We start from the raw sequence: 103,503 nt of genomic DNA, 5'->3' as shown, positions 1-103,503 counted from the left end.
GACCTTCCGTGTGTTCGGTCCGGACGAAACCGCGTCGAACCGCTTACAGGCCGTCTACGAGGCGAGCAAGAAGACCTGGATGGCGGACTTGCTGCCCGAGGATGCCGACGGCGGCGAGCTGGCGCGCGACGGCCGCGTGATGGAGATGCTCTCGGAACACACGCTGATCGGATGGCTCGAAGGCTATCTTCTCACCGGCCGGCATGGGTTCTTCCATACCTATGAGGCGTTCGCGCACGTCATCGACTCGATGTTCAACCAGCACGCCAAGTGGCTCGACATCTCGAAGAACCACGTGCAGTGGCGCGCGCCGGTGGCGTCGGAGAACCTGCTGCTGTCGTCGACGGTCTGGCGGCAGGATCACAACGGCTTCTCGCACCAGGATCCGGGGTTCATCGATCTGGTGACCAACAAGAGCGCCAGCGTTACCAGGGTGTATCTGCCGCCCGACGCCAACACGCTGCTGTCGATCGCCGACCACTGCCTGCGCTCGACGGACTACATCAACGTCATCGTCGTCGACAAACAGAAACACCTGCAGTTCACGACGATCGACGAGGCCATCGTCCACTGCGCGAAAGGCTTCGGCATCTGGGCGAAGGCCAGCAACGATGCCGGCGGCGAACCGGACGTCGTGATGGCGTCGTGCGGCGACGTCGCCACTCAGGAAGCGCTGGCCGCCACCGCCATCCTGCGCGCGCGCCTGCCCAATCTGAAGATCCGCTTCGTCAACGTCGTCGATCTGTTCAAGCTGCAGCCGGCGACCGAGCATCCGCACGGATCGACGGAACACGATTTCGACAGCGTGTTCACGGTCGACAAGCCGATCATCTTCAACTTCCACGGCTACCCGTGGCTGATCCACAAGCTCGCCTACCGGTTCAAGGGCCACGAGCACATGCACGTGCGCGGCTACAAGGAGAAGGGCAACATCAACACGCCGCTCGAGCTGACGTTGCTCAACGAAACCTCGCGCTTCCACCTGGTCATGGACGTCATCGATCGCGTGCCGTCACTCGGGGCGACCGCCGGCCATCTTCGCGAGGACATGAAGAACGCGATCATCGATCACGTGCGCTACGCGCACGAGTACGGCGCCGACCCCTCGGAGATCACCGACTGGCTGTGGCCGCTGTAGCGGAAAGGCAATTCGATGGCACCAACCGACGCGGTTTCGAACGACGACGTCCGGACGGGACATCGGCCCGGCGCGCTGCGTCAGGCGGTGGTCGATCACCTCCGCTACTCGCTGGGGCGGCGGCCCGCGGCGGCGACGCGAGACGAGTACTACCGGGCGCTGGCGCTCGCGGTGCGCGATCGCATGCAGGCTCACTGGGCGCACACGGCGGACCAGTACATCGGGCGCAAGGCGAAGTTCGCCTGCTATCTGTCGGCCGAATTCCTGCTCGGCCCGCACCTCGGCAACAACCTTCTGAACCTCGATCTCGAGCCGGCGGCGCGCACCGCGATGGCCGATCTCGGCCAGGACCTCGATGCGATCATCGCCTGCGAGGAGGAACCCGGGCTCGGCAACGGCGGGCTCGGGCGGCTGGCGGCGTGCTACCTCGACTCGCTGGCCACACTGGAGCGGCCGGCGATCGGCTACGGCCTTCGCTACGAATTCGGCATCTTCGATCAGGAAATCCGCGACGGCTGGCAGCACGAAATCACCGACAAGTGGCTGCGCCACGGCAATCCGTGGGAGATCGCCAAACCGGATGTGGCGTATTACGTGAACTGGGGCGGCCGCACCGAGTGGTACGAGGACGCCGACGGCGTCAGGCGGGTCCGCTGGGTGCCGGACCGGGTCGTGAAAGGGATGGCCTACGACACGCCAATCCAGGGATATCGCGTCGGCACCTGCAACACGCTGCGGTTGTGGAGTGCCGAGGCGGTTGAGTCGTTCGATTTCCAAGCCTTCAACGTCGGCGACTACTACACGGCCGTCGACCAGAAGCTGGTCTCCGAGACGATCACCAAGGTGCTGTATCCGAACGACGAGCCGGTGGCCGGCAAGCGGCTCCGGCTGTCGCAGCAGTACTTCTTCACCTCCTGTTCGCTCCAGGACATGCTGCGCCACCTGGACGTCAGCGGCGCGCCGGTCACCAGCTTCGCCGAGCGCTACGCCGTTCAGCTCAACGACACACATCCGTCGATCGCCGTCGCCGAACTGATGCGCCTGCTTGTCGACCAGCGCGGACTCGGCTGGGACGCCGCGTGGGACATCACCGTCGCGGCACTGGGCTACACCAACCACACCCTGCTGCCCGAAGCGCTCGAGACGTGGCCGCTGTCGATGTTCCGCGATCTGCTGCCGCGGCACCTCGAAATCATCCTCGAGATCAACCGGCGGTTCCTCGACCAGGTCCGTGCGCGATTTCCTGGCGATGAGCCGCGCGTGGCGCGGATGTCGCTCGTCGGCGAGGACGGTCAGCAATCGATCCGCATGGCGCACCTGGCCACGGTCGGCAGCCACGCGATCAACGGCGTCGCCGCGCTGCATTCGGATCTGGTCATGTCGAGTCTGCTGCGGGACTTCTACGAACTCTGGCCAGAGCGCTTCAGCAACAAGACCAACGGGGTGACACCGCGCCGCTTCGTCGCGCTCGCCAACCCCGGGCTGCGCGACCTGCTCGATCGGACCATCGGCAACGGCTGGCCGACCGATCTGGCATCGCTTCGGCGCCTCGAACCGCACGTCGACGACGCCGCCTTCCGGCGCGAATGGCGGGCGATCAAACACGCGAACAAGCGGCGCCTCGCCGCATACGTCAAGGACGTCACCGGCATCGTGCTCGATCCCGACTGGATGTTCGACATCCAGGTCAAGCGCTTTCACGAGTACAAACGCCAGCACTTGAGCGTGCTGCACATCGTCACGCTCTATCGGCGGCTGAAGAGCGATCCACGGCTGACGATTCCGCCCCGGGCGTTCGTGTTCGGCGGCAAGGCGGCGCCGGGCTACCGCATGGCGAAACTGATCATCAAGCTGATCAACGCCGTCGGCGACACGGTAAACGGCGATCCGGAGGTGAACTCACGGATCAGGGTGGCGTTCGTGCCCAACTTCAACGTCCAGAACGCCCATCTCATCTACCCGGCCGCCGATCTCTCGGAGCAGATCTCCCTGGCCGGGAAGGAAGCCTCCGGAACCGGCAACATGAAGTTCATGCTCAACGGCGCGGTGACGATCGGCACGCTCGACGGCGCCAACGTCGAGATCCGCGCCGAAGTCGGGCCGGAGAATTTCTTCCTGTTCGGCCTGACCGCGCCGCAGGTCGACGCCGTCAAGCGCGGCGGCTACCGTCCCGCCGAGCACATCGAGCGGAACGACGAACTGCGCGCGACGCTCGACCTGATCGCGAGCGGACACTTCTCGAACGGCGACGCCGCGGTCTTCGCGCCGCTCGTCGACAATCTGCGCCACGCCGATCCGTTCCTGGTGCTCGCCGACTACGCCGCCTATATCGAGTGCCAGCAACAGGTGAGCGCCGCCTGGGAGAACGTCGACCGCTGGACGCGCATGTCGATCCTGAACACGGCGCGGGGCGGCAAGTTCTCGTCGGATCGCGCGATCCGCGAGTACTGCGATGACATCTGGCATGTCTCACCGGTGAGCGCGACCGTGGAACAGACCCCGGTCGTTCTGCCTGGACGCGGTCTCAGTGCGTCAGACCGTAAATGATCGCGTTGACGCCCAGCTTGTAGGCCTCGTTGGTGTCGTCGATCGGACGGAAGCCGAGACCCGACCACTCCCAGAACTGCGAGATGTCAGTGTTGTAGCAGATGAACATCTGCAGCCGTTTGTGCGGATCGTTGCCTTCGAAGAGGCCGCGAAAGATCGGCCGGCCGGCGTTGTACGCCTGCGGGAAGATCTCGAGCGATCGGATGGTGAAGAACTCGTTGAAGATCGGATGCGACACGTCGAGGTCGACGAACTGCGCGTCGGGAATGACCCGCCGCATGTTGTCGGCGAACTGCGCCCAGCCGCGCCCGCCGCGCCATTCGGCCGTCTTGAAGTCGTCGACGATGACGAAGCCCCCCTTGTCGAGGAACGCACGCAGATTGCGCGCTTCGGCCTCGGTCATCTGCCACCAGCTCACCTCGATGATGTAGAGGACGGGGAACTCGAAGATCCGGGGATCTTCGAGTGACAGCGTCGTCGTCTCCTGATGCGCGTCGATGTTGGTGACCGACGCCAGAATCTGCAGCAGATGCTGCTCGGCCGACGGATAGCCGTGGGACCAGGCTGGCTGGCCACGATACCAGTAGCCGCCGGGCAGCGTCTGGTAGGTCAGCCGGACGAAGGCGAAGCGCCCGTCATAGGGGATCTCGGCGGCGGGCGGCGGCGCGCCGGCGCGCGTGTCGAACTGGCCGAACCCGCCGCGCTGCCCGAACGCCAGGGTGGCGGCGAACAGCGCGAGCACGGTCGCCGACGCGATGTGCCATTTCGTAGGAAGAACGGCCCCCTCCCGGACTCACTGGCCCATGCGCACGACGGCCTTGCAGTCGACGGTCGCCGTGAAGCCGATGCCGTCTTTCGTCTTCCCCTCGATCGTCACCTTGGCGGTGGCGCCAGCGTCGGTGACCTTGACCGTGCCCTCCCCCTCCTGCTTTTTTTCGGTCGGGCGCGTCTCGATCGTGTAGGAGACGTTCTGCTGCAGGATAGAGCCGAAGCGCAGCTGCACGAAGAACTGCCTGGTGCCGGCGGCCGCCGCCTTGGCATCGGGCACGATCAGCGAGAGCGCGCCAATCTCCTTGGCGCCTGCCTTGGCGTTGCTGAAGGCATTGCCCCACGAGCCGGGGCCGTTGGCGCCGGTGCTGCAGCCGCCTTTCGTCTCCGTCGCATCGTAGCTGCCGGCCAGCGGACCGCCGCCGACAACGACGTGCACGCTCTCGGTGACGGCCTGCGCGCCTGCGGCGGCGGCCGCGGCGACGAATATCGCCGCTCCCATGGCCAGAATCGTTCGCTTCGCGTTCATCGTCTCTCCCAATCCGAACATGCTATTGATCGCCGCCGGCCAGGCCGGCGCGCCCGCCGGCGCCAGCCGGACCCGAGGGAATGACATAGTCGCGCGGCGGCTCGGCGTCGAGCAGGTACTTGACGAAATAGTCCCACCGGCGGCGCATCACGTAGTTGCCGGGCGTGTAGCCGTGGCCGGAGTTCGGAATGAGCAGCATGTCGAACTCCTTGTTGGCCTTGATCAGCGCGTCGGCAACCAGCAGCGTGTTGTACGGCGGCACGTTATTGTCCATCGTCCCGTGGATCAGGAGCAGATGGCCCTTGAGGCCGGCGGCCTGCGTCTGCGTGGCCTCGATCTCGTAATTGTCGGTGCCGTCGGCGTTCTTCACGAGCGGGCCCTGATAACGCTCGCCCCAGTCGTCTTCGTACTGGCGCTGATCGTGATTGCCGGATTCGGAGATGCCGACCTTGAAGAAGTCGTCGTAGGGAGCGCGCAGCAGCGCGTCGGCGGTGATGAAGCCGCCGCCCGAGTGCCCCCACATCGCCGCCTTGTCGATGTCGATCCACGGATACTTCTTCGCCAGCTCCTTCATGCCGGCGATCTGATCGGGAATCGTGTTGTCGCGGCCCATCGCGCCGTAGTAGGAGTCGGTGTAGGCCTTCGAGCGGTTTGGCGTACCGGTGCCGTCGATGCTGACGACGACGAAGCCGAGCTCGGCGAGGGCCTGCTTGTCGCCGCGCGCGACCGTGAAGGCGCGCGATCCGACGCTGCCCGACTGTGGCCCGGGATAGGCGTTGTTGATGATCGGATACTTCTTCGACGGATCGAGGTTGGTCGGCCGGAAGAGCATCCCGTAGATGTCGGTCTTGCCGTCGGCCGCCTTCATCTTGATCTGCATGGGCGGCTTCCAGCCGGTCGCGAGGAGCTTCGAGATGTCGGCCTTCTCGAGCGGCATGACGAGCGCGCCGGACTTGCCGTCGCGGAGCGTCGTCTCCGGCGCGACGTCGGGCTGCGAGAAGGTGTCGATCACGTACTTGCCGTCGGGCGAGATCTGCACCGAGTGGGTGCCGTTGTCGGGCGTCAGCGACACGCTGTTCCGGCCGTCGAGGCCGACGCGGTAGAGGTGCGTGAAGTACGGATCCTGGTCCTTCTCACGTCCGTCGGCCTCGTACCACAGGGTTCGCGTGTCGTGATCGATGCGGTTGACGCGCGTGATCGGGCCGAGGCCGCTGGTGATCTGGTTCTTGACCTTGCCGCTGTCCAGATCGTAGAGGTACATGTTGGCGGTGCCATCGCGCTGCGAGTACCACACGACTTCCTTCGAGTCCCACAGGATCTGCCACTGCACGCGCGTCTGCACGTGCGTCTTTTCGGTCTCGGTGAACAGCGTGCGGACCTCGCCGGACGTGGCATCGACGAGCTTGGCAGTGGAATTCTTGTGGAAGCGATCGGTCGAGACGTAGCCGAGCCGCGAACCGTCCGGACTCCACAGGTATTCGCCCATGTCGATGTTGTCTTCCGACATCGCGCGGTGGAAGTCGGGGCCGTCCAGGAGCCGCGTCACCTTGCCGGTGCCGACGTCGATGACGACACGGCTGATCATCGCCACGTCGGGGTCGCCGGGCAGTGGATACTTCCACGCGCGCAGCACCGGGTGGCCGCCGTTGACCGGGGTTTCGACCAGGTACATGTCGCCGACCTTGCGCTCGTCCTGCTGCTGCGTGGCGATGCGCTTGCCGTCGGGCGACCACGAGAGCGACGGCGCCGCGGTCGTCGCCCAGCCGGCGTTGCTGGTCGCGTAGCCGAAGTCCTTCGCCCCGTCGGTGGTCAACTGGCGTTCCTGTCCGGTGGCGACATCCTTAACCCACAGGTTCCAGTCGCAGATGAAGATCGCCTTGCTGCCGTCGGGCGACAGCGAGGGGGGCGGCGCGCCGGTGAGGCCAGTGACGTTAGGGCCGCACGTGCGTGACAGTGTCACGCCGCCTCGGCCGCCGCGGCCGCCCCGCCCCTCGCCGCCAGCACCGCGGCCGCCGCGCCCGAAGGCCGGCGCCGGGCCCTGGCCGCCCGGCGGCGGCGTTTGGACGACTTCGCGGCTTTTCTTCACCGGGTCGATGACGACGTTTTCGCTGCCCGTCGGGGTGGTGCGCGCGTACCAGAAACGGCCATCCGGCAGCCACGTCGCACTGACCGTGTCGCCGAAGACCAGCCCCGTCAGGCTGGGCGCGAGCATCTTGACGGCACGATCGTAATCGGCGGTCGTCAGCGCGCGGCGGTTTTGCGCGCCGACCATACCCGTCGCGAGCGCGACGAGGCCAAGAACGAGGACGAGCGAACGTTTCATGCAGGTGTCCTATCGAAGAAGAAAAGGAATTGAGGATTTCGTCCCACATCGTATTGCAAATGACAGTCACCGGGCGGATCGGCGCTCGGTGACCGCCGCGAGCCGCCCGTAGCGGCCGCTACCGTGCCGCCGTGATTCCCGCTTGCTCACCGAAAGGGGCCGAGCAGATTGCCGCGTGTCCAGTCGACGGCAATCTCCCGCTCGATCACGGCGTCCGCGGGCAGGCGATCGCGCAAATTGGCGCTGACCGCCACGCGCCCCAGCTCCAGGGTGTTCCGGATCCAGCCGTAGGTGACCTCGGCCGGATCGATCCTGCCGGCCGTCCCGGCGACCCATTCGACGCACTCGCGGTCCTCCGCGAAATGGGTCGGCACGCGAATCTTCGAGGGAATCCCCGAGCTGAGCGCGTTGACCCGGGTCGGCGTCCAATCGATGGCCTGGACGAGCCGATCGGTGGTGACGTCGGCCATGCCGATCCCGAGCGCATTGCCCCAACTGTCGGGATGCAGATCGCGGGCGAAGATGCGCGTCACCGCCGGCAGGTCCGGATAGGCGTTGTACTCGCACGCCGGACCGCGGTTGACGACCTTGGCGTCCATGCCGGTGCCGCTGATGTTCTTGCCGATCTGGTCCACGATCAGCACGTCGAGGTCGCATGGCAGGGTCGGCATCCAGGACTTCGCGAGGGCCAGGTGCTGCTCGTCGCGCTGCTCGAGGTACTCGGCCGGGACGGCGTCGATCGTCGCCGTGTTGTGGTGCGCGTCCTCGACGATCGCGAGGCCGCCGATGATTTTCCCCGATTGCAGCACACGGCGTCCGACGGTGCGGATCACATGCTCGAGGCCGAGGCGCTGCGAGTGGGCGTGATACTTCTGCGCGCCGGCGAACTTGCCGATGCCGATCGACGCCATCTTCATCAGGCCGCTTTCGACGCCGCCGCTGAACGTCGTGTGCCATTTCACGCGCGCCACGATCATCACGGCATCGGCTCCGTGAGCGGCGGCATCCATGAACACTTCGATGCCTTCGCCGGTGCGCCCGAGCGACACCACGTCGGCGCGGCTGACGATCGGACACCCGGCCGACGCTTCCGTGACACCGAGATGGGCGAGCACATCCGCCTGCCCTTCGGCCGTCGCGGCACCGTGGCTGCCCATCGCGGGGAACACGAACGGCTGCATGCCGCGATCGCGCCAGTAGGCGACGACGGCGCCGACAATCGTCGCGATATTGGCCACGCCGCGGCTGCCGACGCCGATCGCGATCCGCGCGCCCGGGCCGACGCGCCGGGCCGGATCGTCGCGCTCGAGCGCTTGCCGCGTCGCAGCCGCGACATCGCCGATGCGCATGTCCGGAAAGCGACGCCGGATCAGAAGGAAGCGATCGGGGAGCATGGTCAATACAGCTTCTGCAACTCGATGCCGGTGTAGTACTTCTTCAGGATTTCCTGGTAGCCGGCGCCGTCGAGGGCCATGCCGTAAGCGCCCACCTGGCACATCCCCACGCCGTGTCCCCAGCCGCGTCCGTAGAACGTCATGCCGAGCAGCGCGCCGCGCGCGTTGCGTTCGATGTCGAACGAGAAGAGGCTGTCGCGGAGCCCCAGCAGCGTGCGGATCCGCAGCGCCGGCAGCGTCCGCCGTCCCCGCGCGCCGACGACCTCGGTGCTGACGGCGCGGTCCGACGCGCCGCGCTCGGTCACCCGCACGTCGGTCAGGTCGCCGATGGCCAGCGTCCGGAACGCCGCGTTGAGCTCGGCGGCGGTCTTCCGCACCTGCCACATCGCCAGACGGGAATAGCGATCCTCGGCGGGGTTGGCGAAGTTGATGCGAAACACCAGCATGGCGATCGTGCCCTCCTCGGCGCGGAGATCGACGAGTTCGCCGCCGATCCATGCGCCCCCGGCGAGCGGCAGCCGATCGTCGCCGACGCGCTGATAAATGAGGGCGTCAGCCTGCAGCGTGAACTCTTTCGGCTGTCCGTTGACGAGCAGGCGCATCTTCGTCCCGTCCCATGCGACGAGCACCCCTTGCTGCCATTCGAACGCGTTCTTGCGGTCGATCAAGCGGAACAGCAGCTCCTCGGTAGGCGCCGTCCCGCTGGCCGGCAGGATCCCCTGGTCCTCGAGAAACGTCAGGTCGGAAGCGGTGATCACCGACGGATAGAACGTCTGCCGGATGAAGGTGGCCAGGGCGGCCGGACTGGCCGGGGTCGGCGGCTCGCCGCGGTCGGGCAGGCCCATGAAGCGGGCGGCTTCGGCAAAGGTCGTTACGTGTGCCGCGGCGAGCACGCCCCGCTTCCAGTCGGGAATCGACCGTGAGGTGGCAAACGGCAGCGGCCTTGGATGCTGATACTCGCAGTTCACCGACACGAGGTAGGGGACCTTCTCGTGAAAGATGTTCTCGGCGTCTTCGGTCCGTCCGCCGCAGGTGGAACTGTACAAGGCGTTGATCGGCTTGCCGCCGTAGGTCGCGACGATACCACGCGTCTCCGACACCGCCTGCGCGGCCAGCGGATCTTCGGTGCGCGCGCCGAGATAGACCTGGCAGGCGTCGGAGGCGCAGACGTCGTAGCCTTCGTCCTTGGACTGCCCCAGATTGCGCGAGATGTAGGTCCGTGCCGCCACCGCCTGCGCCTTCAGCGCCTCGAGCTGCCCGAAGGTCACCGGGCTGAGCTCGTTGGGGACGACGCCGGCGAGATAGGTCTCGAGCGGCAGCTCGTTGACGACGGTCAGGGTACGGCGGCTGTTGGCGAAGACCTCGAGGACGCCGCGGTAGGCGCGGTCGCCGATCTCGAGGAGCGCATCCGTGGGGGCGATGCGGAGGTGGGACCCTGGCGCCAGCACCAATACGGTGTCGTCGTCGAGCGTCACCGTGAGGCGGTATTGCAGGTCAGACTTGCGGAGCGCGCTGCCGGCGGATGCCGCGTCGATCGCCAGGACGTTCGCGAAGGCTGCCGTCCGGCTGGTGTGTTGCTCGAGGGTGAACGGCGTCGCCGAGCGCACCGTCACCGTGGCCGCGTTCTGATCGAGGCCGATGCGAACGGTGGGCTCCGCCGCCGGCTGCGCTGCCGCCGCCAGCAGGAGGACGGCCGCAAGAAGACGTCCCCGCATGCGCCCCGTCAGGCGATCGTCGTGCCGCAGTCGTCGCAGAACGTCGGCGCCTCTTGGTATCCCTGGCCGGTCGAGAGGTCTTCGTCGTTCCCGATGAACTGGATCATGGACATGAGAGTGGTCGTCCCCTGGATTCGCCCTTCTGGCGAGGCGTCACATTGTACCCACTCCCGGACGGGGACGGCCTCCGGCCTGCCGGGGGATCTCTGGAATACCGGGCGCCGGGCGATCGCACGGCCGGACGGGTGTTCCGCCAACATGTTGACCCATCGATAGTAAGAACGGCGGCCGGGCGGCAGCGCCGGTCGGAACGGCGGGTGCTTTCGCGTGTCGGCATGGTGAGGCTCAACGTCATGCTGCGCGCCGCATCACCGCGCGACGCGTCGGAGCTTCTCGAGACGCTCAGATTTCTGATGGCGAGCACGCGCCTCGAGTCGGGCTGTCTCGACTGCGAAGCCTGGACCGAACGCGAGGCGACGGTGCGGTACAGCGAGAGCTGGGGCACGGAGGCGGACGCCCGGCGTCGCGTCCGGTCGACCGGCTTTACCTCCCTCCTCGGCGTGATGGAATGCGCGTCAGCCCCCCCAATGGTCCGGTTTGATTTCGTGGCACAGAGTCGCGGCCTCGATTACGTCGAGGAGATCCGCGGCGCGATCGGAGAACGGCAATGAAACGCGGCAAATACGAGAAGTCGCTCGAAAAGCTGCAAGTCGAGCTCAGCCTCCTGCAGCGATGGATCAAGGAAAAAGGACTCCGCGTCATCATCATCTTCGAGGGGCGCGACGGCGCAGGCAAGGGGGGCACGATCCGCGCGCTGACCGAGCGCGTCAGCCCGCGCGTCTTCCGCGTAGTCGCGCTGCCGGCGCCGTCCGACCGCGAGAAGTCGCAGATGTACATGCAGCGCTACATGGCGCACTTCCCGGCCAAAGGGGAAGTCGTCATCTTCGATCGCAGTTGGTACAACCGCGCCGGCGTCGAGTACGTGATGGGGTTCTGCACCCCCGAGCAGCACAAGCGCTTTCTCGAGGTCTGCCCCGAGGTCGAGAACTACATCATCGCGGGCGGCATCATCCTGCTGAAGATCTGGCTGGAGGTCAGCCCCGACGAACAACGGCGCCGTTTCGAAGCGCGGATCACCGACCCGGTCCGGCAGTGGAAGCTGAGCCCGATGGACCTGCCGTCGCTCGAGCGCTGGTACGACTATTCGCGCGCGCGCGACGTGATGCTGAAGAAAACCGACACCAAGATCGCGCCCTGGTACCTCGTGCGTTCGGACGACAAGAAAGCGGCGCGCCTGAACATCATCGCGCACATCCTGCGGATGATTCCGCACAAGAAGCTGGCGACGAAAGCGGTCCGGCTCCCCTCCCGTTCGAAAAAGGGGGCCTACAACGACAGCAAAACGATCGGGCGCCGGCGCTTCGTGAAGGAGCGGTACTAGGGTGCCGTCGATGCGGCAGGCCGTGGCGGCGCTCAGCATCGTGCTGACGCTCGCCAACGCACGTGGTCCGGCGGCGGCGGCGGCGCCGACCGCCGCCGAGCTCGACACGCTGCTCGCCCCGATCGCGCTCTACCCCGATCAGCTGCTCGGCGAGATGCTCGTGTCCGCGGAAAAGCCGACGATGGTCGGCGCGCTCGCCGAGTGGCTGCGGAGCCAGACGCTGCGCGGCAGCGAGCTGCAGGACGCGGTCGTCAAGGCGGGCTTCGACTACAGCTTCGCCACGCTCGTGCTGTTCCCCGACGTCCTCGAGTGGATGGCGGGCCGTCCGGACTGGACGAAGAAGGTGGGCGAGGCCTTCACGGCCGACCGATCGTCGGTGTTCGATAGCGTCCAGCGACTGCGGGCGAAGGCCAAGGGGGCCGGCACGTTGAAGGACACGCCGCAGCAACAGGTCGAGTCCAAGACGACGAGCGCGGGCCAGGAGGTGATCGTCATCGAGCCGGCCAACCCGCAGATCGTCTACGTCCCGCAATACAACCCGCAGGTGGTCTACACCCAGCCGAGCACCACGATCGTCGTCCAGGAGCATCATGACGACGCAGCGGCCGCGGCGGCGGGGGCGATGATCGGCTTCACGGCCGGCGTGGCGATCGGGGCTGCCTTCGACAACAACTATTACTACGGGCCGCACGGCTGGGGCGGCGGTTACATGTACAACGACGGGTGGGACGACTGGAACGACGCGCGCGACGACGCGCGCGACGACTGGCAGGACCACCGCGAGGACATGTACGAGAACCGCAGCGATCGTGCCGAAGACGCCCGCGAGAATCGCAGCGATCGCGCCGAGAACGCCGGCGATCAGCGGAGCGAGCGGACGCAGGGGACCCAGCAGCAGCGAACCGATCGCCAGGCCGGCAGCGAGCAGCGCGCGACGCGCCAGGAGAGCCGAAGCGGCGCCGCGGCGTCCCCGTCGGCCGCGTCGACCTCCTCGGAGTCGCGCGGCTTCAGCCAAGATGGCAGCACCGTCGATCGGAGCGGCACCCGCTCCGACGCCTTCTCCGGCTATTCCAGCGGCAAGTCGGAACGCGCCGCGAGCCAGCGAGGCGAGCGAAGCCGCAGCAGCTCGCGCAGCAGCGGATCGAGGCGCCGATGACCCATTCCTTTCGCCCGGCCATGGTCGGCGGCACGATCGTCCCGGTGCTCGTGCTGGCCCTGAGCGCGGCCGCCTGCCACCGGACGCCGGCGCACCGCAGCTTCTCCACGCCCGAAGACGGCGTGCGCACGCTCGTCGCCGCCGTCAAGGCCGGCAATCTCAACGAGCTGGTCGCGATTTTCGGCCCAGACGGACAGGCGCTGCTGGACACGTCGGATCCGGCGAACGCCCAGCACAACCGCGACGTCTTCACGGCCGCCGTCGGCGAGCGCTGGCATCTCGAGCCCGGCGCCGGCAACACGCGCGTGCTGGTCGTCGGCAACGAAAACTGGCCCTTCCCGGTCCCGCTCGTCCAGGACGCGGCCGGCTGGCGCTTCGACACCGCCGCCGGAAAAGAGGAGATCCTGTCGCGCCGCATCGGCCGCAACGAGCTGGCGGCGATTTTCGTCTCCCGCGCCTACGTGAAGGCGCAGCAGCTGTACGCGTCACGTCCGCACGACGGCCAGCCGGCCGGCCGCTACGCCACGCGGTTCAAGAGCGATCCGGGCACCCAGAACGGGCTGTACTGGCCGGTCGGCCTGGGGGAGAAGCGCAGTCCGCTTGGCGATCTCGTGGCGCAGGCCGCGGCCGACGGACGGCCGGTCGGCCAGGGAAAGGCCCCGACACCGTTTCACGGCTACTATTTCCGAATCCTGTCCGCGAACGGCGGCTTCGGCCTCCTCGCATGGCCGGCGCAGTACGACGCCACCGGCGTCATGACATTCGTCGTCAATCAGGACGGTGCGGTTCGCGAGAAGGATCTCGGGGCCGATACCGAGCGCCTCGCAGGAAGCATGACGGCCTACGGCCCGGACGACTCCTGGAAGCCGGCGATCGGATCGGGCGGCGCGTGACGACCTGGGGCAGGCGCGGCGAGATGGTCGGGATCGGCTGCGCGAGGCCAGCGGCCTCGTCAACAAAGGCACGCGCGGCGGCCATTGCCCTCGCGCAGGAGACGCAATCGTGAAAAAACTGATGCTCCCGCTCCTCTGCCTCGCGCTCGCCGCGGGGCTCGAGGCGGCCAAGCTCAAAGTGCAGGCCGAACCCGATCCAGCGTTTGATTTCGCCACCGTGCGCACCTGGGCATGGGACGCCGACGCCGGCGACGTGATGATGGCGCGCACGCCGCACGACGACCCCGCCGCGCTGAAGGCGTTCATCGACCCGCGCATCCGCCAGTACGTCGAGGCGGAGATGACCAAGAAGGGCAAGACGCTCGCCACGAGCGGCACGCCCGACGTCCAGCTGCACTACTACGTGCTCGTGACGGTCCAGTCCAACGGCCAGTACATGGGCCAGTTCCTGCCCTCGGTGCCCTACTGGGGCCTGCCGCCGTTCGACGCCGGCACCAGCGCCCTCGAAGTGGTCTCGAAGGGATCGCTGGTGCTCGACGCCCTGCTGCCCGGCGCGAAGGACAAGCGGCTGGTCGTCTGGCGCGGCATCGCGCAGAGCACCGTCGAGGACGTCGACAAGGTCCAGACCCGCGAAGACCGGCTCAAGAAAGCGGCGGTCGAGCTGATCAAACGCTTTCCCTTGAAGAAGAAGAACAAGTAAGGACGCCGTGCTCAAAACAACCGCCGCTCTGTTCTTCGCGCTGGCCTTCGCGAGCGCCGACCTCGAACTCCTCTCCACCTGGCGCGCCCCCGGGAGCGAGCCTCTGAACTTCGGCGGCCGCAAGGTGGCCGCCGTCGTCGTGCTCGACGACAACAACATCCGCGTCTCGGCCGAGGAAGCGCTCGCCCGTGAAATCAGCGCCCGCGGTCCGATCGGCGTGCCGGCCTACCGGATCCTGCCGAAGGAACTGCTCACCGACAAAGACAAGGCCAGCCAGTGGTTCACGCGGGCCGGCATCCAGGGACTGGTCATCATGAGGCTGGTGCACACCGACACCACCAAGGTCTACTCCTCGGCGGTGTGGGTAAGCGGCTACTACAACTACGCATGGGACTACTGGGGCAACGCGTGGGGCGCGGTGTACCCGATCGGCAAGGCCCGCGAGGAGCGGAGCTTCACGTTCGAGACACTTCTCTACGACCTGTCGAAGGGCACGCCGATCTGGGCGGGCGTCACGCGCGCCACAGATCCGAAGGACGTCCAGACCTATATGAAGGAACTGGCGATCGAGATCGGCAAGCAGCTCGAGAAGGAAGGGCTCGCGCGCAAGCGGCCGCGTTAGCGCCCGTACGGCGGCACGAGGCGGCGAGGCGCCGGCGACGATACAGGCGAGTCCGACGGGCGATGCCCCTCGGGCCAGATCAGTGCGGGCCGCCTGTGCTGCTCACCGCGTGCTTCTTCCGCTGTTGTTCCGTAGCGACGAGCTTGTAGGCCACGTAGTACTTGTAGATGTTGCTGACGTAGGTCACCGTCTCGCGCCCGATACGTTCGGACGCGATCCGTTCGACATTGCCGAACCAGATATTGGGATTCAACCCGCGTTTCTTCGCTTCCACGCGCAGCTGCCGCACGCGGCCGGGCCCGGCGTTGTAGGCCGCGAAGGTGAACAGCCCCTTGTTCAGATCGTCCATCGGTTCTTTCTCGAAGAACGTGCTTCGGATCGAACGCATGTACTTCACGCCGGCGTGGATGTTCGGATCGATCTGGTGCACGTCCCCGACCTTCTGCTCCTTGCCGGTCTCCGGCATCAGCTGCATGACGCCGATCGCGCCGACAGGGCTCTTGGCGTTCTGGTCCAGCCGCGATTCCTGATAGCCCTGCGCCGCCATCATCAGGAAATCGAATTTGTATTTGTCGCCGTAGCGCCGGAATATCTCGATCAGCGACAGGAATTTCTTGCGCTCTGCTTCCGACGTCGCGCCCTTCACGTACTTGGTGCTCTGCAGATAGCGCTTGTTCAGAATTGCGCCTATGGCGGAATCGAGCCCCTGCTTGGCGATGAAGCCATTGAGGTCGGCCGCCAGTTGCGGACTGTTCTTGCGGATCGCGACCGCGAGCATGCCGCCGGTATGGAGGGCGACGTCGTCGTGGACGGTGATGTCGGTGAAGACCTGCTTCCAGAAGCGCGCCAGGTAGTTGTCGACGACGATGGCCGGCAGCAGCCCGGCGTTCACCATTTCGAGCAGGTCGTCGTCGTCGAGGCTTTCCGATGCGACCTTGATGTCGACGGGCTTCTTCCCTTCCGCCGCAAACCGCTTGTTGAGAGCGACGAGGGTCTCGTAGTAGCTCGAGCTCTTGCGGACGAACACGTCCTTGCCCGACAGGTCGTCGACAGATGCGATCGGCGGCGCGTCCGGTCCGGTCACGACGATCTCGCTCACGTCGCGGCGCGTCGGCGCGCTGAAGTCGACGAGCTGCTGACGTGACGGCGTGACGGTCAACTGGGCGACGACCATGTCGACCTTGCCGTCCCGAAGAGCCTTGAGCAGGATGTCACGCGGCATCGGCAGCATGACGACGTGCACCTTGAGGTTGCCGGTCTTGAGACGCTTGTTCAACTGGTCTTCATACAGGTTCGCGTACTCGTAGGCCAGACCCCGCTGCGCCCCGTTGTCGATGAAGTAGAACGTGCGGTTGAACGTCACCCCGATCCGAATCAGCCGGCGCTTGAGCATGGCGTCGAAGTCGCCGGTGAACGGCTTGTCCGTGACCGCCCGAACCGATTCGGGCAGGACGGCTTCGTATTCGGGCGCGGAGTCCTCGGCGGGCGCCGTTTTCGACGTCTCTGTCGCTGCTGCCGACGGCGCGGCGGCGTCGGGCGCGGACGCGGGTGAGGGTGAGGGTGCGGGCACGGCCGCAGGCGCCGGGGCGGATGTCGTCGCCGTTTGCTGGGGGGTGGACTTCGAACAGGCGCTCACCGCGACAAGCAGCGCCAGAACCGTAATTTTCCGCGTCATCCGGACACCTTAGTCATCCCCTGTCGCTCGCGTCCACTAGTGGATCTGACAGGTGGAGTCGGGTGCGCCGTCCGGTATCTCGGGCGACCTCCGGCATTTCGTGCCCGGCCCGGACCGATTCCGCACCTGCATTGGGCCAGCGGGCCCCAGGCTCAGGCATGTAATTCGCAGCCCGTCCCGGCAGCACTCCCGTGATGCGCTGCGTAAGTCGCCGGCTGCTGGCCGGCGCGATCCTCCTCTGGACGCTCGCGTTGCCGGTGACGGCGCAGACGCTGCCCGGCGCCGCGCCCGCTCCCGCGCCAGACGCGGCGGCGCCGGTCGATCCGCTCGGACGAACGACCCCGCGCGGCACCGTCCTCGGCTTCCTCGCCTCGGCCCGCAAGGGAGACGAGGCGCTCGCCCGCCAGTACCTGGACACGCGCCTGCCCGACGCGGCCGCCGAAACGCTCGCGCACCAGTTGTTCGCGGTACTGGACGCGCGGCTGCCGCCGCGGCTGACCCTGCTCAACGACACGCCGGTTGGCTCGCGCGCCAATCCGCTGGCTCCGGAGGAGGAGGTCGTCGGCAGCGTCAGTGGACCCGAGGGGCCGCTCGACATCGTGCTCGAGCGCGTCACCCGGGCCAAGGCCGCACCGCTCTGGCTGTTCTCGGCGGCGACGCTCGACGCGATCCCGCAGGTGTACGACGACGTTCGCCAGCAGCGGGCCCGGATGGTCGTGCCACGCTTCCTCTTCAAGTGGCGCATCGCCAGCGTGCGGGTGTTCGAGTGGCTCGTCGTCCTGATCGCGCTCACCGGACTCTATCTCACGACGGTCGTACTGAATGTCGCCCTGAGCCGCATCGTGCCGCCGATTGGGCGGCGGCTGTTCCGGATGCCGGCGATCAGCGATCACGACGTACTGCCGATGCCGGCGCGCATCCTCATCATCACGATCCTCAGCCGGTGGGCCTTCGAGAACCTGCCGGTGTCGCTGCTCGTCCGGCAGCATCTCGCCAACCTCGCCTCGTTGCTGCTGATCGTCTCGATCGGGTGGTTGCTGATCCTGGTGAACGGCGGCATCGAGCGGCGGCTGATCGCCCGCATTCCGCGCGCCACGATGGGCGCGGCGGTCTCGCTGCTGCGGGTGGGACGGCGGGTCGCCGACGTGCTCGTGGTCTTTCTCGCCGTGATCGTCACGCTGCGCCGCTACGGCGTCAATCCGGCGCCCGTGCTCGCCGGCCTCGGCGTCGGCGGCCTGGCGATCGCGCTGGCGGCGCAGAAGACGCTCGAAAATGTGATCGCGGGTGCCTCGCTCATCTTCGATCAGGCGCTGCGGGTTGGCGACTACGTCAGGGTGGGGAGCTCCGAGGGGGCGGTCGAACACATCGGGCTGCGTTCGACGCGCATCCGGACGCCTGATCGCAGCGTCGTCAGCATCCCGAACGGACAGATCGCCAACATGAGCCTCGAGGTGCTCTCGGAGCGCGATCGCTTCTGGTTCCATCCGACGATCGGGCTGCGCTACGAGACGACGCCGGAGCAGCTCCGCGCCGTGCTCGAGGGGGTGCGCCGGCTGCTCGCCGTCGAGGCGTTCGTCGACGGCACCTCGATCCGGGTCCGTTTCCTGCGGATGGGGGCGTTCTCACTGGACGTCGAGGTGTTCGCCTACCTGTATGCGAGGGACTGGGCGCACTTCCTCGAGCTTCAGGAGGGCCTGCTGTTCCGTGTCATGGACGTCGTCAGCACCGCCGGGACGGCGGTCGCGTTCCCCTCCCAGACGATGTACGTGGTCGGAAACCCCAATGCCGAAAGCGCATAGCGGCGCGGCGCCGCCATCCATAGTTTCATGCTGACCCGCTTTTGCTCTGAGCCTGGAGAACAGCCGTGAAAACGCTCGCGATCGTGCTCGTGGCCGTCGCCCTTGCTGCCTGCGACAAGGCGCCGCCCCCGGCGCCGCCCCCTCCCCCTGAAGTAACGGTGGGGCGCGTCGTACAGCAGGACGTCCCGATTTATCAGGAACTGGTCGGCCAGACGACCGGCACGCAGGACGTCGAGATCCGGGCGCGCGTCGAAGGTTACCTGCAGCGTGTCGCCTTCCGTGAAGGGACGATCGTCAACAAGGGTGACCTGCTCTACGTGATCGACCCGGCGCCGTTCGAGGCGACGATCGCCGGAGCCAAGGCGGATCTGGCGACCGCGCAGGCGCGGCTGGACAAGACGAACAACGACGTCACGCGCTATACGCCGCTCGCCAAGATCCAGGCGGTCAGCCAGCAGGAGCTCGACAACGCCGTCGCCGCCCAGGCGGCAGCCACCGCCATGGTCGACGCCGGGAAGGCTTCCCTGCAAAAGGCGACGCTCGACTTGAGCTACACGAGAGTATTGGCGCCGGTGGGCGGGCTGATCGGGACGACGAAGGTCAAGGAAGGCGCGCTCGTCGGTCGCGGCGAGAACACGCTGCTGACGACGATCTCGACGATCGATCCGATCAAGTTCCGCGCCGGTGTCGCCGAGGCGGAGTACCTGCGCATCCGGCAGCAGCTGGAGAAAACGGCCGGCTCGTCCAACCTGAAGGAGGTGCCGGTGGAGCTGATGCTCGCCGACGGCACCACCTATAGCGAGACGGGCCACCCGGAATTCGCCGAGCGGAACGTCGATGCGGCGACCGGCACCCTGATGATCCAATTCACGTTCCCCAATCCCAGCGGGCTGCTGCGCACCGGCCAGTACGGCCGCGCCCGCTTCGTGCTCGAGAAGCGGACCGCCGCGATGCTGGTGCCGCAACGTGCCGTTCAGGAGGTGCAGGGACAGTACAGCGTCGCGACCGTCTCCGGCGACGACGCCGTCACCTTCCACAACGTCAAGGTCGGTCCCAAGACCGCGTCGTCGTGGGTGATCGAAGAAGGGGTCAAGCCCGGCGACCGCGTCATCGTCGAAGGACTGCAGCGGGTGAAGGACGGCAGCAAGGTGACGCCGCGTGAAGAGCCGAAGCCGGCGTCGGCGGCCGGGACCAAGTAACCATGGCCAAATTCTTCATCAATCGTCCGATCGTCGCCATGGTGCTGTCGATCATCATGGTGCTGCTCGGCGTGGTGGCGATGAAAAGCCTGCCGATCGCGCAGTATCCCGAGATCGTGCCGCCGATGGTGCAGGTGACGACGACGTTCGTCGGCGCCAGCGCGACCGACGTCGAGGCGGCGGTGGCAACGCCGCTCGAGCAGCAGATCAACGGCGTCGAGCAGATGATCTACATGAAGTCGACCAACGCCAACGACGGCACGTTGACGTTGAAGGTCTCGTTCGAGGTCGGCAGCAACCTCGACATGGACAACGTGCTGACGCAGAACCGGGTCAGCCAGGCGCAGCCGCAGATGCCGGCGTCGGTGAAGAACTACGGCGTCTCGGTCAAGAAGGCGCTGGCGTTTCCGCTGCTGGTCATCTCGATCAAATCGCCGAAGGGCACCTACGACAACCAGTTCCTCGCCAACTACACGACGATCAACATCAACGACACGCTGGCGCGCATCCAGGGCGTCGGCCAGATCAACCTGTTCGGCGGCAGCGACTACGCCATGCGCGTGTGGCTGCGTCCCGATCGCATCGCGCGCCTCGGCATCACCGTCCCCGACATCGTCAACGCGATCTCCGCGCAGAACCAGCTGAGCCCGGCCGGGCAGATCGGCGGTCCACCGGCGCGGCCAGGCACCGAGTTCACCTACACGGTTCGCACCCAGGGGCGCCTGCTCAACGAGGCAGAATTCGGCGAGATCATCATCCGCAGCAACCCCGACGGCTCGCAGGTGAAGCTGAAGGACGTCGCGCGTCTCGAGCTCGGCACGATGCTCTACAACGCCGTCGGCCGGCACGACAGCAAGCCCGCCGCCGTCATCGCGATCTTCCAGATTCCCGGCACCAACGCGATGCAGGTCGCCGACGGCATCAAGAAGGCAATGGAGCAGCTCAAGGAGCGCTTCCCGCGCGACATGGAATACGTGGTCTCGCTCGACACCACGCTGCCGGTGTCGGAGGGCATCAACGAGATCGTCCATACGCTCCTCGAAGCGGTCGTGCTCGTCATCATCGTCGTGTTCATCTTCCTGCAGAACTGGCGCGCCACGCTGATTCCGCTCCTCACCGTGCCGGTGTCGCTGGTCGGCGCGTTCATGTTCTTCCCGCTGCTGGGCTTCTCGATCAACGTCCTGTCGCTGCTCGGCCTCGTCCTCGCGATCGGCATCGTCGTCGACGACGCGATTGTCGTGGTCGAGGCGGTGATGCACCACATCGAGCACGGCCTGGCGCCCAAGGAGGCGGCCTACAAGGCGATGGAGGAAGTGACCGGACCGGTCATCGCCATCGCGCTCATCCTGGCGGCGGTGTTCGTGCCGGTCGGCTTCATGGGCGGGATCACCGGCAAGCTCTACCAGCAGTTCGCGATCACGATCGCGATTTCGGTGCTGCTGTCGGCGCTCAACGCGCTGACGTTGAGCCCGGCGCTGTCGGCGCTGCTGCTCAAGCCAGCCGGCGGCAAGTCGCTGCTGACGCCGTTCTACAACGGCTTCAACAAGGTGTTCGGGGCCAGCACCAACGGCTACATGGTCGTCGCCACCTACTTCGTGCGCAAGATGGGCCGCGGCATGGTGTTCGTGCTGCTAACCGTCGGCCTGACAGTCGTACTGGCGCGGCACATCCCCGGCGGGTTCGTGCCCGAGGAAGATCAGGGCTACCTCCTGGTCAACGCACTCCTGCCCGACGCGGCGTCGCTCGAGCGGACCGATGCGGTGATGCGGCAGGCGGAAGCCGTTCTCGAAAAGAACGAGGCGATCCAGGGGTTCAACACCATCACCGGCTATAGCCTGCTGACCGGCGCCTACTCGTCCAACATGGGTTTCTTTTTCGTGCAGTTGAAGCCGTGGCACGATCGCCACGAGGAAAAGGACCACTCCAATGGAGTCGTCGCGGCGCTGAATCGTGCGTTCGCCGAGCAGATTCCCGGCGCCCAGGTCGTGGCGTTCGGACCGCCGTCGATTCCGGGCCTAGGCACCGGCGCCGGCTTCACGATGGAACTGCAGGATCGCAGCGGCGGCTCACCCGACTATCTGTCGGAGCAGACGCAGCGGTTCATGGAGGCGGCGCGCAAGCACCCGGAGATCGGCCGCGTTTCGACGTTGTATCGCTCCAGCGTGCCGCAGATCTACGCCGACATCGACCGATCGAAAGTCGCCAAGCTGGGACTGTCGCTGAGCGACGTCAACACGACGCTCGGCGCGCTGCTCGGCAGCGCCTACATCAACGACTTCAACCGGTTCGGCCGCGTCTACAAGGTCTACGCGCAGGCCGAGCCGGAATTCCGCGTCGACCCCTCGCAGTTCCGGCTGTTCTCGGTGCGCAGCAACACCGGCGCCATGGTGCCGCTCGACACGCTGGTCACGACCAAGCCGATCGCCGGCCCCGAGTTCACCAACCGGTTCAACCTCTATCGCACCGCGGAACTGACCGGCGTGCCGGCCGAAGGATTCTCGTCGACGCAGGCGCTCGACGCGCTCGAGCAGACGGCGAAGGAAACGCTGCCGCCCGACATGAGCTACGACTGGGCCGACATGTCGTTCCAGGAACGGCGCGCCCCCGGCGTTGCCCTGACCTTCGCGCTCGCCGTGCTGCTGGTGTTCCTGATCCTCGCCGCCCAGTACGAGAGCTGGGGCCTGCCCTTCAGCGTCCTGCTCGGCACGCCGTTCGGCGCGCTCGGCGCCTTCTTCGGCCTGTGGGCGGCACGGCATTTCTCGACCAGCTACGTCAATAACGTGTTCGCGCAGATCGGCCTGATCATGCTGATTGGTCTCGCCGCCAAGAACGCGATCCTGATCGTCGAGTTCGCCAAGATGGAACACGAGAAGGGAGAGCCGCTGGCGCAGGCGGCGCTGACGGCGGCGCGGCTGCGTTTCCGGCCGATCCTGATGACCGCCTTCGCGTTCATCCTCGGCGTCGTGCCGCTGCTGACCGCGTCGGGCGCCGGCGCCGAAGCGCGCAAGGTCATGGGCATGGCCGTCTTTGCCGGAATGTTGATTGCGACGATCCTCGGTGTGCTGCTGGTGCCGATGCTGTTCGTCGCGGTGGAACGCATGGTCGGCAGTTCTGCCCCGCATCCCGCCAAGGCCGGGCCGCCCGCACCGGCGGTGGCCGGGCAGAGCGGCGGGGGGGCACATTGAGGGCTGCCGCGTGTCTCTCACTGGCGCTGCTGCTGGCCGGCTGCACGGTCGGTCCCGACTACAAGCGCCCGGTCATGGTGTCGCCGGCGCAGTACCGCTTCGACGGAGCCGCGCAGGCGGCGTCGCTCGCCGACGCGCCGTGGATGTCGGTGTTCTCCGACACCGTGCTCCAGGATCTGATCCACGAGGCGCTGACCAATAACCTCGACCTGCGTGTGGCGGCGGCCCGCGTCGAGGAGGCGCGGGCCCGCGCCGGCATCGCGCGCTCGTTCCGCTTCCCCACCGTCGACGCCGGCTTCGGGTTCGCGGCCAGCCAGGGCTCCCGCAACGCGCAGCCGCCGCAGGCCAACGAAGGAGAGGACCGCACCTTCAACAACTGGAACGTCGGGGTGCAGACCGCCTGGGACGCCGATCTGTTCGGCCGGCTGCGGCGACAGAACGAGGCGGCGACGGCGGTGTTCCTCTCGACCGAACAGGGGCGGCGCGCCGTCGTCGTGTCCCTGGTCGGCGACGTGGCGTCGGCGTATTTCCGGCTGCGCGAGCTCGATCTGCAGCTCGAGATCGCCCGGCGCACGCTCGGCATCAACGACGACACCATCGTCTATTTCCGGAACCGCCTGCAGGGCGGCGTCTCCAACCGCCTCGAACTGGATCAGGTGCAGGCCAACCGCTCCGTGACGGCCGCGGCGATTCCCCAGATCGAGCGGGACATCGCGCTGACCGAGAACGCGCTGAGCGTGTTGCTCGGCAAGCCACCGGCGTCGATCGCCCGCGGCCGCACGCTCGCCGAACAGCAGACGCCGCCGACGGTGCCGGCGGGGTTGCCGGCGGCGCTGCTCGAACGCCGGCCCGACGTGGTCGCCGCCGAGGAGCTCCTGGTCGCGGCCAACGCCGACATCGGCGCGGCCAAGGCGCTCTTCTTCCCGTCGATCAGCCTGACCGGCTTCTTCGGCGGACTGAGCGGCGACTTCACCACGCTCCTGAGCGGCGGATCGATCGTCTGGTCGGCGGGATTCAGCCTGCTGCAGCCGGTCTACAACGCCGGCCGCAACAAGCACAATTACGAAGCGGCGCAGGCACAGTATCAGCAGGCGCTGGCGTCGTACCAGAAGGCGGCGCTGACGGCTTACCGCGAGGTGGCCGATGCGCTGATCGAGATCCAGAAGCTGCGCGAAATCCGCGTCCAGCAGGAAGAAGGCATCGCCGCGCTGGCGGATGCCGCCGACCTGTCGCGATCGCGCTATCAGTCCGGGCTGGCGTCCTACATCGAGATCCTGATCGCGGATCAGAACCTGTTCCAGCAGCAGTTGCTGCTGGCCGAGACGCGCGGCGCCGAGCTTCGCGCCGTCGCCGATCTCTACCGAGCCCTGGGCGGCGGCTGGACGCCGTAGATCGCGACCGCCGGTCGCCCCACTTGCGGGGTTGGCGACCGCCCAGAGGTCAGGGACGGATAGCGAGGGCCGAGGCGAGCGGGAACTGCAGGCGGGTTTCGGCGTCGAGCTTGAGGTGCTCTTCGCCGCCGGCCGCGACCGCCGCGCCGGCGACGCCGCCGACCAGGGCGCCAATTGCCGCGCCTTCACCACCGCCGGCGATGCCGCCAATGATGCCGCCAAGACCGGCGCCGCCGCCGACCTTGCGCGCGGTCTTCTTGCCTTCACCCTTGCCCTTGGTTTCGACATAGCCGCTCGACACGTCGTAGACGTTGCCGCCAAAGGTGATCGAGTGCAGCTTCAGGGAGATCTTGTCGCTGCCCTTCATCGACCCTGATTGCGTCACACCCACGGCCTGCACGGTGGCGCTGGCGCCGCGCGGAATCGCGATGGCGCCGCCGATCGACACCGGGTCATCGACCACGGCCTTGAAGGTCTGGCCGGCATAGGAGATGTCGACGTCGATCGCCTGCGTGAGCCTCACGTTGATGCGCGTGCCCTCCGGCACGACGACGCGCGGCGCCGGCGCCGGACGCGAGGCTCGTCCGGCTGCCGCGGGGGCTGGGGCGGCGGCCGGCGGCGGCGCCGGCTTGCGCGCCGAGAATTCGACCGCCAGGGTCTGCTCGATCGGCACCTCGGTGACGCGGCCGTCGTCGAGCAGCACGCGCACCGACTTGCTGTCGGCGCCGATGAACATCCCTTCGACAATCTTTCCGGAGCGCAGCCGGACCCGATCGGCCGACAGCGTCGCACCGGCCGCGAGCAGGAATAGCGCCGTCGTCGAGAGTGCGCGTCGAGTCATCCCCTCTCCTTCATTTCGACGCGATCGGCAGCGCCGCCGCGATCTGCAGGTCGGTGAGCAGGAGGAGCTGGTGCTCGACCTGGAGGAACCGGAGCGCGGCGCGCCCCTTCAGGACGGCGGCGACGCGGTCGTAGTACTTCGACTTGACCGCCTGACGCCGGTCTTCGAGATCGAGCGCCTTGCGGGCCAGCTTGTCGGCCGCGTCGTCGGTCAGCTGATCGGCGTTCTTCGCGTAGTCGGCGATGAGCGCCACGCGCTCGTCGCCGAGCTTGGCCATCTCCGCGTCGTACTCGCGGTAAATCGGCCAGAACGCCTTGTCTTCGGCCTCGGTGAACTCCATCATCTCGGTGATGATCGCCACCTTCTCGGCGCGGAGATCCGATCGCAGCAGCTCGGCGTAGGCGATCAGGTTCAGCGTCTTGTTCTGCGCGGCAGACGCCAATCCGGGCGGCGCGGCCTGCGCCGCCGACACGGCCGGCAGGCAGGTCACCGCCACGAGTACGAACGTGGAAAGATGGCGCGGCATATCAGCCCTTCTGCTTCGGCGGATAGTTCTTGAAGATCTTGTCGACGGCCTTCTTGATGCTCTTGTCACGCTTCTCGGGCTTGGCCTTGGTGTCGACTTCCTTCGTGCCCATGCCGCGCCAGACGATCTGGTTCTTCTTGGCGTCGGCCATGTCGATGACCATCGTGCCGTTCAGGATGTCGCGCACCTGCGTGGTGGTCGTGCCGCCTGCCCAGCCGCCGCCCCATCCCCAGCCGTACGCCCCATAGCCGCCGCCGTAGCCGGAGCTGAAGGTCGAGATGTCCTTCTGCTTGTCGAACGCGACATGGTAGACGACGAAGACGTCGGGATTGCTCGTCGCCTTGGTGAATCCCTTCGCCTTCATGGCGTCGTCGATCGCCGCGACGATGCGATCGTCGATCAGCTGCTGGCCGACCGGCGTGCCCTCTTTCATGGCGTACGTTTTGAACGCCGAGAAGTTCGCGTCCTTGGCGAAGTCGTAGGTCACGTCCTGGGCCATCGCGGCGGTGGCCATGAAGAGCGTCACGGCCAATCCGGCGAAAACTCGTCTCATCTGCATACGGTTCCTTTCGGGCGGGGAAGGGTCAAGAGCGCTGCGATACTGGCGACTCCAGAATCTGATTGGCTGTGCAACGCCCGCGCCGCGCGCCGGGTGGGGAAATTGGGCGGAAACAGGCAGGGATCGCGGCAGCAGGCCACCCGGTATTCCGGAGCGCCTCCGGCTCCACGGAGGGTCCTGATCTATGCTGACACGGCGCCTGATGGGAGATCGGTCAGATCAGGCCGGTTCCGCGGGGCCGGCGGATCCTCTCCGTCGGGGCGCCGGCCGGCACGGTCGCTGCTCTGCCGCATACAGGAAGGGTCTGTCCCCATGACACATGTTCACCGCCGGCAGCCGGCCGCCGCCACGTTTGCCGTCCTGACGCTGATTCTCAATCCTGCGATGCCGCTTCTCCAGGCGGCGCAGGCACCGGCCGCGAAGCCCGCAGCGCCGGCCGGCCAGACGCCTGCCGCAAAGCCGTCCACGACGCCAGCCGCGACGAGCGCGAAGCCGGCGACGACCACACAGGCAGGCAAGTCGACGGCCGCACCCGCCGCAGCCGGTGCCAAGCCCGCCGCGGCGCCGGCTGCACCAGTCGACGGCGGCTGGCCGCGCGCGGTCGCCATGCCGGGCGGCGCCAGCATGCTCATGTACCAGCCGCAGATCTCGTCGTGGGAGAAGCAGGCGCATGTGGTCGCCTTCAGCGCGGTCTCCTATCGCACCACGGCCAGCGAGAAGCCCGCGCTCGGCACGGTGAAGCTCGAAGCCGACACCAAGGTCGCGGTCAGCGATCGGCTCGTCAAGTTCGTCAATCTCAACATCACCGAGGCGAACTTCGGCAGCCTCGCCAAGGACAAGGTCCGCCAGATCACCGAGGAGATCGACAAGGGACTGCCGGACGACGAGCGCGTCATCGCGCTGGATCGCGTGCTCGCCAACATCGACAAGAGCACGATCATTCCGAAGAACGTCGAAGGGGTGAAGGCGGATCCGCCGCCGATCTTCTTCAGCAAGACGCCGGCGGTGATCGTCAACCTCGACGGCGACCCGATCATGAGCCCGATCAAGGAGAACGACCTCACCTTCGCGGTCAACACGAACTGGGATCTGTTCCAGCACGCGCCGAGCAAGGTCTACTACCTGCTCAACGAGGGCGGCTGGCTGAAAGCGACCGACCTGAAGGGCCCGTGGACTCCGGCCGGCAAACTCCCGGGGAGCTTCTCGAAACTTCCCGCCGACGAGAACTGGAAGGACGTGAAGGCGGCGCTCCCAGGCAAGACGGTGGCGGCGAACGCCGTGCCGAAAGTCCTCGTCACGATGAAACCCGGTGAGCTGCTCCTCCTTAGCGGCGAACCGAAGTACGACCCGGTCCAGGGCACCAGCCTCCTGTGGGTGAGCAACACCGACAGCGATGTGTTCCGCGCGGGCAAAACGGGGACGATCTACTACCTGGTGACCGGCCGCTGGTTCTCGGCGCCCGACTTCACCGGTCCGTGGACGTTCGCGACCCCCAACCTGCCGCCCGACTTCAAGAAGATTCCGCTCGAGCATCCGCGCTCGCGGGTGCTCGCCTCGGTGCCCGGCACCGATGAGGCCAACGAAGCGATCCTCGTGTCGCAGATTCCTCAGACGGCGCGGGTCAACAAGAAGGATGTGAAGGCGCCGGACGTCGCGTTCCAGGGCGGCCAGCCCGACTTCAAGCCAATCGAACAGACCACGGTCCAGCGCGCCGTCAACACCGACAAGGACGTGTTCCTGATTGGCGGCAAGTACTACATGTGCTACCAGGGCGTGTGGTTCGAGAGCGCGACGTCGGCGAGCGGCCCGTGGACCGTCGCTTCGACGGTGCCGCAGGAGATCTACAAGATTCCGGCGAGCTCGTCGGCGAATCACGTCACCTACGTCACCGTCGAAGACAATAACGACGAGTGGGTGACGTTCGCGGCCGCCGCCGGCTATACCGGCATGATGGTGGCGTGGGGTTGCATGGTGTGGGGCACCGGCTACTACTATCCGCCCTACTACGGCTTCTACGGCGGCTATCCGTACTACTACGGCGGCTTCTCCACCTACGGGTATTCGGCGTGGTACAACCCGCGCACCGGCGCCTACGGCCGGAGCGCAGCTGTGTATGGTCCGTACGGCGGTGCCGGCGTCGGCGCGCGCTACAACCCGCGTACCGGCACCTACGCCCGCGGCGCAGCGGCCTACGGTCCATACGGCGCGCGCGGCGTGGCGCAGGCGTACAACCCTCGTACCGGCACCTACGCGCAGACGCGCCAGGGATCGAACGTCTACGGCAGCTGGGGATCGACCTCCGTACAGCGCGGCGACGACTGGGCCAAGACGAACCGCTACACCAACAACCGAACCGGCAACACGACCCGCACGATTCAGTCGAGTGAAGGCAACGGCGTGGTCAGCAAGGGGGACAACGGCGGCCGCGTGGCCGCCGGCTCGGGCGGCAACGTCTACGCGGGCAAGGACGGCAACGTCTACCGCAAAGACAACGGCACCTGGCAGAAGTACGACAACGGCGGTTGGAACAACACGCCGAACCAGCCGTCGGGCGATCGGCCGACGTCCTCGTCGAGCCGCACCGGAACCGACCGGCCGACCACCGGCACCTCGTCGGTCGACCGCGGCACGATGGATCAGTTGAATCGCGATTCGCGGGCCCGCACCGAAGGGACGAGCCGCACCACCGACTATGGCAACTACCGCAGCGGCAGCGGGACCAGCGGTACCGGCAGCTATCGCGGCAGCGCCGGCGCGTCGCGGAGCGGAGGTGCGTCGCGCGGCGGCGGCCGGCGGCGCTGAAATGAGAGCGATCCGAGAATCAACACGCAGCTTCAAGGGACCAGGTAGTTAGACTGCGAAAGGCGTTCGCCTGGAGACGTGACGGCAGCGGAGTCGCACCCGCCGGTGGATCCGAGTCCGGCCAACTGGTGGATTCCATGCCGGCCGAATGGCGGAGGGAACAGGTGGTGACGCGCTGGCACAGGCCTGAGGCAATGTCTTTCCGAGGCGTTCTCGCACTCGCCGTCATCCTGATGGCCATGTCCGCGACGACGTCGGCAGAGCCACAGAACGGGACACCGCCAGCCGCCACCCAGAACGCGACGCAGGCGGCCGAGACAACGGCAGTCGCCGATCTGGAGTCGGATCAGCTCAAGCCTACCGCCGTGACGCTGGAAGGGGAGCCGCTCCTCTGGGTGACCGTCCCGATCGGTCCGTACTCGCCGCAGAACCGGGCCGACCGCATCGGCCAGCGGCTGCTCGAGGCCGTGCACGATCGCGCGCTTCGCGATCCCTCGGTCATGGTCGTCGAAGCCGAAGGGTCGTCGGAGATTCGGGCCGGGTCGCACCTGCTGATGCTCGTGACGCCGCGCGACGCAGCGTCGATCGGGGCGCCGCGCACCTCCCTGGCGCAGCAGTACGCCCGGATCCTCGAGACGGCGATCCGGAACGAGCGTCTCCGCTATGCTCCGGCGACGCTGATCAGGTCCGGCGTGTTCGGCCTCATCGCCACGCTGGCCTTCGCGCTCGTCGTCTGGGGGATCCAGCGACTCAGCGGCCGGCTGCGCGCGGCGCTCGCCAGCCGCCTCGCCTCCAAAGCCGATACGCTCGCGGTCATCCCGTCCGAGATGCTCTCGGCCAACCGGCTGTCGCAGGGCCTCGCGACCGCGGCCTTGATCGTCCGCCTCGGACTGTTCCTGCTGGCGCTCGATTTCTATCTCACCTACACGCTTGGCCTCTTTCCCTGGACGCGGGTCATCTCGTTCAAGCTGGTCGGCTACGCGTTTGCGCCGGTGCGCTGGGTGATGATCGCCGTCACGGGATACCTGCCCAAGCTGCTGTTCGTGCTGGTGATCACGGCGGCGATCCACGTCGGCATCCGCCTGGTGAACGCCTTCTTCCGGCAGATCGAGGACGGACGCGTCGCGTTCGACAACTTCCCGCCGGAATGGGCCAGCCCGACCAACAAGATCGCCCGCGTCCTGCTGATTGCCTTTGGCCTGGTGGTCTCCTTCCCCTACCTGCCGGCGTCGGATTCGCCGGCGTTCGCCGGCGTCTCGGTGTTCATCGGCGTGCTGGTCTCGCTGTCGTCGAGCTCAGCGCTCTCGAACATCATCGCCGGCCTGGTGCTGACCTACAGCGGCGCGTTCAAGCCGGGCGATCGGGTGAGAGTCGGCGACGCGGTCGGCGACGTGATCGGAACGTCGCTGCTGGCGACGCGGCTGCGGACGATCAAGCACGAGCACGTGACGATCCCGAACAGCATTGCCTTGAGCACGACGGTGACGAACTACTCGCGCGAAGCCAAGACGCACGGCCTGATCCTCCACACCAGCGTGACCATCGGCTACGATGCGCCGTGGCGGCGGATTCACGACCTGCTCACGCAGGCGGCGCTCGGGACGCCGGGCGTACTCGCCGACCCACGGCCGTTCGTCTGGCAGACGGCGCTCAACGATTTCTACGTCACCTACGAGATCAACGCCTACACGGCGGTGCCAAACGACATGGCCGATATCTACGCCGCGCTGCACTCGCGCATCCAGGACGCGTTCTACGCGGCGGGCGTCGAGATCATGTCGCCGCACTACACCTCGATCCGCGACGGCAGCACCATCGCCATCCCGGAAGCGCTGCGCTCGCCCGGCTACCAGGCGCCGCCGTTCCGCGTCGCGGATGCGACGCCGATCCCGCAGGGCCGACCGCCGCGCGGCGCGTGAGTTGCGGATGCCGACACCACGCTATCCGTCGCTCTATCAGATCAACACCCGCGTCTGGCTGACCGAGATCGCCGGGCGGCTGGGCCGGGCCGCGACGCTCGATGACGTGTCCGACGAAGAGCTCGATCGCCTGGCGCAAATCGGCTTCGACTGGGTGTGGCTCTTGAGCGCCTGGGACATCGGCACCGCCGGGCGGGCCGTCTCACGCAGCCGCGCCGATTGGCGCACCGAGTTCCAGGCGGCGCTTCCCGACCTGCGCGACGAGGACATCGCCGGGTCCGGCTTTGCCATCGCCGGCTACACAGCGGCCGCCGGGCTCGGTGGACCGGCGGCGCTGGCCCGGATGCGCGCGCGGCTGCGGGCGCGCGGTCTGCGGCTGATGCTCGATTTCGTCCCCAACCACACGGCGCTCGATCATCCCTGGGTCGAGGCGCATCCCGATTGGTACATCCAGGGGACGGACGCCGATCTCGGACGCGAACCGGACAACTACACCCGTCTGGGCGATCGCGTGTTCGCGTATGGCCGGGATCCGAGCTTCGCCGGCTGGCCCGATACGCTGCAGCTCGATTACAGCAATCCCGACACGCAGGACGCGATGCGCGGCACGCTCGCCGCGATCGCGGCGCAGTGCGACGGGGTGCGCTGCGACATGGCCATGCTGGTGCTGCCAGAGGTATTCGAGCGCACGTGGCGGCGGCGTCCGCAGCCCTTCTGGCAGCGCGCAGTATCCGAAGTGCGGACCCTCGTCCCAGGGTTCTGCTTCATGGCCGAGGCCTACTGGGATCTCGAATGGCGGATGCAGCAGGACGGCTTCGACTACGTCTACGACAAGCCGCTCTACGATCGGCTGCGCGACCGGCGCGCCGGTCCGCTCCGTCAACACCTGCACGCCGGGCTCGACTACCAGGACAAGCTGGCGCGCTTTCTCGAGAACCACGACGAGCCGCGCGCCGCGGCGGCGTTCCCCGACGACGTCCACCAGGCGGCCGCCGTCATCGCGTTCCTCTCGCCTGGCCTCCGCTTCTTCCATCAGGGGCAGTTCGAAGGCCGCCGCACCCGCATCTCACCGCACCTGGTCCGCGCGCCGCAGGAAACGCCCAACCAGAACCTGCGGCGCTTCTACGACCGCCTGCTGGCGGTGCTCCGCCGCGCCGACATTCGCGAGGGCGCGTGGCAGTTGCTCGAGTGCGCGCCGGCGTGGGACGGCAACGCGACCGCAGACGACTTCGTCGCCTGCGCCTGGCAGGGGGCTGACGGCAGCCGGCTGCTCATCGCCGTCAACTACGGGGACACCGCGGCGCAGTGCTACGTCCGCCTGCCGTGGACTGACCTGGGCCGCACGGTCCGCTTTGCCGACCTGACGAGCGACGCGCGGTATGAGCGCGCCGGCTCCGACCTCGCCGCACGCGGGCTGTATCTCGATCTCGGCCCTTGGGCGTATCACGTGTTCGAAACTGGGTCGGCGTAGCGTCGACGCGCGGTCGACCGCGACAAGGTGTCACGCGGTCAACTACTCGAGAAAGCGCACGCGGCCGGTCTCCAGCTCGTAGATCGCCCCCACCAGCTTCAAGCGTCCTTCGCGCAGCCGCGCCTGACCTTCCTCCGTTTCCAGCAGCTGGCGCATCGACCAGCGCACGTTCGCCTCGACCGCCGAGTCGAGCAGCGCCGCGGGCGGCTGCGACGGGTCGAGGCCGTCGAGGCCGGGCTGGATGCTGTCAAGCAGGCGCGAGATGCGCTCGGGATGACTCGCGCCATCGTGCCGCGCCGCCAGCGCCGCCGCCACCGCGCCGCAGCGCTGGTGGCCGAGGACGACGAACAGCGGCGTCTGCAGATGCACCCCTGCGTACTGGATCGTGCCCATGATCTCCGTCGAGACGACGTTCCCCGCGACGCGGATGATGAACAGCTCGCCGAAGCCCGCGTCGAAGACGAGCTCGGGAGGCACTCGCGAGTCGCTGCAGCCGAGAATCGTCGCGTAAGGATGCTGACCGCTCGCCAGGCCGGCGAGGATCTCCTTCTGCACCGTCGGGAACCGCGCGTCGCCACGCACGAAGCGCGCGTTGCCGTCCTGAAGGCGCGTCAGCGCCTCGTCTGCCGTGATGGCTGGCGCGGCGTGTCCGTCAGCAGCCATGGCTCACACCGTCCTCAGGCCCGCGTTGCGGAAGATGCCGATCGTCTTCTCGACGAGCGCCCGCGACGGCGGGTCGGCGTCGGCGAGCGCGTAGGGGATGTTGAGCTGCTTCCACTTGTACTTTCCCATCTGATGAAACGGCAGCACGTCGACACGTTGCACCGTGCCAAGTCCGGCGGCGAATCGAGCGAGGCTGGCGATGTCGGCCGGGTTGTCGGTCACCCCCTCCACGAGCACGAAGCGGATCCACATCGGCCGCTTGAGCGCTGCGAGACGCCGCGCGAATTCCAGGGTCGGCGCGTTGTCCATGCCGGTGAGGCGCGTGTGCAGCTCGGGATCCCATGCCTTGAGGTCGAGCAGGACGAGATCGATCGAATCGAGCTCGGCGTCACTGAGTTTGGCGCCGTAGAAGCCGTTGGTGTCGAGCGCGGTGTGGATGCCCATCGACTTCGCCGCTGCGAAGAGCTTCACCGCGAAGCGGTGCTGCATCAACGGCTCGCCGCCGCTCAGCGTGAAGCCGCCGCCCATGATCTTGAGCCCGTGCTGGTACTTGCGCAGCTCGTCGGTCGCCGTCTCGATGGTCACGGGGATGCCGTTGCTCATCGTCCAGGTGTCGGGGTTGTGGCAGTAGAGGCACCGGAACATGCAGCCGGCGGTCCAGGCCACGACCCGCACGCCAGGACCGTCGACCGTCGCGCCGGTCGTGAACGAATGGAGGAAGCCCATGTCGCCGGTGGCGAGCGCGCCGCGAACGTCGGTTTCGGGAACCTGGGTGCCGAGGTTGATCCGCAGTTCGAACGGGCTCCTCGCCTCGAGCGGCGGCGGCGAAATGGTCTGTGTGTCTGGCATCGCGAACTCCTGCATACGAACCTGACGGTTGGCGGCGTCAGGCGACGGCGTCGGCGCCGTGGAACGTGCGGTTGATCACGTCCATCTGTTGATCGCGGTTCAGACGGACGAAGTTGACGGCGTAGCCCGAGACGCGGATGGTCAGGCTCGGGTACTTCTCCGGATGGTCCATGGCATCGAGCAGCATCTCGCGATTGAGCACGTTCACGTTCATGTGGTAACCCGTACTGCCGAAGAAGGCGTCGAGGATCGCCGTGAGATTGGTCAGGCGATCGTCCTCGCTGCGGCCGAGCCCGCCAGGCACGACGCTCGTGGTCAGCGAAATGCCGTCCTGGGCGTCGCGGTACGGAATCTTGGCAACCGAGGCCGCCGAGGCGTGGACGCCGTGGCTGTCGCGGCCGTGCATCGGGTTGGCTCCCGGCGCGAAGGGCTCTCCCTTGCGCCGGCCGTCAGGCGTGTTCCCCGTCGCCTTCCCGTAGACCACGTTCGAGGTAATGGTGAGAATGGACTGCGTGTGCACCGCGTTACGGTAGGTCGGGTGCCGGCGCAGCTTGTTCATGAACGTCGACACGATCCAGGAGGCAATCCGATCGACGCGGTTGTCGTTGTTGCCGAAGAACGGGAACGAACCCTCGGTGGCGTAGTCGACGACCAGCCCCGTCTCGTCGCGGATCACCCTGACCCTGGCAAACTTGATCGCCGACAGGCTGTCGGCGACGACCGACAGGCCCGCCATACCGAAGGCCATCGTCCGAAGCGGCGCGTAGTCATGCAACGCCATCTCGAGGCGCTCGTAGGCGTACTTGTCGTGCATGTAGTGGATGACGTTCATCGCATTCACGTAGACGCCCGCCAGCCAGTCCATCGCCCGTTCGAAGCGCTCGATCACGTCGTCGAAATCCAGGTAGTCGCCGGCGACCGGCGCGGCGGCTGGCGCGATCTGCTCACCGTTCACCTCGTCGCGGCCGCCGTTGATCGCGTAGAGCAGGCACTTGGCGAGGTTGGCGCGCGCGCCGAAGAACTGCATCTGCTTGCCCATCAGCATCGGCGATACGCAGCAGGCAATCGCCCCGTCGTCGCCCCAGGCCCGGCGCATGATGTCGTCGCTCTCAAACTGGAGCGCGCTCGTGTCGATCGCCACCTTGGCGGAGAAACGCCGGAATCCTTCCGGCAGCCGCGGCGTGTACCAGATGGTCAGGTTCGGCTCCGGCGCGGGCCCGAGGTTGTAGAGCGTCTGCAGCACGCGGAAGCTGGTCTTCGTCACCAGCGTCCGCCCGTCGTCTCCCATGCCGCCGATCGACTCGGTGACCCAGGTCGGGTCGCCGGCGAAGAGCTCGTCGTACTCCGGAGTGCGCAGGAAGCGGACGATGCGCAGCTTGATCACGAAGTCGTCGACGATCTCCTGCGCCTGCGCCTCGGTCAGTACCCCCTCGGCCAGATCGCGCGCGAAGTAGACGTCGAGGAAGGTCGAGACGCGGCCGAGCGACATCGCCGCGCCGTTCTGTTCCTTGACCCCGCCGAGATAGGCGAAGTACAGCCACTGCACGGCCTCTTTCGCGGTCCCGGCCGGGCCGCTGATGTCGAACCCATAGGCGGCCGCCATCCGGATCAGCTCCTGCAGGGCGCGGATCTGCTCGGACAGCTCCTCGCGATCGCGAATGACGGCCTCGGTCGACGGTTCCGCGTCGAGCGCCGCTTTCTCCTCCTGCTTGCTGGCGATCAACCGGTTGACGCCGTAGAGCGCCACCCGGCGATAGTCGCCGATGATGCGGCCGCGCCCGTAGGCGTCCGGCAGACCCGTCAGGACGTGCGACCGCCGGCACTTGCGGATGTCGGCCGTATAGGCGTCGAAGACTCCCTCGTTGTGGGTCTTGCGGTACTTGGAAAAGGCTTCGACGACGTGCGGGTCGGGTTCGTAGCCGTAGGTCTTCAGCGCGCTGACCACCATGCGCAGCCCGCCGTTGGGCATGATCGCGCGCTTGAGCGGCGCCTCTGTCTGCAGGCCGACAATCGTTTCGTTCTCGCGATCGATATAGCCGGGAGCGTGCGCGGTAATCGAGCTCGGGATCTGTGACACGTCGAGCACGCCCTTGCGCCGCTCCTCGACGAAGAGGGCCTGCAGGGTCAGCCAGATCTTCTCGGTCCGCGGGGTAGGGCCGGCGAGAAAGGCGCCATCGCCGTGGTACGGCTCGTAGTTCTGCTGGATGAAATCGCGAACGTCGATCTCCTTCTGCCACATGCCACTCTGAAATCCTCGCCACTGGGACGGTGTCATTGACCTGTGCTCCTTGATGGTTACGCGGGTGCGTCGATCAGCCCGAGCACGGCGCCGGTGTGCCGGGCGATCATCAGCTCTTCGTTGGTTGGAATCACCCAGGCGGAGACACGGCAGCCGTCGGTTGAGATACGAGTCCGGCCGCCGGCGTTCGCCGCGGCGTCGAGCTCGACTCCGAGCCACGCAGACGCTTCGCAGATGCGCCTGCGAATTTCCGGCGAGTTCTCGCCGATGCCGGCGGTGAAGACCAGCGCGTCGAGCCCGCCGAGTGCGGCCGCGAGCGCGCCGATCTCCTTCGCTGCCCGGTAGACGAAGAAGTCGACGGCCAGCCGTGCGGCGGGCGCCTCGTTGCCGATCAGATCGCGCATGTCGTTGCTGATGCCCGAGATCGCGAGCAGCCCCGCCTTCTTGTAGAGCAGCGTCTCGACGTCCTTCGGCGTCATGCCGAGCGCCTGGAACAGGTAGAGGACCACCCCGGGATCCAGCGCTCCAGGCCGCGTCCCCATGCACAGCCCGTCGAGCGCGGTGAATCCCAGCGTGGAGTCGACGCTCCGGCGCTGTTTCATCGCGCACAGGCTGGCGCCGCTCCCGAGGTGGGCGACGATCACCCGACCGTCGGCAATCGCGGGTGCGATCGTCGGCAGCGCCGAGGCGATGTACTCGTACGAGAGGCCGTGAAAGCCGTAGCGCTGCACGCCCCGGTCGCGAATCTCGCGCGGCAGCGGCACGAGCTCGGCGACCGCGGCCTGGCCCCGGTGAAAGCTCGTGTCGAAGCACGCGACCTGCGGCACGCCCGGCAGCTGCTCCGCCGCGGCTTCGATCGCGTCGAGGTTGTAGGGCTGGTGCAGCGGCGCGAGCGGAACGAGCTCGCGCAGGTCGGCGAGCACCGCCGGGGTCACCACCGTCGGCCCGCGATAGCGCGCGCCGCCGTGGACGACGCGGTGGCCGACGCCGACCACCTTCGCGCCGGCGTAGCGGCCGCGCAGCCAGCCGCCCAGCAGGTCGAGCGCCGCGCGCCCGTCCGTCACGGACGCCTCCAGCGGATCGCCGGCGATGCGCTCTCCGGCCTCGTTCTTCGCGGTGAACTTCGGCGCACTGCCGATGCCGTCGATCTGGCCGCGCGCCTCGACCCGCCACACCTTCGGCTCGGAGCTGCGATAGACGCAGAACTTCAGGCTCGACGAGCCGGCGTTGAGGACCAGCGCATAGGCGTCCATCGGCGTCCCTAAACGGCCGCGACGCCGCCGTCGCGCCGCCTCGCGTGCGCGGCCAGCACTGCGACGGCGCAGCTCGCGATGCGGGAGCGAACGCTGTCAGCGCGGCTCGTCAGCACGATCGGCACGCGCGCGCCGAGCACGAGGCCGGCACTGTCGGCGTTGGCCAGGAAGGTGAGCAGCTTGGCGAGAATGTTGCCCGCCTCGAGATCCGGCGCCAGCAGGACGTCGGGGTCGCCGGCGACCTCGGACGTGATGCCCTTCGTCCGGGCCGCCTCGCGGCTGATCGCGTTGTCGAAGGCGAGCGGGCCGTCGAGCATACCCGACGTGATCTGCCCGCGCTCGGCCATCTTGCACAGCGCCGCGGCGTCGAGCGTGGCCGGCATCTTCGAGGTGACCGTCTCGACGGCCGCCAGGATCGCCACCTTGGGCCGCGACAGGCCGAGCGACCTGCACAGATCGATGGCGTTTTGGACGATGTCGGCCTTGTCTTCGAGCGTCGGCGCGATGTTGATCGCGGCGTCGGTCACCACCAGCACCTTGTGGTACGTCGGGACGTCCATGATGAACACGTGACTGAGCCGGCGTCCGGTGCGCAGCCCCGTCTCGCGCGCGATCACCGCGGCGAGCAGTTCGTCGGTATGCAGGCTGCCCTTCATCAGCAGATCCGCTTCGCCGGCGCGGATCAGGCCGACCGCCGTCGTCGCCGCGGCCTGGCTGTGGACCGCGTCGACGATGCGGGTCGCACCAAGGTCGATGCCCGCCGCCGCCGCGACGTCGCGGATCTTGGCCGCGGGACCGACGAGAATCGGGACGATCAGTCCCTGGGCGGCCGCGTCCATGGCGCCCGCGAGGGCGCTCGCTTCGCACGGATGGGCGACGGCGGTGGCGACGGGATCGAGCTTCGCGCACCGCAGGAGGAGCTGTTCGTACTTGCCCGTGCCGGTCTGTGTGGTCATGGAGTGGCCATTGCCTCGACGGGTATCGCCGTGCGGCCGGCTGGTCCCGTCTCCCTGAGAAAGAAGGTCAGCACGATTGCCAGCGCGACCCCGTAGAGCAGCGGCTGAAACGCTGACTGGTAGTGTTCGAGTGACATCTGATCGGCGCCGCCGCTCGCGGCGACGAGCAGACCGGCGAAGACCGGACCGAGCAGCGCGCTGAACGTGAAGTTGACGAAGTTGACGACGCCCGTCGAGGTGCCGCTGAACTCCGGCGGGTTCGCTTCTTTGATGACCGTGTAAGGCAGCATGGCCGCCCCTGAGGCAATGCCGGCGACCAGCCCGAGCACGTATGGCGGGAACACGCCGGGGGTTCCGTAGAGAATCCACGCGAGACATGCCAGCAGCACACCCGCGCCGCCGGCGATCACCGGCCTGCGGCGGCCGATGCGATCCGACAGGAATCCGAGGAATGGACAGCCGATGATCCACCCGCAGGGCACGGTGGCGGATCGCAGCACCGCGGTGCCGTACTCGACCCCATGCGCCTCCTGCAGGAACCGCACGCCCCAGACCATGTCGAAGATGGTGGTCGGAATGAAGATCAGCCCGGCGATGATGCCGCAGAGGATCGACTGCGGGTTGCGGAAGACCACGCCAAAGGCGGTCCACGGGCTGCCGTGCGTAACCCGCTCTTCGGCGGCGCGGGCCGGCAGCAGCAGATACAACAAGACCGCGATCGCGACGCCGGCGATCCCCATGGCGGCCCAGAAGGTGTTCCAGGGCATGCCGGACGCGATCATCGGACCGACGACGAACTGCCCTGCGGAGCCGCCCGCCATGCCGAACATCTGGGTCGCGCCAATCAGCGTGGCGGCGCGCGACGCCGGAAAGTTGGTGGTGGCGATGTAGGCGGCTCCGACGAGCGCGAACACGCCGCCGGCGCCCTGCAGGAGGCGCCCGGCATTGGCGAGCGCCGTGTTGCCCGAGGCGAAGAGCAGCGCGCCGATCCCGACCGCGGCGGCGCCGATGGGGACGACCCGACGCGGCCCCAGACGATCCATGGCGATGCCGGCGACCAGGCTGAACGGCGAATAGCCGTAGTAGAACAGGCCCGCCATCGACGCCACACCGGCGGCGGTCAGGCCGAACGCTGCCGACAACTGCGGCATCATGACGGCCGGGGCCGATCGCAGCGTGTACTGGTAGAAGTAGTACACCGCCATAACCAGCCAGCCGACCGTCGCGGCTTTACGCTCCCTTCTCACGCGCGCTCCCTCCGGCAAGAGAACGGGCCCCGTCAGCAGAGAACGGACAGAGCGTCAATCGGATCGTGCGGGCTGTGCATTGTCGGCCTCGGTGGAGGAATGCGCGGCTGTCAGGAGACCGCGACGTCTACGATCTGAGCAGGGCGCATGCCCGCCGCAAACTTCAAGGAGGATGACGGGAACCCTCGCGTATGAAAGAACTTGAGGGTGCAGGCACTCGGACGGAACCGCTGTCGATCTCCGGCCGCGAGTGGATCGGCGCGCGACGACTCCGGCATAGCGTAGGAAGCGGGCCTGGCGGGCGGCGCGCCGCGGTTGTGCCGCCGTCAACCCGATAGCAAACACTGACAGGGGGTCGTCCGATGACTGCCGGAGAAGCTCCGGGATATCGGAGCCTCGATCGCAATGGCCTCGCGGACGCGGGCGAGGATCGCTGCTGGATCAACGACTTAGCACGCCCTGACGAATCCCGCCGAACGGCACCCGGCGTGCTCCGCTCAGGGAGATGATTGTTCGGCGGTCGTGGTTGTGTGTGGTGTCTGTGCTCGTAGTCGTTCTCCTCTCTGCCAGTCCGGCAAGGGCGCAACAGACGTCGCCCGCCCCTGCGACCCCGGCACAGGCGCCGCCCACGCCTCCTGGCGCGACGCAGATCACCGTATCGTGCGTCTCGAAAGCCGGTGAACGGACGCAGTGCGCGGCCGATACGTCGTCGGGCGTCGTGCTCGTGCGATCGAGCGGCACTGCCGCCTGCCTCCTCGGCAAAACGTGGGGCTACGACCAGACGAGCATCTGGGTGTCGGACGGCTGCAGCGCCGACTTCGCCACGGCGAGCACGGTGGAAGCGGTGTCCACGAAAATCGGCGCCCCGCGCTACATCCCCAACGGCGGGTTCCTGCTCTTCGATGGCGAAAAAGGCCAGATGTATCTGCGCCTCTTCAGCTACGCCCGGTATCTGAATCAGCGCAACCTCGACGAAAGCTACGTCGACGCGTTCGGCAACTCGCACACGGTGCAACGCCGCCAGGACATCCAGCTGCAGAAATGGTTCTCGCCGTTCTCCGGATGGTTCCTGACCCCGAAGATGCGGTACTACCTGTACGTCTGGTCCGCCAACACGTCACAAGGGGATCCGGCGCAGGTCGTGGGCGCCGGCAACTTGACCTGGGCGTTCAACAGATACGTCAATGTCGGCGCCGGCATCACGTCGCTCCCGAGCGTGCGCAGCACGGAAGGACAGTTCCCGTACTGGCTTGGTGTCGACGACCGCCTGATTGGGGACGAGTTTTTCAGAGGCTCGTACACGTCCGGCGTCTGGCTGAAAGGCGAAGTCAAAACCAAGTTCAAGTACATGGCGATGTTCGCCAACAACCTGAGCACGCTCGGTGTCAGCGCCGCGCAACTCGACAACAAGTTCGACACCCAGTCGTTCATGCTGCAGTGGCTGCCGACGACCGGGGAGTTCGGCCCGTGGGCTGGGTACGGCGACTACGAAGGCCACGAGAAGCTCGCGACACGCGTGGGCATCCACTACACCCACAGCCTCGAGGACAAGCAGAGCCAGCCGGGCACTGACGGCATCGAGAACACGCAGATTCGCCTCAGCGACGGCAGCATCGTCTTTACACCAGATTTGTTCGGCCCCGGCGTCACGGTCAACGAAGTCGACTACCGGATGTCGAGCATCGATGCCGGCCTCAAGTACAAGGGGCTGGCGATCGAGGGCGAAGCCTACTGGCGCTGGCTTCGCAACTTCGAAGGGGTCAACACGGCGGGCATACCAGACGTCAACGACAGCGGTTATCAGATGCAGACGTCGGCGATGCCGATCCCGAAAATCCTCCAGACCTACTTCAGCTGGTCGCAGATTTTCGGCGGCGCCTACGGCGACGACTGGGAAGTGCGCGGCGGCGGCAACTGGTTTCCGATGAAGGAGCGCGGCATCCGCATCAACGGCGAGTGGATGTACGTCAACCGGTCGCCGGTCGGCTACACCGCGTACCCCTATCCGGTCGGGGCGAAAGGGCCGGTGTTCCACCTCAACTTCGAGATGAACTTCTGATTGGCGAGGCGCTCATGACACGCACGCTTGGCGCTCTCACGCTCGCGCTGCTGGCACTCACGCGCCAGGCGCCGGCCGACGCGCCCGACCAGTTCTACGACTCGCACTTCCACCTGACCAACTACATCCAGCAGGGGATCACGCCGCAGCAGTTCCTGCAGATCATGGGAACGCGGGTCGGCCGCTCGACGCTCTTCGGGATTCCGCTGCAGCAGCAGTGGTCCTACAACAACTCGGGGGAGTTCGCGCCGACTTACTACCTGCAGAGCGACGCGCCCCTCTATTACTACTCGTTCACCGACGCGTACATCGCCGCCGTCTACACAAAGCTGCCGGCCGCCGAGCGGACGCGCTTCGACCCGATGATCACCGGCTTCAACCCGGCCGACATGTACGCGGTCGATCACATCAAGCGGGTGCTGACGACGTTCCCAGGTGTGTTCAGCGGCATCGGCGAGTTCAGCATCCACAAGGAATTCGTGTCGTCGAAGGTCTCGGGCGAAACCGCCAGCCTGACCAATCCGGCGCTCGACCGCATCCTCGATTTCGCCGCCGAGTCGGGACTCGTCGTGATCCTGCACAGCGACATCGACATGCCGTTCTCGAAGGTCGATGCCGAGCCGGTCTACCTGACGCAGATGAAGTCGCTGCTCAAGCGGCACTCGCGGACGTCGATCATCTGGGCGCACACCGGCCTCGGACGCGTCGTGCACCCCGCGTCCGTATCGGCGGAATCGGCCGAGCGGCCGCCGAACCACATCGAGATCGTCCAAGCGATGCTCGCCGATCCGGCGCTCGCGCACGTGAATTTCGACATTTCGTGGGACGAGGTCGCCAAGTATGCCGTGTCGTCGCCCGAGACGGCGGCGCGCACCGCAGCGCTCCTCAACAAGTATCCGGACCGTTTCCTCTTCGGGACCGACACGGTGGCGCCGTCGGGTCCCGCGCCGTACTACGCGGTGTTCGACATGTGGGCGCCGGTCTTTCGTCAACTCACGCCCGACGCCAGCTTCAAGGTGCGCAAGGGCAATTACACACGGATCTTCGACGAGGGCCGTCGTCGCGTCCGCGATTGGGAGAAAGCACATGTCAGTTAGGATAGCGATTCGAGCGGTCGCGCGCGGCGCGCTGCTCGTGGCGTGCGTCGCCGTGCCGGTTACGGCGGCACGCGCGCAGGGGACAGGTCCGTCGCCGGAACCGGCCGCCGCCACACAATCGGCCCCGGACGCCAAGCCAAGCTTTGACATCTATGGCTTCGCCATGCTCGACATGGGCCACAACTTCACCCAGATCGATCCCGACTGGTACGACACCCTCCGCCTGACCAAGCTGCCGGCGGTGAAGGATGAATTCGGCAAGGACAACAGCACGTTTTCCGGCGTGCGCCAGAGCCGCCTCGGGTTCAAGTCGTCGACGCCGACCGAGCTCGGCGATCTCAAGACGACGTTCGAGTTCGAGCTGTTCGGCACCGGGGTCGACTCCGGGCAGACGACGTTCCGCCTGCGCCACGCGTGGGGCGAACTGGGGCACTTCGGGGCCGGCCAGTACTGGAGCCCGTTCACGGATCCCGATGCCTTTCCGAACTCGCTCGAGTACTGGGGCCCGACCGGTCTCGCCTGGTACCGCAACGTCCAGGTCCGCTGGACGCCGGTCAGCGATGCCCACAAGACGTTCATGGTCGCGCTGGAGCGTCCCGGCGCCAGCGGCGACGGCGGCGTCTACGCCGACCGCATCGAGCTGCAGAACATCAAGCCGCGGTTTCCGGTCCCTGACTTCTCGGCAGCGTTCAAGGAGATGGCAGGATGGGGCTACCTGCGCATCGCCGGCCAGCTGCGCTACATCAAGTGGGATGACACGCTCGCCGACGCGTTCGATCTCTCGGGCAGCACGACCGGCTGGGGCATCAACCTGTCCTCGAACGTCAACGCCGGCAAGCACGATGTGCTGCGGCTGGCCTTCGTTTCCGGGGCCGGCATCCAGAATGCGATGAACGATTCGCCGGTCGACGTCGGCATCAAGCTGCAGCCGGGCAACACGGTCACGCCGATCACCGGCGAGGCCGTCCCGATCGAAGCGGTCAGCCTCTTTCTCGATCACTCGTGGAACGCCAAGACGACGACAGCCATCGGCTACTCGATGCAAGACAACCACAACACCGACGGTCAGGCGCCCGACGCGTTTCACATCGGCCACTACATGCTGGGCAACGTCCTTTACTCGCCCGTCAAGAACGCGATGGTGGGCGGCGAATTCCAGTGGGGCCGCCGCGAGAACAACTCGGACGGATTCCACAGCGACGGCGTGAAGATCCAGTTCTCGTTCAAGTACAACTTCTCGGTCAAGCTCGGAGGCCAGTAATGATTCGACGCATCAACGTGTTCGCAGTGGCCGCGCTCGTGGCGCTCGCCGGCTTCGGCGCCGTCAGCATGACCGCGCAGTCCGCCGGCCCGCAGCAGGCGGTCGACGCGGCGTTCGCCAAGTACAAGGATCTCAAGGAAGGCAAGAATGCCGACTACATCCCGGCGCTCGCCAAGGTCGATCCCAACCTCTACGGAATTGCCCTGGTCACCGTCGACGGCAAGGTCTACACGGCTGGCGACATCAAGACTGAAGTCTCGATCCAGTCGATCTCCAAGGTGTTCACGATGGCGCAAGTCATCCAGGAGCAGGGGCTCGATTCGGTCGAGAAGCGCATCGGAGTCGACGCCACCGGCGCGCGCTTCAACTCGATCATCGCGGTCGAGGCGGTCAAGGTCGTCGCCGGGACCGGCGCGCCGGAAATGAATCCGTTGGTCAACCCCGGCGCCATTTCCGCCACCAGCATGGTCAAGGGCTCGACCGCCGACGACGTCTGGAAGAAAATCATCGGGTTCAACGACGACGCGGCGGGCCGCCAGCTGAGCGTCCTGCAGGACGTCTACAAGTCCGAGTCCGACAGCAACCAGCGCAACCAGGCGATCGGCGCGCTGATGCTCGCCTACGGTTACATCAAGGACAATTGGCAGCAGGCCGTCGACCTCTACACGCGGCAGTGCTCGATCGGCGTCAACGCCAAAGACCTGGCGATGATGGCAGCGACGCTGGCGGACAGCGGCAAGAATCCGGTCACCGGCAAGCAGGTGCTCGACTCCGGCAAGGTGCCGGGCGTGCTGGCCGTGATGGCCACCGCCGGTCTTTACGACGACTCCGGGAAGTGGCTCTATCACACGGGCCTGCCGGCGAAGAGCGGCGTCGGCGGCGGCATCATTGCCGTCTCGCCCGGCAAGTTCGGCATCGCCGTCGTCTCGCCGCCGCTCGACGATGCCGGCAACAGCATCCGTGCCCAGAAGGCCATCGCCGACATCTCGAACGCGCTCGGCGGGAATCCCTACGCCGCGGCAGGCCGGAGGGCCGGCGGGCAGTAACCTCGGCAGGAGCTCGATCCTCCGGTTCGCTCTCCTCGCCGGCGCTGTCCGCTTTCGGGCAGCGCCGGCGCCTCCACGAACCAACCATTCCCCGCACCGCGGGGAACCCGCATCCGATAGACAATACCCACGGGATCGAAGGTCGTTGATACAGGAGGACAGGACATGCGTGTGCGATTCGGTCTGTTCGCAGCGGCGGCACTGGTCACGCTGGTGGGGCTCGCGCCTATCCGTGCCGACCTGCCGCCGGCACCGTTCAAGCTGCGCGCGTTTGCCGTCAACATGACGAACGTCAACGTGCCGCGCGGCAACGCCGGCGTGCTCGAGATCCGGATCACGGGGTGGTCGTCAGCCGAAACGCGCAAGCGGCTGATCCAGCTGGTGCTGGACAAGGGGCAGGACGCGCTGCTGAGCGCGCTGCAGAAGGAGCCGGTGAAGGGCCGTCTGTCGATGCCCAACTGGCAGGGGCCCGATCCACAGAACTACCGGCTCGGGTGGGACATCCGCTACGCGGCGCAGAGCAAGCTGCCCGACGGCGGCGATCGCATCGTCATTCTCACCGACCGCCAGATGAGCATGTGGGAGGTGCGCGAGCGGCCGCGCACCTACGACTATCCCTTCGTGCTGATGGAAATCCGTCTTCCGAAAGAGGGCAAGGGCGAAGGGCGCGCGTTCGGCGCCACGCAGATCAAGTTCGACAAGAAACAGAACCAGATGGTGCTCGAGCAGTACTCGGCGGGTGAAATCCGGCTGAACGAGGTGGAAGTCATCAAGTAGGATCCGCCCATGCGGATTCTCGCGCTCTCGAAGGCGGCGGTCGCGTCGATCCTGGCCGCCGCCGTCCTCGGCGCCACCCTGGTTTTCGACGTCGGGCCGGTCCTTGGCTTGGTCTGCGTCGCCGCGCTGATGGCGGCCGTGCTGGCCGCCGTACATCACGCCGAAGTCGTCGCGCATCGCGTGGGGGAACCGGTCGGCACGCTGGTGCTGGCGCTGTCGGTGACGGTGATCGAAGCCGCGCTGATCGTCACGCTCATGCTGAGCGGCGGCGCCGCAGCGGCGGCCCTGGCGCGCGACTCGATCTACGCGGCCGTGATGATCATCTGTACCGGCGTCATCGGCCTGTGCCTGCTGGTCGGCGGCGTGCGGCATCACGAGCAGGGGTTTCGCAGCGAAGGCGCGGGCCCGGCGCTGGGGGCGCTGGCCACCCTCAGCGTGCTGGTGCTGGTCCTGCCCGACTTCACGACGTCGGCGCCGGCGCCGCTCTATTCACAATCGCAGATGGCGTTTGCCGCGGTCGTGTCGGTGGTGCTGTGGTCGGTGTTCGTCTTCTTCCAGACGGTGCGGCACCGCGACTACTTCCTGCCGGAAGAGGGGCTCGAGGCGGCGCACGCCGGACCGCCAACCAACGGTCAGGCGTGGACGAGCTTCGCGCTGCTACTCGTGTCGCTGGTGACGGTCGTCGGACTCGCCAAGAAGCTGTCGCCGGCGATCGAAGCCTCGGTGATCAGGTTCGGCGCGCCGCAGGCGGCGATCGGCGTCGTGATCGCGCTGCTGGTCTTACTGCCGGAAACGGTTGCGGCGGTGCGCGCCGCGGCGGCCAACCGCCTACAGACGAGCATGAACCTCGCGCTGGGGTCTGCGCTGGCGTGCATCGGGCTGACGGTGCCGACGGTCGTCGCCGCCTCGTTCGTGCTGCACCTGCCGCTCGTCCTCGGCGTGGATCCGAAGGACGTCGTCCTGCTTTCACTCACGCTGCTCGTCAGTACGATCACGCTCGCAACAGGCCGCACCAACCTGATGCTCGGGGCGGTGCACCTGGTGCTGTTCGCGGCGTTTCTGTTCCTGACGCTCGTGCCGTAGGTACGGCGCGCGGGGCGGGTCTATTTCAGGCCGCGCGTGACGGTCATCAGCTCGATGCGCTTGCCTGAGTAGTCCTCGATCTCGACGCCGGTGTCGCCGCCGGCCTTGACCTTGGCGGCGGGCGCCATCGTCCCGGTGCCGAGGCCGACGCTGTCGATCGTGAACTCGATCACGCCGAGATCGTAGCCGGCGGTGGGTTTGGCGTCGACGGCGCCGGCGCCGGCGAAGAAGATCGGCTCGGCGGTTGCGGCGGCGACACGGCGGTGGTCCCCGCCGACCGCGACGGTGCGCGCCCACCGGATCGTGAACGAGCGGCTGCCGATGGTCAGCTTGCCGATGGCCGGCGCCTTCTTGAGCGCGCTGTCGAAGGCGGCGCTGCCGCCCTTTTTCAAGGTATCGGCGAGCGCCTGGTGGTCGGCGTCCGAGGTGTACTTGTCGATCGCGATCGTCATCGCCGACGCGACGCCGCCGGCAACCCCGGTAATCTGCCCGTTGGCCTTGAACGACTCGGGCGCGAAGCTCTTCTGCGCCTGGGCAGCGACGAGGGCGACAGGGACCGCGAGCGCAACGGCGGCGATCAAAGCGGTGCGCGGCGACCACCGCGCGGAACGAAAAGCCACAATTCCTCCTTACGAACCAATCTTTCGCATCACCGAGCGCAGCGTCACCGGCTCGGCGTCATAGGCTTCGATCTCGACGCCGGTCGCGCCGCCCGACTTCACCTTGGCTGCCGCCGCCATCTTGCCTTCGCCGACACCTGAGGAATCCATCTGCAGCAGGATCACCGCGACGTCGAACCCCTCGCGCGATTTCGCGCCGGGCAGGCCACCGCCGATGAAGTACACCGGCGAGTCGACGACAAAGGAGATCGTGCGCCCTTTGTCGGTGTCCTTCTGGCGCGCCCAGCGCACGGTGAAGGTCTTTTCGCCGATCGTCACCTTACCGACCGCGGGCGCCTTCTTGAGGGCGGCGACGAACGCCGGCGAGCCACCGTCGTGGAGGGCCTTCTCCATCGCCTGGAGATCCTTCTCGGCGGAGTACTTCTCGACCGCGATACCAACGTGGGCATCGCCGCGTCCCTCCGCCGAGCCGACGGTCGCCCTCGCATTGAACGATTCCGGCGCGCCGACGCTCTTCGACTTGATGGACTGCGGCGCGCCGTGGGCGGTGACGACCGCGGACACAACGAGAATGGCGGCTGACAGAACTCTCATGCATTAACTCTAGAAGCGAGCCTTGACACTGAACTATGCAGATTCGGCACGCTGTCCGAGCGCGGGCATCTGCAGTCCCGCGGGTGACTCGATCGGCGCCGCCGGGACGCGCGCCTCGACCACGGTGCCGCGTCCGGAAACGGACGAAATGGACAACGTGCCATCGAGCGACTGGATGCGCTCCCGCATGCTCACCAGGCCCAGGCCGCTCGCCTGGCGGCGGCCTTCGACGATGCCGCGGCCGTCGTCGGCAATCCGCAGCAGGAGCGTGCCGTCGTCGCCGCCGGCGAGCGCGACCTGCGCCGAGTGCGCGCTGCTGTGACGGACGACGTTGCTGAGCGCCTCCTCGACGACGCGGAAGAGGCATAGGGCGCGTTCGGCCGGAATCGGCGGCACGTTCTGGGACACGAAATCGACGGCCAGGCTCTGGCGCGACACCTCGCGGCAGTGCGCGCGGATCGTCGCCACCAGACCGAGCGCTTCCATCTTGGACGGATGCAGGCGATGCGAAATCGCGTGCACGTCGCTGGCGATTTCGGTCGTACGGCGCCAGGCCTCCTGCAGCACCGGAATGAGTGCCTCGGGTCGCGGCGGCGGGTGCGACGACAATTGCTGCAGATCGATCGCCAGCAGCGCCAGTTGCTGGCTGAGGTGATCGTGCAGTTCGCGCGCGATGCGGCGCCGTTCGTCGTCCTGCGCGCTCATCAGCCGGCGCGTGAGATCGCGCAGCGTCTGCTCGGCCTGCTTGCGCTCTGTGATGTCGAGGCAACCGCCGACGTAGCCGTGGAACGAGCCGTCGGACCCATAGCGCGGCACGCCGGTGTCGAAGAGCCAGCGGTACTGGCCGTCGTGCCGCCGGAGACGGAACTCGATCGTGAAGTGCTGCCGCAGGTAGGAGGCCCGCTGGTAGGCGTCGCGGCAGGCAGCGCGATCGGCGGAGTGCACTGCCTCGAGCCAGCCATCCCCCCGCTCCTCGTCGAGCGTGCGGCCGGTCATCTCGAGCCAGCCGCGATTGAAGTAGGTGCAATCCCCGTTGTCGCTCGACATCCAGATCGCCACCGGCAGGGCGTCGGCGAGGTTGCGGAAGCGGTCCTCGCTTTCACGCAGCACGATCTCCTGATGCTTGCGCGCGGTGATCTCGGTGTGCGCCACGACGGCGCCCCCTTCGGGCCTCCGGAGCGGCTCGGCGGTCATCGTGAACCAGCGGACGCCGGCGGCAGACTCGCAGCGGTATTCGATCTCGAGCCCGTGCTCGCCTCGGCAGGCGCGCTCGATGAGTTCCACCGCCTGGCGGGCTTCGTGCAGTCCGCGCCGCACCGCGCCGCGGCAGATCTCGAGATAGTTGGCGCCGGCACCGCCGACGGCAATCGAGCCACCATTCGACAGGGCAAATGCCCTCCAGGCATCGTTGACGGCGATGATCGCCCCGTCGCGGTCGATGACCGCGATGTGCGCCGGCAGCGAGTCGAGAATCGCGCCCTTGAGCGAATGACTGCCTTCCAGAGCGACCTGCGTCTGCTTGCGCTCGAGCAGGTTGCCGACGATGGTCCCCACCATCTTCAGCTGATCCGAGCAGGCCGCCCAGTCGATCGTGTCGTGACGCGCGAACCAGAACAGGGCGCCGGACGGGCGGCCGTCGCTGACGAGCGGCAGAGCGCGGGCATGGCACATGGGCCCGGCGCCGTTCAGTCGTCCCCGCAGGCTCGGCGGCAGCTCCGCGCGTGTCTCGAAGGCAGCCGACTGGCCGGCGGCGAGCGGGACGGACCGCCAGGCGGCGTCGCGCGGATCGGTCCCTGTCCAAGGCAGCACCCGATCCAGCCCGACCAGCGGCAGCAGGCGCTCGAGTGCCGGCTCGAGGTCGCCGGTGACGGCGGCGAGGGGCCGGTGCGCGACGACCGCGGAGAACTCCGAGAGCTGACGCTCGAAACGCAGCCGCTGCACGAGCGCGTCCTGGGATTCCCTCCGGCGGGCGCCGGCACGCACGAGCGCGAGAATCAGCGCGAACTGCGCGAAGAGGACCGCCATCGCGATGAGGATCGTGCCCCGGTATTGATCCCAGAGCGTCGGCTCGCGGAACTCGATCGACACCCCGGGCGGCAGCGTCGACGGGTCGACGTCGAACCGCTGCAGCTCGCGCCAGTCAGCGGCGACGACCGGGGGAGTCACCATCGGCGGTGGGATCTCGCCGGCCAGCATCCGAACCGCCTGCCGCCCGAGATCGAGACCATGACGCCGGAAATCGATCAGCGCGCCGCCCATCAGTCCGTGACCGAGGTGGGTTCCGGCCAGGCCGAAAATGGGGACCGTCGCCACGGCATGCAGCCGCTCGAGCGCGTCGACCGGCTGCAGCGGGCGGTTTGCGCCGTCGCGGGTCATCGACACGAACAGCACGATGGTGTCGGGCGGCAGGGCCGCAACCCGGCGCTCGAGCGCGTCGATCGACGACTGCGCATCGTACGAGACCGGGAATGCCGGATCGAATCCGGCGAGGTCCTGGCGCACGACGCGTTCCCAGCCGCGGTCGAAACCCGAGGCGCCGGTCACCACCAGGGCGCGGTGCGCTCGCGGGTAGACGGCGCGGGCGAACCGCAGCGTCTGCAGCGCATCGGCCCGCACGTAAACGACCGAGGCCGTGGGCGGCAGCGCATGCTCGTCGAAAAGACGTTCGTCGACGAAGCCGATCAGAATCGGGGTCCGCGGAAAGAGGATGGGGCGCTCGCGAAGGATGAACCGCGCCGCCGGCTGCGCGAAGGCCAGAATCAGATCGATCCGGGTGTCGGCGTATTTCTCGGCGAGTAGCGCGCCGAACCGATCGTCGTACCCCTCGGCGTCGCCGTTCCCGGTGTCGAAGTTCTCGATGTAGAACTCGACAGGTCCGGATGCGCTGGCGCGGATCGTCGTTTCAATGGTTTCGATGAGGATCGGGCCGCTTGGGAGATCCGACGATTCTCCGCGAAGAATCAGGACGGTCTTGGGCGTTGCCGCCCAGACCGCATGCGCTGCGGCCAGCGCGAGCACGAACACCGCGAAAATGCGGGGGGCTTTCATGCAGCTGAGGGCTTTGACGCGGACTACTGTATCGCGGTGCCCTCCCGTTTACCGCCTAGTAGATCTGACAGGCCTAGTGGGTAACCTGTTCACACTACGCGGTTTGGACTAGACGAAGTGATTCCGGATGGCGTACTGAATCAGCTCGGCGTTCGTCTTGATACTGAGCTGCTCCATCATCCGGTACTTGTGAAAGGCGACCGTGCGGGCGGTCACGTTGAGGATGCTCGCGACTTGCTTCATCGACTTGCCCTCGGCCAGCAGCTGGAGCACCTCCCGCTGACGGGACGTGAGCTGACGCGACGGGGTCTCCGACGTTGCGTGCATCAGCGAGCCCAACATCCCCTCGGTCACGAGTGGCGTGACGTAGGAGCGGTGTTTCATCGACTCGCGGATGGCGGTGAGCAGTTCCGAGCCGGCTGACCGCTTCAGGAGATACCCGGAGCCGCCGGCGCGGAACGCCTCCGCCGCCAGGTCGGGGTCTTCGTTCATCGTGACGAACACCAGACGGACGTTCTTGTCGAAAGCCTTGATCTGCCGCGCCGCCTCGAGGCCGTTGAGGAGCGGCATCGACAGGTCGAGCACGACGAGATCGGGACGGAGCTCCTGGACGGCCGCGACGAGCGCCCGGCCGTCGGCCACCTTGGCGATGATCTCGCACTCCGACGCCAGCAGCTTTTCGAACGCCTCGAGCAGTAGCGTGTGATCGTCCGCCAGGATGACCCGAGGCTTTCCCATGACTGCGCTCCCCATGAATCTACTCGATCGCCGGCAGGCGGAACGAAAAACAGGCGCCGCGATCCGGCTCGCTCTCGACCCAGAGGTCGCCGTCCATGCGCCGGATGAATTCCCGCGTCACGGCCATCGCATAGGCGTGCTGGGGCGTCTCGCCCGGGCCCTGGGGGCCGGGCTCGAGAATCGCCTGCTGCTCGTCCTGGCTGAGTCCCCGGCCGGAGTCCTTGATGCTGCAGACGACGCTCCCCGGCTCCGCCGTCACCCGGACCTGCACGGACCCGTGCGGGCTCGAGGCGCGGACCGCATTGCCGATCAGGTTGTCGGCGACGACGGCGAGGGCCACGCGATCGGCCCAGACGAGGGGCACCTGGCCGAGCCGGGTGGAAGTGATCTGCGGGGCGGCCGTCCCGGAGCGTTTCCGAAAGTAGTCGCAGGCGCGGTTCATCAGGATCGTGATGTTGATCTGATCGAGCTTGAGCGGAAAATCGCGGGGTGCCGACAGAGACACGAGCCGCCCGACCGAATGCTGCATCAGCTCAGCGGTGTGGCCGATGCCCTCGAGCCAGATCGGGACGTCCGGATCCTGCGAATCGCGCAGCGTGAGCTGGAGCATCTCGACGGTCGCGGATGTCACGGAAATGTAGTTGCTCAGGGAATGCGCGACTAGGCCCACGAGCGTCGGATTGAATGTCTGGATCATGTCAATTTCGGTCAGCGCGCGATCGAGCTCCGCCTTGGCTTCCGCGATAGCCGCCGCCGCCCGGGCCTTTGCGTCCATCGGCATCCTCCTCCGTCAATCCGCACGTGGAGGCCCTGTCAGTTTTGCCTGGCACGGCGCCAACTGTTCGCAGTTCTGCCGGCCGGCTGAACGCCATACCGTTCCCAGCGACAGGCAGGACTTCCTGATGGAACAGATCATCCCGACGACCTCACGTGCCGGTCGTGCGCGTCTGCGCGCGCCGCACATCATCAAGCGGCTCGACGCGTTCCTCCGGGAACACCTCGACGAACCGATCCACATGGCGCAGCTCTGCGATGCCACCGGCGTCAGCGAACGCAGCCTGCGCAATGCGTGCCATGCGGTCTGCGGCACCAGCCCGAAGCGCTATCTGACGCGTCGCCGCCTCGACGCCGTGCGACTCGCGCTCGCCGAGGCGCGTCCCGGACAGGACACGGTCACCCGCATCGCCACCGACTACGGGTTCTTCGAGCTCGGTCGGTTTGCCGGCATCTACACATCTGTGTTCGGCGAGCGGCCGTCCGACACGCTGCGCAGCGGCGCCAGCGTCAGCGCCGCCTAAAAGTAGTCGGCGCGGCGGTGCACGGACTATGCGGATTCGGCAGATCAGAACGTCCAGCCGAACGACAGCGACAGCCCCAGGTCGTTCTGCTTCGCCGACGTCGACTTGGGCCGGTTGTCGTAAGTGTCGAAGCCGCTGAAACTGACGTAGAAGTCTCTGAAGATCTCACGCTTGAACCGTGCATCGCCGTTCAGGCGGACCCGCCCGGGGTCGTCGAGGCTGGGGAAGACCAGCAGCCCGAAGTCAATCCGCGTCGTTGGATAGTCGTAGGTGAAGAACGAGAACGTCGTCACCACGACCGCGTCGACGTTGGTCACCGACGAGGCGTCGACCGGCTTTTCCTGGCCAAGAGCCATGCCACCGGCGAGCAGCATCTCGGCGTGCGAAGTGCGAGTCACGTAGCGGCCGAGCGACTCGGCCACCGTGCCGCGGACGGTGAACCCGAGCTCGCGGTTGCCTTCCGCCAACCCTAGCGTCGACACGATCCACGGTCCCCGGTAGCGCGAATAGGTCGTACTGGCCGTGTACCGCGCCGTATCCGGCTCCTCCTCCTGGTGGGTCAGGTTCGTCGAGAGTTTCGCATCCACCGCGTACTGCGGACGCCGGTAGCGGGCGTCGGCATTGAGCGCCAGTTCGGCGATGCCGCTCGACTTCGTGTAGGTGCCGCCGAGATCGAACGACCCGTCGATCCGGCTCCAGAAGGTCTTCTTGATGTGCTCGAACGAGACGACGTCGCTCATGCTCGGCGAGGAGACGCCGCCGATGCCCTCGACCAGGACGGTCCGGCCGGCCGACGTGCCCGGACGGAGCCGGCCGAGCAGTTGGGAGCCGTCGCGCAGCGTCAGGTCGTACACGTCCGCGGTCGTGACTGACGCGATCTTGTCCCACTCGATCGCAATCGTGCCGGCATCGTCGGTCTTGACCTGCAGCTTGCCCTGCCGCATCTGCACGACCTCGCAGGTGAGGCGGTCGCCGTTGCGGAGGACGACGACGTCGGTTTTCGCCGCGGCGGCCTCGCGGGCGGCGCCGAGGAGCAGCGCGAGCGCGATGGTCGCGGCCCAGGCGGCGCGAGACACGTTGAACTACCGGGCGTGAACCGTCGCCGTCAGGGTCAGCGGCTTGTCGGCGTAGTTGTCGATGCGCACGCCGGTCTCGCCGCCAGGCTTGACGCGGGCGGCGGCCGCCATGGTGCCTGTGCCGTGCCCGGTCTTGTCGAACGTGAGCTGCATCACCGCGACTTCGTAGCCGGCGGTCGGTTTCGAGCCGCGGCGTCCCTGGCCGACGAACCCGACAGGCTGGTCGGTCACAATCGTGACGACCCGCCCGGTGTCGGTGTCGACGCTGCGCGCCCACCGGATGGCAAACTTGTCACCGGCGACGTCGAGCGTGCCCGCCCGCGGTGCCTCGCGCAGCGCGTTCACGAAGCCGGGGTAGCCGTTGTACTTGAGCGCGTCCGTCATCTTCGTGCGCTCGTGCTCGGGCGTATAGCGGTCGATCTGCACGGTCAGCGGGACCGTCAGCGTGCCTTTGGCGTTGGCGCCGGCGGTCGCCGTGGCGACGACGTCGAAGGTCTCCGGACCGCTGGCGGGCGCTCCGGCGGACGGCGCCTGCGGCGCGGCCAGCGCGAACGCCAGCACGATGATGGGAACACTGGCTGAAAACACAGTCACAGCGGCTCCTTCCTGACGAGCCGTAGCGTACGAAGCGACGCGCCGGCGGGGCTATGCTATTTCGGCAGCGTTGCATGATGCCGGAATCGCATAGGCGCGCGTCGGCCGGACACATATCGTCGGCGTTATGACGGGCCCTTTATTCCTGTCTCGCCCGCTTGCCGTCATCGTCGCCACCCTGGCAATGACGACAGGTCTGGCGGCCGTGGCGACCGCACAGGACGACACCATCCCAGACAGCCGCGCCGCGACGATCGAGCAGGCGCAGACACAAAAATCGACGGAGCTCCACCCGTTCGAGCCGAACAAGGTCGAGGCGGTACTTGATCGCGTCGAGAACACGCTGCTCAACGGCGGAGTCAGCGTCCACCCGTTCTTCGAGAACGCCTACTCCGGCGGCGGCTTTACGCTCGGCGCGGGCTATGCGACACGAGTCAGCTCGTACAACGTGCTGGACGTGCGCGGCAGCGTCACCTTCAAGGGCTACACGCGCATCGAGACGGCGTTCCTGGCGCCGCGCCTGTTCGACCGCCGCGGAACGCTCACCCTCATCGGCGGCTGGCGGAACGCGACCCAGGTCGGCTTCTACGGAATCGGCCACGCGAACACGTCGGTCCACGACCGCGCCAACTACAGCTTCACGCAGCCCTACGCGTCGGCGGCCTTGAGCGTGATGCCGACGCGCAAGCTGCTCGTGCTGGCCGGCGCCCTCGACGTCGCCAAGTGGGACGTCGGCCCAGGAAAGGGATCGGATCCGTCGGTCGACGAGGTCTACACGCCGGCCACGCTGCAGGGACTGGGCGCGACCCCGACCTACCTGCACTCGCAGGGAACGATCGGCCTGGATTTCCGCCCCGCGCCGGGGTACGCGCGCCGAGGCGGCTACTACGCCGTGACCCTCGAGGACTATCACGACACGCAGGGGCTCAATGGGTTCCGGATGACCGACTACGAGGCCATCCAGCACATTCCCATCCTGCACGACGTGTGGGTCGTGTCGCTGCACGGGCTGGTCGAGTTGAGCAACGCAGCCTCCAACCAGGTGATTCCGTATTTCATGCTGCCGTCGCTTGGCGGCGGCTCCTCGCTGCGCGGCTTCAGCAGCTGGCGCTTCCGCGATCTGAACAGCCTGCTGCTGCAGGCCGAATGGCGCATCCTGGCCAACCGGTTCATCGACACGGCCGTGCTCTACGATGCCGGCCGCGTCGCGGCCCGACGCAGCGATCTGACCGACGGACCGCTCAAGAACGACTACGGCCTGGGATTCAGGCTCCATGGACCGATGACCACGCCGCTACGCATCGAATTCGTCCACAGCAACGAGGGGCTCAGCCTCGTGTTCTCCTCCAAGGCGGCGTTCTGACCATGGCCAGGTTCCCGCGCACCTCCGCCGCGCTTGCCCTCGCGCTGGGGCTCGGCGTCGCGCTCGCCGCCGCGCCGGCCCCGAGGTTCTACGCGGACGATCCGCTCGCCCGCGAGCCCGAGAGCCGCGACGCCTCCAAGGCGGCGCCGTTCGACATCGGCCTGCTCTACGAGATCACCTACAACCTGTTCGTCACCCAGTCGCGGCAGCCGTCGAACGTGCGCGCGAAGAACGCCAACACGATCGACGAGGTGCCGGACTCGAGCTGGTTCACCAACCGGATGCTGCCCCGCACCATCGCAGCCGGCGACCTGCTCCGCGGGCCCAACGAAGGGCCGCCGCCCAACCCGCAGCGCTGGGTGATTTCCCGGGAGAAGAGCGCGGGGGCGTCACCGGGCTTCACCGCGTCCGACGCCAGCGGCCAGACGTGGTTTCTCTCCTGCGATACCCCGGGATGGGCCGAGGGGGCCAGCGGCGCGACGGTCGTCGCCACCAAGATCTTCTGGGCGCTCGGCTACAACCAGGTCGAAACGTTCGTGACCCGCATCGACCGCTCGCGTCTCGTCATCGGCGACAAGGCCACGGTCAAGCGGCCGACCGGTAAACGTACGCCGATGCGGCCCGACGACGTAAACGCCGTGCTCGAACGCTGCGCGTCGAACGCTGACGGCACCTACCGCGTCGCCGCCGGCCGGCTGCTGACCGGCAAGGTGCTCGGACCGTTCCGTTACGACGGCACGCGGCCGGACGACCCCAACGACACGGTCGAACACCAGCACCGCCGCGAGCTGCGTGCCTTGCGCGTGTTCGGCGTGTGGACGAACCTCAGCGATCTGAAGGCGGGCAACACGCTCGATACCCTCGTCGAGGCCGGCGGCAAGTCCGTGGTCCGGCACTACCTGCAGGACGTCGGATCGACGTTCGGGATCGCGCCGCCTCAGGGACCGCGCGACTGGGACGACGGCTTCGAATACTTCTACGAGGGGGACGCGCTGCTCAAACGACTGGTGTCGTTCGGCTTCGCGCTGAGCCCCTGGCAGACGGCGCACTACACGGAGTACCGCTCGGTCGGCCGGTTCGAGTCACAAACGTTCGACCCGCGTACCTGGAAGCCCCACACGCCGACGCTCGCCTATCTCGAGATGCAGCCCGACGACGCGTTCTGGGCGGCGAGGCGGGTCGCCGCCTTCGACGACGACACGATCCGCGCGCTCGTGCACACGGGCGAGTTCAGCGACCCGAAGGCGGAGGCCCACCTGGCGACGATCCTGATGCAGCGGCGCGACAAAATCGCCCGCGCCTACCTGCCGGCGGTGAACCCGATCGTCGACGCGCGCCTCGACGCAAGCGCCGAACTGTACTTCGAGAACGCCGCCGTACGCGCCAACGTCGCCCAGGCGCCGTCCGAGTATCTGACCACGTGGTTCCGGTTCGACAACCTCACCGGCGAGACACAACGGATCGGCGAGGCGCGGGCCGCCGGCACGGCGTTGAAGGCGCCTGGCGCGCTGCCGTCATCGCCCGGAGACTTCGTCCAGATCGACGTCGCTGCCGGCGCGGCGGCGCCTGCCGCATGGCAGAAACCGGTGCACCTGTTCTTCCGGCGCAGCGGCGCCGGATGGACGCTCACAGGAGTCGACCGTGGCGGCCGCTGAACCAGGCGCACAGCCGGCGAAAGGGACGCTCGAGCGGCTCCTCTCGCCGATCGCCGACGTCCATGCAGGGGAGGCGGCCGGCGTCCTGCTCCTGACGACGATGATGTTCCTGCTGCTCAGCGGCTACTACCTGCTGAAGACGGCGCGGGAAGTGTTCATCCTCTCGGAAGGGGGGGCCGAGGTGAAGAGCTACGCATCGGCCGGTCAGGCCCTGCTGCTGCTGATCCTCGTGCCGGCGTACGGCGCCTTCGCGTCGCGGGTGAACCGCATCCAGCTCGTGTCGTGGGTTTCGCTGTTCTTCGCCTCGAACATCGTCCTGTTCGCGCTGGCGGAGCGCGCCGGCCTGCGCGTCGGCGTGCCCTACTTCCTGTGGGTCGGCATCTTCAACGTCATGGTGATCGCCCAGTTCTGGGCGTTTGCCAACGATCTCTACACGCCGGAACAGGGCAAACGGCTCTTCCCGTTGATTGGCGTCGGTAGCAGCCTCGGCGCGTGGCTCGGCTCGGTGCGGGCCGGCGTGGTGATGGAGACGTTCGGGCCGATGCGGCTGCTCGCCGGCGGCACGGTGGCGCTCGTCCTGTGCGTGCTCCTGGCCCGGCTGGCCAATCGGCAGATCAGCAGTACGGACCGGTCCAAGCCGCAGGCGCGGATCGAGGATGCGCCGGTCGGCGACGGCCAGAGCGGCTTCGGCATGCTCTTCTCCGACCGCTACCTGATGCTGATCGGGCTGCTCGTCCTGCTGCTCAACGTCGTCAACACCGGCGGCGAATACCTGTTCGGGCGCTTCGTCGTCCAGGACGCGGTGGCGCGGTTCGGCGACGGCGCCGCCAGCCAGGCGGCGCGCGGCCAGTACATCGGCGCCACCTACGCCGGCTTCTTCAGCTACGTGAACCTGATCGGCCTGCTGCTGCAGATGTTCGTCGTGTCGCGGGTCTTCAAGTATCTCGGCGTCGGCCGCTCGCTGCTGATTCACCCGATCGTCGCCGGCGCGGGCTATCTGCTGATGCTCGGCGTGCCGTCGTTCGGGGCGATGCGGATCGTCAAGACGGTGGACAACTCACTCGACTACTCGCTGAGCAACACCACCAAGCAGGCGTTGTGGCTGCCGACCAGCCGCCAGGCGAAGTACAAGGCGAAGCAGGCGGTCGATTCCTTCTGCGTCCGCGCTGGCGACGTGATCTCGGCCGCCATCGTCTACACCGGCGAGCTCGCGTCGTTCGCGATTCCGGTGTTCGCAGCGATCAACATCGCGCTCACCGTCGGCTGGCTGGCCGCGGCCATGGCGCTCAACCGCCGACTTGCGGCGCAGAACGGCCGGGGCAGCGACTTGTGAAGCTCGGCTTGACCGCGAAGGTCTTCATCGGCCTCGCGGCCGGGATCGCGGTCGGCCTGTTCATTGGCGAACGCGCGGCGTCGCTGCAGGTGTGGGCAGACGCCTACATCAAGCTCCTGCAGATGACGGTGCTGCCGTACGTGGCGATGTCGCTCATCGGCGGTCTCGGCTCGCTCACCCGGCAGGAGGCGGCGCGGCTCGGCTCGCGGGTCGGCCTGCTGCTGCTCGGCTTCTCGGTCGTCGCGCTCGCCGCGGTATTCCTGTTCCCGCTGATGTTCCCGCCGATTCAGTCGGCGTCGTTCTTCAGCACGACGCTGCTCGAAGACACGCCGCCGCTCGACCTGATCGGGCTCTACATCCCCGCCAATCCGTTCTACGCGCTGGCCAATAACGTCGTTCCCGCGGTGGTCCTGTTCAGCGCCCTGCTCGGCGTGGCGCTCATCGGCGTGCGCGACAAGCAGATCGCGCTCGGCGTGATCGCCGTCCTCAACAACGCGCTCGAGGGCGTCGCGCGTTTCATCGTCTCGCTGACACCCTACGGCCTGTTCGCCATCGCGGCCGTCGTCGCCGGCACGTTCGACCCCGAGCAGGCGGCCAAGCTGCAGGTGTACCTGCTGGCTTACGTGGCGATCGCGCTGCTGCTGACGTTCTGGGTGCTGCCCGGCCTGGTGGCGGCGCTCACGCCGATCCCGCACCGCGCGGTGCTGTCGTGCACGCGCGACGCGCTGGTGATGGCCTTCACCACCGGCAGCCTCTTCGTGGTGCTGCCGCTGCTCGTCGAGAAATCGCGCCAGCTGCTGCGCACCTACGCAGCGTTGCCCGGCGAGGACGAGCGGCTGCCCGAGGTGATCATTCCCGCGGCCTACAATTTTCCGCACACCGCAAAGATCATGTCCCTCAGCTTCGTGCTCTTCGCCGCCTGGTTCTCGGGCGCGCCCCTGCCGCTGAAGGACTATCCGGCGCTCGGGACGACGGGGATCCTGACGCTGTTCGGCAGCCTGAACGTGGCGGTGCCGTTCCTGCTCGACATGTTCCACGTGCCCGCCGATACGTTCCAGCTGTTCCTGGCGACGAGCGTCGTCAACGCGCGGTTCGGCACGCTGCTCTCGGCCGTCCACACGATTGCGGTCGCCCTCATCGGCGCCTGCGCGGCTGGCGGCGCGCTCCGGTTCGACGCCGGGAAGCTGCTCCGTTTCGCGCTGACAACCGCCATGTTCGTCGTCGCGACGGTGGGCGGCACGCATCTGGTCGCCGAGCGTTTTGCCGGCTCCGGCTACGACCGCGACAAGGTGCTCGCCGGCATGCACGCGATCAGGAACCGCGGCGAGGCGCACGTCTTCGACTCAGCCGCGCCGGCGCTTCCGCCGCTGACGGGATCGGTGCTCGACCGCATCCGCTCGCGGAAGCTGGTGCGCGTCGGCTACTTCGAGGACAGCCTGCCCTACGCCTTCACCAACAGCGCCGGCGAACTGGTCGGCCTCGACGTGGAAATGGCCTATCAGCTGGCGCGCGATCTCGGCGTCGGCCTCGAGCTGGTGCCGGTCAGCCGCACGCTGTTCAGCCAGGGCCTCGATCCTGCGCTGTGCGATCTCGTCATGTCCGGGGCGGTCGTCACCGCGGATCGCGCGCTGCACGTGCTCTATTCGACGCCCTACCTCGACGAAACGCTCGCCTTCATCGTCGCCGACTACCGCCGCGCCGAATTCGCGACGTGGGACGACGTCGTCGCGCAGGGCAAACTGCGCCTCGGCGTCCCTGGCGCCAGCTACTACGTTGACAACATCCGCGCGCGCGTCCCCATGGCGCAGCTCTCCGTCTTCACTGACGTGCAGAGCATGTTCGCGCAGTCGGGACAGCTCGACGCATTCATCCTGACCGCCGAACGCGGCTCAGCCTACACGCTGCTGCACCCGGAGTACTCGGTGGTCGTCCCGAAGCCGCAGCCGATAAAGGTGCCGCTCGCGTATGTCATCGCCGGCCGCGATGGCCCGCTGGCGACAGTGATCGACACATGGATCGATCTGAAGAAGAAGGACGGGACGATCGACGAATTGTTCGCGCACTGGATCCAGGGGCGCAACGCCGTACCGCACGTGCGGCGGTGGTCGGTCATGGATGACGTGCTGCACTGGTGAGCGGCGGCCTGGCCGCGACTGCCACGGCCCGGACGTTTGCCCGGAAGACGCGGCCCGCGCTCAGGCCGGGCGGGGCCGCTTCAGGCCGAGCTTGACCATTCTGGTCTCGAGGGTCGTCGGACGCAGGCCGAGGCGATCGGCGGCGCCGCCGACGCCGCGAATGCGCCAGCCGGAGCTCTCGAGCACGCTGCGAATGTGCTCGCGTTCGACGTCGCAGAGGCGCGCGCTGCGCGCCGAGGTGCCGGAGGGGGCCTGCGGCACAGCGATCGCCAGTCGCGGCCCGCGCGCGGTAATCATCGCGCGCTCGACGACGTTGCGGAGCTCGCGGACGTTGCCGGGCCAGGTGTACTGGCGCATCGCGACCAAGCTCTCCTCATCGATGCTGTCGATCTGCTTGCCGAACGCCTTGGCGAACTCGAGCACGAACCGCCAGGCGATGAGCACCACGTCGTCGCCGCGGTCGCGCAGCGGCGGCACGACGACCGGAAACACGTTCAGCCGGTAGTAAAGATCGTCCCGGAACGTGTCCTCGGCGATGCGCTGCTCGAGGTTGCGGTGGGTGGCGGCAATGATCCGGGTGTCGACGCGGATGGTGCGCGGACTGCCGAGGCGTTCGATTTCGCGCTCCTCGAGGACGCGCAGGAGCTTGATCTGGACTTCGAGCGGCAGGTCGCCGATCTCGTCGAGGAACAGCGTCGATCGGTCGGCCAGCTCGAAGCGGCCGATCTGGCGGGCCAGCGCGCCGGTGAACGCTCCCTTCTCGCGTCCGAACAGCTCGCTCTCGATCAGGGTGCCGGGAATGGCGGCGCAATTGACGCGGACCATGTTGCGGCCGCGGCGCGCGCTGCACTGGTGGATCTCGGTGGCGAGCAGCTCCTTGCCGGTGCCGGTCTCGCCGAGCAGGAGGACGGTCGAATCGGTCGCCGCGACCTGGTGAATCTGTTCGATGACGTAGCGCATCGCCGGGCTCTGTCCGACGATCGACTGACCTTCCGCGATCTGAGGATCGGTGAAGGGAGCGACGCCGCCGGGCGCGGCCCGGCGCGCCGGCAGCGGCGCAAACGGGTGACTGTCGGTGGGATAAGAGCGAATGAGTGACGGATGCATAAAAGGAGAATCCTTCGCAGTCACGATGGAGAGAGATCTTCGGCGACCCAGCTGGCCGCCTGTAGGGCGTCGCGGCTCCTGAAATACACCACCGGCGCCTTGCGCAGCCCGGCCCCGGCGAACATCAGCGCCTCGCTTTGCCACCGCTCGTCGCCGACGATCGCGATCCGCTCGATGTCGCTGCCGTGACGGATGTAGAAGCCGAGATCGCGGCCGGCGCCGTTGTCCCAGCCCTCGAACTCCTTGAGCACGATCAGCAGACGGAGGCGGCCGCCGCGGCGGATCTCCTGAGCGGCGGCGCGCTGCAGCGCCTTCAGGCCATCCTCGGTGAGCCGCCCGCTGATGTCGGCGCGATAGACGTTGGCGCCGTCGCTCCGGAGCGCCGGTGCGGGGGCTGGCGCCGGCCTACTGGACCTTGCCGACCTTGACAACCTTGACGAGGCGAACTTTCTCGCTGCCATAACCATCGGTGACGATCGCTCCATTCTCCAGCTTCACTTTGACCGCCGGGTCGAGCTCGCCGTCGCCGCTGTCGCTCCCGTCGAGCACGAGCAGCGCCAGCGCGAGGTCATAGCCCGCCTTGGGTTTCGCGTTCTTCTCGCCACCGCCGAGGAAATAGACCGGTTGGGCCGTCACCACGGTGATCAGGCGGCCGCTGGCGGTCGGCCGCGCATAGGCGTACTTGATCGGCGTCTGCTTCTCGACGACCGTAATGGAGCCAAGGTCGGGCAGCGACGCGAGCTGCTTCTTCAGCGCGGACTGGTCGTGCGCCAAGAGCGCCACTTTCAACTTGTCGCGATCGGCATCGGCGATGAACCGATCGATGTGGACCGTCACCGGCAGCGACGCCTTCTTGGCGGGCGAACTGATCGTCGCGGTCGCGGTAAAGGTGAGATTGGCGTCCTGCGCCGACAGCGACGCAGCGGCCAACAGCACGCCGAGGATCGTTTTCGTGGTCGTGGTCACGTCCATCCTTCGAGGTCCGTCTGCGACCATACGCCCTGCCTACCGGCGCGGCCTATGCGGAATCGGCACGGGGCCCCGCTCAGCCGACCTTCTTCCAGGTGATCGTCGCGGTCGTCGCGCCGTCGGCGTTCTTCGTCGTGGTCTTGAGCAGATCCCCGTCGAATTGGTACGACCGCACATGGCTCGGATCGATCTTGGGATCGACGCGGCGCTGGTCCGGTGTAGCCGCGGTGATACCGCCGATCCGCAGCAGGTGCTGATCGGCATCGATGGTGACGCGGCCGGTCAGGTCGAGATCCGCCGGCTCGATGTGCTCGCCGCCCGTGATCCGTCCCTTGATCGCCAGGTTACCGAACTCGTCGTAGGTCAGCACGCCGTTCGCCTGCGCGGGATACTTCTGCCCGTCCGCGGTGTAGACGTCGAGCGAGACGAGTTGCCAGGTACCCTTCAACTGGCGGCGCACGGCCTCGATGGACGTCGGGCCGGTGTCAACGTCACCCATCTTCACCGGACGCGCGCGCGGCGCGCCGGGACATGCGGTCAGACACGCCGCCGCGAGCGCCATCGCCGTCCCGACGACGAACCTGCGTTTCATGTGCATACAACATCACCTCGCTCGTGTAGGAGCCACTGTCAGGAGTGCAGGGAGCCGTCATGAAAAGCGACAGGGGACTGTCAGTAGTACAGGTCCCTTCTGGTAGTCGGCGCAGTTCCCCGCCAGCGCGCCCCACACCTACATTTTATTCATATTGGAGGAACACATGTTTCGCAGGTTCGGACTCGTTCTCGGTGCCGCGCTGATCGCGGCCTCTCCCGCTGGCGCGCAGGACGTCAAGCCAATCCAACTCACGATCGGCGGCGGCTATACCAGCGCCCTCGGCACCATCCACGACCACGTCGCAAATGGCGGCAACTTCACCATCGGTCTGCTCTTCAACACGAAGTCGCCGGTGTCGTTCCAGGCGGAGTACGGATACAACGGCTTCATGAAGAAGGAGCTGGACTTCAACGTCGCGTCGAACCCGATCAACCCGGGCGTTCCCACACCGTTCTTCGCCGACGGGAACATGCAGTATTTCGACGGTAATCTCGTCTTCCAGCCGAAGACTCCCGGCAAGGCCAGCGGCTATGCCGTCGTCGGCGGCGGCTACTATCACCGTCCGGTCAACATCACCACCCCGGGCGTCGGCTACACGACGGTTTGCGATCCCTGGTGGTACGTCTGCTACCCGGCGCTCGTGCCGGTCGACCAGGTGATCGGTGAACGCAGCGCCAACGACTTCGGCATGGACTTCGGCGGCGGCGTCGACTTCAAGCTGTCCGAGCACGCCTCGATTTACGTCGAAGCCAGGTTCCACTACATCTGGGGACCGACCGTCTCGCAGGCGAACGTTCCGGCAGGCCAGACGCCGACAACCTTGAAGGCCAACGGCGAGTTCCTGCCGATTACCGTCGGCTTCCGCTTCTAGTATTGTCCGAGGGGCGTCGCCCCTCGGACTCCCCTACACGCGCTCTCGCTCGCCGCTGCGCCGCTCGCTCCGATCTCGTGGCTCGTTCGCGGTGCTCACTCGCGACCTTCCTGTCCGACGGGCGTTTTGCCCCTCGGGCTCCCCTACACGCGCTCTCGCTCGCCGCTGCGCCGCTCGCTCCGATCTCGTGGCTCATTCGCGGTGCTCACTCGCGACCTTCCTGTCCGACGGGCGTTTTGCCCCTCGGACTCTCCCTACGCTCGCTTCAGCGTGAAACGGCCGGCTGGGTCTTCACCCCCGGCAGCGGCGCAGCAGCCGCCGGGAATGCGGCCCGGAAATCCTCTCCCAGCAGGGCACCGACCGTTGCGGCAAGCTGCGAGGTTGTTGCCGTGGCCCCTTCACGGACGCCGGCCGGCCCGGTGCCTGGCCCGAGCATCGCCAGCCATGTGGTTTCCGCCGCCGGCACGTCGCGGCCGTGATCGGTCCAGTCCTTGGTGCCGGCGCCGCGTCCGTGATCGGTCGTCACGATGAGCGCCGTGGTCCCTTTGTAGGCGGGCAGCGATTGCAGCCGTTCCCACAGCCGGCCGAGAAACCGATCGCTCCTGAACGCCGCGTCCAGGTAGAGATCGTAACGCCCGCCGTGCGCCCACTCGTCGGTTTCACCGAGCATCACATACAGCACGCGCGGTTGCCGGACGCGCAGGGCTTCGAGCGCCGCCTGCATCACCGGCGCATCGAAGATCACGTCCTCCCAGTAGCGCGGCAAATCGTCGGTCAGGTCGTTGATCGCCCGTTCGCGGTCGCTGCGCGGCGACGGCACCGGGACCTTCGCGCCGACCGGGAGGTGGCTTCGCTCGACGTTGAGGATGAACGGCAGGACGTCCCAGTCGCCGACGGCGTAGACCTTGCCGTGTAATCGCGGACGGCCGTCGAGCCACTCGAGCACCGTGACGTTGGGGTTGGGAACCTTGTCGTTGCTGTCGACGCGCGGGTCGGCCCGTCCGGTCAGCATCTCCGAGTAGCCCGGATACGAGAACCACAGCCCGTTGGTCAGATGCACGCGGCTCTGGCGAGACGGATCGCCGAGCACCACTCCCTGCGTCGCCAGCGTGCCCCAGAAGAACGGCATCAGGGCCGTGCGTCGCGCCTCGACGTCTTCACGCCAGAAGCGCTGCTCGGCCGCGGAGGGCTTTCCGTCGGAGGTCTTCTTGAAATACGCGCGATCCGCGCCGCCGAACACCTCCTGCCATCGCATGCCGTCGATGGTCACGATGACGACGTTGCGGACCGGCGCCGGCTCTGGTGCCGGCGCCAAGGCGAGCAGCAGCGGGAAGATCAGGACTGGCAGTACACGGGTGCGGTGCATGGGCGGCATTGTATGCCCGCCCATCCACCCGCCATTCGCTCACCCGATCCGTCAGACGGCCTTGGCGTCGAGGTCAATCTGCAGCGAGCCGCGATACGCATTCGAGACGGGGCACTTGCCTTCCGCCTCGCGCGCCACCGCCGGGAAATCTTCCTTGGAAATCCCGGTCAGCCCGTGCGCCACCACGGTCAGCTTCGACGAGAGAATCTTGATGCCGGCGTCGCCCTTGTCGGCGGTGACGGTGGCGCTGACCTCCGACCGGGCGATCGAGCCGCCCTTTCGCCCGACCGTCGCGTTGAGCGCCATCGCGAAGCAGGCGGCGTGTGCGGCGGCCATCAATTCTTCAGGGCTCGTCTGCCCTTCCGGGTCGCCGACGCGGCGGGGGAAGCTGACCGGCAGGTCGAAAGCGCCGCTGCCGGCCTTGGCCGTTCCCTTCCCTTCCATGATCGGTCCTTCCCAGTTCACGGTCACGTTGCGCGAAAACGTCGCCATCGGGTCCTCCTCACGGGCGGCGGCCCCGAAGGGTCCGCTCGCCGTCATTTTTTCTGCGGGCCGGCGGTCAGCATCAACTGCACGAACACGCCGGCGACACCAAGCCCGGCCCAGACGAACAGGATCCAGTACTGTCCTGGCGCCGGGTTCATCGGATAGGCCAGCCATACATTATTGCGCGCCGCCCCCTCGAGTGCCATGCGCCGACCCATCAGTGCCAGCGCGCCGACCACGATCGTCCACGCGCCGCCGAACGACGTGGCCGCGATGATCACGTAGCGCTGCAGCGCGAGCGCGCCGAGCGCGCCGGCGATCGAGAACGCGATGACGACGAGCGCACCGGGTTCGCGGCCGAGCGACGCCCAGATCACGCTTGCCGCCAGTGCGCCGACGCCGGCACCGACCAGCGCCACGCCGACGAAGTAGGCCGTGATCAGAATCAACGCGCCGACGACGCCGCCGGCGAGCGCGCCGCCGATCATCCAGACGGTGTGCTCGGTGCCCATGGCGCTGCTCGCGAAGAGCGCGCCGAGGATGAAACCGTAGATGCCGAGCACCAGCCGGAAGGCGCGGTAGCCCGCGAAACAGGCGACGAGTCCGCCGGCGAGCAGGACGATCGCGGCAGGTGTCTGCAGAGACGCCGGCAGCATGAAGTAGGCGATTATAGTCCGGACCACATGCCACGCGTCAGCGTCTCCGGCCTCCTCACCACGCTCGCGGGGCTCGCCTTGCTCGCCTTCGTCGTCTCGCGCGTCGGCGTCGCCGAGATCGCGACCGACGTGCGACAGGTCGGCTGGGGGCTGCTGATCGTCATCGCGATCGGCGGCCTGCGTTTCCTGCTCCGCGCGCTGGCGTGGCGGTGGTGCCTCGATCCGCCATACACGCTCGCAGTGCGCCACGCCTTTGCGGCAGTCATCTGCGGCGACAGCCTCGGCAACCTGACGCCGCTCGGGCCGCTGGTCGGCGAACCGGCCAAGGCGGCGCTGGTGCGGCGCTACACGGCGCTCGGGCCGGCGGTCACCGCGCTGGCGATCGAAAACCTGCTCTATACGCTTTCGGCGGCGGCGATGATCGCGGCCGGGATGATCGCGTTGATCGCGCACTTCGAGCTGCCGTCGGCGATTCGCGGGATCGGCCTGGTCGCGATCGGGGGAACGGTTGTCCTCTTCGCCGTGTCGCTGGCGGTGCTCTGGAAACAGCCGGCGCTGATCAGCCGTGCGCTCGGCGTCACACCGCGGCTCTCACGCCACGCCGATCGCGTGCGCGCCCTCGAATCGGAGATCTACGGGTTCGCGCGCCGCCGGCGCGCCGCCCTGCCGGGGCTCGCCGCGGCGGAAATCGGTTTCCACGCGCTCGGCGTCGCGGAAGCCTACTTGACCCTGTGGCTGTTGAACGGCGCGCCGCCGTCCATCCTGACCGCGTTCATCCTCGAGACGGCGAATCGTCTCGTCACCGTGGTCTTCAAGTTCGTCCCGCTGCGGCTTGGCGTGGACGAGGCAGCGACGGCGTTTCTGACCCAGCAGGTGCTCGGCCTCGGCGCGCGTCCTGGCCTCTCGACCGCGATCGTGCGCAAGGTGCGCGTGCTGTTCTGGGCGGTGGCCGGCGGACTCGTGCTCGTGCGCGAAGGGTTCACCCCGGCGACGCTGCGGGTGGATCCGCCGTCCTGATGCCAGCGGCGTCAGGGCAGGTGGGAATCGCGCGTCTCACGCGCGCCCGGCGCGGCGCTCGGTGCGCGCCAGCGCCACCGCGAGGAGGATCGCCGGGATGCCCAGCAGGCCGGCCCCGATGAAGAAGAGAGCGTAACCCTGGAGCAGCGTGCGTCCGCTGGCCAGCGATTCGACCATCACGCCGGAGAACCCCTTCGTGAACTTGCCGACGTAGGTATACGCGGAGCTGAGGAGCGCGTACTGGGTCGCCGTGTAGCCGACGCTGGTCAGGCTCGACATGTAGGTGACGAGCGCGACCCCGGCGAACGCCGCGCCGAAGTTGTCGCAGATCATCACGGTCGCGAACACCCGCACGTTCGGGCCGGTCGAGGCGAGCACCGCGAACGCGGCGATCACGGTGCTCTGCAGGAACAGCCCGATGATCAGCGTTCGAAAATACCCAAGCCGCACCGCGCTGAGACCCCCGGCCGCAATCCCCAGCAGCGATCCCACCAAGCCGACCGATGCGCGAACGGCGCCAACGGTGTCCTTCGACAGTCCCAGGTCGTGGTAATACGGATTCGCCATCGGCCCCATCAGGAACTCCGGCAGCCGGTAGAGACTGATCATCGCGAGCATCAGCAGCGCGACCGCGCCGTGAACCCGGAAGAACTCGGTGAACGGACCGGTGACCGCGTCGACGAACCCGCGGATGCTCGTCAGTCCTGCGGTGCCGGCGCCTGCCGGCTGCTCGACCCGCGCCGGCTCGACGGCCGCGATGCTCGCGCCCATGCCGATTCCCATCAGCGCCGCCATCAGCGCGTAGGACACCGGCCATCCGAGATGGTTCGCCGAGATCAGGATCAGCGCCTCGCTCGCGAGCAGCGCCGCGCGGTAGCCGAGCTGGTACGCCGCCGACAGCAGCCCGAGCTCGTCGGAATCGCGCGCCGCCTCGATCCGCCAGGCGTCGACGACGATGTCCTGCGTCGACGATGCGAAGGCGACAATCAGCGCGAGCACGCCGACGACCGTGAGCCCGTGCTTCGGGCCCGAGGCGGCCATGGCGAGCAGGCCGGCCGCCACCAGCGTCTGCGTCAGCAGCATCCAGCTCCGGCGCCGTCCCGCCGGTGCGAAGATCGGCGCGTCGACGCGATCGACGATCGGCGCCCACAGGAACTTGAGCGAGTAGGCCAGTCCGACCCACGACAGGAATCCGATGGCCTGAAGGGTCGTCCCCTCGTCGCGCAACCAATAGCCGAGCGTGTTGCCGGTCAGCAGGAAGGGAAGCCCCGAGGCGAAGCCGAGCGTCAGCATCACCGCGACCTTCGGCTGTCCGAGCGACGCGATCACGTCGCGCTTCGTGTGGACGGGTGTGGCGGTCATGGCCTGGGAGATCAGTGTGCCGGCGGAGGCGATCTTATCCCGCTGGGCCGATATCGCACGTATAATCCCGCCGTTCCCATGATCAAGAAACTGCTGAAGATCGTCGGTGTGCTCCTGGCGCTGCTCGTCGTGGCGGCGGCTGGCGTCTATATCTGGGCCAGCATCACTACGAGCCGGCTGCTCGCGCAGACGTTCGAGACCCACCGGGTGGACTTCCCGATTCCCTTCCCCATCGACGCAGCTGAAGTCTCGGCGATGGGACTGAGCGAGGATGCCGCCCGGCAACTGGCGCAAAAGCGCGCCGTCGAGCGGGGTCAGCACCTCGTGTCGGCGCGCTACACGTGCCCCGCCTGCCACGGCCCGAACTTCGGCGGCGGTGTCATGGTCGACGCATTCCCGCTCGGCAGCCTGCTCGCCCCGAACCTGACGCTCGGCACAGGAAGCCGTACGGCGGACTTCGCGCCGCGGGACTGGGACCGGATCGTCCGGCATGCCGTGTTGAGAGACGGCCGTGGGGCGGTCATGCCGTCGGAGGACTTCCAGCACATGTCGGATCAGGAACTCTCCGACATCATTTCCTACATCCGTTCGCTGCCTCCCGTCGACAACACCGTGCCGAAATCCACGCTGGGTCCGCTCGGCAAGATCCTGGTCGCGACCGGCAAGATGCCGCTGTCGGCGGCGTCGATCCAGAGCCACACGGCGCCGCACCCGGTGCGCCCGCCCGAGGAGGCGGTGTCAGCGGAGTTCGGCAAGCACCTCGCGTCGGTCTGCATGGGATGCCATGGACCCGATTTCAGCGGTGGCCCGATCGCCGGAGGCGACCCGAGCTGGCCTCCGGCTCGCAACCTGACGCCCGATGCGACCGGGCTCAAGGGGTGGACCTACGATCAGTTCGGCAACGCGCTGGCCAACAGCCAGCGGCCGGACGGCACGGCGCTGCGGGCGCCGATGTCGTTGATGAGCAGCTACGGGAAGAGTATGAAGGACGTCGAGCGACGGGCGCTCTGGATGTACCTGCAGTCCCTGCCGCCGGTCAGCAAGGCCGTCCCGAAGCCATGAACGGTCCCGACGATCGTCAGGTCGTCGTGGGCCTTGCTGGTGGTCAGACCTCGCGTCGGCCTTCCATCGCCTTGTGCATGGTGAACTCGTCGGCGTATTCGAGGTCGCTGCCGACCGGCACGCCCATCGCGATGCGAGTGACGCGGACGCCGAGCGGCTTGAGCAGCCTGGCGAGATAGATCGCGGTCGCCTCTCCCTCGACGTTGGGGTTGGTGGCGAGAATCACTTCCTCGACCCTGCCGCCGCCGACCCGCGTCAGCAGCTCCTTGATCTTCAGGTCGTCGGGTCCGATTCCCTGCAGCGGCGACAGCGCACCCATCAGCACGTGATAGAGGCCGCGGAACTCGCGCGTCTTTTCGACCGCGCTCACGTTCTCGGGCTCCTCGACGACGCAGATGATGCGTCCGTCGCGTCCCTCGTAGGTGCAGAAGTAGCAGGGATCGACGTCGGTGATGTTGGAGCACACCGAGCAGTAGGTGACGCGGTCCTTGACCTCGCGCATCGCGTCCGCGAGGCGCTCGACCTCTTCACGCGGCGTCTTGAGGACGTGGAAGGCGAGGCGCTGCGCGCTCTTGGCGCCGATACCGGGCAGCCGCTGCAGCTGCTCGATCAGCTTTTTCAGGGGATCGGGCCGGGACATTCGCGCTAGAACATGCCGGGAATCTTCATCCCGCCCATCATCCCACCCATGGCCTGCTGCAGGCCCTCCTCCACTTTCTTGTGCGCGTCGTGGAGCGCGGCGAGGATCAGGTCCTGCAGCATCTCGACGTCTTCCTTCGAGACCGCCTCGGGGTCGATCTTGATCGACTGGACCTGCTTGGCGCCGTTCATGACGACCGTGACCATGCCGCCGCCGGCGGTCGCCTCGACGCGCATCTCTTCCATCTGCTTCTGCATGCGCGCCTGCATCTGCTGCGCCTGCTTCATCATGTTCTGTATGTTCATGTGTCTCGCGCTCCGCGCTACATCTCTTCGATTTCCTTGATCTCAGCGGCGAAGACGTCGAGCATCGCCTGCACGCCGCTGTCGGCCATCGCGCGATCCTTGAGTTCCTGCGTCCGGTCGGGGCCAGCGGCGGCTCCGCCGTGGTTCGCGACAGGCGCGGCGTCGGTGGGCGCGCCGTTGCCGGACGCCCCATCTGCCGACCCGACTGTCATTTTGCGCCCTGCCAGGTCGCTGGCGATCGATTCGAGCAGCGGCCGTGTCTGCTCGAGCTGCAGCCGCAGCGCCTTGTGCTGCGGCGCGAAATAGAACGTGATCGCCTCCGGCCCGAGCTCGATCCGTTGCGCCTGCGCGACGACCGTGCCGTGGAAGAACTTCTTCTGCTTGCGCACCTCGTCGAGGAACGCCTCTTTCAGCTTCGCCGGGTCGGCGGCGGCAGCCGGCGGCCGGGTCGCCGCTTCCGGGACCTGGGACGAGGGGGTCCGGCGCTGTTCGACCGCGCGAATCGTCTGGGCGACCAGGCTCGACGGCGCCGGCCGTGCGGAGGGCAGCGGGGCAGCCGGGCGGACCGGCGCGGCGCCGCTGCCCGCGCGGGACGCCCCCTCCATCTGTTTGATCAGATCGGCGAGCGGCGTCAGCTTGCGCAGGTGGACCCAGCGCAGGAGCGCCATCTCGAGGTGATAGCGCGGCTGCATCGAGCCGCGGATGTCGTATTCCGCCTTCGTCAGGACGTCGAAGGCGCGCATCAGGTCTTCCCCGGAAAAACGGCGCGACAGATCGAGGAGCGCCTGCCGCTCCGCGTCGGCGGCGATCTCCGGATCGGACACGCGCGAGGCGTCGATCGAGAGCACAAGCAGGTCGCGCGTCAGGCGCGCCAGTTCGCGCACGACCAGCCGCAGGTCGTAGCCGGATTCGACGGCCCGCCCGGCCAGATCGAAGAGCGCCGGCGCCTCCTCGGCGGCCACCGCCGAGGCGATCTCGATCAGCAGGTCGCGGCGGACCAAGCCGAGCACGGCTGACACGTCGTCGGCGGTGATCGTCGTGCCGGCGAAGCCGATGACCTGGTCGAACGCGCTCTGCGCGTCGCGCATGCTGCCGTCGCCGGCGCGCGCCACCAGCATCAGCGCGTCCTCGTCGATCTGAATCGTCTCGGCCGCGGCGATGCGGCGCAGCTGTTCGGCAATCTGCTTGAGGCCGATGGTCTTCAGCTCGAACACCTGCGAGCGCGACTGGATGGTCGGCGGCACCTTGTCGATCTCGGTGGTCGCCATCATGAAGACCACGTGCGGCGGCGGCTCCTCGATCGACTTGAGCAGCGCGTCGAAGGCCTGGTTCGACAGGCGGTGCACCTCGTCGATGATGAAGATCTTGTAGCGGTCGCGGACCGGCGCCATGCCGAGGCCGGCGATGATCACCTCGCGAACCTTGTCGACCTGGGTGTTGGTGGCGGCGTCGATTTCGAGGACGTCGATATTGCGTCCCTGCGCGATCTCGACGCAGGCGTCGCACCGGCCGCACGGATCCGCGGTCGGACCCGTGACGCAGTTCAGCGCCCGCGCCAGGATCCGCGCGGTCGTCGTCTTGCCGACACCGCGCGGGCCCGAGAAGACGAACGACTGGGCGATGCGATTGGCGCCAATCGCGTTGCGCAGCGTCTGCGTGACACCGCGCTGTCCGATGACGTCATCGAACCGCTGCGGACGCCACTTTCGGGCGAGCACTTGAAAGGCCATGTCGAGGGAAGGACGGTCGAACGCTCAAGTGTACTATGGCGCCGTGCCGAATACGACCCTCCCGTCCGCCGAGATTCCCGCCGCGGTCGAAGCCGTGCTGCGCGCGACGCCTTTCGTCGACATCCACACCCACCTGTTCCCGGCGTCGTTCGGGAAGCTGCTGCTGTGGGGCATCGACGAGCTGCTCACGTATCACTACCTGGAAGCCGAGCTCTTCCGCTCCGCGCCGGTGCGCCCCGCCGCCTACTGGAGCCTGGCCCCAGCCGAGCGCGCCGATCTCATCTGGAAGACGCTGTTCGTCGACCACACGCCGCTCTCGGAAGCGGCGCGCGGCGTCGTCGCAGTGCTCCACGGCTTCGGGCTCGATGCCACCGAGCGCTCGCTCGAGCCGTTCCGTACGTTCTTTCGCGGACAGGACCTCGCGCCGCACATCCGGCGCGTGTTCGAGCTCGCGGGCGTCGATTCGGTGGTGATGACCAACGATCCCCTTGACCCCGACGAGGCGCCGCTGTGGGAGTCGGGCACCCTGCCGGACGCCGGGTTCCGCGCCGCGCTCAGGCTCGATCGCGTGCTGAACGAGCCGGGCTGGACGGCGAAGGACGCGCGGCGGCTCCTGGAAGCCTGGTCGCGCCGTATCCAGCCCGCCTACATGGCCGTGTCGCTGCCCGACTCGTTCGCGTTCCCAGTCGAAGACGCGAGGACGGAACTGCTGCGCGACGCGGTGCTGCCGGTCTGCCGCGAGCTGGGCCTGCCGCTCTCGCTGATGATCGGCGTCCGGCGTCAGGTCAACCCGGCGCTGCGATCCGCCGGCGACGCCTCTGGACGCGCCGACCTCGGCGCCCTCGGGGCCCTGTGCGGCGGCTTCCCCGACAACCGCTTCCTGGTCAGCGTCCTCAGCCGGGAGAACCAGCACGAACTGTGCGTCTACGCGCGCAAGTTCAGCAACCTGCTGCCGTTCGGCTGCTGGTGGTTCCTCAACAACCCGTCGATCGTCGACGAGATCACGCGCGAGCGGATTGAGATGCTCGGCACCAGCTTCATCCCCCAGCATTCCGACGCGCGCATTCTCGAACAGCTGATCTACAAATGGCGCAACACACGGCGCACGCTCGCGCCGATCCTGGCGGACGCCTATCGGGCGCTGGCCCAGGACGGCGGCGTGGTCACGCGCGATCACATCCAGCGCGATGTCGATCGGCTGTTCCGCGGCAACTTCACGACATTCGTCGGCTGACCGAGCCGGGGCGTCGTTCTGAACGAGTCGAGCCGCCCTTGGCCCCGCTACTTCCCGAACGTTGCGCTCAGATCCGCGAGACCGACCTTGAGCACGGCGCGCGCGATCGGATCGAGCTCCGCCTCGGTGCCCTGGAAATGGAACGTGCGGTGGACGTGCGCTCCACGCTCACCCGGCTGGAGCGCCAGGGCTGGTGACGAGCTTTCGATCTCGTAGAAGGGACCCAGCCCGGGCTTGCCTGGCGCGAGCGGTCCGTCGTTGTAGCTGTTGAGCGCGTCGCCCCGGTACGGCTGCTTCTGGATTTCCCACATCGAGTTGACGTAGTCGCGCGCGCCGACCGGCAGCCGCGTGAACTGCAGGATCGTGAGTACATGTGCGGCCGCGTCGTAGCTTCCAGCCACGCCGGTGACGCGCTGCGGCGACAACCCGATCTTGCTGCGGTACTGGCCGTCGCCGCGAAAACGGATCACGGCGTCCTTGATCTGCAGCCGTTTGACGGGAACCTTGCCGAAATACGCGTCGTTGACGATCGGGCCGAGCGACGACTCCGGTCCCGGCGCGAACGGAATCGCGATCGTCGTCGAAGGCGCTGGGGTGAACTGCCCGAGGATCCAGATCGAGATCAGGCCGCGCGCCGGATCCCAGGCGCGGTCCCCGCGGTTGGTGACCCGGTTGACCGACTCGAAGCCGACCAGGTGCACACCCCGCGGGTTGACGTGCAGCTCCGACACCACGTCGCGGACGCCGAGGAGGCGAACCGAACGCTCGACGTCGAGCGAGAACGGCGTGCCGGCGTGGTTGACGAGCTCCATGTGCTTCGTGAACGTCGCCGCCGTCGCATATGAAGGGCCGGCGGTCCAGGCTCCCCAGTCGAACGGTTCCGGCGTCTGCCAGTGAGCGAGATCGAAAGGATCGCCGGGCTTGAAGTAGAGCGCGTATTGCCCACCTTCCGGGCCCAGCCAGAAGCGGTCCTCGCCGCCGAACACGTTCATGTGCGGCTGCCGCGCGCCGCTCGCGACGGCATCGCGGCCGATCCAGCCGAACGAGGACGTGCCGTCGGCCGTGCTGGTCATCACGCGGCCCTGGTATTGCGGCGCGATCACGACCTGCGCGCCGGCGCTGTCGCGGAGGACGATCACGTTCGTGTGCTGCTTCAAAAAGGCGAGGTCGCCGGCAAAGGTGCCCGGCGCAGGCTGCGCACCGCGGGGGCCGGAGAGACAGACGACGGCGGCAACGACGAGGACGGCGCGAGTCAGCACGGCCGAATACTACCGCGCGGCGGTGTTGTAAACTGGGGGAATGAACAGACCGGACCGCGGTCCGGACCCTGTGCAAGTTCAGCCTACGAACCGCGTCAGGGCCGGAAGGCAGCAGCGCTAAGTAGACCCTGTGCTGTGCCGCAGGTCATCCGGATCGCGGTCGGGTCTGTTCTTCCCCGTCCTCGGCTTCCTGCACGCTCTTCCGCTCGTTTTCATCTGCCGTCCGCGGCGGGTGTTAACGTGTCGGCCGCGACGACAACCATGCCTTCACTCGCATGATGCTGCGCCGCGCCGCGATTGCGCACGGCGACAGCGTCCTGCGCGATGGCGCGCCCGCCGCGGTCAGCTGCGCATCGCGTGCACGATTGCGACGATCAGCGGGCCCCATATCGTCAACAGGATGTTTCCTATGGCGTAGGGGACCGTATAGGCGAGCGAACCGACGTTGCTGCCGCTGGCGTCGCGGAGCGCCGTCAGGCCCGGCGTGCAGGTCTGCGCGCCCGCCAGACCACCGAGCACCATCAGCGGACTCAATTTCAACACGGAACGCGCGACGATCGTCCCGACCACCAGCGGCACCGTGGTCACGATCATCCCGGCGGCGAGAATCCTGGCGAAGAACGCGCCGCCGCTCGTGTGGTACGCCTCGACCGCATGCGGGCCCGCGTGCAGCCCGACCACGGCGATGAACACGATCAACCCGATGTCCATCAGCAGCCGCTGCGCCGCGTCGGGGAGCGCGCCGAACACCGGATAGCGGCTGCGCGCCCAGCCGCCGACGAGACCGATGACGAGAATCGATCCGGCCGTGCCGAGACCAAGTGTCATCCCGCCGACGGTCACCTTCAGCAGGCCGAACAGGATGCCGGCGCAGATACCGGCCGCGAGAAAGGTCAGGTCGCTTTTCGCCGCATCGCGTTCAACGAAGCCGACGTGGCAGGCCACCCGGTCGATCGCGGCAGGGGCGCCGGAGATGTGCAGGACGTCGCCGCGCTCGATCCGCGTCCACGTCTCGCGCGGCAACGTCACACCGCCGCGCTCCAGCGACTCCAGATAGACCGCACGGGCGATCGGGTCCTCTCCGAGGTCGCCGAGCGTCTGCCCGGCGATCGCGGCCTTGGTGACGACCACCGATGCCGTCGCCATCGGCACCGACAGCACCGCGGGGTCGTCGATCTCGGGGCCGATGTCGCGATCCGCGGCGAGGAACGCGGCGCGGCGGCCCGACACGACGATCGCGTCGCCGCGCGCCAGCGTCAGCGTGGGCTCGAGCGGCAGGTCGTCGCCGAGCCGAAGTACGCGATGGAGCGAGAGCCGCGCCCCAACGAAGCGCCGCTCCAGGGCGGCGGCCGTCGCGCCAACCAGTTCCGCGTTCTCGACGCGATAGGCGCGAAGGCCGTAATGCACCCATGGAGGCATCGAATTCGCCGGGCCGGCGCCGGCGAGCGCGGCCTCCATGGCCTTGGCTTCACGCTTCAGATCGGCGCGCATGATCATCGGGCCGAGCCACGTCAGGAACAGGATCAGCCCGAGATCGCCGAAGCCATAGGTGATGGCGTCGCCGAGCGGGGCGTTGGCGGCGAGCTCCGCTTTCGCGGCGTCGGGAATCGGCAGCTCGGCGATCGCGCTGAGGCCGGTGCCGAGCGCCGCCGACTGGGTCATGCCGCCCGAGAAGACGCCGACGGCCAGCCCTTCGTCGAGGTTGAACGCGGCCGCGACGCCGACGACCGCGGCGAGGCCGCTCAGCGCCACCGTCGATGCCAGGATGATCTGCGGCAGCGCCTCCTTCTTCAGGCTGCCGAAGAACTGCGGGCCCACCGAGTAGCCGATCGAGAACAGGAACAGATAGAAGAACGACCAGCGCAGGATCTCGGGCAGCTGCGGGTGCGCGGCAATGCCGATCGCCATGCCGGCGATCAACGTACCGACGACCGCGCCAAAGCCGACCCCTTTGACGTGGATGCGGCCGAGGAGCGTCCCCAGCACGATGCTGAGAAACAGTGAGAGCGCCGGAATCTCGTGGAGGACGGAGATCAGATGCGCGGCCACAGGATTCGAGCGCCGAGCACGGGCTGTGCCGGCTCGCGCAGCGCTCCGAGCATCGTGGAAATCGCGGCGGCGCGGTCACTTGGGGAAAGTGGCGGGCATCCGGTCCCGCCGGGCGCCTCCGGCCGGCCGGAGTTCGCCTGTCAGGCCGGAGGGACGGCAGGAGCTGTCAGGTGCATTTCACCGAAAGATCGACCCGACATCTGGAACCGCCGTTGCACCGCCCGCCGTCATGGCGACGACCACGCGCATCGAACATGACCTCCTCGGCGAGAAGGCCGTGCCGGCCGAGGCCTACTACGGCGTTCAGACATCGCGCGCGCTCGAGAACTTCCACATCTCGGGCGTGCCGCTCTCGCACTATCCGAACCTGATCAAAGGGCTGGCGATGGTAAAGCTCGCGGCGGCGCGGGCCAACGTCGACTGCGGCCAGTTCCCGCGCGCCATCCTCACCGGCATCGAAGGGGCCTGCGGCGAGCTGCTCGACGGGCGGCTGCACGACCAGTTCGGCCTGGACATGTTCCAGGGTGGCGCCGGCACGTCGACCAACATGAATGCCAACGAGGTGATCGCCAACCGCGCGCTCGAACTGATGGGACACGCCAAAGGGGAGTACCGCTTCTGCGATCCGCACGATCACGTGAACGGCTCGCAGTCGACGAACGATGCCTACCCCTCGGCGCTGCACGTGGGGATGGCGCTCGGCAACATCGAGCTGATGGCCGCGGTGCACGAGCTGATCGCGTCGTTCCGGGCCAAGGGGCGCGAGTTCGACGGCGTGCTGAAGATGGGGCGCACGCAGCTGCAGGACGCGGTGCCGATGACTCTCGGTCAGGAGTTCGAGGCGTTCGCGGCGACGCTCGCCGGCGAGGTGCAGCCCCTGCAGTCGATGCAGCAGGTGCTCTGCGAAGTGAACATGGGGGCGACGGCGATCGGCACGGGACTCAACGCCCCGGCCGGCTACGCGGAGCGCTGCACGACGCACCTGGCCGACATCACCGGCCTGCCGATCCATCTCGCCGACAACCTGATCGAGGCCACCCAGGACACTCAGGCGTTCGTGCTCTATTCGTCGTGCATGAAGAGCCTGGCGATCAAGCTGTCGAAGATCTGCAACGACCTGCGCCTGCTCTCGTCAGGACCGCGCTGCGGTTTGCGCGAGATCAATTTGCCGGCCAAGCAGCCGGGGTCCTCGATCATGCCAGGCAAGGTGAACCCGGTCATCCCCGAAGTCGTCAACATGGTCTGCTTCCGCGTGATCGGCAGCGACCTCACCGTCTCGCTGGCCGCGGAAGGCGGGCAACTGCAGCTCAACGTGTTCGAGCCGGTCATCGCCGCCTGCATTTTCGAGGCGCAGACGCTGTTCATCAATGCAGCGCGGACGCTGCGCGAGCATTGCGTCGCGGGCATCACGGCCAACGCCGACGTCTGCCGTCACTACGTCGAGTACAGCATCGGTGTCGTCACGGCGCTCAACCCGGTGATCGGCTACGAGCGTTCGACCGAACTCGCCGCCGAGGCCATGGCCACCGGCCGCGGCATCATCGACCTGGTGCGGGAGAAAGGCCTCCTGACCGAGGCGCAGATCGCCCAGGTGCTGGATCCGACGGCGATGACCGGGCAGGGGCGAAAATAGGTGTCAGGCGGAGGCCGGGCGATCGGCGCGCGCGCGGCGACGCTGATCCTGATCGCCGCCATCTGGTGGAGTCCACCGCCGGCGCCGCTGACGGTCCAGGCGTGGCGGCTGTTTGCGCTCTTCGCCGGCGCGATCTTCTCGGTGGTCGCCGGGGCACTGCCGATCCTCACCGCCTCGGTACTGTCGCTGGCGGCCGCGGTCCTCTCCGGATTGTTGACGCCGGGCCAGGCGTATGAAGGGTTCGGCAACGGTACCATCCTGCTCATCGTCGTCGCGTTCCTGGTCGCCGGCGCCGTCGTGAAATGCGGCCTCAGTGCGCGGGCCGGGTTCTGGGTCGTCCGCTGGTTCGGGCGATCGACGCTCGGCCTCTCGTATTCGATCTTCCTGCTCGACGCCGTCATCGCGCCGGCGTTTCCGAGCAACACCGCGCGCTCCGGCGTCCTCTATCCGCTGGCGTTCTCGCTCGCCGATGCCGCCGGCGCGAAGCCGGATCGGCCGGAACGGCGCCGGCTCGGCGCCTTCCTGATGTTCTCCGGCGTCGCCAGCCTGAGCCTGTCGTCGGCGCTCTGGCTCACCGCGATGGCGGCCAACCCGCTCGGCGCCGAGATCGCGCGGCACTCAGGGGTCGAGATCGGGTTCGGCCGCTGGCTGCTTGCGGCGTCGCTGCCGACGCTCGGCGCGATGGCGCTGCTGCCGCTGCTCCTCTACCGCGTCATGCGGCCGGAAGTCGGGTCGACGCCGGAGGCGCCGGCGGCGGCGCGGCGGGCGCTGGCCGAACTCGGCCCGCTGACGAGCGGCGAGTGGATCGTCCTCGCCGTGTTCGCCGGCATGGTGATCCTGTGGGGTTTCGCGGCCACGCTCGGCCTCGATTCGACCGCGATTGCCTTTCTCGGCCTGGGGCTGCTGCTGGCGACCGGTGCGCTGACGCTGGACGACATCGCCAAACAGGGGGACGTGCTGGCGACGTTCATCTGGTTCGCCGTCCTCTTCACGCTGAGCCGGCAGCTCGATCAGCTCGGGTTCATGGCGTTCGTCGGCGGCCAGCTCTCGCACGCGCTCGAAGGACTGGCCGCACCCACCGCGGGTCTCGTCCTCGTCGCCGGCTACGTCCTGCTGCACTACCTGTTCGTCAGCCAGACGGCACATCTGCTGGCGCTGTTCGGCGTATTTCTCGGGGTCGGCGAGCGGCTCGGCGTCAACCCCACGGTGCTCGCCTTCCACCTGCTCTTCGCGACCAACTACTTCTCCGTGCTCGCGCCGCAGGCGTCGAGCGCCAACCTGCTGTTCGCCGGCAGCGGTTATTTATCCCAAAGCGATCTCTACCGCCTCGGCGCCCTGACGACTGCCGTCAGCTTCGCCTGGTACGCGCTCGTCGCGACCCCGTGGCTCTTTCTGACCGTTCGCTGACAGACACATGAAGAGGTCCGTATGTTGAGACGTCATTTCCTGCGGCTGTTTGCTCTCCCGATCGCCATCGCCGCAGCCGGCGGCGCGGCAGACCCGCCGCTCGGCGCGCAGTCACAACGCACCGTCGTCGTCCTGGCCACCGGCGGCACCATCGCGGGCGCGGCGGGCTCCAACGTCCAGGCCGGCTACACCTCGGGGCAGCTCGGCGTCGATCAGGTGATCGCCGCCGTGCCCGAAGCGAAGAAGCTCGCGAACCTGCGCGGCGAGCAGATCTCGAATATCGGGTCCCAGGACATGAACGACGAGGTCTGGCTCAAACTCGCCAACCGCGTCAACGCGCTCGCCGCGATGCCTGACGTCGACGGCATCGTGATCACCCACGGCACCGACACCATCGAGGAGACGGCGTTCTTCCTCAACCTGGTCGTCAAGACGAAGAAGCCGGTCGTCCTGACCGCGGCGATGCGCCCGGCGACGGCGCTGTCGGCCGACGGTCCCCTCAACTTTTTCAACGCGGTGGCCATCGCGGCCAGCAAGGAGGCGGCTGACCGTGGCGTCCTCGTCGTCGTCAACGACTGGATTCACGGCGCCGGATCGCTGACCAAGACCAGCACCACCGCGGTCCAGACGTTCCTGTCGCCGCAGACGGGCCTCATCGGCACGGTCGCCTATGGCCAGCCGGAGTTCTACCGCGGTCCGATCGGCCGGCACACCGACGGTTCGGAGTTTTCAGTGGCCGGCGTGACCTCGCTGCCGCGCGTCGACATCATCATGGCGCACGAGAACATGGACGGGGCGCTGATCGCCGCGGCGGCGGCCGCCGGCGCGAAAGGGATCGTCATCGCCGGCGTCGGCAACGGCAACCTCACCGAGGCGGCGGTCAAGGCGCTGGCCGCGCAGGCGGCCAAGGGCATCGTCTGCGTGCGCGCCTCGCGGGTCATCACCGGGCGCGTCAGCCGCAACGTCGAGCTCGACGACGACAAGCTGGGATTCGTCGCCTCGATCGACAAGTCGCCGCAGGATGCGCGCGTGCTGCTGCGGCTGGCGCTCATGCAGCCGCGCAGCGTCGCCGACGTGCAGCGGATCTTTAACGAATATTAAACTCATCATCTCGGGGCCCGCAGGCTAGGCGAGCCTCCGGATGCGCGGGATCGCCGCGACGAGGACGCCGAACGCGATCACGTGCAGCGTGCCGACGACCGCGAAGACCTCGCCGTAGCTGAAGCCGGCGTCGAGCAGGCGTCCGGCGGCGAGATTCATCAGCAGTCCACCCATCGCCCCGCCGAATCCGACGAGCCCGGCCACCGACGCCACGGCCTGCCGCTCGAAGAGATCGGTGGGGACGATCATCACGAGCGTTGACCACGACTGCTGGCCGAAGAACGCCAGGCTGAAAATCCCGAGCGCCCACCCCACCGGCACGTGCGCCACGAACACGATCGCCGGCATGACGGCCGCGCTCACAGCGAGCGCCAGCTTTCGTGAAAAATCGATTGAGCGTCCGCGCCGGATGAGCGCGCTCGACAGCCAGCCGCCGAGCAGACTGCCGACCCCCGATGCCGCGTATGGAACCCACGCATACGCGCCCACCTCCTTCACGTCGAAGTGCCGCGCGTCGTAGAGGTACTTCGGGAGCCAGGCGATATAGAAGAACCAGGCGGCGTCGGTCAGGAACTTCGCCGTCACGAGTCCCCAGACTTCGCGGTGGCGCAGCAGCGCGGACCAGGATCGATCGGCCGGCTCGTGCACGTCGGGGCCCGGCGTCACCCGCGCCGGCGCCGCGCCGGCGACCGGCGCCTCGTAAGCGCGCCACCACCACGCCGCCCACGCCAGGCCCGCCGCGCCGCACGCGACGAACACCCACCGCCAGCTGCCGTACACGAGAATCGCCGCGATGGCCGGCGGCGCCGCCACGGCCCCGACCGCGGTCCCGGCGTTGACGAGGCCCATGGCAGTCGCGCGTTCGTCGACGGGAAACCACTCGGCAATCGCTTTCGTCGCCGCGGGGAAACCGCCGCCTTCGCCGAGACCGAGCAGGAAACGGCTGGCCGCCAGCATGCCGACGCTCAGCGCCAGCGCGTGGCTGGCGCAGGCGAGCGACCAGAAGATCATGACGGCCAGGAAGCCGCGGCGCGTGCCGACGCGGTCCACGAGCGCGCCGCCGCCCGCGTACATCAGGCCATAGGCCAGCAGGAAGAGCGACGTCAGATCGCCGAACTGCGTGTTGCTGATCGGGATCTCCTGCTGGATCGCCTTGACAGCGACCGGCAGCGACTGCCGATCCAGATAGCTGATCGCAATCGCCGCCCCCACGAGGATCGCAACCCGCCAGCGTTTCTGCATTCGGCGCACGATTCTCACCCGAGCGCCCCTGCCGGCGCCAGCGATCTTGACGCCTCAGTACGTCGATCGCCCGCCGCTCAGATCCCACACCGCACCGGTCGAGAACGAGTTCTCTTCCGATGAGAGCCACGCGACGAGCGACGCCAGCTCCTGGACCTCGAGGAACCGGCCGCGCGGTATCTTCGAGAGCATGTATTGGACGTGCGCGTCGCTCATCTGCTCGAAGATGCGCGTCCGCGCCGCGGCCGGCGTGACGCAGTTCACCGCAATGTTGCGGCCGGCCAGTTCCTTGCCGAGCGACTTGGTGAGCGCGATGATCCCCGCCTTGGCCGCACTGTAGGCGGAGGCGTTTGGGTTGCCGTCCTTGCCGGCGACCGACGAGATCGTCACGATCCGCCCGTAGTCCTGCCGCAGCATCACCGGAACGACTGCGCGGCAGCACAGGAACGTACCGGCCAGGTTGACGTCGACGACGCGCCGCCAGTCGTCGATCGGGTACTCCCACGTGGCCGCGTTCGGACCCGTCAGTCCGGCGTTGGCGATCAGGATGTCGATACCCGACCATTCGGCCAACGTCGCCGCCGCAGCCGCCTCGACCTGCGCCGGCTCCGCGATGTCCGCGACCGCCACGTGGACCGGACCGAGCGCCGACAATTCCCCGGCGGTCCGCGTCGCCAGGTCGCGGTTGACGTCCCACAGCGAGACACTGGCGCCCGATCGGAGGAAGCGCTCCGCCACGGCGCGCCCGAATCCTTCCGCTCCTCCGGTGACGACGGCCCGCCGACCGCGCAGATCGATTTGATTCACGTGCGCATCCTAACCTAGGCTGTCGTTCATGCTGAGACACGTATTGACGACGGCGGTTGTCGGGGCGTTCCTGATGCAGGGGGGCGCGGCGGCCGGCACGCAGGTGTGGAAGGCGACTGACATCCAGGAGAAGGGGCGCGCGCTCGCGCAGAAGGTCGATGCCACCAAGGTGGCCACCGAGATGCTGGGCACCGTCGGGAATCGATCGTTCATGGTCGCCCACCGCGAGGGATCGGGCCTCGCGGAATGGCACGAGAAACAGGCCGACATCATGTTCATTTCCTCGGGCCAGGTGACGATGACCTACGGCGGCACCGTGGTGGACGGCAAGACGACCGCGCCGGGAGAGATCCGCGGCAGCGGGATCACCGGCGGCACCACGGTGCAGCTCGGCCCGGGCGACGTGCTGCACATTCCGGCGAAGACGCCGCACCAGATGAAGCTGACGGCGGGAGCCAACGTCACGTATTTCGTGACCAAGGTCGTCGAATAGCGCGGCGCTCGCGCCTTCTGCGATCACCACGACGCCGCCAGCACGATTGCGGTCCATCCGGCGCGAGCCATGTCTCGTATCCGGCGCATCCCGAGATGCTGGTAGGCATGCGCGACCTCGTCCCTCGTCGACTCCGGAATTCCTGAGAGGACGAGGCGGCCGCCACGCCCGACGCGCCGGACGAGCGTCGGCGCCATTTCGATGAGTGGCGCGGCCAGCACGTTGGCGATCACGAACGGGAACATGCCGGCGACCGCCTCCGGACCGCCGCAGAGGAGCGTGACACGCGCCGCGACGCCGTTCAAGGCCGCGTTCCTGCGCGCTACGCGCACGGCTTCGGCATCGATGTCGACCGCGACCACCTGCGGCACCCCCAGCCTCAGTGCGGCGAGCGTGAGAATGCCGGAGCCGGTCCCCACGTCGAGCAGGCTGGCCGGCGGCTCGGCGCCAGCATCCTCGTCGAGCGCCTCGAGGCACAGCGCCGTCGTCGGGTGCAGCCCGGTTCCGAACGCCGACGTGTCGAGCAGGCGCACCGCGCCAGGCTCGAGGTGGGTATCCGCGGGGACGATCCGGATTCGCCCAATCTGCACAGGCCGCGGCTTCAGCGTCCACACCGAGTCGTTGTCGCGGCCGATCGCCGGCGTCACCGACAGATCGCGCAGGCCGAGCGCGCGCGCGATCGCGGCGGCTGTCACGTGATCAGGCATCAACGCGGTCAAGGCGCCGTCCGCCCCTTCGACGTCGAGGGCGCCGAAATCGATGAGCGCGTCGAGCGCGCCGGGAGAGGCGCGGACGTCGATCCGATAGGGCACGAACCAATGTATCGCCTCATGCTGAGCGTCGCGGAGGCGTTCGCAAGTGCGCCGGCACGATGACGCAGCCTGTCTCGGACGTCCTGGCCACGCGTACGACAACCGCTAGGCTTCTGGTCCCGTCCAAGAGTCATGCGACATCTCGCGATCGCCATCCGGCGACTCTGGCGCGATCGGGCCGTCACGACCATCGCGCTCGCGGTCCTGGCGCTCGGCATCGGCGCCAACACCGCCCTCTTCACTCTCGTCGACGCCGTCCTCCTGAGGCCGCTGCCCTATCCGGCCGCCGAGCGGCTGACGGCGCTGCGGCTCTACCATCCGGATTTTCAGGATCGCTACCCCTCCTTCCCGGTCAATGCCGCACACGTCGACGCCTGGCGCCGGCAGTGCGGCTCATGCGAAGCCGTCGCGGCGATCCGATCGACGACGACCACGCTCACCGGAAGCGGCGAGTCGGAGCAACTCGACGCCGCCCGCGTGTCGGCTGGCTTCTTCGAGCTCCTCGGCATCGTCCCGGCGGCAGGGCGTCTGTTTTCTGCGGCTGAAGATCGCCACGGGGCTGACGGCGTCGCGGTGATCGGCCACGCGCTGTGGCAGCGCAAGTTCGGCGGCGATCCGTCGATCATCGGGCGCAGCCTTACGTTCGGCGGCGTACCCGTCACGGTCATCGGCGTGCTGCCCGTGGCCGCCCCAATCCCGGGCCCGCAGCAACTCGGCGATCTCGTCGGCCTTCCGCGCACGATCGAGGTGTTTCGCCCGACGGCGTTTTCGGCAGACGAACTCGGGTCGCCGGGCGATCTCGACTATGGCGTCATCGCCCGGCTCCGCCCGGGCGTTCGGCCGGATGTCCTTCGCGCCGAGCTCGACGCACTCGAGCCCGCCATTTCGAAGCAGACCGGCGGGGACGCGCTGAAGCGGACGGTCATTCTGCCGCTGCAGGCGCTGGTGGTCAGGAATGCTCGCGGACCACTGCTGGTGCTGCTCTCGGCCACCGCGGCGCTCCTGCTGATCGTATGCGTGAACCTGGCGAACCTGCTGCTCGCCCGGCACGCCGGCCGGCGCCGCGATGCGGCGATTCGCACGGCGCTCGGCGCCGGACGGGGCACGCTGATTCTGGAATCGCTGGTCGAGAGTCTGCTGCTCGCGTGTGTGGGGGGCGCGCTCGCGTCGGCCGTCGCCGTCGCGCTGACGCGCGCGATCGCCGCCGCGGCTCCCCCGGCGCTGCCGCTCCTGACCCCGCCGGCGTTCGACGCCCGCGTCCTTGCCTTTTCGCTGCTGACGACGATCGGCGCCGGGCTGCTCTTTGGAGCGCTGCCGGCGTTCCGGATGGCGGCGGTCGATCCCGGCGACACCCTGAAAGCGGGCAGCTATACGACGACCGAGGGACGGCGCGGCGGCCGGACGCGGCGTGTGCTCGTGGCCGCGCAGGCGGCGATCGGCGTCGCCCTGCTCGTCGCCACCGGACTGCTGGTCGCCAGCTTCTTCCGTCTCCTGCACGTGGACCGCGGCTTCGACGTGGACGGCGTACTCGCGGTCGACGTCGCGCTGCCCCCGTCGAACTATGCGGACGCGGGCCGGCAGGTGCGCTTCCTGGACGCCGCGATTGCCGGCGCGAAGGCGCTGCCGGGTGTCTCGATGGCGGCGGTCACCAGCCGCCTGCCGCTGCGCGGCGAGTCGGTGGTGAACCTGCTCTCCTACCCGAACGACGTGCGGTCGGCGCCGGCGCGCCCACTGGCCAACTATCGCTTCGTGAGTGCGGACTACTTTTCGACGATCGGCACGCCGCTGCTGCGCGGCCGCACCTTCCGTGAGACCGACCGCGGCCGGCAGGTGGTGATTCTGTCGGCGCGAGCGGCCGAGACGCTCTGGCCAGGCCAGGACCCGATCGGCCGGATCGTACGGACGTCGGGATATTTCGGCGCCCTTTCCGAAGTCATCGGTGTCGCCGCCGACAGCCGCGCCGTCGATCTGACGCGGAACGACGTGCTCTTCGCATACCTCCCGTCCTGGCTGCGCGCGCCATGGACGACGACGGCTACGCTGATCGTTCGCACGACCGTGCGTCCCGCGGCCCTCGCGGCCAGTGTCCGCCGCACCGTGCTCGCGATCGACCCCGTCGTGGCGATTCCGCGTGCCGAGGCGATGGACGAGGTCGTCGGCGAAGCCGTCGCCGATCGCCGCTTCCAGTTGTGGCTGATGACGGCGTTCGGCGGCGCCGCGGCCGTGCTCGCCGCGTTGGGCGTCTACGGGGTCGTCACCTACTCGGTCTCGCGCCGCAGCCGCGAGATGGGGATCCGGGTCGCGCTCGGCGCGACGGCCGCCGACATCCGGCGGCTGGTGTTCGAAGAAGGCCTGACGCCGGTGGCGATCGGCATCGCGGCGGGGCTCGCCGCATCCCTCGCGCTGGGGCACGCGATGTCGAGCCTGCTCTTCGACGTGACGCCGTCCAATCCCGTGGTGATGGCAGCGGCCTCGGCGATCGTGCTGCTCGCGGCCGCCGTCGCATGCGCAGCGCCGGCAAGGCGCGCCGGGTCGGCAGGCGTGCAGACCGGCATCTGACCTCCGCGGCCGCGTCGATCCGCTGTCGCGTTTCACATGAGACGCGGCGCTCGCTCGCGATTGCCGCCGCATCTATAGGATAGGTTCTAGTCTTATATGGAGATGCGAACCAAGCGACCCCTTCGGGAACCCGTCCGCGATGCGCCTGGCCCGAAAGCGCGGAACTACATCACTCCTGCCGGCCTGCAGCGTCTCAGAGACGAACACAAATTCCTGCTGAGCCGCGAACGCCCGGCGGTGACGCAGGTGGTAACTTGGGCGGCCGGCAACGGCGACCGCAGTGAGAACGCCGATTACCTCTACGGCAAACGGCGGCTGCGCCAGATCGATTCGCGCATCCGGTTCCTGAGCAAGCGGATCGACGCGGCCGAGGTCATCGACCCGGCTGCGCCTCGCCCCCGAACCGCCGCGGTGCGCGTGTTCTTCGGAGCGACCGTCACCTACCGGGATTCGGCCGGCGAACACCTGATCCGGATCGTCGGCGTGGACGAAGTGGACATCGAACGCCGCTACGTGAGCTGGATGTCGCCGCTCGCTCGCGCGCTGATGAAGGCGGCCGCGGGCGACACCGTCGTGCTGCGTGCGCCGACCAGGATCGAACGGCTCGAGATCGTCGAGGTGGACTACCAGCCGATTGCGATGGAGGCGTTTCGCGAGCCGCCGGGGGCGGAGTCGGCGCTCAAGTCTCGCACTCCCCCGACCAGGTAACGGAGTTTCGTCCTCACTGCGGCCAGGCGCCGCGCGGCAGACCGGGCGTCAGCGTCAACGCGTTCGCGTAGTACACCTTCTTGAGGACAGGATCCGGTAAGTCGATCCCGTACAGCTTCCAGAAGGCGTGATAGTTGCGGTAGTAGTCGAAGTAGTCGTCCCGGGTTTCGAACACGCGCCAGTAGTAGGGGTATTCCGACGGTTCGTACGCGTCTTTCCCGAAGAGAATCCGATCCTGGTACTTGAGGAAGAAATCGTGGGCCGCGCGCGGCTGGCGGCCGATGTCGTAGAGCACGGCGCCGAGTTCGGCCGACAGATTCGGCATCGCGTCGAACATCCGGCCGAGCCGCGGCAGGTCGTTCGCATGCCAGCCCATGTGCGCCGCCACGAACTTCGTGCGAGGATGGCGCGCGAACAGGTGGTCGCGCTCGGTCATCAGCTCTTCGAACGAGGGAAAGCGATCGGCCGGGTAGCGGCGTCCGGGAAACAGCGCCAGCTCCAGCCAGCGCTCGTTGTGAGCGTCGATCGGCGCGAAGAACTCCTGCGGATCGGCGGTGTGGATGAAGACCGGCAGGTTCAGCCGCGCGCAGGCGTCCCAGATCGGATCGAGATCGGGATCGTCGATCTTCAGACGGCTGCCATCGCGCCTGGTGATCGAGAGGCCTAACGATTTCGGGATCTCGCCGACCCCGACCGCGCCCGCCTTGACGTCTGCCTCGAGCTGTCGGACGGCCTTGTCGCCCCAGCCCGGGCCGACGTCGCGGAAGTCGATCCCGGCGAGCACACGGACGCGATCCTTCTGCGACGATCCGGCAATTGCGGCGATCGCCCGCTGCAGGGATTCGCCAGAAAGATTGTCGGCCGACACCATCAGTCCGACGTTGAGCTGGTCGAGCTCCGAGGCCATCGTCGCCAGCGACTGGCCCGACATGATCCGGTTGCCGGGATGACCATGAAAATCGATCGCGGGATACTTCGCACGCGGCACCGGGTGCGTCGAGGCGACGAGCGTCGAGCGCGGACGGTAGTCGACGATGCTTGGCGGCGGGAGCGTCGGTGCCTGACAGTTACCAGGCCGGACTTCGGTCATGCCCGCCGGGCACTCCTCGCCGGGCTTAATGGGAGTGCCCTGACCGCGTTGGGCGACGAGCGCGGCCCCAAGAGAGAACGCGACGAGCGCGGTGACGATCTGACCGGCGATACGCATGCGAGCGCCATTCTACCGTTCACGCCTGTCAGAGCGGAGCTGGGCGCGCCCGTTCACGCCGGCGGCTGCACGTCTTGCGTATCGTGCAGACACGTCACGAGAACCTATCTCGCAGATGGGTTCGGCGCGCCGGGTGGCAGGCCGGTGACCGAGTAGGATGGCATGGCCGCCGGGAAGCCGGCCTCGCCGAACGCCTCCCTGATGGTCCGGTTCGTGTCGAAGTAGACCTGCCAGTAGTCTTCGTTGCGGCAGCACGGCCGCACGCACAGGAGCGGACCGGCGGCGGTGAACTGCAGTACGTCGACCTGCGGCGCCGGTTTGCCAAGGACGTTGGGGATCCGGGCGACGCGCTCGGCGAGCAGGCGCATCGCGGCGCCATGGTCGACGCTGTTGCTGATGGTGGCCGTGAGATCGACGCGCCGGTACGGATTCGCCGAGAAATTCTGGATCGTCTCGGAAAAGATCTTGTTGTTGCCGACGATCGTCAGGACGTTGTCCGGCGTGTTGAACGTCGTGCCGAAGAGGCCGATGCTCTCGACGGTTCCAGTCACGCCGGCCGCCGAGACGAAGTCTCCGACCTTGAAGGGCCGCAGGAAGATCAGGAACGCCCCGGCGGCGAAGTTGGCGAGGAGCCCGCCCCAGGCGACGCCGATCGCGACGCCGCCGGCGGCGAGCAGCGCCGCAAACGTCGTGGTCTCGACTCCAAAGAAGCCGAGCAGCGCGACGACCAGCGCGATGTTCAGCAGCACCGAGAGGCCGGTCTGGAAGTAGCGGGAGAGGGTCGCGTCCAGCTGCTGGGCAGCCAGGGCGCGGCTCAGCAGCCTGACGGCGAAGGCGATCAGCCAGCGGCCGACCAGCCAGAGCACCAGCGCGCCAGCCACCTTCCAGCCGACGGCGATCAGCGTGGCGACTGCGCTTTGCAGGAGCGGATGGATCTCCATGGAGACCGATTCTCACCTCTACCGGCAGGAGGTCCTATGCACATTCGGCATGCCACGCGATCGGAGTCGGATCGCAACCTTGCCGCCCGGTTGGTGAACTTGACCGCGTTCGAAAGCAGGTTCCACAGCACCTGCTGCAGGCGCTCGGGATCGCCGGAGACGCGGCGTCAGAGTCGACGACGGATTCGATGCGCACGCCCTTCGGCTCGGCAGCCGGCGTCACGACATCGAGGGCGTTGGGACGATGACCGGAAAGTCGACCGGCCCCACCTGCGAGAATGCGCCGCGAAGTTCAGCCGTTGAACGGAGCGCGCGTACGCCGATCGCCGCCGTGACGTGGCGTCCGGCCGGCGTGTCGTCGGGGTCCGGGTACGCGGCCGTCGCGCGACCAGGTGCGGCTTCGACCCGGTTTGGGGATCGACGGATCGGCAGGCCCGGCTTCGAAGCCCTGGAGGGCGACCTGCTCGAGCGGCGACGGCAACAGCTTCTGAATGTCACGCAGCAGCCGCGCATCCGCGGTCGAGACGAGCGAGACGGCGCGCCCGCTCCGTCCGGCGCGGCCGGTGCGGCCCACACGGTGGATGTAGTCTTCCGCCACCAGAGGCAGGTCGTAGTTGATGACCAGCGGCAGCTGCACGATGTCGAGGCCGCGCGCCGCGACGTCGGTGGCCACGAGCACGTCGACACGGCCCGACTTGAAGTCGTCGAGGGCTCGCGTGCGCGCGCCCTGGCTCTTGTTGCCGTGGATGACCGCCGTCTTGATGCCGGCGCGCCCGAGGTGCTCGCCGACGCGATCCGATCCGCGCTTGGTCCTGCAGAAGACGAGCGCCGGCCCGGCGGCGTCCTGCCTGAGCACGTGCGTGAGCACGGCGCGCTTCTGATCGTGGGCGACGGTGTGCAGATGGTGCGTCACGGTGGAAGCGACCGGCTGCCCGTCCGAGACGTCGACGCGGATGGCGCCGCGGGTGAATTCGGACGCCAGGCCCACGACCTCGTCGGAGAGCGTCGCGGAGAAACACAGCGTCTGGCGCGACGCCGGCAACGCGGCGATCACGCGACGCAAGGCGGGCAGAAAGCCCAGGTCCAGCATGCGGTCGGCCTCGTCCACCGTCAGGATCTCAATCGCGGACAGATCGACCGTGCGCCGCTGCATGTGGTCCATCAGCCGGCCCGGCGTGGCGACGACGATATCGGCGCCGCGCCTCAGTGACTGGATCTGCGGCGCCATGCCGACGCCGCCGAAGACGACCGTCACCCGGAGCTGCGCGGGTGCGCCGTAGGTCACCAGCGATTTATGGACCTGCGCCGCCAGCTCACGCGTGGGCACCAGGACGAGTCCTCGTGGGCGCCGCCCCCTGACGCCGCCGCGCCCGTTGACGAGGCGGTCGATCATCGGCAGCCCGAACGCGGCCGTTTTGCCGGTGCCGGTCTGCGCACGCGCCAGCAGATCGGTGCCGGTCAGGATGGCGGGAATGGCCTGGATCTGGATGGGCGTGGGCAGTTCGTAGCCGAGGCGCGCCAAGGGCAGGCAGAGCGAGGGCGTCAACCCCAGTTTCGAGAACGGCATTAAAATACGATCCTTCGTGAGGAAAAGCGGGTCAGGAGCGGCTCTTTCACGCCTGCGGCATGCCCGCAGAGCGACAGAGCGCGGGGGAAATTCAGACCCGACGAGTATACCACGAGCGGCGGTGCCGAATCGAAGTATACTGAGCGACGCTTTTCTGAGTTTTCGGCCATTCCGGCCGGAGCCCTCTCCAAAGCCCTGGTGAGTGTGAGGGTCCTGATGCCGATTCGATATACGCCACCTCAGCGTGACCTCGTGTCACGGCCTGCAGGCGCGTCATGGTAAGACGACCGCGCGACATGAGTGCCTTCGAGTTCGTCGTGCTGGCGGCTTTGCGTGCGGGGCAGTTGCAGCGAGGCTGCACGCCCAGGGTCGAGCCCTCGCCGAAGCTCGCAGTCACGGCTCAACACGAAGTGGCGGACCGTAAGGTGCTGGCCTGGCATGCCGGAACTGAACCGCTTCCGTCAGGGGGCGAATAACAGGATGCCGCGGGTCCATCTCATCAATCCAAGCAAGCAATCGTTCGGTGTAGCCGTCATCACGCCTCGCTGGCTGTACGTCCTCGCCGCCGCCACCGGAAAAAGCTGGGGCGATCCCTGCATCGTCGACGAGACCCTCGAAACGCTGGATATGACCACCGTCGACTCGGGCGATGTGGTGGGCATCGGGATCCACACGGGCAATGCGCGCCGCGGCTACGAGATCGGCCGCGAGTTGCGCGAGCGCGGGGCCTGGGTGGTGTACGGAGGCATCCACGCGACGCTGTTCCCGGATGAGGCGTTCGAGCGCGGTTCGGCACACGCCGTCGTGCGCGGCGACGGCGATGTCATCTGGTCGCGGGTCGTCGAAGAGTGCCTCGCCGGACACCCGCAACGGGTGTACGAGGGAGGCCGCATCGCCGGCGATCAGTTCGTGCCGGCGCGCTGGGATCTGCTGCCGAATGGGCGCTACATGTGGGCGTCGGTGCAAACCGTTCGCGGATGCCCGAAGCACTGCTCGTTCTGTTCGGTCTGGCGCACCGACGGCCAGGAGCCCCGCCAGCGCAGCGCCGATCTCGTGGTTCGCGAGATCGTCGAGTTGCGCCGTCTGGGCTTCCGCTTCATCGCGCTCGCCGACGACAACTTCTACCCGGTGGCGTTCAGCGATCTGGCACAAGCCAGGCGGCGCGCCGATGGCACACGGCTGGCCGAGCTGGAGGCCCTCCGCGCCGAGCGCTTCGAGCTGATGGCCAAGCTCGCCGAACTGCCGGACGATCTCGTCTTCTACACGCAGATCACGATGGAAGCGGCCGAGGACCCGGAGTTCCTGAAGGCCATGCGCCGCGCGAAGATCAGGGGCGCGCTCGTCGGCGTCGAATCGGTCACCAGCGCCGGCCTGAAGGACGTCTACAAGGGATTCAACCTGTCGGGTGAGGAGCTGGTGGCGCGCCTGCAGGCGTTCCGTCGCCACGATCTCCACGTCCTCGGCTCGTTCATTTTCGGGCTGCCGAGCGATACGAACGACACCTTCGACGCGACGGTCGCGCTCGCCGAGCGGGCCAATCTCACGTTCGCGCAATTCGTCCTGCTCACGCCGTTTCCCGGCACCGTCGACTTCGACAAGTGGGTGAGCGACGAAAGCCGTCGCGGGACGCTCGTCGAAGGCGTGCCGCTCACCCAGCACTGGCTGATTCCCGAGAACAAACGGCCGCGGCTCTACACGCCGCATCCGACGATGTCGCTCGAGCAGATCAGGGTCGGCACCCAGGGCGCGTGGGATCGGTTCTACAGCTGGCGGCAGGTGTGGGCGCGCTCGCGCGTCGTCGAATCGATGCGCGGTCGAGTCGCGTTCATGCTGATTTCGAAGCTCTATCGACAGATGTACGCGAATACCGGGATCGCGACCGACAGCGCCCGCGTACAGCGATCCGCGCGGTGGGCGCGGTGGCTCGGCTACGCCTGCCGCCGCATGTTTATCGGCAAGCCCATGCCGGATCTCAAGTTTCCCGGCGAGCAGCTCGAGCCAAATTTCAAATAAGGCCACACCAGAGAGGCAGAGAGACAACGATGGCGACGACAATGAACGGCACGATCAAGCGGTTGACCGACAAGGGATTTGGCTTTATCGCGGCCAGCGACGGAAGCGAATACTTCTTTCATCAGTCCGCCTGCGCCGACGCGCGCTTCGACGAGCTTCGCGAGGGACAGGCGGTGACGTTCGAGCGCGGACAAGGGCCGAAGGGGCCGCGCGCCGAGAACGTGCGCCTCGCCTCGTAGCGACGAGGCCGGTCCCCGGAGCGGCCTCACCGACCTGAACGCAGGTCCCGGGCAGCTGCCGCCATCGCCGTGATCTTGGCGGAAGCGATCTCGGGCGTGTTCATCGGACGGTTCGAGAAAGTGCCGAACCCGCAGTCTGGATTCAGGAACAGACGTTCGGCCGGATAGACCCGAAGCGCCAGTTCCACGGCGCTTCGAATCTCTGCCGGTGTCTCCACCACATCGGTCCTCGGGTTGACCACGCCGAGGCCGAGCTCCTTGTTTTCGAAGGCGACCAGCCCGCCGGCGCGGTCGGTGGCGTATTCGAGCACGAGCTGTCTGACCTGCAGCCGGTCGAGATAGGGGCGGAGCGCCTGATAGCTGCCGCTCAGCAGCGTCCGTTCGTCGCGGCTCCAGTTGCCGCGGCAGACGTGCAGCCCGAGCCGCACGTCGTCGATTCCCGCCACGACCCCGTTGATCAGCGAGACGGCGAACTCGAGCTCCTCGGCCGGATCCTTCCGCGCCGCGAGCGCCGCGCACATGAAGGTACGGGTGCGGCCTGGCGCGAATGCCACCTCGGTCAACACGGGCTCGTCGAACTGCACGAACTCGACGCCGGCCGATCGCAGCTCGCCGAGCTCGGCGCGAAGCAGCGCGACGACGGCCGTCGCGAGCGCCTCCTTGTCAGCGTAGAACTCCCGCGTCACCTCCGGCACGTACATCGCGCGCGTCAACAGATACGGTCCGGGCAGCGTGACCTTGATCGGCAGAGCGGTGTGGCGGCGCGCGAACCGCAAGTCATCCAGCGCCAGCGTCTCACGCCGCGCGATCTGTCCGGTGCAGACGGGGCCGCTAATCGAATAAGCCGGCACGTCGAGCGTCTGCAGCAATTGCTCGAAGCCGGCCTTGTCCTCGACGACTTCCAGCATCTCGGCGAGCGTCATCAACTGGACGCCCGACAGCTTCTCGGCGACGAACGAGTAGAAGTTGTCGCGCCGCAGTTCGCCGTCGGTGACGATGTCGCAGCCGAGCGTCTCCTGCACGCGCAGCCACTCGGTCACCGCGCGGTCGGCGACGCGGTCGCGCTCGGCACGGTCGATCCGGCGGTGCCGATGCGCGCGCATCGCCTCGACGACGCTCGCCGGGCGCGGCCAGCTGCCGACGGTGGTGACCGGAAAGAGCGGCAGGCTCACACAGACGCCGGGGGGAAGAATCGCTCCGACTCGACCGCGGCCGTCAGCGGACCGAACCCCGTCGTCCGTCCCGGCAGCCACGCCTTGAGGCCTTCGAGGTTCATCATCTCGCGATGCGCCGGGTTGTCGTAGCGCATCGCGAAGAGCGCGCCGAGCCACGCCTGCTCCGCCGACCGGTCGAGCGCCTCGCGGACCGTGAAGACGCAATGGTCGAAGCGGTCCGTTTCGCCGACGATGCGGAGGGCGTTCGCGTCGATCGTGCCGTCCGCGATCCAGCCATCCCAGTTCAGGTCAAGCATGGCGCACGCCGCGGCGTCACCGCGCGTGAGGCAGGCCAGCGCGTCGCGCTCGCCGCCGACGTGATCGCCGTGCTTGCCGACCAGCACGTCGAACCGCCGGACGGTCACGTCGACTCCAGGTGTCAGTCCTTCGCGGCGCAGGCGGTTGAGCGGTATGAGCGTCGCCTGCGGCGAGTCGATCGCGCCGGTGGCCAGCGTCTGGCCCTTCAGGTCGGCGAGCCCCTGCACCGGGCCATCGCGCCGCGCCACGAAATAGGAGCGGCGATCGCGATCCGTGTCGCGCATCGCGATGGCGCGGCAGCCCTTGGCGGAACGTCGCCGCGCGTCGAGCCACGCGAGCGGCGAGTTCCAGGCGATGTCGATCGCGCCCGACAGCAGCCCGTCGTTCTGGTCCTCGTAGGTCGAGTAAAACGCGACGTCGATCGGCTCGCCCTGCGCGTCGAAGAAGTCGCGGATGATCTCCCAGATGACCGACACCTTGGGGTCGTACATCACCGCCCCGACTTTCAGCGCGCCGGCCATCAGAAGACCTCCAGGCCGCATAGCGCGCGACCGATGAACTCGTAGGCGACGTCGCTGGTCGGCGCCATCACGATCGGCGCACGTGCGTCCCGGAACAGTCGTTCGATGCCGTGCGCGCCGCCGAACGCCGCGCCGCCGCACGTCCGCATCGCCATGTCGGTGACCAGCGCCGCCGTCTCGGTACCCGACGCCTTGGCCTCGAGCACCATCAACTGCGTCGCCGGTCCCGGCGATTCCAGCGAGTCGAGGACGGCGCCCAGGTGCGCCCTTGCCCGATCGGTCTCGATCCGCATTTTCGCGATCTGCGCGCGCAGCGTCGGCAGGTCGGCGAGCGAACTGTTCGATTCCTCGAACCGCGTGTGCGTGACGTGGGCGATCGTCGCCTGTACGGCCGCTTCGGCGATGCCGATCCCGACAGCCGCCGATCCGACCTGGAAGAGCGGCAGCACGGTGGCGAGCATCATCTCCAGCCCCTTACCGTTACGCGTGAGGGCGCGGTCGGCGCCGGCCGACACGTTGTCGAGCGCCATCGGCGCGCTGGCGTTGCCCCGCAGTCCGAGTCCACTCCATACGCCCGCGACCGTCATGCCGGCGTCGCCATTGAGAAGAAGGTAGATCGAGCTCTCGAGCGGCGTGGTCGCATCGCTTGCCAGCGTCGAGACGACGTAGCCGTCGGCGTGGCCGGCCGAGGTGACGAACGACTTCTGTGCGCTAATCCGCACGGCTCCGTCGCCGGTCGCGCTGGCCCGGCTCACTGGCGCCCAGAAGTGGCTGCGCGATCCCTTCTCGCTGAACGCGAGCGTCGAAAGATGCCGTCCCGCTGCCGCCGCCTCGAGGAGCGGCGCGGTCTTGTCGGGCGCGGCGGCGTAACAGGCGACGCCGCACAGGTGCATCAGGTACACCATCGCGGTCGACGGACAGCGCTGGGCGAGCGCATCGATGACCGCGGCGGCGGTCCGCGGCCCCTGTCCGAGTCCGCCCTGCGCCTTCGGGACGGTCAACCCGAGGAGGCCGCTGGCGCCGAGCGCAGCGATCGAGTCCTTCGGGAACGCCGCTTCGCGGTCGACGCTCGCGGCGCGCGGCGCCAGGTCGCGGTCGGCGACCGCCGCGGCGGTGGTGGCAATCTGCTGCTGCTCTTCGTTCAATCGATACATCGCTACGCTCTCCTTCAGGACGTCTGGACGAGTTCGATGTCGAGCTCGAGAGCTTCGCGCAGCGTACACACCAGCGGAAGGCGGTCGAGCATGTCGTCGAACAGCGCCCGGGTGGCTTTCTGGTCAACCGAGGCGACGAACACTTTGATGGCGATACGGCAAATCCGCGGCCGGGCGGTCTCACCACTCACTTCCAGATAAGCGAGTCCGCCGTGCAGCTCGCCGGTCACGAGCGCCTCCACGGCGTCGATCGCGAGACGCCGGCGCCGCGCGAACTCCCGCAGACCGTTGACGACCTCGCCACCCACCGCACCGAGCGCATACTCGAGCGCCGCGACGTGCGGGGACTCGTCATCGAACTCAACGGGGCGCCCGATCGAGAACTGGCGTCGGCCCACCGAAACCCGAGCGGACGCGGGCCCGGGCGCCGTGATCCGCAACGAAATCGTGATGGCGGTCATGGGTGAACGCTCGCCGGGGGACACCCGGAACGGACAGTCAATCTGGATCAGCGATCGGATGGCGCAACGCGCCAGCGGAGGCGGGCTATCAGGTGAAGCCGGAGATGATGCGGTCTGCGCACATCTGCACCGATGCTAGCACGGGTGGATGAGGCGGCCGACCCTTGAGGTGGTCCGGAATCCGTCACATCCGAAGTGCTTGTAGCTGCGCTGTAAGTTTCGAGGGAATGGAAGCGCCGGATCTACGAGTACCTGGCATCCGGCATGCTTGAAGAATCCAGACTCTTTGCGCGACCTTATGCCCACCGGAGACGATTTTGTTCGCCGCCATCTTGCCCAGATCGTCGACTCTTCAGACGACGCCATCGTCAGCAAGGACCTGAACGGCATCATCCAGTCCTGGAACGCGGCGGCCGAACGCATGTTCGGCTACACCGCCAGCGAGGCCATCGGCCAATCGATCCGTATGATCATTCCGCCGGAGCTGCAGGCCGAGGAAGACATGGTGCTGGCGCGCGTTCGAACGCGCCAGGGCGTGGATCACTTCGAGACCAGGCGGCGCCGGAAGGACGGTACCGACATCCTGGTATCGCTGACCGTGTCGCCGATCTCGGACGAGGCCGGCGTCGTTGTCGGCGCATCGAAGATCGCGCGAGACATCACCGAACGGACCAGCCTGCTGGCGATGGCGGCGCAGCAAGCAATCATTGCCAAGACGCTGGGCGACGTCGGCACGCTGATCGCGTCCTCACTCGATCAGCCCATCGTCGTCCGGAAGGTGATGGAGGCGGCGACCAGCCTCACCACGGCCGAGTTTGGCGCGTTCTTCTATAACGTGCGCGATCCGCAGTCCGGTGAGGTCTACATGCGGTCCACGCTGTCGGGGGCGCCCAAGGAGGCATTCGCCGCGATTCCACCTCCACGTCAGGCGGAGATCTTCGCGCCGATCCTTCATGGCGAGGGGCCGGTCCGCCTGTCCGACGCCACAATCGATCCGCGATTTGAACACAATCCCCCCTTCTTCGGTATGCCGGAAGGACATCTGCCCGTCCGGAGCTATTTGGCAGTGCCGGTGACGAATGCCGCCGGAGAGTTGCTTGGAGGGCTGTTCTTCGGCGATTCCACCCCTGGCGTGTTCACCGAGGAGCACGAACAGCTGGCCACCGGCATCGCCGGGTGGGCCTCGCTTGCCCTCGAGAACGCGCGGCTGTATACGGCGGCACGCGATGCCGACCGGCTGAAGGACGAGTTCCTCGCGGTGCTCTCCCACGAGCTGCGAACGCCGCTGAACGCCGTCGTCGGTTACGCGCGGCTGCTGCAGGGCAATGTCCTGAGCGGGGACAAGGCGGCGCGAGGAATGGAAACGCTCGAGCGCAATGCCCTGGCGTTGATGCAGATCGTGGACGACGTGCTGGACGTCTCCCGCATCATCTCCGGCAAGATCCGATTGGACGTGCAGCCTGTCGAACTGCCGCTGCTCATTCACAACGCCGTGGCGACGGTGAAGCCGGCCGCCGACGCCAAGCGGGTGCGGATCGAGACGATCGTCGATCCCCGGGTCGGGCCGGTGTCCGGCGACCCCGACCGTCTGCAGCAGGTCGTGTGGAATCTCCTCACCAACGCCGTGAAGTTCACGCCGAAGACGGGGCGCATCCAGATCCGCCTCGAACGTGTGAACTCGCACGTCGAGATTGTCGTCAGCGACACCGGCACCGGCATTCGTCGGGAGTTCCTGCCGCACGTGTTCGAACGGTTTCGACAGGCGGATGCCAGCACGACGCGAAAGACCGGCGGCCTCGGGCTCGGGCTCTCGATCGTCGGGCACATCGTCGAACTGCACGGCGGCTCGGTGGAGGCGCTCAGCGACGGTGAAGGCAAGGGCGCAACCTTTCGCGTCCGTTTGCCGCTGATGATCGTCCACACGGAGACCGGGCGCGAGCGTCGCGAACATCCCATCACCGAACGGCGCGGACCGCTGCCGAAACTCGGAAGTCTTCGTGGCGTCCGCATCGTGGCGATCGACGATGAAGAGGACACGCTCGGGCTCCTGCGGGTCGTCCTGGAGGCGGCTGGCGCCGAGGTTCTCACCTTTTCGTCGGCGTTGGCCGGGCTCGAACATCTCGCCGGGCTGCATCCCGATGCGCTGGTGGTCGATGTGGGCATGCCGGAGATTGACGGCTATGAATTCATCTCGCGGCTTCGCCGCTCGCCAGACGTCACGGTCCGGGACGTTCCCGCCGCGGCGTTGACCGCGTTCGCGCGCGCGGCGGACCGCACCAAGGCCCTGGAGAGCGGCTTCGAGATGCATCTCGCCAAACCCGTCGATCCCGCGGAACTCGTCGCGTCGATGGCGACGCTCGTCCGGCGTGGGGCGGCCCGGCGCGACGTTGACGGTGCCCGCTGAAGCATCGGGGGGCGCCAGCGCCGTGAACCATCACTGAACGCGCTGTGCTGACGCGGGCGCGCTCCTCAAAAGGCCAGGACGGTCTGCAACATCGGCACCCAGCCGGTCATGCCCGCCGTATAGGGGGTGAAGGCCCCGCTATAGGGAGCGCGATCGACCTTGAACAGCTCCATGTTGAGCCACACTCGCTCGGTCGGAGCGAAGTGCCACTTGACGCCGCCGCCATACTCATGGGAGTCGCCGAACTGCCCGCGAACCCAGGAGCCACGGCCGTACACCATGACCTTCTTCGGTGCGACGAAGTAACCCGCTGTAAGCTCGGCGCCATGGTCCAGCGTGGACGCGAGCGGAAGGGGGCCGTCGGCCTCAAATTCGCTCAGCCAGCGCGTGAAGTATTGGCCGTTGATCGCAAGCCCGTTCCATTTGAGGCCGCCGTCGACCGCCCACATCCGGTACGTCGCCACGTCGACCGTCACGCCAGGCGCGAATGCGCCTGTCGCGAAGGTGAGCACGCCATCGGAGTTGTAGAGTGACGTATTCTCCGGGCTCGATTGATCGAGATTCGAGAAACGATCTTCCCTGGATCTGGTGAACGCTGTGCCAATTCGTACGCGTACCTTCTTCGACGCAAAGTAGTCGTCGTACATGTTGCGGGCTTTGCCCGGCTCGCCATAGGCTCCCAGCGGTTCCCACCAGGTACTCCCCGACCACGCCAGGTGCGTATCGATCTTGTTTGCCGAGATGCTCAGAGTATTGAGCCCGTTACCGACAAAGGCCAGGTAGTTCAGCCCCTTTCCCAGGTCTCCGTTCGCCCACGCGCCCTGCGTAAACCCTGGACGGAAGAAGTTGTCGGCCATGCTCCTGTCAGTCGAGGTGAAGAACGGAAAGGTGTTGACCAGCGAACGGCTGCCGGGCACGCCGGTGTACCCCCCGGTGAGCGTAAAGGCCTTGTTGAACTGCCACCCGATGTTGCTGGCGACGACGATGGAGGCGGCGCCAGCGGAGGTCCAGATGGTGAAACTGTATCGAAGCCTCTGGTCGAAGACGTATCCGCCGAGGATGATCATCGCGCGGTTGACCGTGATGTCGTTGCGGGTATGAACCTCGCGAGTCACGCCGAGGTGGTCAGTGAACGACTCCTCGCTGTTCTGAGTGTTGAGATAGCGGAGCTGGGTGTTGAGGTTGAACTTGAGGAGGAACGGCACTCGCGCGTCGGCGGGGGTTTCCCAGATGACCATGCCATCGCGATAGCGCTCGCTGATCGGCGGAGGGGTCGCAGCGGTTGTCGTTTGTCCGCCGCCGTTGGGATCGGCTGCTGGGGACTGTGCTGAAGCTGACGCGGCGAAGACGGTCACGAGTACGGCGATAACGACACTCACCAAGGCCATGAACACTCCTGCGATTTGGCGAGTTGTCGCCGCGGAATCAAAAGCTCCTCGTTGACGTCCCGCGGAGGGAATGTCCCGCGCGAGTCAACGAGGAGCTCCTTCGATTAGCAGAGCACGACAGAGAGGGCGAGGCCGGCTTCGCTGGTCTCCTTGTATTTACTGTTCATGTCCTTGGCGGTTTGCGCCAGCGCCATCACAGTCGCATCAAAGTCGACGCGGTGCCTGGACGCGATTTCATTGCTGGCGATCGCGTAGGCGGTCCACGCCTTGACCGCGCCGAACGCACACCGCTCGATGCACGGCACCTGCACGTAACCGGCGACCGGATCGCAGGTCATGCCCAGGTGATGCTCGAGCGCCGATTCGGCGGCATTCTCGACCACTTTCGATTCGGCATCGTACGCGGTAGCGGTCAGTGCCGCAGCCATCGACGAGGCGACGCCGATTTCCGCCTGGCAGCCGCCCTCGGCCGCAGACAGCGTCGCATGGTGCTTGCAAAGATAACCGACGGCCGCGGCCGCGAGCATGCCATCACGGATCTTCTGCCGCGGGACCTTTCGGACCTCGATGAGTCCATAGACCAGCGCCGGCATCACGCCGGCGGAACCGCCGGTCGGCGCCGTGATCACGAGGTGGCCGCGCCCGTTTTCTTCAGACGCCGCCAGCGCAAACGCCGAGAGCGTGCCGATGCCGCGATCCGCTTGAAACTTGTCGTCCATGGCGCGCTTGTACACCGTGGCGGCCTTGCTGTGCAGTTTGATCGGACCCGGCAGCACGTCATCTTCCGGCATCGACAGCCCGGACTTCACCGTCGCGACCATGGCGTTGATGATCTTGTCGATGAAGGTGTTCACGTCCTCTTCGCTCTTGCCCGAGATCGACATCTCGTTGGCCAGCATGATCTTGGCGATCGTGGTCTTGTTGGCGTCGGCGTGGCCCCGCAGCTCTTTCATCGTCGCGAAGGGATATTTCGGCGCGTTTTTCTTCGGCGGCGTATACCCTTTCCACTCGATGAACCCGCCACCCACTGAGTAGTACTCCTGCTCGAGCAACACCTTGTCGCCCGCGAGGAGCTTGACCGTCATCGTG

86 protein-coding genes and 1 other RNA gene are annotated in these 103,503 nt (G+C 67.4%); 40 read left to right on the top strand and 47 right to left on the bottom strand.

Annotated features, from left to right (window positions below; all coding sequences use genetic code 11):
* Positions 1-1,138: phosphoketolase family protein (locus VGI12_06340; GenBank protein ID HEY2432275.1), on the top strand; the 1,138-nt coding region annotated here is incomplete at its 5' end.
* 15 nt (positions 1,139-1,153) lie between these two features.
* A complete protein-coding gene (locus tag VGI12_06335) occupies positions 1,154-3,685 on the top strand; it encodes a glycogen/starch/alpha-glucan phosphorylase (protein ID HEY2432274.1) in 2,532 nt (843 codons plus the stop codon).
* On the opposite strand, the gene VGI12_06330 is transcribed toward VGI12_06335, so the two are convergent.
* From VGI12_06330 to VGI12_06310, 5 genes are all read right to left on the bottom strand, one after another.
* Complete coding sequence (locus tag VGI12_06330; protein HEY2432273.1) at positions 3,663-4,427, bottom strand: DUF4159 domain-containing protein; 765 nt, start codon at positions 4,425-4,427, stop codon at positions 3,663-3,665. The two genes, VGI12_06335 and VGI12_06330, sit on opposite strands and share 23 nt — an antisense overlap.
* A gap of 51 nt (positions 4,428-4,478) precedes the next feature.
* Positions 4,479-4,982, bottom strand: a complete 504-nt coding sequence (locus VGI12_06325) for a hypothetical protein (protein HEY2432272.1) — start codon at positions 4,980-4,982, stop codon at positions 4,479-4,481.
* A 22-nt stretch (positions 4,983-5,004) separates the two neighbouring features.
* Positions 5,005-7,305 (bottom strand): DPP IV N-terminal domain-containing protein, encoded by a 2,301-nt coding sequence (locus VGI12_06320; GenBank protein HEY2432271.1) that lies wholly within the window; start codon positions 7,303-7,305, stop codon positions 5,005-5,007.
* Positions 7,306-7,451: 146 nt separating this feature from the next.
* Positions 7,452-8,699 (bottom strand): hypothetical protein, encoded by a 1,248-nt coding sequence (locus VGI12_06315; protein HEY2432270.1) that lies wholly within the window; start codon positions 8,697-8,699, stop codon positions 7,452-7,454.
* Between the two features lie 2 nt (positions 8,700-8,701).
* Entirely contained in the window at positions 8,702-10,414 is a 1,713-nt protein-coding gene (locus VGI12_06310; protein ID HEY2432269.1) for a SpoIID/LytB domain-containing protein, read from the bottom strand.
* Between the two features lie 353 nt (positions 10,415-10,767).
* Here VGI12_06310 and VGI12_06305 point away from each other — a divergent pair, with 353 nt between their 5' ends.
* The 6 genes from VGI12_06305 (at position 10,768) to VGI12_06280 (ending at position 15,226) form a co-directional block, all read left to right on the top strand.
* Entirely contained in the window at positions 10,768-11,085 is a 318-nt protein-coding gene (locus VGI12_06305; GenBank protein ID HEY2432268.1) for a hypothetical protein, read from the top strand.
* The gene (gene ppk2 / locus VGI12_06300) at positions 11,082-11,855 is read left to right on the top strand and encodes a polyphosphate kinase 2 (protein ID HEY2432267.1); all 774 of its coding nucleotides are present in this window, start codon (positions 11,082-11,084) and stop codon (positions 11,853-11,855) included. The genes VGI12_06305 and ppk2 overlap by 4 nt, the downstream gene beginning before the upstream one ends.
* 10 nt (positions 11,856-11,865) lie before the next feature.
* The gene (locus VGI12_06295; GenBank protein HEY2432266.1) at positions 11,866-13,011 is read left to right on the top strand and encodes a DUF3300 domain-containing protein; all 1,146 of its coding nucleotides are present in this window, start codon (positions 11,866-11,868) and stop codon (positions 13,009-13,011) included.
* Positions 13,008-13,904, top strand: a complete 897-nt coding sequence (locus VGI12_06290; protein HEY2432265.1) for a DUF2950 family protein — start codon at positions 13,008-13,010, stop codon at positions 13,902-13,904. The genes VGI12_06295 and VGI12_06290 overlap by 4 nt, the downstream gene beginning before the upstream one ends.
* 109 nt (positions 13,905-14,013) lie before the next feature.
* Positions 14,014-14,604 (top strand): DUF4136 domain-containing protein, encoded by a 591-nt coding sequence (locus tag VGI12_06285; GenBank protein HEY2432264.1) that lies wholly within the window; start codon positions 14,014-14,016, stop codon positions 14,602-14,604.
* A 7-nt stretch (positions 14,605-14,611) separates the two neighbouring features.
* Positions 14,612-15,226 (top strand): hypothetical protein, encoded by a 615-nt coding sequence (locus tag VGI12_06280; protein ID HEY2432263.1) that lies wholly within the window; start codon positions 14,612-14,614, stop codon positions 15,224-15,226.
* A 79-nt stretch (positions 15,227-15,305) separates the two neighbouring features.
* Here VGI12_06280 and VGI12_06275 read toward each other — a convergent pair whose 3' ends face one another.
* Positions 15,306-16,901 (bottom strand): transporter substrate-binding domain-containing protein, encoded by a 1,596-nt coding sequence (locus tag VGI12_06275; protein ID HEY2432262.1) that lies wholly within the window; start codon positions 16,899-16,901, stop codon positions 15,306-15,308.
* A gap of 194 nt (positions 16,902-17,095) precedes the next feature.
* Here VGI12_06275 and VGI12_06270 point away from each other — a divergent pair, with 194 nt between their 5' ends.
* The 4 genes from VGI12_06270 (at position 17,096) to VGI12_06255 (ending at position 24,475) form a co-directional block, all read left to right on the top strand.
* Positions 17,096-18,700, top strand: coding sequence for a mechanosensitive ion channel family protein (locus tag VGI12_06270; GenBank protein ID HEY2432261.1), 1,605 nt, complete (start codon positions 17,096-17,098; stop codon positions 18,698-18,700).
* Between the two features lie 65 nt (positions 18,701-18,765).
* Complete coding sequence (locus VGI12_06265) at positions 18,766-19,899, top strand: efflux RND transporter periplasmic adaptor subunit (GenBank protein ID HEY2432260.1); 1,134 nt, start codon at positions 18,766-18,768, stop codon at positions 19,897-19,899.
* A gap of 2 nt (positions 19,900-19,901) precedes the next feature.
* Positions 19,902-23,084, top strand: coding sequence for a multidrug efflux RND transporter permease subunit (locus tag VGI12_06260; protein ID HEY2432259.1), 3,183 nt, complete (start codon positions 19,902-19,904; stop codon positions 23,082-23,084).
* A complete protein-coding gene (locus VGI12_06255; protein ID HEY2432258.1) occupies positions 23,081-24,475 on the top strand; it encodes an efflux transporter outer membrane subunit in 1,395 nt (464 codons plus the stop codon). Before VGI12_06260 ends, VGI12_06255 begins: the two co-directional genes overlap by 4 nt.
* Before the next feature lie 49 nt (positions 24,476-24,524).
* On the opposite strand, the gene VGI12_06250 is transcribed toward VGI12_06255, so the two are convergent.
* The 3 genes from VGI12_06250 to VGI12_06240 are packed head-to-tail and all read right to left on the bottom strand — an operon-like array spanning position 24,525 to position 26,395.
* Positions 24,525-25,316: a hypothetical protein gene (locus VGI12_06250; protein HEY2432257.1), complete on the bottom strand. Its 792-nt coding sequence runs from the start codon at positions 25,314-25,316 to the stop codon at positions 24,525-24,527.
* Between the two features lie 10 nt (positions 25,317-25,326).
* Positions 25,327-25,842: a hypothetical protein gene (locus tag VGI12_06245; protein HEY2432256.1), complete on the bottom strand. Its 516-nt coding sequence runs from the start codon at positions 25,840-25,842 to the stop codon at positions 25,327-25,329.
* 1 nt (position 25,843) lies between these two features.
* Positions 25,844-26,395 carry a DUF4136 domain-containing protein gene (locus VGI12_06240; GenBank protein HEY2432255.1) on the bottom strand — a complete coding sequence of 184 codons (552 nt, stop codon included), beginning with the start codon at positions 26,393-26,395 and terminating at the stop codon, positions 25,844-25,846.
* 318 nt (positions 26,396-26,713) lie between these two features.
* Between VGI12_06240 and VGI12_06235 the strand changes: the two genes are divergently transcribed.
* The 3 genes from VGI12_06235 (at position 26,714) to VGI12_06225 (ending at position 32,593) form a co-directional block, all read left to right on the top strand.
* Positions 26,714-29,203, top strand: coding sequence for a hypothetical protein (locus VGI12_06235; GenBank protein ID HEY2432254.1), 2,490 nt, complete (start codon positions 26,714-26,716; stop codon positions 29,201-29,203).
* A 194-nt stretch (positions 29,204-29,397) separates the two neighbouring features.
* On the top strand, positions 29,398-31,122 hold the full coding sequence (locus tag VGI12_06230) for a mechanosensitive ion channel domain-containing protein (GenBank protein ID HEY2432253.1): 1,725 nt from the start codon (positions 29,398-29,400) through the stop codon (positions 31,120-31,122).
* A 7-nt stretch (positions 31,123-31,129) separates the two neighbouring features.
* Positions 31,130-32,593, top strand: a complete 1,464-nt coding sequence (locus VGI12_06225) for an alpha-amylase family glycosyl hydrolase (protein HEY2432252.1) — start codon at positions 31,130-31,132, stop codon at positions 32,591-32,593.
* A gap of 42 nt (positions 32,594-32,635) precedes the next feature.
* On the opposite strand, the gene VGI12_06220 is transcribed toward VGI12_06225, so the two are convergent.
* Genes VGI12_06220 through VGI12_06195 form a run of 6 tightly spaced genes read right to left on the bottom strand, consistent with a single transcriptional unit; the run spans position 32,636 to position 39,800 of the window.
* Entirely contained in the window at positions 32,636-33,256 is a 621-nt protein-coding gene (locus VGI12_06220) for a carbonic anhydrase (protein ID HEY2432251.1), read from the bottom strand.
* A 3-nt stretch (positions 33,257-33,259) separates the two neighbouring features.
* Positions 33,260-34,105, bottom strand: coding sequence for a pyruvate formate-lyase-activating protein (pflA, locus tag VGI12_06215; protein ID HEY2432250.1), 846 nt, complete (start codon positions 34,103-34,105; stop codon positions 33,260-33,262).
* A gap of 37 nt (positions 34,106-34,142) precedes the next feature.
* Positions 34,143-36,380 (bottom strand): formate C-acetyltransferase, encoded by a 2,238-nt coding sequence (pflB, locus tag VGI12_06210; protein ID HEY2432249.1) that lies wholly within the window; start codon positions 36,378-36,380, stop codon positions 34,143-34,145.
* Between the two features lie 20 nt (positions 36,381-36,400).
* The gene (locus VGI12_06205) at positions 36,401-37,597 is read right to left on the bottom strand and encodes an acetate/propionate family kinase (GenBank protein ID HEY2432248.1); all 1,197 of its coding nucleotides are present in this window, start codon (positions 37,595-37,597) and stop codon (positions 36,401-36,403) included.
* Between the two features lie 8 nt (positions 37,598-37,605).
* A complete protein-coding gene (locus VGI12_06200) occupies positions 37,606-38,553 on the bottom strand; it encodes a phosphate acetyltransferase (GenBank protein HEY2432247.1) in 948 nt (315 codons plus the stop codon).
* Complete coding sequence (locus VGI12_06195) at positions 38,550-39,800, bottom strand: MFS transporter (protein ID HEY2432246.1); 1,251 nt, start codon at positions 39,798-39,800, stop codon at positions 38,550-38,552. The genes VGI12_06200 and VGI12_06195 overlap by 4 nt, the downstream gene beginning before the upstream one ends.
* 541 nt (positions 39,801-40,341) lie before the next feature.
* On the opposite strand from VGI12_06195, the gene VGI12_06190 reads away from it, so the two are divergent.
* The 6 genes from VGI12_06190 (at position 40,342) to VGI12_06165 (ending at position 47,123) form a co-directional block, all read left to right on the top strand.
* A complete protein-coding gene (locus VGI12_06190) occupies positions 40,342-41,859 on the top strand; it encodes a DUF3011 domain-containing protein (GenBank protein ID HEY2432245.1) in 1,518 nt (505 codons plus the stop codon).
* A gap of 14 nt (positions 41,860-41,873) precedes the next feature.
* Complete coding sequence (locus VGI12_06185) at positions 41,874-42,956, top strand: amidohydrolase family protein (protein HEY2432244.1); 1,083 nt, start codon at positions 41,874-41,876, stop codon at positions 42,954-42,956.
* The gene (locus tag VGI12_06180) at positions 42,946-44,217 is read left to right on the top strand and encodes a DcaP family trimeric outer membrane transporter (protein ID HEY2432243.1); all 1,272 of its coding nucleotides are present in this window, start codon (positions 42,946-42,948) and stop codon (positions 44,215-44,217) included. Before VGI12_06185 ends, VGI12_06180 begins: the two co-directional genes overlap by 11 nt.
* Positions 44,217-45,263 (top strand): glutaminase A, encoded by a 1,047-nt coding sequence (gene glsA, locus VGI12_06175; GenBank protein ID HEY2432242.1) that lies wholly within the window; start codon positions 44,217-44,219, stop codon positions 45,261-45,263. The genes VGI12_06180 and glsA overlap by 1 nt, the downstream gene beginning before the upstream one ends.
* Positions 45,264-45,428: 165 nt before the next feature.
* The gene (locus tag VGI12_06170; GenBank protein HEY2432241.1) at positions 45,429-46,040 is read left to right on the top strand and encodes a hypothetical protein; all 612 of its coding nucleotides are present in this window, start codon (positions 45,429-45,431) and stop codon (positions 46,038-46,040) included.
* A gap of 9 nt (positions 46,041-46,049) precedes the next feature.
* Positions 46,050-47,123: a hypothetical protein gene (locus VGI12_06165; protein HEY2432240.1), complete on the top strand. Its 1,074-nt coding sequence runs from the start codon at positions 46,050-46,052 to the stop codon at positions 47,121-47,123.
* A gap of 20 nt (positions 47,124-47,143) precedes the next feature.
* On the opposite strand, the gene VGI12_06160 is transcribed toward VGI12_06165, so the two are convergent.
* The 5 genes from VGI12_06160 to VGI12_06140 form a co-directional block, all read right to left on the bottom strand.
* Positions 47,144-47,743 (bottom strand): hypothetical protein, encoded by a 600-nt coding sequence (locus tag VGI12_06160; protein HEY2432239.1) that lies wholly within the window; start codon positions 47,741-47,743, stop codon positions 47,144-47,146.
* A gap of 9 nt (positions 47,744-47,752) precedes the next feature.
* Positions 47,753-48,337 (bottom strand): hypothetical protein, encoded by a 585-nt coding sequence (locus VGI12_06155; GenBank protein HEY2432238.1) that lies wholly within the window; start codon positions 48,335-48,337, stop codon positions 47,753-47,755.
* Between the two features lie 33 nt (positions 48,338-48,370).
* Positions 48,371-51,385 carry a PAS domain S-box protein gene (locus VGI12_06150; protein HEY2432237.1) on the bottom strand — a complete coding sequence of 1,005 codons (3,015 nt, stop codon included), beginning with the start codon at positions 51,383-51,385 and terminating at the stop codon, positions 48,371-48,373.
* 108 nt (positions 51,386-51,493) lie between these two features.
* Entirely contained in the window at positions 51,494-52,123 is a 630-nt protein-coding gene (locus VGI12_06145) for a response regulator transcription factor (GenBank protein HEY2432236.1), read from the bottom strand.
* 19 nt (positions 52,124-52,142) lie between these two features.
* Positions 52,143-52,898 (bottom strand): HAMP domain-containing sensor histidine kinase, encoded by a 756-nt coding sequence (locus tag VGI12_06140; GenBank protein HEY2432235.1) that lies wholly within the window; start codon positions 52,896-52,898, stop codon positions 52,143-52,145.
* Between the two features lie 127 nt (positions 52,899-53,025).
* Between VGI12_06140 and VGI12_06135 the strand changes: the two genes are divergently transcribed.
* Complete coding sequence (locus VGI12_06135; protein HEY2432234.1) at positions 53,026-53,421, top strand: helix-turn-helix domain-containing protein; 396 nt, start codon at positions 53,026-53,028, stop codon at positions 53,419-53,421.
* Positions 53,422-53,465: 44 nt separating this feature from the next.
* Here VGI12_06135 and VGI12_06130 read toward each other — a convergent pair whose 3' ends face one another.
* Together VGI12_06130 and VGI12_06125 are read right to left on the bottom strand one after the other, a co-directional pair.
* The gene (locus VGI12_06130) at positions 53,466-54,497 is read right to left on the bottom strand and encodes a DUF481 domain-containing protein (GenBank protein ID HEY2432233.1); all 1,032 of its coding nucleotides are present in this window, start codon (positions 54,495-54,497) and stop codon (positions 53,466-53,468) included.
* A gap of 6 nt (positions 54,498-54,503) precedes the next feature.
* Positions 54,504-55,091: a hypothetical protein gene (locus VGI12_06125; GenBank protein ID HEY2432232.1), complete on the bottom strand. Its 588-nt coding sequence runs from the start codon at positions 55,089-55,091 to the stop codon at positions 54,504-54,506.
* 127 nt (positions 55,092-55,218) lie between these two features.
* Here VGI12_06125 and VGI12_06120 point away from each other — a divergent pair, with 127 nt between their 5' ends.
* The 4 genes from VGI12_06120 to VGI12_06105 are packed head-to-tail and all read left to right on the top strand — an operon-like array spanning position 55,219 to position 61,577.
* Entirely contained in the window at positions 55,219-56,454 is a 1,236-nt protein-coding gene (locus tag VGI12_06120) for a hypothetical protein (protein ID HEY2432231.1), read from the top strand.
* Positions 56,455-56,456: 2 nt separating this feature from the next.
* On the top strand, positions 56,457-58,109 hold the full coding sequence (locus VGI12_06115) for a hypothetical protein (GenBank protein HEY2432230.1): 1,653 nt from the start codon (positions 56,457-56,459) through the stop codon (positions 58,107-58,109).
* The gene (locus VGI12_06110; protein ID HEY2432229.1) at positions 58,096-59,442 is read left to right on the top strand and encodes a hypothetical protein; all 1,347 of its coding nucleotides are present in this window, start codon (positions 58,096-58,098) and stop codon (positions 59,440-59,442) included. The genes VGI12_06115 and VGI12_06110 overlap by 14 nt, the downstream gene beginning before the upstream one ends.
* Positions 59,439-61,577 (top strand): cation:dicarboxylase symporter family transporter, encoded by a 2,139-nt coding sequence (locus VGI12_06105; protein HEY2432228.1) that lies wholly within the window; start codon positions 59,439-59,441, stop codon positions 61,575-61,577. The genes VGI12_06110 and VGI12_06105 overlap by 4 nt, the downstream gene beginning before the upstream one ends.
* Before the next feature lie 60 nt (positions 61,578-61,637).
* Here the strand turns inward: VGI12_06105 and VGI12_06100 are convergent, their stop codons facing one another.
* The 4 genes from VGI12_06100 to VGI12_06085 all read right to left on the bottom strand — a co-directional run bounded on the left by VGI12_06100 (position 61,638) and on the right by VGI12_06085 (position 64,245).
* A complete protein-coding gene (locus tag VGI12_06100) occupies positions 61,638-62,684 on the bottom strand; it encodes a sigma 54-interacting transcriptional regulator (GenBank protein HEY2432227.1) in 1,047 nt (348 codons plus the stop codon).
* Between the two features lie 20 nt (positions 62,685-62,704).
* Positions 62,705-63,115 (bottom strand): STAS/SEC14 domain-containing protein, encoded by a 411-nt coding sequence (locus tag VGI12_06095; protein ID HEY2432226.1) that lies wholly within the window; start codon positions 63,113-63,115, stop codon positions 62,705-62,707.
* Entirely contained in the window at positions 63,090-63,650 is a 561-nt protein-coding gene (locus VGI12_06090) for a hypothetical protein (protein HEY2432225.1), read from the bottom strand. Before VGI12_06090 ends, VGI12_06095 begins: the two co-directional genes overlap by 26 nt.
* Before the next feature lie 79 nt (positions 63,651-63,729).
* A complete protein-coding gene (locus tag VGI12_06085; protein HEY2432224.1) occupies positions 63,730-64,245 on the bottom strand; it encodes a hypothetical protein in 516 nt (171 codons plus the stop codon).
* Between the two features lie 166 nt (positions 64,246-64,411).
* Between VGI12_06085 and VGI12_06080 the strand changes: the two genes are divergently transcribed.
* Positions 64,412-65,119: an outer membrane beta-barrel protein gene (locus VGI12_06080; protein ID HEY2432223.1), complete on the top strand. Its 708-nt coding sequence runs from the start codon at positions 64,412-64,414 to the stop codon at positions 65,117-65,119.
* Between the two features lie 265 nt (positions 65,120-65,384).
* Here the strand turns inward: VGI12_06080 and VGI12_06075 are convergent, their stop codons facing one another.
* From VGI12_06075 to VGI12_06065, 3 genes are read right to left on the bottom strand one after another with little or no spacing between them, the layout of a single operon-like run.
* Complete coding sequence (locus tag VGI12_06075) at positions 65,385-66,485, bottom strand: alkaline phosphatase family protein (GenBank protein HEY2432222.1); 1,101 nt, start codon at positions 66,483-66,485, stop codon at positions 65,385-65,387.
* A gap of 51 nt (positions 66,486-66,536) precedes the next feature.
* Complete coding sequence (locus VGI12_06070) at positions 66,537-66,977, bottom strand: OsmC family peroxiredoxin (GenBank protein HEY2432221.1); 441 nt, start codon at positions 66,975-66,977, stop codon at positions 66,537-66,539.
* 44 nt (positions 66,978-67,021) lie between these two features.
* Complete coding sequence (locus VGI12_06065; GenBank protein HEY2432220.1) at positions 67,022-67,627, bottom strand: DUF4203 domain-containing protein; 606 nt, start codon at positions 67,625-67,627, stop codon at positions 67,022-67,024.
* A gap of 27 nt (positions 67,628-67,654) precedes the next feature.
* On the opposite strand from VGI12_06065, the gene VGI12_06060 reads away from it, so the two are divergent.
* A complete protein-coding gene (locus VGI12_06060) occupies positions 67,655-68,644 on the top strand; it encodes a lysylphosphatidylglycerol synthase domain-containing protein (protein ID HEY2432219.1) in 990 nt (329 codons plus the stop codon).
* Between the two features lie 36 nt (positions 68,645-68,680).
* On the opposite strand, the gene VGI12_06055 is transcribed toward VGI12_06060, so the two are convergent.
* Positions 68,681-70,006, bottom strand: a complete 1,326-nt coding sequence (locus VGI12_06055; GenBank protein HEY2432218.1) for an MFS transporter — start codon at positions 70,004-70,006, stop codon at positions 68,681-68,683.
* Positions 70,007-70,084: 78 nt separating this feature from the next.
* Here VGI12_06055 and VGI12_06050 point away from each other — a divergent pair, with 78 nt between their 5' ends.
* Positions 70,085-71,068 (top strand): c-type cytochrome, encoded by a 984-nt coding sequence (locus VGI12_06050; GenBank protein ID HEY2432217.1) that lies wholly within the window; start codon positions 70,085-70,087, stop codon positions 71,066-71,068.
* Positions 71,069-71,111: 43 nt separating this feature from the next.
* Here VGI12_06050 and recR read toward each other — a convergent pair whose 3' ends face one another.
* From recR to dnaX, 3 genes are read right to left on the bottom strand one after another with little or no spacing between them, the layout of a single operon-like run.
* Complete coding sequence (gene recR, locus VGI12_06045; protein HEY2432216.1) at positions 71,112-71,708, bottom strand: recombination mediator RecR; 597 nt, start codon at positions 71,706-71,708, stop codon at positions 71,112-71,114.
* 5 nt (positions 71,709-71,713) lie between these two features.
* Positions 71,714-72,013, bottom strand: coding sequence for a YbaB/EbfC family nucleoid-associated protein (locus VGI12_06040; protein ID HEY2432215.1), 300 nt, complete (start codon positions 72,011-72,013; stop codon positions 71,714-71,716).
* 17 nt (positions 72,014-72,030) lie between these two features.
* Positions 72,031-73,743, bottom strand: a complete 1,713-nt coding sequence (gene dnaX / locus VGI12_06035) for a DNA polymerase III subunit gamma/tau (protein HEY2432214.1) — start codon at positions 73,741-73,743, stop codon at positions 72,031-72,033.
* A gap of 43 nt (positions 73,744-73,786) precedes the next feature.
* Here dnaX and VGI12_06030 point away from each other — a divergent pair, with 43 nt between their 5' ends.
* On the top strand, positions 73,787-74,977 hold the full coding sequence (locus tag VGI12_06030; protein HEY2432213.1) for a hypothetical protein: 1,191 nt from the start codon (positions 73,787-73,789) through the stop codon (positions 74,975-74,977).
* Between the two features lie 47 nt (positions 74,978-75,024).
* Here the strand turns inward: VGI12_06030 and VGI12_06025 are convergent, their stop codons facing one another.
* Positions 75,025-76,236: a DUF6786 family protein gene (locus VGI12_06025; GenBank protein HEY2432212.1), complete on the bottom strand. Its 1,212-nt coding sequence runs from the start codon at positions 76,234-76,236 to the stop codon at positions 75,025-75,027.
* A gap of 58 nt (positions 76,237-76,294) precedes the next feature.
* Here VGI12_06025 and ffs point away from each other — a divergent pair.
* Positions 76,295-76,395, top strand: an RNA gene (ffs, locus tag VGI12_06020) — signal recognition particle sRNA small type.
* Between the two features lie 183 nt (positions 76,396-76,578).
* Here the strand turns inward: ffs and VGI12_06015 are convergent.
* Positions 76,579-78,285, bottom strand: coding sequence for a hypothetical protein (locus VGI12_06015; GenBank protein HEY2432211.1), 1,707 nt, complete (start codon positions 78,283-78,285; stop codon positions 76,579-76,581).
* 229 nt (positions 78,286-78,514) lie between these two features.
* Here VGI12_06015 and VGI12_06010 point away from each other — a divergent pair, with 229 nt between their 5' ends.
* The 3 genes from VGI12_06010 to VGI12_06000 are packed head-to-tail and all read left to right on the top strand — an operon-like array spanning position 78,515 to position 82,426.
* Positions 78,515-79,918 (top strand): aspartate ammonia-lyase, encoded by a 1,404-nt coding sequence (locus tag VGI12_06010; GenBank protein HEY2432210.1) that lies wholly within the window; start codon positions 78,515-78,517, stop codon positions 79,916-79,918.
* Positions 79,919-81,325: a DASS family sodium-coupled anion symporter gene (locus tag VGI12_06005; protein HEY2432209.1), complete on the top strand. Its 1,407-nt coding sequence runs from the start codon at positions 79,919-79,921 to the stop codon at positions 81,323-81,325.
* A gap of 21 nt (positions 81,326-81,346) precedes the next feature.
* The gene (locus tag VGI12_06000; protein HEY2432208.1) at positions 81,347-82,426 is read left to right on the top strand and encodes a type II asparaginase; all 1,080 of its coding nucleotides are present in this window, start codon (positions 81,347-81,349) and stop codon (positions 82,424-82,426) included.
* A gap of 24 nt (positions 82,427-82,450) precedes the next feature.
* On the opposite strand, the gene VGI12_05995 is transcribed toward VGI12_06000, so the two are convergent.
* On the bottom strand, positions 82,451-83,668 hold the full coding sequence (locus tag VGI12_05995) for an MFS transporter (GenBank protein ID HEY2432207.1): 1,218 nt from the start codon (positions 83,666-83,668) through the stop codon (positions 82,451-82,453).
* 54 nt (positions 83,669-83,722) lie between these two features.
* Positions 83,723-84,475 carry an SDR family NAD(P)-dependent oxidoreductase gene (locus VGI12_05990; protein HEY2432206.1) on the bottom strand — a complete coding sequence of 251 codons (753 nt, stop codon included), beginning with the start codon at positions 84,473-84,475 and terminating at the stop codon, positions 83,723-83,725.
* A 28-nt stretch (positions 84,476-84,503) separates the two neighbouring features.
* Between VGI12_05990 and VGI12_05985 the strand changes: the two genes are divergently transcribed.
* Positions 84,504-84,968, top strand: coding sequence for a hypothetical protein (locus tag VGI12_05985; GenBank protein ID HEY2432205.1), 465 nt, complete (start codon positions 84,504-84,506; stop codon positions 84,966-84,968).
* A 23-nt stretch (positions 84,969-84,991) separates the two neighbouring features.
* Here the strand turns inward: VGI12_05985 and VGI12_05980 are convergent, their stop codons facing one another.
* The gene (locus tag VGI12_05980; GenBank protein ID HEY2432204.1) at positions 84,992-85,780 is read right to left on the bottom strand and encodes a 50S ribosomal protein L11 methyltransferase; all 789 of its coding nucleotides are present in this window, start codon (positions 85,778-85,780) and stop codon (positions 84,992-84,994) included.
* Between the two features lie 132 nt (positions 85,781-85,912).
* On the opposite strand from VGI12_05980, the gene VGI12_05975 reads away from it, so the two are divergent.
* Together VGI12_05975 and greB are read left to right on the top strand one after the other, a co-directional pair.
* Positions 85,913-88,339 (top strand): ADOP family duplicated permease, encoded by a 2,427-nt coding sequence (locus VGI12_05975; GenBank protein ID HEY2432203.1) that lies wholly within the window; start codon positions 85,913-85,915, stop codon positions 88,337-88,339.
* Between the two features lie 102 nt (positions 88,340-88,441).
* Positions 88,442-89,047: a transcription elongation factor GreB gene (gene greB, locus VGI12_05970; GenBank protein HEY2432202.1), complete on the top strand. Its 606-nt coding sequence runs from the start codon at positions 88,442-88,444 to the stop codon at positions 89,045-89,047.
* Between the two features lie 13 nt (positions 89,048-89,060).
* Here the strand turns inward: greB and VGI12_05965 are convergent, their stop codons facing one another.
* The 3 genes from VGI12_05965 to VGI12_05955 all read right to left on the bottom strand — a co-directional run bounded on the left by VGI12_05965 (position 89,061) and on the right by VGI12_05955 (position 92,762).
* The gene (locus VGI12_05965; GenBank protein HEY2432201.1) at positions 89,061-90,254 is read right to left on the bottom strand and encodes an amidohydrolase family protein; all 1,194 of its coding nucleotides are present in this window, start codon (positions 90,252-90,254) and stop codon (positions 89,061-89,063) included.
* 104 nt (positions 90,255-90,358) lie between these two features.
* Positions 90,359-91,195, bottom strand: a complete 837-nt coding sequence (locus tag VGI12_05960; GenBank protein HEY2432200.1) for a mechanosensitive ion channel family protein — start codon at positions 91,193-91,195, stop codon at positions 90,359-90,361.
* A gap of 292 nt (positions 91,196-91,487) precedes the next feature.
* Positions 91,488-92,762: a DEAD/DEAH box helicase gene (locus VGI12_05955; protein ID HEY2432199.1), complete on the bottom strand. Its 1,275-nt coding sequence runs from the start codon at positions 92,760-92,762 to the stop codon at positions 91,488-91,490.
* Between the two features lie 480 nt (positions 92,763-93,242).
* Here VGI12_05955 and VGI12_05950 point away from each other — a divergent pair, with 480 nt between their 5' ends.
* Positions 93,243-94,775 (top strand): radical SAM protein, encoded by a 1,533-nt coding sequence (locus VGI12_05950; protein HEY2432198.1) that lies wholly within the window; start codon positions 93,243-93,245, stop codon positions 94,773-94,775.
* Positions 94,776-94,804: 29 nt separating this feature from the next.
* Positions 94,805-95,014 carry a cold shock domain-containing protein gene (locus VGI12_05945; protein HEY2432197.1) on the top strand — a complete coding sequence of 70 codons (210 nt, stop codon included), beginning with the start codon at positions 94,805-94,807 and terminating at the stop codon, positions 95,012-95,014.
* A 26-nt stretch (positions 95,015-95,040) separates the two neighbouring features.
* Here the strand turns inward: VGI12_05945 and VGI12_05940 are convergent, their stop codons facing one another.
* The 4 genes from VGI12_05940 to VGI12_05925 are packed head-to-tail and all read right to left on the bottom strand — an operon-like array spanning position 95,041 to position 98,622.
* A complete protein-coding gene (locus VGI12_05940) occupies positions 95,041-96,186 on the bottom strand; it encodes a cobalamin-independent methionine synthase II family protein (protein ID HEY2432196.1) in 1,146 nt (381 codons plus the stop codon).
* A complete protein-coding gene (locus VGI12_05935) occupies positions 96,183-97,007 on the bottom strand; it encodes a PhnD/SsuA/transferrin family substrate-binding protein (GenBank protein ID HEY2432195.1) in 825 nt (274 codons plus the stop codon). The genes VGI12_05940 and VGI12_05935 overlap by 4 nt, the downstream gene beginning before the upstream one ends.
* Entirely contained in the window at positions 97,007-98,161 is a 1,155-nt protein-coding gene (locus VGI12_05930; GenBank protein ID HEY2432194.1) for an acyl-CoA dehydrogenase family protein, read from the bottom strand. Before VGI12_05930 ends, VGI12_05935 begins: the two co-directional genes overlap by 1 nt.
* Before the next feature lie 14 nt (positions 98,162-98,175).
* Positions 98,176-98,622, bottom strand: coding sequence for a hypothetical protein (locus VGI12_05925; GenBank protein ID HEY2432193.1), 447 nt, complete (start codon positions 98,620-98,622; stop codon positions 98,176-98,178).
* Between the two features lie 298 nt (positions 98,623-98,920).
* Here VGI12_05925 and VGI12_05920 point away from each other — a divergent pair, with 298 nt between their 5' ends.
* Positions 98,921-101,026, top strand: a complete 2,106-nt coding sequence (locus VGI12_05920; protein ID HEY2432192.1) for an ATP-binding protein — start codon at positions 98,921-98,923, stop codon at positions 101,024-101,026.
* Positions 101,027-101,091: 65 nt separating this feature from the next.
* Here VGI12_05920 and VGI12_05915 read toward each other — a convergent pair whose 3' ends face one another.
* Positions 101,092-102,414, bottom strand: coding sequence for a hypothetical protein (locus VGI12_05915; protein ID HEY2432191.1), 1,323 nt, complete (start codon positions 102,412-102,414; stop codon positions 101,092-101,094).
* Positions 102,415-102,518: 104 nt separating this feature from the next.
* A partial coding sequence (locus tag VGI12_05910; protein HEY2432190.1) for an L-serine ammonia-lyase, iron-sulfur-dependent, subunit alpha occupies positions 102,519-103,503 on the bottom strand: 985 nt, incomplete at its 5' end.

Source organism: Vicinamibacterales bacterium (assembly GCA_036496585.1).
In the GTDB taxonomy this organism is placed as follows: domain Bacteria; phylum Acidobacteriota; class Vicinamibacteria; order Vicinamibacterales; family 2-12-FULL-66-21; genus JAICSD01.
This window is presented reverse-complemented; position numbering and strand designations above follow the sequence as displayed.

Coding starts and splice junctions, on each gene's coding strand:
- VGI12_06335 (HEY2432274.1), top strand. CDS start 1,154: ATGGCACCAACCGACGCGGTTTCGAACGACGACGTCCGGACGGGACAT.
- VGI12_06325 (HEY2432272.1), bottom strand. CDS start 4,982: ATGAACGCGAAGCGAACGATTCTGGCCATGGGAGCGGCGATATTCGTC.
- VGI12_06320 (HEY2432271.1), bottom strand. CDS start 7,305: ATGAAACGTTCGCTCGTCCTCGTTCTTGGCCTCGTCGCGCTCGCGACG.
- VGI12_06315 (HEY2432270.1), bottom strand. CDS start 8,699: ATGCTCCCCGATCGCTTCCTTCTGATCCGGCGTCGCTTTCCGGACATG.
- VGI12_06310 (HEY2432269.1), bottom strand. CDS start 10,414: ATGCGGGGACGTCTTCTTGCGGCCGTCCTCCTGCTGGCGGCGGCAGCG.
- VGI12_06305 (HEY2432268.1), top strand. CDS start 10,768: ATGCTGCGCGCCGCATCACCGCGCGACGCGTCGGAGCTTCTCGAGACG.
- ppk2 (HEY2432267.1), top strand. CDS start 11,082: ATGAAACGCGGCAAATACGAGAAGTCGCTCGAAAAGCTGCAAGTCGAG.
- VGI12_06295 (HEY2432266.1), top strand. CDS start 11,866: ATGCGGCAGGCCGTGGCGGCGCTCAGCATCGTGCTGACGCTCGCCAAC.
- VGI12_06290 (HEY2432265.1), top strand. CDS start 13,008: ATGACCCATTCCTTTCGCCCGGCCATGGTCGGCGGCACGATCGTCCCG.
- VGI12_06275 (HEY2432262.1), bottom strand. CDS start 16,901: ATGACGCGGAAAATTACGGTTCTGGCGCTGCTTGTCGCGGTGAGCGCC.
- VGI12_06270 (HEY2432261.1), top strand. CDS start 17,096: ATGCGCTGCGTAAGTCGCCGGCTGCTGGCCGGCGCGATCCTCCTCTGG.
- VGI12_06260 (HEY2432259.1), top strand. CDS start 19,902: ATGGCCAAATTCTTCATCAATCGTCCGATCGTCGCCATGGTGCTGTCG.
- VGI12_06250 (HEY2432257.1), bottom strand. CDS start 25,316: ATGACTCGACGCGCACTCTCGACGACGGCGCTATTCCTGCTCGCGGCC.
- VGI12_06245 (HEY2432256.1), bottom strand. CDS start 25,842: ATGCCGCGCCATCTTTCCACGTTCGTACTCGTGGCGGTGACCTGCCTG.
- VGI12_06240 (HEY2432255.1), bottom strand. CDS start 26,395: ATGAGACGAGTTTTCGCCGGATTGGCCGTGACGCTCTTCATGGCCACC.
- VGI12_06235 (HEY2432254.1), top strand. CDS start 26,714: ATGACACATGTTCACCGCCGGCAGCCGGCCGCCGCCACGTTTGCCGTC.
- VGI12_06230 (HEY2432253.1), top strand. CDS start 29,398: ATGTCTTTCCGAGGCGTTCTCGCACTCGCCGTCATCCTGATGGCCATG.
- VGI12_06225 (HEY2432252.1), top strand. CDS start 31,130: ATGCCGACACCACGCTATCCGTCGCTCTATCAGATCAACACCCGCGTC.
- VGI12_06220 (HEY2432251.1), bottom strand. CDS start 33,256: ATGGCTGCTGACGGACACGCCGCGCCAGCCATCACGGCAGACGAGGCG.
- pflA (HEY2432250.1), bottom strand. CDS start 34,105: ATGCCAGACACACAGACCATTTCGCCGCCGCCGCTCGAGGCGAGGAGC.
- pflB (HEY2432249.1), bottom strand. CDS start 36,380: ATGACACCGTCCCAGTGGCGAGGATTTCAGAGTGGCATGTGGCAGAAG.
- VGI12_06205 (HEY2432248.1), bottom strand. CDS start 37,597: ATGGACGCCTATGCGCTGGTCCTCAACGCCGGCTCGTCGAGCCTGAAG.
- VGI12_06200 (HEY2432247.1), bottom strand. CDS start 38,553: ATGACCACACAGACCGGCACGGGCAAGTACGAACAGCTCCTCCTGCGG.
- VGI12_06185 (HEY2432244.1), top strand. CDS start 41,874: ATGACACGCACGCTTGGCGCTCTCACGCTCGCGCTGCTGGCACTCACG.
- VGI12_06180 (HEY2432243.1), top strand. CDS start 42,946: ATGTCAGTTAGGATAGCGATTCGAGCGGTCGCGCGCGGCGCGCTGCTC.
- glsA (HEY2432242.1), top strand. CDS start 44,217: ATGATTCGACGCATCAACGTGTTCGCAGTGGCCGCGCTCGTGGCGCTC.
- VGI12_06170 (HEY2432241.1), top strand. CDS start 45,429: ATGCGTGTGCGATTCGGTCTGTTCGCAGCGGCGGCACTGGTCACGCTG.
- VGI12_06165 (HEY2432240.1), top strand. CDS start 46,050: ATGCGGATTCTCGCGCTCTCGAAGGCGGCGGTCGCGTCGATCCTGGCC.
- VGI12_06155 (HEY2432238.1), bottom strand. CDS start 48,337: ATGAGAGTTCTGTCAGCCGCCATTCTCGTTGTGTCCGCGGTCGTCACC.
- VGI12_06150 (HEY2432237.1), bottom strand. CDS start 51,385: ATGAAAGCCCCCCGCATTTTCGCGGTGTTCGTGCTCGCGCTGGCCGCA.
- VGI12_06145 (HEY2432236.1), bottom strand. CDS start 52,123: ATGGGAAAGCCTCGGGTCATCCTGGCGGACGATCACACGCTACTGCTC.
- VGI12_06140 (HEY2432235.1), bottom strand. CDS start 52,898: ATGGACGCAAAGGCCCGGGCGGCGGCGGCTATCGCGGAAGCCAAGGCG.
- VGI12_06135 (HEY2432234.1), top strand. CDS start 53,026: ATGGAACAGATCATCCCGACGACCTCACGTGCCGGTCGTGCGCGTCTG.
- VGI12_06120 (HEY2432231.1), top strand. CDS start 55,219: ATGACGGGCCCTTTATTCCTGTCTCGCCCGCTTGCCGTCATCGTCGCC.
- VGI12_06115 (HEY2432230.1), top strand. CDS start 56,457: ATGGCCAGGTTCCCGCGCACCTCCGCCGCGCTTGCCCTCGCGCTGGGG.
- VGI12_06100 (HEY2432227.1), bottom strand. CDS start 62,684: ATGCATCCGTCACTCATTCGCTCTTATCCCACCGACAGTCACCCGTTT.
- VGI12_06085 (HEY2432224.1), bottom strand. CDS start 64,245: ATGAAACGCAGGTTCGTCGTCGGGACGGCGATGGCGCTCGCGGCGGCG.
- VGI12_06080 (HEY2432223.1), top strand. CDS start 64,412: ATGTTTCGCAGGTTCGGACTCGTTCTCGGTGCCGCGCTGATCGCGGCC.
- VGI12_06075 (HEY2432222.1), bottom strand. CDS start 66,485: ATGCACCGCACCCGTGTACTGCCAGTCCTGATCTTCCCGCTGCTGCTC.
- VGI12_06070 (HEY2432221.1), bottom strand. CDS start 66,977: ATGGCGACGTTTTCGCGCAACGTGACCGTGAACTGGGAAGGACCGATC.
- VGI12_06065 (HEY2432220.1), bottom strand. CDS start 67,627: ATGCTGCCGGCGTCTCTGCAGACACCTGCCGCGATCGTCCTGCTCGCC.
- VGI12_06060 (HEY2432219.1), top strand. CDS start 67,655: ATGCCACGCGTCAGCGTCTCCGGCCTCCTCACCACGCTCGCGGGGCTC.
- VGI12_06055 (HEY2432218.1), bottom strand. CDS start 70,006: ATGACCGCCACACCCGTCCACACGAAGCGCGACGTGATCGCGTCGCTC.
- VGI12_06050 (HEY2432217.1), top strand. CDS start 70,085: ATGATCAAGAAACTGCTGAAGATCGTCGGTGTGCTCCTGGCGCTGCTC.
- recR (HEY2432216.1), bottom strand. CDS start 71,708: ATGTCCCGGCCCGATCCCCTGAAAAAGCTGATCGAGCAGCTGCAGCGG.
- VGI12_06040 (HEY2432215.1), bottom strand. CDS start 72,013: ATGAACATACAGAACATGATGAAGCAGGCGCAGCAGATGCAGGCGCGC.
- dnaX (HEY2432214.1), bottom strand. CDS start 73,743: ATGGCCTTTCAAGTGCTCGCCCGAAAGTGGCGTCCGCAGCGGTTCGAT.
- VGI12_06010 (HEY2432210.1), top strand. CDS start 78,515: ATGGCGACGACCACGCGCATCGAACATGACCTCCTCGGCGAGAAGGCC.
- VGI12_06000 (HEY2432208.1), top strand. CDS start 81,347: ATGTTGAGACGTCATTTCCTGCGGCTGTTTGCTCTCCCGATCGCCATC.
- VGI12_05995 (HEY2432207.1), bottom strand. CDS start 83,668: ATGCAGAAACGCTGGCGGGTTGCGATCCTCGTGGGGGCGGCGATTGCG.
- VGI12_05985 (HEY2432205.1), top strand. CDS start 84,504: ATGCTGAGACACGTATTGACGACGGCGGTTGTCGGGGCGTTCCTGATG.
- VGI12_05975 (HEY2432203.1), top strand. CDS start 85,913: ATGCGACATCTCGCGATCGCCATCCGGCGACTCTGGCGCGATCGGGCC.
- greB (HEY2432202.1), top strand. CDS start 88,442: ATGCGAACCAAGCGACCCCTTCGGGAACCCGTCCGCGATGCGCCTGGC.
- VGI12_05965 (HEY2432201.1), bottom strand. CDS start 90,254: ATGCGTATCGCCGGTCAGATCGTCACCGCGCTCGTCGCGTTCTCTCTT.
- VGI12_05960 (HEY2432200.1), bottom strand. CDS start 91,195: ATGGAGATCCATCCGCTCCTGCAAAGCGCAGTCGCCACGCTGATCGCC.
- VGI12_05955 (HEY2432199.1), bottom strand. CDS start 92,762: ATGCCGTTCTCGAAACTGGGGTTGACGCCCTCGCTCTGCCTGCCCTTG.
- VGI12_05950 (HEY2432198.1), top strand. CDS start 93,243: ATGCCGCGGGTCCATCTCATCAATCCAAGCAAGCAATCGTTCGGTGTA.
- VGI12_05945 (HEY2432197.1), top strand. CDS start 94,805: ATGGCGACGACAATGAACGGCACGATCAAGCGGTTGACCGACAAGGGA.
- VGI12_05935 (HEY2432195.1), bottom strand. CDS start 97,007: ATGGCCGGCGCGCTGAAAGTCGGGGCGGTGATGTACGACCCCAAGGTG.
- VGI12_05930 (HEY2432194.1), bottom strand. CDS start 98,161: ATGTATCGATTGAACGAAGAGCAGCAGCAGATTGCCACCACCGCCGCG.
- VGI12_05925 (HEY2432193.1), bottom strand. CDS start 98,622: ATGACCGCCATCACGATTTCGTTGCGGATCACGGCGCCCGGGCCCGCG.
- VGI12_05920 (HEY2432192.1), top strand. CDS start 98,921: ATGCCCACCGGAGACGATTTTGTTCGCCGCCATCTTGCCCAGATCGTC.
- VGI12_05915 (HEY2432191.1), bottom strand. CDS start 102,414: ATGGCCTTGGTGAGTGTCGTTATCGCCGTACTCGTGACCGTCTTCGCC.